This is a genomic window from Pseudomonas lundensis (genome assembly GCF_001042985.1).
GTDB lineage: Bacteria > Pseudomonadota > Gammaproteobacteria > Pseudomonadales > Pseudomonadaceae > Aquipseudomonas > Aquipseudomonas lundensis.
Genome location: NZ_JYKY01000006.1, coordinates 1 through 109,221, shown reverse-complemented (window position 1 = coordinate 109,221; position 109,221 = coordinate 1). Strand labels below are relative to the sequence as shown.

129 protein-coding genes, 1 tRNA gene and 3 pseudogenes (1 of these 133 only partly in view) are annotated in these 109,221 nt (G+C 59.7%); 77 read left to right on the top strand and 56 right to left on the bottom strand.

Annotated elements, in window-relative coordinates; genetic code table 11:
* The 25 genes from TU74_RS07150 to flhB form a co-directional block, all read left to right on the top strand.
* Positions 1–244 carry the 3' portion of a flagellar protein FlaG gene (locus tag TU74_RS07150; RefSeq protein ID WP_048375744.1) on the top strand. 110 nt of this gene lie to the left of the window's left edge, so only the last 244 of its 354 coding nucleotides appear in the window; the start codon falls outside the window, past its left edge; it ends in the stop codon at positions 242–244.
* Positions 245–325: 81 nt separating this feature from the next.
* A complete protein-coding gene (gene fliD, locus TU74_RS07145; RefSeq protein WP_048375742.1) occupies positions 326–1,693 on the top strand; it encodes a flagellar filament capping protein FliD in 1,368 nt (455 codons plus the stop codon).
* 99 nt (positions 1,694–1,792) lie between these two features.
* On the top strand, positions 1,793–2,182 hold the full coding sequence (gene fliS, locus TU74_RS07140; protein WP_048375740.1) for a flagellar export chaperone FliS: 390 nt from the start codon (positions 1,793–1,795) through the stop codon (positions 2,180–2,182).
* A gap of 25 nt (positions 2,183–2,207) precedes the next feature.
* On the top strand, positions 2,208–2,501 hold the full coding sequence (fliT, locus tag TU74_RS07135) for a flagellar protein FliT (protein ID WP_047294548.1): 294 nt from the start codon (positions 2,208–2,210) through the stop codon (positions 2,499–2,501).
* 177 nt (positions 2,502–2,678) lie between these two features.
* A complete protein-coding gene (locus TU74_RS07130) occupies positions 2,679–4,154 on the top strand; it encodes a sigma-54 dependent transcriptional regulator (RefSeq protein ID WP_047294546.1) in 1,476 nt (491 codons plus the stop codon).
* Positions 4,155–4,314: 160 nt separating this feature from the next.
* Complete coding sequence (locus TU74_RS07125) at positions 4,315–5,514, top strand: sensor histidine kinase (protein ID WP_047294544.1); 1,200 nt, start codon at positions 4,315–4,317, stop codon at positions 5,512–5,514.
* Between the two features lie 5 nt (positions 5,515–5,519).
* Positions 5,520–6,923 carry a sigma-54-dependent transcriptional regulator gene (locus TU74_RS07120; RefSeq protein ID WP_048375833.1) on the top strand — a complete coding sequence of 468 codons (1,404 nt, stop codon included), beginning with the start codon at positions 5,520–5,522 and terminating at the stop codon, positions 6,921–6,923.
* Positions 6,924–7,107: 184 nt separating this feature from the next.
* Positions 7,108–7,440 (top strand): flagellar hook-basal body complex protein FliE, encoded by a 333-nt coding sequence (gene fliE, locus TU74_RS07115; RefSeq protein ID WP_047294522.1) that lies wholly within the window; start codon positions 7,108–7,110, stop codon positions 7,438–7,440.
* A gap of 14 nt (positions 7,441–7,454) precedes the next feature.
* Positions 7,455–9,248 (top strand): flagellar basal-body MS-ring/collar protein FliF, encoded by a 1,794-nt coding sequence (gene fliF / locus TU74_RS07110; protein WP_047275957.1) that lies wholly within the window; start codon positions 7,455–7,457, stop codon positions 9,246–9,248.
* Positions 9,241–10,263, top strand: a complete 1,023-nt coding sequence (fliG, locus tag TU74_RS07105; RefSeq protein ID WP_047275955.1) for a flagellar motor switch protein FliG — start codon at positions 9,241–9,243, stop codon at positions 10,261–10,263. Before fliF ends, fliG begins: the two co-directional genes overlap by 8 nt.
* Complete coding sequence (gene fliH, locus TU74_RS07100; protein ID WP_047294521.1) at positions 10,264–11,037, top strand: flagellar assembly protein FliH; 774 nt, start codon at positions 10,264–10,266, stop codon at positions 11,035–11,037.
* Positions 11,027–12,385: a flagellar protein export ATPase FliI gene (fliI, locus tag TU74_RS07095; protein WP_047275952.1), complete on the top strand. Its 1,359-nt coding sequence runs from the start codon at positions 11,027–11,029 to the stop codon at positions 12,383–12,385. Before fliH ends, fliI begins: the two co-directional genes overlap by 11 nt.
* Positions 12,386–12,391: 6 nt before the next feature.
* Entirely contained in the window at positions 12,392–12,844 is a 453-nt protein-coding gene (fliJ, locus tag TU74_RS07090; protein WP_047275950.1) for a flagellar export protein FliJ, read from the top strand.
* Between the two features lie 86 nt (positions 12,845–12,930).
* The gene (locus TU74_RS07085) at positions 12,931–13,236 is read left to right on the top strand and encodes an STAS domain-containing protein (RefSeq protein ID WP_048375738.1); all 306 of its coding nucleotides are present in this window, start codon (positions 12,931–12,933) and stop codon (positions 13,234–13,236) included.
* Positions 13,233–14,948, top strand: a complete 1,716-nt coding sequence (locus TU74_RS07080) for an ATP-binding SpoIIE family protein phosphatase (protein ID WP_186349414.1) — start codon at positions 13,233–13,235, stop codon at positions 14,946–14,948. The genes TU74_RS07085 and TU74_RS07080 overlap by 4 nt, the downstream gene beginning before the upstream one ends.
* Positions 14,949–14,979: 31 nt before the next feature.
* A complete protein-coding gene (locus tag TU74_RS07075; protein WP_048375736.1) occupies positions 14,980–15,342 on the top strand; it encodes an Hpt domain-containing protein in 363 nt (120 codons plus the stop codon).
* Between the two features lie 77 nt (positions 15,343–15,419).
* Positions 15,420–16,769, top strand: a complete 1,350-nt coding sequence (locus TU74_RS07070; RefSeq protein ID WP_048375735.1) for a flagellar hook-length control protein FliK — start codon at positions 15,420–15,422, stop codon at positions 16,767–16,769.
* A 196-nt stretch (positions 16,770–16,965) separates the two neighbouring features.
* Positions 16,966–17,457, top strand: a complete 492-nt coding sequence (gene fliL / locus TU74_RS07065) for a flagellar basal body-associated protein FliL (protein ID WP_047275942.1) — start codon at positions 16,966–16,968, stop codon at positions 17,455–17,457.
* A 9-nt stretch (positions 17,458–17,466) separates the two neighbouring features.
* Positions 17,467–18,435 (top strand): flagellar motor switch protein FliM, encoded by a 969-nt coding sequence (gene fliM, locus TU74_RS07060; protein ID WP_047275940.1) that lies wholly within the window; start codon positions 17,467–17,469, stop codon positions 18,433–18,435.
* A gap of 56 nt (positions 18,436–18,491) precedes the next feature.
* Positions 18,492–18,959, top strand: coding sequence for a flagellar motor switch protein FliN (fliN, locus tag TU74_RS07055; protein ID WP_047275937.1), 468 nt, complete (start codon positions 18,492–18,494; stop codon positions 18,957–18,959).
* On the top strand, positions 18,960–19,400 hold the full coding sequence (gene fliO, locus TU74_RS07050) for a flagellar biosynthetic protein FliO (RefSeq protein WP_047276161.1): 441 nt from the start codon (positions 18,960–18,962) through the stop codon (positions 19,398–19,400).
* Entirely contained in the window at positions 19,400–20,143 is a 744-nt protein-coding gene (gene fliP / locus TU74_RS07045) for a flagellar type III secretion system pore protein FliP (protein WP_047275934.1), read from the top strand. Before fliO ends, fliP begins: the two co-directional genes overlap by 1 nt.
* 24 nt (positions 20,144–20,167) lie before the next feature.
* Positions 20,168–20,437, top strand: a complete 270-nt coding sequence (gene fliQ / locus TU74_RS07040) for a flagellar biosynthesis protein FliQ (RefSeq protein WP_047276163.1) — start codon at positions 20,168–20,170, stop codon at positions 20,435–20,437.
* Complete coding sequence (fliR, locus tag TU74_RS07035; protein ID WP_047275930.1) at positions 20,438–21,220, top strand: flagellar biosynthetic protein FliR; 783 nt, start codon at positions 20,438–20,440, stop codon at positions 21,218–21,220.
* A 2-nt stretch (positions 21,221–21,222) separates the two neighbouring features.
* Positions 21,223–22,359, top strand: coding sequence for a flagellar biosynthesis protein FlhB (gene flhB, locus TU74_RS07030; protein WP_047294514.1), 1,137 nt, complete (start codon positions 21,223–21,225; stop codon positions 22,357–22,359).
* A gap of 34 nt (positions 22,360–22,393) precedes the next feature.
* Here flhB and TU74_RS23355 read toward each other — a convergent pair whose 3' ends face one another.
* Entirely contained in the window at positions 22,394–23,500 is a 1,107-nt protein-coding gene (locus tag TU74_RS23355) for an RHS repeat-associated core domain-containing protein (RefSeq protein WP_070415119.1), read from the bottom strand.
* 177 nt (positions 23,501–23,677) lie between these two features.
* Here TU74_RS23355 and TU74_RS07020 point away from each other — a divergent pair, with 177 nt between their 5' ends.
* The 16 genes from TU74_RS07020 to TU74_RS06945 all read left to right on the top strand — a co-directional run bounded on the left by TU74_RS07020 (position 23,678) and on the right by TU74_RS06945 (position 39,420).
* A complete protein-coding gene (locus TU74_RS07020) occupies positions 23,678–24,247 on the top strand; it encodes a hypothetical protein (protein WP_048375732.1) in 570 nt (189 codons plus the stop codon).
* 378 nt (positions 24,248–24,625) lie between these two features.
* Positions 24,626–24,895, top strand: coding sequence for a hypothetical protein (locus tag TU74_RS07015; RefSeq protein WP_047275924.1), 270 nt, complete (start codon positions 24,626–24,628; stop codon positions 24,893–24,895).
* 170 nt (positions 24,896–25,065) lie between these two features.
* Positions 25,066–27,195, top strand: coding sequence for a flagellar biosynthesis protein FlhA (gene flhA, locus TU74_RS07010; protein WP_047276200.1), 2,130 nt, complete (start codon positions 25,066–25,068; stop codon positions 27,193–27,195).
* A 10-nt stretch (positions 27,196–27,205) separates the two neighbouring features.
* The gene (gene flhF, locus TU74_RS07005; protein WP_047275922.1) at positions 27,206–28,519 is read left to right on the top strand and encodes a flagellar biosynthesis GTPase FlhF; all 1,314 of its coding nucleotides are present in this window, start codon (positions 27,206–27,208) and stop codon (positions 28,517–28,519) included.
* A 119-nt stretch (positions 28,520–28,638) separates the two neighbouring features.
* Positions 28,639–29,472: a flagellar synthesis regulator FleN gene (gene fleN, locus TU74_RS07000; protein WP_047275920.1), complete on the top strand. Its 834-nt coding sequence runs from the start codon at positions 28,639–28,641 to the stop codon at positions 29,470–29,472.
* Positions 29,469–30,209 (top strand): RNA polymerase sigma factor FliA, encoded by a 741-nt coding sequence (gene fliA / locus TU74_RS06995; RefSeq protein ID WP_047275918.1) that lies wholly within the window; start codon positions 29,469–29,471, stop codon positions 30,207–30,209. Before fleN ends, fliA begins: the two co-directional genes overlap by 4 nt.
* Before the next feature lie 207 nt (positions 30,210–30,416).
* Positions 30,417–30,788: a chemotaxis response regulator CheY gene (locus tag TU74_RS06990; protein ID WP_162199707.1), complete on the top strand. Its 372-nt coding sequence runs from the start codon at positions 30,417–30,419 to the stop codon at positions 30,786–30,788.
* 21 nt (positions 30,789–30,809) lie between these two features.
* Complete coding sequence (locus TU74_RS06985) at positions 30,810–31,598, top strand: protein phosphatase CheZ (RefSeq protein WP_047275915.1); 789 nt, start codon at positions 30,810–30,812, stop codon at positions 31,596–31,598.
* Between the two features lie 11 nt (positions 31,599–31,609).
* Entirely contained in the window at positions 31,610–33,856 is a 2,247-nt protein-coding gene (locus tag TU74_RS06980; protein WP_048375730.1) for a chemotaxis protein CheA, read from the top strand.
* A gap of 49 nt (positions 33,857–33,905) precedes the next feature.
* Entirely contained in the window at positions 33,906–35,051 is a 1,146-nt protein-coding gene (locus tag TU74_RS06975) for a protein-glutamate methylesterase/protein-glutamine glutaminase (RefSeq protein WP_047275911.1), read from the top strand.
* Positions 35,051–35,791 carry a flagellar motor protein gene (locus TU74_RS06970; RefSeq protein ID WP_047276173.1) on the top strand — a complete coding sequence of 247 codons (741 nt, stop codon included), beginning with the start codon at positions 35,051–35,053 and terminating at the stop codon, positions 35,789–35,791. Before TU74_RS06975 ends, TU74_RS06970 begins: the two co-directional genes overlap by 1 nt.
* A gap of 15 nt (positions 35,792–35,806) precedes the next feature.
* The gene (gene motD / locus TU74_RS06965) at positions 35,807–36,697 is read left to right on the top strand and encodes a flagellar motor protein MotD (RefSeq protein WP_048375727.1); all 891 of its coding nucleotides are present in this window, start codon (positions 35,807–35,809) and stop codon (positions 36,695–36,697) included.
* A 51-nt stretch (positions 36,698–36,748) separates the two neighbouring features.
* Positions 36,749–37,537, top strand: a complete 789-nt coding sequence (locus TU74_RS06960) for a ParA family protein (RefSeq protein ID WP_047276175.1) — start codon at positions 36,749–36,751, stop codon at positions 37,535–37,537.
* 84 nt (positions 37,538–37,621) lie between these two features.
* Complete coding sequence (locus tag TU74_RS06955; RefSeq protein WP_047294496.1) at positions 37,622–38,464, top strand: CheW domain-containing protein; 843 nt, start codon at positions 37,622–37,624, stop codon at positions 38,462–38,464.
* A gap of 80 nt (positions 38,465–38,544) precedes the next feature.
* Complete coding sequence (locus tag TU74_RS06950; protein ID WP_047275901.1) at positions 38,545–39,027, top strand: chemotaxis protein CheW; 483 nt, start codon at positions 38,545–38,547, stop codon at positions 39,025–39,027.
* Positions 39,028–39,420 (top strand): DUF2802 domain-containing protein, encoded by a 393-nt coding sequence (locus TU74_RS06945; protein ID WP_047275900.1) that lies wholly within the window; start codon positions 39,028–39,030, stop codon positions 39,418–39,420.
* Positions 39,421–39,459: 39 nt separating this feature from the next.
* Here TU74_RS06945 and idi read toward each other — a convergent pair whose 3' ends face one another.
* The 3 genes from idi to fliK are packed head-to-tail and all read right to left on the bottom strand — an operon-like array spanning position 39,460 to position 41,939.
* Positions 39,460–40,035: an isopentenyl-diphosphate Delta-isomerase gene (gene idi / locus TU74_RS06940; protein ID WP_047294493.1), complete on the bottom strand. Its 576-nt coding sequence runs from the start codon at positions 40,033–40,035 to the stop codon at positions 39,460–39,462.
* 18 nt (positions 40,036–40,053) lie between these two features.
* Complete coding sequence (locus tag TU74_RS06935) at positions 40,054–40,371, bottom strand: EscU/YscU/HrcU family type III secretion system export apparatus switch protein (protein WP_047275897.1); 318 nt, start codon at positions 40,369–40,371, stop codon at positions 40,054–40,056.
* A complete protein-coding gene (gene fliK / locus TU74_RS06930) occupies positions 40,368–41,939 on the bottom strand; it encodes a flagellar hook-length control protein FliK (RefSeq protein ID WP_048375723.1) in 1,572 nt (523 codons plus the stop codon). Before fliK ends, TU74_RS06935 begins: the two co-directional genes overlap by 4 nt.
* A gap of 191 nt (positions 41,940–42,130) precedes the next feature.
* Between fliK and ccmA the strand changes: the two genes are divergently transcribed.
* The 10 genes from ccmA to TU74_RS06880 all read left to right on the top strand — a co-directional run bounded on the left by ccmA (position 42,131) and on the right by TU74_RS06880 (position 49,571).
* On the top strand, positions 42,131–42,766 hold the full coding sequence (gene ccmA, locus TU74_RS06925) for a cytochrome c biogenesis heme-transporting ATPase CcmA (RefSeq protein ID WP_047276198.1): 636 nt from the start codon (positions 42,131–42,133) through the stop codon (positions 42,764–42,766).
* Complete coding sequence (ccmB, locus tag TU74_RS06920; RefSeq protein ID WP_047275893.1) at positions 42,763–43,431, top strand: heme exporter protein CcmB; 669 nt, start codon at positions 42,763–42,765, stop codon at positions 43,429–43,431. The genes ccmA and ccmB overlap by 4 nt, the downstream gene beginning before the upstream one ends.
* A gap of 85 nt (positions 43,432–43,516) precedes the next feature.
* Positions 43,517–44,275 carry a heme ABC transporter permease gene (locus tag TU74_RS06915; protein ID WP_169835769.1) on the top strand — a complete coding sequence of 253 codons (759 nt, stop codon included), beginning with the start codon at positions 43,517–43,519 and terminating at the stop codon, positions 44,273–44,275.
* Positions 44,272–44,448, top strand: coding sequence for a heme exporter protein CcmD (gene ccmD / locus TU74_RS06910; protein ID WP_047275889.1), 177 nt, complete (start codon positions 44,272–44,274; stop codon positions 44,446–44,448). Before TU74_RS06915 ends, ccmD begins: the two co-directional genes overlap by 4 nt.
* A complete protein-coding gene (gene ccmE, locus TU74_RS06905; RefSeq protein WP_047275887.1) occupies positions 44,445–44,903 on the top strand; it encodes a cytochrome c maturation protein CcmE in 459 nt (152 codons plus the stop codon). Before ccmD ends, ccmE begins: the two co-directional genes overlap by 4 nt.
* Entirely contained in the window at positions 44,903–46,891 is a 1,989-nt protein-coding gene (locus TU74_RS06900) for a heme lyase CcmF/NrfE family subunit (protein ID WP_048375721.1), read from the top strand. The genes ccmE and TU74_RS06900 overlap by 1 nt, the downstream gene beginning before the upstream one ends.
* On the top strand, positions 46,888–47,424 hold the full coding sequence (locus tag TU74_RS06895; RefSeq protein ID WP_047280876.1) for a DsbE family thiol:disulfide interchange protein: 537 nt from the start codon (positions 46,888–46,890) through the stop codon (positions 47,422–47,424). Before TU74_RS06900 ends, TU74_RS06895 begins: the two co-directional genes overlap by 4 nt.
* Positions 47,421–47,894 (top strand): cytochrome c-type biogenesis protein, encoded by a 474-nt coding sequence (locus TU74_RS06890; RefSeq protein ID WP_047276186.1) that lies wholly within the window; start codon positions 47,421–47,423, stop codon positions 47,892–47,894. The genes TU74_RS06895 and TU74_RS06890 overlap by 4 nt, the downstream gene beginning before the upstream one ends.
* Positions 47,887–49,089 (top strand): c-type cytochrome biogenesis protein CcmI, encoded by a 1,203-nt coding sequence (gene ccmI, locus TU74_RS06885; protein ID WP_047275879.1) that lies wholly within the window; start codon positions 47,887–47,889, stop codon positions 49,087–49,089. The genes TU74_RS06890 and ccmI overlap by 8 nt, the downstream gene beginning before the upstream one ends.
* 83 nt (positions 49,090–49,172) lie before the next feature.
* The gene (locus tag TU74_RS06880) at positions 49,173–49,571 is read left to right on the top strand and encodes a hypothetical protein (RefSeq protein WP_047294477.1); all 399 of its coding nucleotides are present in this window, start codon (positions 49,173–49,175) and stop codon (positions 49,569–49,571) included.
* 42 nt (positions 49,572–49,613) lie between these two features.
* On the opposite strand, the gene TU74_RS06875 is transcribed toward TU74_RS06880, so the two are convergent.
* On the bottom strand, positions 49,614–50,336 hold the full coding sequence (locus tag TU74_RS06875; RefSeq protein WP_048375719.1) for an SDR family oxidoreductase: 723 nt from the start codon (positions 50,334–50,336) through the stop codon (positions 49,614–49,616).
* A gap of 138 nt (positions 50,337–50,474) precedes the next feature.
* Here TU74_RS06875 and TU74_RS06870 point away from each other — a divergent pair, with 138 nt between their 5' ends.
* Positions 50,475–51,317: a PhzF family phenazine biosynthesis protein gene (locus TU74_RS06870; protein WP_048375717.1), complete on the top strand. Its 843-nt coding sequence runs from the start codon at positions 50,475–50,477 to the stop codon at positions 51,315–51,317.
* 28 nt (positions 51,318–51,345) lie between these two features.
* Here the strand turns inward: TU74_RS06870 and TU74_RS06865 are convergent, their stop codons facing one another.
* The 7 genes from TU74_RS06865 to gcl all read right to left on the bottom strand — a co-directional run bounded on the left by TU74_RS06865 (position 51,346) and on the right by gcl (position 59,953).
* Positions 51,346–53,283, bottom strand: a complete 1,938-nt coding sequence (locus TU74_RS06865) for a DNA topoisomerase III (RefSeq protein ID WP_048375716.1) — start codon at positions 53,281–53,283, stop codon at positions 51,346–51,348.
* 130 nt (positions 53,284–53,413) lie between these two features.
* A complete protein-coding gene (locus TU74_RS06860; protein ID WP_048375714.1) occupies positions 53,414–54,415 on the bottom strand; it encodes a sulfate ABC transporter substrate-binding protein in 1,002 nt (333 codons plus the stop codon).
* Positions 54,416–54,507: 92 nt separating this feature from the next.
* On the bottom strand, positions 54,508–55,329 hold the full coding sequence (locus tag TU74_RS06855; RefSeq protein ID WP_047294469.1) for an ion transporter: 822 nt from the start codon (positions 55,327–55,329) through the stop codon (positions 54,508–54,510).
* A gap of 39 nt (positions 55,330–55,368) precedes the next feature.
* Positions 55,369–56,268 carry an urea transporter gene (locus TU74_RS06850; RefSeq protein WP_048375712.1) on the bottom strand — a complete coding sequence of 300 codons (900 nt, stop codon included), beginning with the start codon at positions 56,266–56,268 and terminating at the stop codon, positions 55,369–55,371.
* 72 nt (positions 56,269–56,340) lie between these two features.
* Positions 56,341–57,231 carry a 2-hydroxy-3-oxopropionate reductase gene (locus TU74_RS06845; RefSeq protein WP_048375710.1) on the bottom strand — a complete coding sequence of 297 codons (891 nt, stop codon included), beginning with the start codon at positions 57,229–57,231 and terminating at the stop codon, positions 56,341–56,343.
* Positions 57,232–57,338: 107 nt separating this feature from the next.
* On the bottom strand, positions 57,339–58,121 hold the full coding sequence (gene hyi / locus TU74_RS06840; protein WP_048375708.1) for a hydroxypyruvate isomerase: 783 nt from the start codon (positions 58,119–58,121) through the stop codon (positions 57,339–57,341).
* A 56-nt stretch (positions 58,122–58,177) separates the two neighbouring features.
* Positions 58,178–59,953, bottom strand: a complete 1,776-nt coding sequence (gene gcl / locus TU74_RS06835) for a glyoxylate carboligase (protein WP_047275860.1) — start codon at positions 59,951–59,953, stop codon at positions 58,178–58,180.
* Positions 59,954–60,220: 267 nt separating this feature from the next.
* Between gcl and TU74_RS06830 the strand changes: the two genes are divergently transcribed.
* Positions 60,221–60,661, top strand: coding sequence for a GlcG/HbpS family heme-binding protein (locus tag TU74_RS06830; RefSeq protein ID WP_047275858.1), 441 nt, complete (start codon positions 60,221–60,223; stop codon positions 60,659–60,661).
* Positions 60,662–60,711: 50 nt separating this feature from the next.
* Here TU74_RS06830 and TU74_RS06825 read toward each other — a convergent pair whose 3' ends face one another.
* Complete coding sequence (locus tag TU74_RS06825) at positions 60,712–61,317, bottom strand: TetR/AcrR family transcriptional regulator (protein WP_048375706.1); 606 nt, start codon at positions 61,315–61,317, stop codon at positions 60,712–60,714.
* Positions 61,318–61,449: 132 nt separating this feature from the next.
* Between TU74_RS06825 and TU74_RS06820 the strand changes: the two genes are divergently transcribed.
* A complete protein-coding gene (locus tag TU74_RS06820) occupies positions 61,450–62,391 on the top strand; it encodes a DUF808 domain-containing protein (protein WP_048375705.1) in 942 nt (313 codons plus the stop codon).
* Between the two features lie 3 nt (positions 62,392–62,394).
* Here TU74_RS06820 and TU74_RS25050 read toward each other — a convergent pair whose 3' ends face one another.
* The 4 genes and pseudogenes from TU74_RS25050 to TU74_RS06810 all read right to left on the bottom strand — a co-directional run bounded on the left by TU74_RS25050 (position 62,395) and on the right by TU74_RS06810 (position 64,834).
* A complete protein-coding gene (locus TU74_RS25050) occupies positions 62,395–62,757 on the bottom strand; it encodes a CZB domain-containing protein (RefSeq protein ID WP_262380802.1) in 363 nt (120 codons plus the stop codon).
* A 33-nt stretch (positions 62,758–62,790) separates the two neighbouring features.
* A pseudogene (locus TU74_RS25045) lies at positions 62,791–63,066 on the bottom strand (methyl-accepting chemotaxis protein); the annotation flags it as partial.
* 252 nt (positions 63,067–63,318) lie between these two features.
* Entirely contained in the window at positions 63,319–63,474 is a 156-nt protein-coding gene (locus tag TU74_RS24105) for a hypothetical protein (RefSeq protein ID WP_157315141.1), read from the bottom strand.
* 154 nt (positions 63,475–63,628) lie between these two features.
* Positions 63,629–64,834 (bottom strand): MFS transporter, encoded by a 1,206-nt coding sequence (locus TU74_RS06810; RefSeq protein WP_048375702.1) that lies wholly within the window; start codon positions 64,832–64,834, stop codon positions 63,629–63,631.
* A 160-nt stretch (positions 64,835–64,994) separates the two neighbouring features.
* On the opposite strand from TU74_RS06810, the gene TU74_RS06805 reads away from it, so the two are divergent.
* On the top strand, positions 64,995–65,594 hold the full coding sequence (locus tag TU74_RS06805; protein WP_047294450.1) for a TetR/AcrR family transcriptional regulator: 600 nt from the start codon (positions 64,995–64,997) through the stop codon (positions 65,592–65,594).
* A gap of 21 nt (positions 65,595–65,615) precedes the next feature.
* Here TU74_RS06805 and TU74_RS06800 read toward each other — a convergent pair whose 3' ends face one another.
* The 8 genes from TU74_RS06800 to puuE all read right to left on the bottom strand — a co-directional run bounded on the left by TU74_RS06800 (position 65,616) and on the right by puuE (position 73,569).
* Positions 65,616–66,401, bottom strand: coding sequence for an outer membrane protein OmpK (locus tag TU74_RS06800; protein WP_047275848.1), 786 nt, complete (start codon positions 66,399–66,401; stop codon positions 65,616–65,618).
* Between the two features lie 346 nt (positions 66,402–66,747).
* Positions 66,748–67,533 carry an outer membrane protein OmpK gene (locus TU74_RS06795; protein ID WP_047294448.1) on the bottom strand — a complete coding sequence of 262 codons (786 nt, stop codon included), beginning with the start codon at positions 67,531–67,533 and terminating at the stop codon, positions 66,748–66,750.
* A 90-nt stretch (positions 67,534–67,623) separates the two neighbouring features.
* Entirely contained in the window at positions 67,624–68,988 is a 1,365-nt protein-coding gene (locus tag TU74_RS06790) for a nucleobase:cation symporter-2 family protein (RefSeq protein ID WP_047275844.1), read from the bottom strand.
* Positions 68,989–69,144: 156 nt separating this feature from the next.
* Positions 69,145–70,434, bottom strand: a complete 1,290-nt coding sequence (locus TU74_RS06785) for a urate hydroxylase PuuD (RefSeq protein WP_048375700.1) — start codon at positions 70,432–70,434, stop codon at positions 69,145–69,147.
* Between the two features lie 48 nt (positions 70,435–70,482).
* Positions 70,483–70,986 carry an ureidoglycolate lyase gene (locus TU74_RS06780; RefSeq protein WP_047276214.1) on the bottom strand — a complete coding sequence of 168 codons (504 nt, stop codon included), beginning with the start codon at positions 70,984–70,986 and terminating at the stop codon, positions 70,483–70,485.
* Between the two features lie 84 nt (positions 70,987–71,070).
* Complete coding sequence (gene alc / locus TU74_RS06775; RefSeq protein ID WP_047275838.1) at positions 71,071–72,066, bottom strand: allantoicase; 996 nt, start codon at positions 72,064–72,066, stop codon at positions 71,071–71,073.
* Positions 72,067–72,127: 61 nt separating this feature from the next.
* Positions 72,128–72,643 carry a 2-oxo-4-hydroxy-4-carboxy-5-ureidoimidazoline decarboxylase gene (uraD, locus tag TU74_RS06770; protein WP_048375698.1) on the bottom strand — a complete coding sequence of 172 codons (516 nt, stop codon included), beginning with the start codon at positions 72,641–72,643 and terminating at the stop codon, positions 72,128–72,130.
* Positions 72,640–73,569, bottom strand: a complete 930-nt coding sequence (puuE, locus tag TU74_RS06765; RefSeq protein WP_047275835.1) for an allantoinase PuuE — start codon at positions 73,567–73,569, stop codon at positions 72,640–72,642. The genes uraD and puuE overlap by 4 nt, the downstream gene beginning before the upstream one ends.
* A 409-nt stretch (positions 73,570–73,978) precedes the next feature.
* Between puuE and uraH the strand changes: the two genes are divergently transcribed.
* Entirely contained in the window at positions 73,979–74,332 is a 354-nt protein-coding gene (gene uraH / locus TU74_RS06760) for a hydroxyisourate hydrolase (RefSeq protein ID WP_047275833.1), read from the top strand.
* Positions 74,333–74,381: 49 nt separating this feature from the next.
* Here uraH and TU74_RS23085 read toward each other — a convergent pair whose 3' ends face one another.
* The 5 genes from TU74_RS23085 to TU74_RS06740 form a co-directional block, all read right to left on the bottom strand.
* Positions 74,382–75,515 (bottom strand): hypothetical protein, encoded by a 1,134-nt coding sequence (locus tag TU74_RS23085; RefSeq protein WP_139145754.1) that lies wholly within the window; start codon positions 75,513–75,515, stop codon positions 74,382–74,384.
* Entirely contained in the window at positions 75,499–76,296 is a 798-nt protein-coding gene (locus tag TU74_RS24100; RefSeq protein WP_157315139.1) for a phosphatidylinositol-specific phospholipase C domain-containing protein, read from the bottom strand. The genes TU74_RS23085 and TU74_RS24100 overlap by 17 nt, the downstream gene beginning before the upstream one ends.
* 187 nt (positions 76,297–76,483) lie before the next feature.
* Positions 76,484–77,110 carry a LysE family translocator gene (locus tag TU74_RS06750; RefSeq protein ID WP_047294444.1) on the bottom strand — a complete coding sequence of 209 codons (627 nt, stop codon included), beginning with the start codon at positions 77,108–77,110 and terminating at the stop codon, positions 76,484–76,486.
* Between the two features lie 59 nt (positions 77,111–77,169).
* Positions 77,170–78,519 (bottom strand): NCS2 family permease, encoded by a 1,350-nt coding sequence (locus TU74_RS06745; protein WP_047275827.1) that lies wholly within the window; start codon positions 78,517–78,519, stop codon positions 77,170–77,172.
* Positions 78,520–78,708: 189 nt separating this feature from the next.
* Positions 78,709–79,155: a MarR family winged helix-turn-helix transcriptional regulator gene (locus tag TU74_RS06740; protein ID WP_047276219.1), complete on the bottom strand. Its 447-nt coding sequence runs from the start codon at positions 79,153–79,155 to the stop codon at positions 78,709–78,711.
* 82 nt (positions 79,156–79,237) lie between these two features.
* On the opposite strand from TU74_RS06740, the gene TU74_RS06735 reads away from it, so the two are divergent.
* Positions 79,238–80,404 (top strand): aminotransferase-like domain-containing protein, encoded by a 1,167-nt coding sequence (locus TU74_RS06735; RefSeq protein WP_047275823.1) that lies wholly within the window; start codon positions 79,238–79,240, stop codon positions 80,402–80,404.
* Between the two features lie 10 nt (positions 80,405–80,414).
* Positions 80,415–81,017, top strand: coding sequence for a glutathione S-transferase family protein (locus tag TU74_RS06730; protein ID WP_047275822.1), 603 nt, complete (start codon positions 80,415–80,417; stop codon positions 81,015–81,017).
* Between the two features lie 107 nt (positions 81,018–81,124).
* On the opposite strand, the gene TU74_RS06725 is transcribed toward TU74_RS06730, so the two are convergent.
* The gene (locus TU74_RS06725; protein ID WP_047275820.1) at positions 81,125–81,496 is read right to left on the bottom strand and encodes a glutathione S-transferase N-terminal domain-containing protein; all 372 of its coding nucleotides are present in this window, start codon (positions 81,494–81,496) and stop codon (positions 81,125–81,127) included.
* A gap of 99 nt (positions 81,497–81,595) precedes the next feature.
* On the bottom strand, positions 81,596–82,141 hold the full coding sequence (gene folE, locus TU74_RS06720) for a GTP cyclohydrolase I FolE (RefSeq protein ID WP_047276193.1): 546 nt from the start codon (positions 82,139–82,141) through the stop codon (positions 81,596–81,598).
* A gap of 216 nt (positions 82,142–82,357) precedes the next feature.
* On the opposite strand from folE, the gene TU74_RS23945 reads away from it, so the two are divergent.
* The 3 genes from TU74_RS23945 to TU74_RS06705 are packed head-to-tail and all read left to right on the top strand — an operon-like array spanning position 82,358 to position 83,262.
* Positions 82,358–82,666 (top strand): hypothetical protein, encoded by a 309-nt coding sequence (locus tag TU74_RS23945; RefSeq protein WP_139145753.1) that lies wholly within the window; start codon positions 82,358–82,360, stop codon positions 82,664–82,666.
* Positions 82,660–82,992, top strand: coding sequence for an HNH endonuclease signature motif containing protein (locus TU74_RS24985; protein WP_048375693.1), 333 nt, complete (start codon positions 82,660–82,662; stop codon positions 82,990–82,992). The genes TU74_RS23945 and TU74_RS24985 overlap by 7 nt, the downstream gene beginning before the upstream one ends.
* Positions 82,993–82,998: 6 nt before the next feature.
* Entirely contained in the window at positions 82,999–83,262 is a 264-nt protein-coding gene (locus TU74_RS06705) for a bacteriocin immunity protein (protein WP_048375692.1), read from the top strand.
* Here the strand turns inward: TU74_RS06705 and TU74_RS06700 are convergent, their stop codons facing one another.
* The 3 genes from TU74_RS06700 to TU74_RS06690 all read right to left on the bottom strand — a co-directional run bounded on the left by TU74_RS06700 (position 83,263) and on the right by TU74_RS06690 (position 84,823).
* Positions 83,263–83,508: a hypothetical protein gene (locus TU74_RS06700; protein WP_053069969.1), complete on the bottom strand. Its 246-nt coding sequence runs from the start codon at positions 83,506–83,508 to the stop codon at positions 83,263–83,265. It abuts the gene before it with no gap.
* A gap of 103 nt (positions 83,509–83,611) precedes the next feature.
* Positions 83,612–83,875, bottom strand: a complete 264-nt coding sequence (locus TU74_RS06695) for a hypothetical protein (protein ID WP_047294024.1) — start codon at positions 83,873–83,875, stop codon at positions 83,612–83,614.
* A gap of 9 nt (positions 83,876–83,884) precedes the next feature.
* On the bottom strand, positions 83,885–84,823 hold the full coding sequence (locus tag TU74_RS06690) for a MobA/MobL family protein (RefSeq protein ID WP_241485548.1): 939 nt from the start codon (positions 84,821–84,823) through the stop codon (positions 83,885–83,887).
* Positions 84,824–85,299: 476 nt separating this feature from the next.
* Here TU74_RS06690 and TU74_RS06685 point away from each other — a divergent pair, with 476 nt between their 5' ends.
* Positions 85,300–85,560 carry a hypothetical protein gene (locus TU74_RS06685; RefSeq protein ID WP_048375691.1) on the top strand — a complete coding sequence of 87 codons (261 nt, stop codon included), beginning with the start codon at positions 85,300–85,302 and terminating at the stop codon, positions 85,558–85,560.
* 18 nt (positions 85,561–85,578) lie between these two features.
* Complete coding sequence (locus TU74_RS06680) at positions 85,579–85,842, top strand: hypothetical protein (protein ID WP_053069967.1); 264 nt, start codon at positions 85,579–85,581, stop codon at positions 85,840–85,842.
* Between the two features lie 15 nt (positions 85,843–85,857).
* On the opposite strand, the gene TU74_RS06675 is transcribed toward TU74_RS06680, so the two are convergent.
* From TU74_RS06675 to TU74_RS06665, 3 genes are all read right to left on the bottom strand, one after another.
* Complete coding sequence (locus TU74_RS06675; protein WP_048375688.1) at positions 85,858–86,415, bottom strand: Smr/MutS family protein; 558 nt, start codon at positions 86,413–86,415, stop codon at positions 85,858–85,860.
* A gap of 63 nt (positions 86,416–86,478) precedes the next feature.
* A complete protein-coding gene (locus TU74_RS06670; RefSeq protein WP_047276221.1) occupies positions 86,479–86,799 on the bottom strand; it encodes a hypothetical protein in 321 nt (106 codons plus the stop codon).
* A gap of 148 nt (positions 86,800–86,947) precedes the next feature.
* Positions 86,948–87,538 (bottom strand): cysteine hydrolase family protein, encoded by a 591-nt coding sequence (locus tag TU74_RS06665; protein ID WP_047276223.1) that lies wholly within the window; start codon positions 87,536–87,538, stop codon positions 86,948–86,950.
* A gap of 260 nt (positions 87,539–87,798) precedes the next feature.
* Between TU74_RS06665 and prmB the strand changes: the two genes are divergently transcribed.
* Complete coding sequence (gene prmB / locus TU74_RS06660) at positions 87,799–88,707, top strand: 50S ribosomal protein L3 N(5)-glutamine methyltransferase (protein WP_047280855.1); 909 nt, start codon at positions 87,799–87,801, stop codon at positions 88,705–88,707.
* A 71-nt stretch (positions 88,708–88,778) separates the two neighbouring features.
* On the opposite strand, the gene TU74_RS06655 is transcribed toward prmB, so the two are convergent.
* Together TU74_RS06655 and TU74_RS06650 are read right to left on the bottom strand one after the other, a co-directional pair.
* Complete coding sequence (locus TU74_RS06655; RefSeq protein ID WP_047294021.1) at positions 88,779–89,570, bottom strand: hypothetical protein; 792 nt, start codon at positions 89,568–89,570, stop codon at positions 88,779–88,781.
* A gap of 97 nt (positions 89,571–89,667) precedes the next feature.
* A complete protein-coding gene (locus TU74_RS06650; RefSeq protein ID WP_047275810.1) occupies positions 89,668–90,633 on the bottom strand; it encodes an alpha/beta hydrolase in 966 nt (321 codons plus the stop codon).
* Between the two features lie 142 nt (positions 90,634–90,775).
* Here TU74_RS06650 and aroC point away from each other — a divergent pair, with 142 nt between their 5' ends.
* The 5 genes from aroC (at position 90,776) to mtnC (ending at position 95,004) form a co-directional block, all read left to right on the top strand.
* Positions 90,776–91,867: a chorismate synthase gene (gene aroC / locus TU74_RS06645; RefSeq protein WP_048375685.1), complete on the top strand. Its 1,092-nt coding sequence runs from the start codon at positions 90,776–90,778 to the stop codon at positions 91,865–91,867.
* Between the two features lie 34 nt (positions 91,868–91,901).
* Positions 91,902–93,050, top strand: a complete 1,149-nt coding sequence (locus TU74_RS06640) for an MFS transporter (RefSeq protein ID WP_048375683.1) — start codon at positions 91,902–91,904, stop codon at positions 93,048–93,050.
* The gene (locus tag TU74_RS06635) at positions 93,047–93,667 is read left to right on the top strand and encodes a methylthioribulose 1-phosphate dehydratase (protein WP_047294014.1); all 621 of its coding nucleotides are present in this window, start codon (positions 93,047–93,049) and stop codon (positions 93,665–93,667) included. Before TU74_RS06640 ends, TU74_RS06635 begins: the two co-directional genes overlap by 4 nt.
* A gap of 97 nt (positions 93,668–93,764) precedes the next feature.
* A complete protein-coding gene (locus tag TU74_RS06630) occupies positions 93,765–94,310 on the top strand; it encodes a 1,2-dihydroxy-3-keto-5-methylthiopentene dioxygenase (protein WP_048375681.1) in 546 nt (181 codons plus the stop codon).
* A gap of 10 nt (positions 94,311–94,320) precedes the next feature.
* The gene (gene mtnC, locus TU74_RS06625; protein WP_048375679.1) at positions 94,321–95,004 is read left to right on the top strand and encodes an acireductone synthase; all 684 of its coding nucleotides are present in this window, start codon (positions 94,321–94,323) and stop codon (positions 95,002–95,004) included.
* Between the two features lie 72 nt (positions 95,005–95,076).
* Here mtnC and TU74_RS06620 read toward each other — a convergent pair whose 3' ends face one another.
* The gene (locus TU74_RS06620) at positions 95,077–95,355 is read right to left on the bottom strand and encodes a DUF3509 domain-containing protein (protein WP_047276189.1); all 279 of its coding nucleotides are present in this window, start codon (positions 95,353–95,355) and stop codon (positions 95,077–95,079) included.
* Positions 95,356–95,681: 326 nt separating this feature from the next.
* Between TU74_RS06620 and TU74_RS06615 the strand changes: the two genes are divergently transcribed.
* The 5 genes from TU74_RS06615 to TU74_RS06595 all read left to right on the top strand — a co-directional run bounded on the left by TU74_RS06615 (position 95,682) and on the right by TU74_RS06595 (position 100,576).
* The gene (locus TU74_RS06615) at positions 95,682–96,215 is read left to right on the top strand and encodes an ankyrin repeat domain-containing protein (RefSeq protein ID WP_047275798.1); all 534 of its coding nucleotides are present in this window, start codon (positions 95,682–95,684) and stop codon (positions 96,213–96,215) included.
* A 70-nt stretch (positions 96,216–96,285) separates the two neighbouring features.
* Positions 96,286–96,816, top strand: a complete 531-nt coding sequence (locus tag TU74_RS06610) for a hypothetical protein (protein ID WP_047294009.1) — start codon at positions 96,286–96,288, stop codon at positions 96,814–96,816.
* Between the two features lie 83 nt (positions 96,817–96,899).
* Positions 96,900–97,091 carry a PLDc N-terminal domain-containing protein gene (locus TU74_RS06605; RefSeq protein ID WP_047275793.1) on the top strand — a complete coding sequence of 64 codons (192 nt, stop codon included), beginning with the start codon at positions 96,900–96,902 and terminating at the stop codon, positions 97,089–97,091.
* Between the two features lie 204 nt (positions 97,092–97,295).
* Positions 97,296–98,168, top strand: coding sequence for a polyamine aminopropyltransferase (gene speE, locus TU74_RS06600; protein WP_047294008.1), 873 nt, complete (start codon positions 97,296–97,298; stop codon positions 98,166–98,168).
* Between the two features lie 329 nt (positions 98,169–98,497).
* Complete coding sequence (locus TU74_RS06595) at positions 98,498–100,576, top strand: LTA synthase family protein (protein WP_048375677.1); 2,079 nt, start codon at positions 98,498–98,500, stop codon at positions 100,574–100,576.
* 66 nt (positions 100,577–100,642) lie between these two features.
* Here TU74_RS06595 and TU74_RS06590 read toward each other — a convergent pair whose 3' ends face one another.
* Positions 100,643–100,795 carry a DUF3309 family protein gene (locus TU74_RS06590; protein ID WP_047294031.1) on the bottom strand — a complete coding sequence of 51 codons (153 nt, stop codon included), beginning with the start codon at positions 100,793–100,795 and terminating at the stop codon, positions 100,643–100,645.
* A 207-nt stretch (positions 100,796–101,002) separates the two neighbouring features.
* On the opposite strand from TU74_RS06590, the gene TU74_RS06585 reads away from it, so the two are divergent.
* Positions 101,003–101,335: a YnfA family protein gene (locus TU74_RS06585; protein ID WP_048375676.1), complete on the top strand. Its 333-nt coding sequence runs from the start codon at positions 101,003–101,005 to the stop codon at positions 101,333–101,335.
* 171 nt (positions 101,336–101,506) lie between these two features.
* Positions 101,507–101,710: a carbon storage regulator CsrA gene (gene csrA / locus TU74_RS06580; RefSeq protein ID WP_047294030.1), complete on the top strand. Its 204-nt coding sequence runs from the start codon at positions 101,507–101,509 to the stop codon at positions 101,708–101,710.
* On the opposite strand, the gene TU74_RS06575 is transcribed toward csrA, so the two are convergent.
* From TU74_RS06575 to TU74_RS06540, 8 genes are all read right to left on the bottom strand, one after another.
* Positions 101,707–101,934, bottom strand: coding sequence for a YheU family protein (locus TU74_RS06575; RefSeq protein WP_047275783.1), 228 nt, complete (start codon positions 101,932–101,934; stop codon positions 101,707–101,709). The two genes, csrA and TU74_RS06575, sit on opposite strands and share 4 nt — an antisense overlap.
* Positions 101,935–102,010: 76 nt before the next feature.
* The gene (locus TU74_RS06570; protein WP_048375674.1) at positions 102,011–103,009 is read right to left on the bottom strand and encodes a glutathione S-transferase family protein; all 999 of its coding nucleotides are present in this window, start codon (positions 103,007–103,009) and stop codon (positions 102,011–102,013) included.
* An 87-nt stretch (positions 103,010–103,096) separates the two neighbouring features.
* Entirely contained in the window at positions 103,097–104,098 is a 1,002-nt protein-coding gene (locus TU74_RS06565) for a glycosyl transferase family protein (protein ID WP_047294004.1), read from the bottom strand.
* A complete protein-coding gene (locus TU74_RS06560) occupies positions 104,095–104,430 on the bottom strand; it encodes a TusE/DsrC/DsvC family sulfur relay protein (protein ID WP_048375672.1) in 336 nt (111 codons plus the stop codon). The genes TU74_RS06565 and TU74_RS06560 overlap by 4 nt, the downstream gene beginning before the upstream one ends.
* Positions 104,427–104,726 (bottom strand): sulfurtransferase complex subunit TusB, encoded by a 300-nt coding sequence (gene tusB / locus TU74_RS06555; protein WP_047294003.1) that lies wholly within the window; start codon positions 104,724–104,726, stop codon positions 104,427–104,429. The genes TU74_RS06560 and tusB overlap by 4 nt, the downstream gene beginning before the upstream one ends.
* Entirely contained in the window at positions 104,726–105,088 is a 363-nt protein-coding gene (gene tusC, locus TU74_RS06550) for a sulfurtransferase complex subunit TusC (RefSeq protein WP_047294001.1), read from the bottom strand. Before tusC ends, tusB begins: the two co-directional genes overlap by 1 nt.
* Position 105,089: 1 nt before the next feature.
* Positions 105,090–105,482, bottom strand: coding sequence for a sulfurtransferase complex subunit TusD (gene tusD / locus TU74_RS06545; RefSeq protein ID WP_048375669.1), 393 nt, complete (start codon positions 105,480–105,482; stop codon positions 105,090–105,092).
* 109 nt (positions 105,483–105,591) lie between these two features.
* Complete coding sequence (locus tag TU74_RS06540) at positions 105,592–106,263, bottom strand: Bax inhibitor-1/YccA family protein (RefSeq protein ID WP_047275770.1); 672 nt, start codon at positions 106,261–106,263, stop codon at positions 105,592–105,594.
* Between the two features lie 123 nt (positions 106,264–106,386).
* Here TU74_RS06540 and TU74_RS06535 point away from each other — a divergent pair.
* Positions 106,387–106,474, top strand: a tRNA-Ser gene (locus tag TU74_RS06535).
* A gap of 117 nt (positions 106,475–106,591) precedes the next feature.
* Here TU74_RS06535 and TU74_RS06530 read toward each other — a convergent pair.
* From TU74_RS06530 to TU74_RS06510, 6 genes and pseudogenes are all read right to left on the bottom strand, one after another.
* A pseudogene (locus TU74_RS06530) lies at positions 106,592–107,645 on the bottom strand (phage integrase).
* A gap of 1 nt (position 107,646) precedes the next feature.
* Positions 107,647–107,889 (bottom strand): DUF4224 domain-containing protein, encoded by a 243-nt coding sequence (locus tag TU74_RS23345; protein ID WP_082149846.1) that lies wholly within the window; start codon positions 107,887–107,889, stop codon positions 107,647–107,649.
* On the bottom strand, positions 107,879–108,112 hold the full coding sequence (locus TU74_RS06525) for a hypothetical protein (RefSeq protein ID WP_048375667.1): 234 nt from the start codon (positions 108,110–108,112) through the stop codon (positions 107,879–107,881). Before TU74_RS06525 ends, TU74_RS23345 begins: the two co-directional genes overlap by 11 nt.
* A gap of 18 nt (positions 108,113–108,130) precedes the next feature.
* Positions 108,131–108,511, bottom strand: coding sequence for a hypothetical protein (locus tag TU74_RS06520; protein ID WP_048375665.1), 381 nt, complete (start codon positions 108,509–108,511; stop codon positions 108,131–108,133).
* A 69-nt stretch (positions 108,512–108,580) separates the two neighbouring features.
* Positions 108,581–108,802: pseudogene (locus TU74_RS06515) on the bottom strand (SAM-dependent methyltransferase); the annotation flags it as partial.
* A gap of 15 nt (positions 108,803–108,817) precedes the next feature.
* Positions 108,818–109,221, bottom strand: a 404-nt coding sequence (locus TU74_RS06510) for an IS3 family transposase (protein WP_048375663.1), incomplete at its 5' end; no start/stop codon positions are given.

The window sequence follows — 109,221 nt, the reverse complement described above, 5'->3', positions numbered from 1 at the left end:
GACCCCTGCGCCAGCGCTCAAGCGCGAAGACCTGGAAAAGGCCGTCAACGACATTCGTGAGTTCGTGCAGTCCACCCAGCGCCAGCTGGATTTTTCCATTGACGACTCCACCGGTGTGGTCGTGGTCAAGGTAATCGCCACGCACAGTGGTGAAGTGATACGTCAACTCCCCTCAGAAACCGCATTGAAGCTGGCTCAAAGCCTGAGCGATGCCGGTAGTTTGTTATTTCAGACAAATGCCTGAGGTGGCATGAATTTTGTTGTTGTCTGCCGAGAAGGTGCAGTTAGCCAATAAAACGGCAGCCAACGAAAAGGAGATAAAAAGATGGCCAGTTCAACGATAAGCGGCGTCGGTTCGGGGGTTGATACACAATCCATCGTCAAGGCTCTGGTGGCTGCTGAAAAGGCACCTAAACAGGCGCAGATCACCAAGCAGCAAACCACGACCACGATCCAGCTTTCAGCATTGGGTACGGTGAAAGGCGCGCTTGATGCTTATCGCACGGCCATCGGCAAGCTCAAGGATGCGTCAAGCTTCAGTGGCTTGGCAGGCACTACCTCGGATGAGAAGAAATCCAAGGTGACGATTGATGCCACGGCGTCTACGGGTAAGTACGACTTGGTCGTGCACAACTTGGCAACCGCCTCTAAAGTCAGCAGTCCGGTATTTGCAGGTGGGAATTCGGCAGTCGTTAACAGCGGCGATGAGGCGACCACGCTGACGATTTCGCAGTCGGGTGTGGATTACGACGTGAACGTGCCCGCGGGTGCGACCATGAAAGAAGTGCGTGAAGCCATTAATACGCAGCTTCAAAGCAAAGGCATCAGTGCCAACGTGTTGAATGATGCCAGCGGCTCACGGCTTGTGCTGACTTCGTCGACGATGGGTAAAGGAACTGAAATTACCATGAGTGGTAATTCTTCTTTGTCTGAGGGCTTCACCACGCTAGTTGAGCCGAAGAACGCCTCTTATTCGATTGATGGCCTGGAAATGGAGTCTGCCAGCAACAAGGTGGACTCGGCTATCAGTGGGGTAACCCTGGAGTTTTTGGTCGGTGGTGATGCGGCGTCGACCATTTCGGTAGGCGCCAACACGGACACCTTGAAAACCTCTGTGCAGGCATTTGTCACGGCTTACAACGCGTTGATGGGGTCCATTAATACCCAAACCAAGGTGACTGCCACCGGTGATTCGGCCACCACCACTTCCGGGGCGTTGACAGGCGATGCATCCATGCGTCAGTTGGTCTCAGGCCTGCGTAATGAGTTGCTGAACAGCAGCGGTTCGAATGCGGCCATAGGGCTCGCCCAGATGGGCGTCAGCACAGACTCTAAAACGGGCTTGTTGAGTCTGGATGACAAGGCATGGAACAAGGCCGTCGCCTTGCCTAATGGCGCCACTAACATTGCCAAAGTGTTCACGGGCGACGCGGGTCTGATCTCGCGCATGACCAAAATGACTGCGCCCTACGTCGGCACAACCGGGACTTTGTCCCAGCGCACCACCGACCTGAACAACAAACTGACCGACCTGACCACCCAGCAAGCCGAGCTGGACCGTCGCATCGATAGCCTGCAAACCTCGTTGTCGGCCAAGTACAACGCCATGGACACGTTGGTAGCGCAGCTCAATGCCAGCAGCTCCAGCATCATGACCACGCTTAACGCGCTGAATAATCCCAAGTCGAATTAAAGCCGGGTGGGCCGGGCCGGTTAAAGTTTTGGCCGGCCCGGTCGACACAGGTTAGTAAGTCCACCTATTTTTGCCGGTCACCTGTTACGAGGTAGAAACATGAACCCGATGCGCGCCCTTCGTCAGTACCAGAAGGTCAATTCCCACGCTCAAATCTCCGAGGCCAGCCCGCACCGGTTGATTCAGATGCTGATGGAAGGTGCTCTGGAGCGTATGGCACAAGCCAAAGGTGCCATGGCTCGGGGGGATATTGCTCAGAAGGCTTTGCTGATCACCAAGACCATCGACATCATCACGGGCTTGCGTGCGGGCCTGCGTGAAGAAAATACCGATGACAAGGAAGCGCTGCGTCAGTTGGACAGTCTGTACGAGTACATGACCAAGCAATTGACCCTGGCTAATGCCAAAAACGACCCAGAACTGATCGACGAAGTCGCCCGCCTGCTGATCACTGTCAAAAGTGGTTGGGATGCCATCGCGCCAGAATAAGCCTGCCGGTCCCGAGGAGTGCGTCATGAGCCAATTGCAACGAATTCAACAAACCCGTGATGCGCTGATCGATGCCTTGGCTGAGCGCAACTGGGAAGCCATCGGCGAGCTGGATACCGCCTGTCGGGATTGTGTCGAGAGCGTGCTGGCCGAAAAGCCGGTGGACGAAGCGGTCTTGCGCGAGAATCTTGAGGGCCTGTTAGTGGTGTATCGCATGCTGCTGGAAGCCGCTACAGGGGAGCGCCAGCTCGTGGTTGATCAGATGGCGCAGATCAACCAAGCAAAAAATGCTTCAAAGGTTTACCATCTGTTCGGTTAAGACCTAAAAATTTTGTGGTTAAGCGTGTTTGTAGCGCCATAAAATTGACTGCATACAATTTTTTGACTTAACTAGTGCTGTTTTCTGATTTCAGTCGTCTTAAATATCCATACGGGTCAAGGCGTCTACCTTGCCCCTCAATCAGGGCATTGAGTTGACTAGGGAAGTTGCTATTGCATGTGGCGTGAAACCAAGATTCTGCTAATCGATGACGATAGCGTCCGTCGCCGCGACCTGGCGGTGATTTTAAATTTTCTGGGCGAAGAAAATTTATCCGCCGCGAGTAGCGATTGGCAGCAGGCTGTCGGTTCCTTGGCGTCCAGCCGCGAAGTACTCTGCGTGCTTGTGGGCGACGTGAGCAGTGCGGGTGGGGCTTCGAGCTTGCTTAAGACACTCGCCGTGTGGGATGAGTTCCTTCCCATTTTACTTTTGGGTGATATTTCTTCGGTCGACCTGCCCGAAGACCAACGCCGCCGCGTGCTGTCCAGCCTTGAAATGCCCCCCAGCTACAGCAAATTGCTCGATTCGCTGCACCGTGCCCAGGTCTATCGTGAGATGTACGACCAGGCCCGTGAGCGCGGTCGGCACCGTGAACCGAATTTGTTCCGCAGCCTGGTCGGCACCAGTCGAGCGATCCAGCACGTGCGCCAAATGATGCAGCAAGTGGCCGACACCGACGCCAGTGTGTTGATCTTGGGCGAGTCGGGGACCGGCAAGGAAGTGGTCGCGCGCAACCTGCATTACCACTCCAAACGCCGTGACGCGCCCTTTGTGCCCGTTAACTGCGGGGCGATTCCCGCCGAGTTGCTCGAAAGCGAACTGTTCGGCCATGAGAAGGGCGCATTCACCGGCGCCATCACCAGCCGCGCCGGGCGTTTTGAACTGGCCAACGGCGGCACGCTGTTCCTGGATGAAATCGGCGACATGCCGCTGCCGATGCAGGTCAAGCTGCTGCGCGTGTTGCAGGAGCGCACCTTTGAACGTGTGGGCAGTAACAAAACCCAGTGCGCCGACGTGCGCATCATTGCCGCGACCCACAAAAACCTCGAAAGCATGATTGAAGTCGGCGCCTTCCGCGAAGACTTGTACTACCGCCTCAACGTCTTCCCGATTGAAATGGCGCCGTTGCGTGAGCGCGTCGAAGACATCCCGTTGTTGATGAACGAACTGATTTCGCGCATGGAGCACGAAAAGCGCGGATCCATCCGCTTCAATTCAGCCGCCATCATGTCTTTGTGCCGCCACGGCTGGCCGGGTAACGTGCGTGAACTGGCCAACCTCGTTGAGCGCATGGCCATCATGCATCCCTACGGGGTGATCGGGGTGGCCGAGCTGCCGAAGAAATTCCGCTACGTGGACGACGAAGACGAGCAATTGGTCGACAGCCTGCGCAGCGACATGGAAGAGCGCGTGGCCATCAACAATGCCACGCCGGATTTCACCGCCACGGCCATGCTGCCGCCCGAAGGGCTGGACCTCAAAGACTACCTCGGTGGTCTGGAGCAGGGCCTGATTCAGCAAGCGCTGGACGACGCCAACGGCATCGTGGCCCGTGCCGCAGAGCGGCTGCGCATCCGTCGAACCACCTTGGTGGAAAAGATGCGCAAGTACGGCATGAGCCGTCGTGAAGGTGAAGAACAGGCGGATGATTGACGCCTGTTTTTTAACCTGTTGATTTATAAGTATTTTTTTTTAGGCACGGGTATTGCTAAGTCTCTGCTAACGAACCGTTTTATGACGGTCAGCCACGCGAGAAAGTCCCATGCCTCAGTCCGCCCCGCAGTCCTCCGTCCCTGATCTCGCAGGGCACGCCATGTCTCTGGCCGTTCAGCCCTTGAACCCGGTTGAACAGGCCAGTCGGGAAGGGCTTGAGCAGGCGTTCTCGCTGTTCAGTCAGATGTCGACTCAATTGACCGATTCCTACAGCCTGCTGGAAGCCCGGGTGACCGAGCTCAAGGGCGAGCTGGCGGTGGTCAGCGCCCAGCGCATGGCCGAACTGGCGGAAAAAGAGCGGCTGGCCAATCGCCTGCAACACCTGCTGGACCTGCTGCCGGGCGGCGTGATCGTGATCGACGACCGCGGCCGGGTGCGCGAGGCCAACCCGGCCGCCTGCGAACTGCTGGGGCTGCCGCTGGAAGGCGAACTGTGGCGCCATGTGATCGCGCGCTGTTTTGCGCCCCGTGAAGACGATGGCCACGAAGTTTCCCTGATTGACGGCCGACGCCTGTCGATTTCCACCCGTTCGCTGGATGCCGAGCCGGGTCAACTGGTGCTCCTCAACGACCTGACAGAAACCCGGCGTCTGCAAGACCAGCTTGCGCGCCATGAGCGCCTGTCTTCCCTGGGTCGCATGGTGGCGTCGCTGGCGCACCAGATCCGCACGCCTTTGTCGGCGGCCTTGATCTACGCCAGTCATTTGACTGAGCAACAGTTGCCGGTCGAGACCCAGCAGCGCTTTGCCGGGCGCCTTAAAGAGCGCTTGCATGAGTTGGAGCATCAGGTGCGAGACATGCTGGTGTTTGCCCGCGGAGAACTGCCCCTCACTGACCGCATTGCCCCCAAAGCGTTGATGCAGGCGCTGCAAGCCGCCGCGCAACCGCACGTCGAAGGCATTGCGATGCGCTGGCAGTGCGACATCCATGATGGCGAGGTGCTGTGTAATCGCGACACCTTGGTCGGTGCGCTGCTCAATCTGATCGAAAACGCCCTGCAAGCCGGCACGGCGCAGGTGCGTCTCAAAGTCCATGTGTACGCACGGGGCAACACTTTGCGCCTGTGTGTGAGCGACAGCGGCAGTGGCATCGAGCCTCGGGTGCTGGAGCGTTTGGGTGAGCCGTTTTTCACCACCAAAGCCACCGGCACCGGTCTGGGGCTGGCCGTGGTCAAGGCTGTAGTGCGCGCGCATCAGGGTCAATTGCAACTGCACTCGCGACTCGGGCGCGGTACCTGTGCACTGCTTGGCTTGCCATTGCTCGGCGTGCAGGAGATAGCGCGCGCGGGGGAGGCGAGCTGATGGCAATGCGCATCAATGTGCTGCTGGTGGAAGACGATCGTGCGTTGCGTGAAGCGTTATCCGACACTTTGCTGCTGGCCGGGCATCGGTTTCGCGCCGTGGGGTCTGCTGAAGAAGCGCTGGAGGCGGTCTCGGCCCAAGCGTTCAGTCTGGTGGTCAGCGACGTCAACATGCCGGGCATGGACGGTCACCAATTGCTCGCCCTGTTGCGGGCGCGGCAACCCCAACTGCCGGTGTTGTTGATGACCGCCCACGGCGCGGTGGAGCGCGCGGTGGACGCCATGCGTCAGGGCGCGGCCGATTACCTGGTCAAGCCGTTCGAGCCCAGGGCGTTGCTGGAGCTGGTGGCGCGTCATGCGCTCGGCAGTTTGGGTGCGGCTGACGCGCAAGGCCCGGTGGCCATCGAGCCGGCCAGCGCGCAACTGCTGGAGCTGGCGGCCCGCGTGGCCCGCAGCGATTCCACGGTGCTGATCTCGGGTGAGTCCGGCACCGGTAAAGAAGTCCTGGCGCGTTATATTCATCAGCACTCTCATCGGGCGACTCAGCCCTTTGTCGCGATCAACTGTGCGGCGATTCCGGACAACATGCTGGAAGCGACGCTGTTCGGCCACGAAAAGGGCTCGTTCACGGGCGCGATTGCGGCGCAGGCGGGCAAATTTGAACAGGCGGACGGCGGCACGCTGCTGCTGGATGAAATCTCTGAAATGCCCTTGGGCCTGCAAGCCAAGCTGTTGCGCGTGTTGCAGGAGCGCGAAGTTGAACGGGTCGGCGGGCGCAAGCCGATAGCGCTGGATATTCGGGTCGTGGCCACCACTAACCGCGATCTGGCGGGCGAAGTGGCGGCGGGGCGGTTCCGGGAAGATTTGTATTACCGGCTGTCGGTGTTTCCGCTGGCCTGGCGTCCGTTGCGCGAGCGCACCGCCGATATTCTGCCGCTGGCAGAGCGCCTGCTGGCCAAGCACATCAACAAAATGAAACACACCGCCGTACGCTTCTCGCCGGATGCGCAAGCGTGCCTGACCCACTACGGCTGGCCGGGCAATGTGCGTGAGCTGGACAACGCCATTCAGCGCGCCCTGATCCTGCAACAAAGCGGGCTGATCGAGGCGGCGGATTTTTGTCTGTCGGGGCCGGTGGCCTGTGCGCCGTTGTCTTCTTCAAGCAGTGCCAGATTGCCGGCGCCTGCTCAAACCCCCAACGAACCGGCCGGGGCGTCGGCGGGGGCGCTGGGTGATGACCTGCGCCGTCGCGAGTTCCAGTTGATTATCGACACCTTGCGCGCCGAACGGGGTCGCCGCAAAGAGGCCGCCGAGCGTCTGGGCATCAGCCCGCGCACCCTGCGCTACAAATTGGCGCAAATGCGCGATGCGGGTATGGATGTCGAGGCTTACCTGTTCGCCACCCCTTGAACACTGACGCTTGTCACTGCGCAGGTTGTGTCCGTGCGGTGCGACCACACGCCACTCATCTGCCTGCGACCTTTTGTAACGTGATTTGTTCCAGATCAATAAATAACTGGCACCCTTGTTGCTAACACCTCAGTGGATGCTGTGTGAGCGTCAAAAAATTGCGGGCCGTCGGAGAGAGTAGTCCATGAGCCAAGGTATTGAATTTAATCGAATGATGTTGGACATGCGGGCCATGCAAATGGACGCCATGGCCCAGCCGAAGTCGGCTGTGCAAGCGCCTGCCGAACTGGGCGCCCCCAGCTTCTCCGATATGCTCGGCAACGCGATCAACAAGGTCAGCGAAACCCAGCAGGCGTCGTCCCAGTTGTCGAACGCGTTTGAAATCGGCAAGAGCGGTGTTGACCTGACTGACGTGATGATTGCATCGCAGAAAGCCAGTGTTTCTTTTCAGGCATTGACCCAAGTACGCAACAAGTTGGTTCAGGCGTACCAAGACATCATGCAGATGCCGGTTTAAGGACGTATTAGGTCATGGCAGAAGCAGTCGCTGATAACGTCCCGGCCAAGGCGGGCTCTACAGAAGGCAAACCGCCGCTGTTCGGGCTGTCTTTTCTGGAAAACCTTTCCGAGATGACCATGCTGCGTCAGGTCGGCCTGATGGTCGGGCTGGCCGCGAGCGTGGCGATTGGTTTTGCCGTGGTGCTGTGGTCGCAACAGCCCGATTACCGGCCACTGTACGGTAGCCTGGCCGGTATGGATGCCAAGCAAGTCATGGAGACCCTGGCCACCGCCGATATTCCCTACACAGTCGAGCCCACTTCCGGCGCGTTACTGGTCAAGGCCGATGACGTCGCCCGTGCCCGCCTCAAGCTGGCCGCCGCCGGTGTCTCGCCGACCGACAGCAATATCGGCTTCGAGATTCTGGACAAGGACCAGGGGCTGGGCACTAGCCAGTTCATGGAAGCCACGCGCTATCGCCGCGGCCTCGAAGGCGAACTGGCACGCACCATTTCCAGCCTGAACAACGTCAAGGGCGCCCGCGTGCACCTGGCGATTCCGAAAAGCTCGGTGTTCGTGCGCGATGAACGCAAGCCCAGCGCCTCGGTTCTGGTTGAGCTGTATTCGGGCCGTTCGCTGGAGCCGGGTCAGGTGCTGGCCATTATCAATCTGGTGGCCACCAGCGTCCCGGAATTGACCAAATCGCAGATCACGGTGGTCGACCAGAAGGGCAACCTGCTGTCGGATCAGGCGGAAAACTCCGAACTGACCATGGCTGGCAAGCAGTTCGATTACAGCCGCCGCATGGAAAGCATGCTCACCCAGCGCGTGCACAACATCCTGCAGCCGGTATTGGGTAATGACCGCTACAAGGCCGAAGTGTCCGCGGACGTGGATTTCAGCGCCGTTGAATCGACCTCCGAGCAATTCAACCCGGACCAACCGGCGTTGCGCAGCGAGCAGTCCACCAACGAACAACGCACCGCCAGCAATGGCCCGCAAGGTGTGCCGGGCGCGCTGAGCAATCAGCCACCGGCCCCGGCGTCGGCGCCGCAGCAAACCGGCCAGGCCACCGCCGCCGCTGGCATGGTGCAGCCAGGCCAGCCGCTGCTGGACGCCAACGGTCAGCAGATCATGGACCCGGCCACCGGCCAGCCCATGTTGGCGCCATACCCGGCCGACAAACGTTCGCAATCGACCAAAAACTTTGAGCTGGACCGCTCCATCAGCCACACCAAGCAGCAACAGGGCCGTGTCAATCGCCTGTCGGTTGCCGTGGTGGTGGACGATCAGGTCAAGGTCGACCCGGCCAACGGTGAAGTCACCCGCGAGCCGTGGAGCACCGATCAATTGGCGCGCTTCACGCGTCTGGTGCAAGACGCGGTGGGCTTTGACGCCAGCCGTGGCGACAGCGTGAGCGTGATCAACGTGCCGTTCTCCGCCGAACGAGGCGAAGTGATTGCCGATATTCCGTTCTACTCGCAGCCGTGGTTCTGGGACATCGTCAAGCAAGTGCTGGGTGTGTTGTTCATTCTGGTGCTGGTGTTCGGCGTATTGCGCCCGGTGCTCAACAACATCACCGGTCACGGCCGCAACAAACAAATGGCGTTGGGCAGTGATGCCGAGCTGGGCGGTCTGGGCGGCATCGGCGGCCTGGACGGCGAGTTGGCCAACGACCGGGTCAGCCTCGGCGGTCCACAAAGCATTCTGTTGCCAAGCCCGAGCGAAGGCTATGACGCTCAGTTGAACGCAATTAAAAGTCTGGTAGCAGAAGACCCGGGCCGTGTGGCACAGGTCGTGAAAGAGTGGATCAACGCTGATGAGTGACAACCGAGCCGCCACCAACCTCAAGCTGACCCGGGTCGACAAGGCCGCGATCCTGCTGCTGTCCCTGGGGGAAACCGACGCGGCCCAGGTGCTGCGGCACATGGGCCCTAAAGAAGTGCAGCGCGTGGGTGTGGCGATGGCGCAAATGCGCAACGTTCACCGTGAGCAGGTTGAGCAGGTCATGAGTGAGTTCGTCGAGATCGTCGGCGACCAGACCAGCCTCGGCGTTGGCTCTGACAGCTACATCCGCAAAATGCTCACCTCGGCACTGGGCGAAGACAAGGCCAACGGCCTGATCGACCGCATCCTGCTGGGCGGCAACACCAGCGGTCTGGACAGCCTCAAATGGATGGAGCCGCGTGCGGTGGCGGACGTGATCCGTTTCGAGCACCCGCAAATCCAGGCCATCGTGGTGGCGTACCTGGACCCCGACCAGGCCGGTGAGGTGCTGGGCCATTTTGACCACAAGGCACGCCTGGACATCATCCTGCGCGTCTCGTCGCTCAACACCGTGCAACCGGCCGCGCTCAAAGAGCTGAACCAGATTCTCGAGAAGCAATTCTCCGGCAACTCCAATGCTGCCCGTACAACATTGGGCGGTATCAAGCGTGCGGCTGACATCATGAACTTCCTCGACAGCTCGACCGAGGGCCAGTTGATGGACTCGATCCGCGAAATCGACGAAGACCTGTCCGGTCAGATCGAAGACCTCATGTTTGTGTTCAACAACCTGGCCGACGTCGACGACCGCGGCATTCAGGCGCTGTTGCGCGAAGTGTCTTCGGACGTGCTGGTACTGGCGCTCAAGGGCTCGGACGACAACGTTCAGGAAAAAATCTTCAAGAACATGTCCAAGCGTGCGTCCGAACTGCTGCGCGACGACCTCGAAGCCAAGGGCCCGGTGCGTGTCAGCGACGTCGAAACCGCACAGAAAGAAATCCTCACCATTGCTCGCCGTATGGCCGAAGCCGGAGAAATCGTTCTCGGCGGGAAGGGCGGCGAAGAGATGATCTAAGTGAGCAATGCCAAGGGCGAGTCGCCCAGTGATGTGATCCGCGCCCGCGATGTCGGCGGTTTTGACGTGTGGTCCTTGCCCAGCTTTGACCCGTTTCGCGAAGCGCCGGAACCCGAGCCCGAGCCGGTCGAAGAACTGCCGGTCGAGAGCGAAGAAGTGCCGCTGGAGGAAGTCCAGCCGCTGACCCTCGAAGAGCTCGAAAGCATCCGTCAGGAGGCCTACAACGAAGGCTTCGCCACCGGCGAAAAAGAAGGCTTTCACAGCACGCAGCTCAAGGTGCGCCAAGAGGCGGAAGTGGCCTTGAGCGCCAAGGTCGGCAGCTTGGAACGCCTGATGAGCAGCCTGTTTGCGCCGCTGGCCGAGCAGGACGAGCAGCTCGAAAAAGCCATGGTGGGGCTGGTTGAACACATGACGCGGCTGGTGATCCAGCGCGAACTGAAAACCGACTCCAGCCAGATCGAGCAAGTACTGCGCGAGAGCCTCAAATTGTTGCCGATGGGCGCTGACAACATTCGCCTGTTCATCAATCCGCAAGATTTTGCCCAGATCAAGGCCCTGCGCGAGCGGCATGACGCCACGTGGCGGATCCTCGAAGACGACACCTTGCAGCCGGGCGGTTGCCGGGTCGAAACCGAACACAGCCGGATCGACGCCAGCATCGAAACCCGCATCAAGCAGGCCATGAGCCAGTTGTTTGACCAATTACACGAACAGGCGCTGCACCCGTCTGCGCCGGACATTGACGTCGACCTGGACGCACCGGATGCACCTTAAACGCACCAGTTTTGCCAAACGCCTGAGCACCTATTCGCCCGCCATCACCTTGCCCGGCCAGCCCATTGTCGAGGGCCGCCTGCTGCGCATGGTCGGCCTGACGCTTGAAGCCGAAGGTTTGCGCGCGGCCATGGGCAGCCGTTGCCTGGTCATCAACGACGACAGCTTTCACCCGGTGGAAGTCGAAGCCGAAGTGATGGGGTTTTCGGGTAGCAAAATCTTCCTCATGCCGGTGGGCAGTGTCGCCGGTATTGCGCCGGGCGCCCGTGTGGTGCCGTTGGCAGACACCGGGCGCTTGCCCATGGGCATGAGCATGCTCGGCCGCGTGCTCGATGGCGCCGGGCGGGCACTGGACGGCAAAGGCGGGATGAAAGCCGAAGACTGGGTGCCGATGGACGGCCCGACCATCAACCCGCTCAAGCGCAACCCGATCAGCGTGCCGCTGGACGTGGGCATCCGCAGCATCAACGGTTTATTGACGGTCGGTCGCGGCCAGCGTCTGGGCCTGTTTGCCGGTACGGGCGTGGGCAAGAGTGTGCTGCTGGGCATGATGACCCGCTTTACCGAGGCCGACATCGTGGTGGTGGGGCTGATCGGTGAGCGGGGCCGTGAGGTGAAAGAGTTCATCGAACACATCCTCGGCGAAGAAGGCCTCAAGCGCTCGGTGGTGGTGGCCTCGCCAGCGGATGACGCGCCCTTGATGCGTATGCGCGCAGCCATGTATTGCACGCGGATTGCCGAATACTTTCGCGACAAAGGCAAAAACGTCCTGTTGCTGATGGACTCGCTGACCCGTTTCGCCCAGGCGCAGCGGGAAATCGCCCTGGCGATCGGCGAGCCGCCTGCGACCAAGGGTTATCCGCCTTCGGTGTTCGCCAAGCTGCCAAAACTGGTGGAGCGGGCGGGTAACGCCGAAGCGGGCGGCGGGTCGATCACCGCGTTCTATACCGTGCTGTCCGAGGGGGACGACCAGCAAGACCCGATTGCCGACTCGGCGCGGGGCGTGCTGGACGGCCACATCGTGCTGTCCCGGCGACTGGCTGAAGAAGGCCATTACCCGGCCATCGACATCGAAGCGTCCATCAGTCGGGTCATGCCCTCGGTGGTCAACGAAGAGCACATGCGCCGCGCGCAGCAATTCAAGCAGTTGTGGTCGCGCTTCCAGCAGGCGCGGGACTTGATCAGCGTCGGCGCCTACGTACCGGGCGGTGACCGCGAGACCGACACCGCGATTGCCCTGCAACCGGCGATGGTGGCGTACCTGCGCCAAGGGCTGAACGACAACATCAGCCTGGGCGAAAGCAGTGGCCATCTGGGGTCGATTTTTGCCCCGGCACCGGGCGGCTAATCCCTGATGGCCAGCGGGGGAAGAGCGGCGCGTCTGGCGCCAGTGGTGGACATGGCCGAAAGCGCCGAAAAAGCCGCTGCGCAGCGTCTCGGGCATTTTCAGGGGCAAGTGAACCTGGCCAACAGCAAGCTGGGCGACCTGGAAAACTTCCGCGCCGAGTACCAGTCGCAATGGGTCGACCGTGGCAGCCAGGGCGTGTCAGGGCAATGGCTGCGCAGTTACCAGTACTTTCTCAACCAGCTTGAAACCGCTGTCTCTCAGCAACGGCAGAGTTTGGTCTGGCACGAAAACAACCTCAATAAAGCCCGTGAAACCTGGCAGCAGGCCTACGCCCGGGTCGAAGGATTGCGCAAATTGGTGCAACGCTACGCCGACGAAGCGCGGCAGCTGGAAGACAAGCGCGAACAAAAGCTGATGGACGAGCTGTCCCAGCGCCTGCAGCGCCGCGACACGTTATAAGCCCGCCGGATTCCCGCCACGGGAGGTGAAATCGTCATCGCCGTCTATAGTTCTGGGCACCCGACCTCAGATAAGGATGCGTGCGCATGGCTGTCACTTCAGAACTCACGGCCGATGGTAGAAAACTGACGTTAACGATCAAGGGGCGTTTTGATTTCGTCCAGCATCAAGATTTCAGGCACGCTTACGAACGGCTGGACCACAGACCTGATCAGTTTGTGGTTGACCTCAAGGACACGACTTACGTCGACAGTTCTGCGCTGGGCATGCTGTTGCTGTTGCGTGACTACGCCGGGGGCGATGAGTCGGATGTGCGGATCGTCAATTGCAATGCCGGCGTGCGCAAAATCTTCGCCACGTCCAACTTCGACAAGCTGTTTGATATCAGTTGAACGGGTCACACGCAGACATCCAGCCGCTCACCCTGCTGATCGCTGAAGACAGTGCGGTCGATCGCTTGTTGCTTTCGCGCATTGTCAGCAAGCAGGGGCATCGCGTGTTGCTGGCTGCCGATGGCGCCGAAGCGGTGGCGCTGTTTGCCGAGCAGCGCCCGCAACTGGTGCTGATGGACGCGCTGATGCCGGTCATGGACGGCTTTGAAGCCACGCGGCAGATCAAGGCGCTGGCCGGTGAGACGCTGGTGCCGATCATTTTCCTCACCTCGCTCGAACACGCTGACGCCTTGACCCGTGCGATGGAAGCCGGGGGCGATGATGTGCTGATCAAGCCCTACAACCCGCAGGTGCTGGCCGCCAAGATCACCGTCATGGACCGTTTGCGGCGCTTGCAGGACACGGTGTTGCAGCAACGCAACCTGATCGCCCGGCACAACACCTACCTGCTCAATGAACAGCGAGTGGCCAAGGCCGTGTTTGACCGGGTCGCGCACTCCGGGTGTTTGAAGGCGTCGAATATTCAGTATTTGCAGTCGCCTTATGCCTTGTTCGACGGCGATTTATTACTGGCGGCCTACACCCCCACCGGCGATACCCACGTGTTGCTGGGCGACTTCACCGGCCACGGGTTGCCCGCCGCCATCGGCGCCATGCCGCTGGCGGAGGTGTTCTACAGCATGACGGCCAAAGGCTATGGCCTGGCGGAAATCCTGCGTGAGATGAACGCCAAGCTCAAACGCATCCTGCCCGTGGACATGTTTTGCTGCGCCGCGCTGGCGTGCGTGAGTGCCCAGCGGCGTATCGTCGAACTATGGAATGGCGGCATGCCGGATGGCTACTTGCATGCCCAGGCCAGCGGCGAGCGCACGCCGTTGCCGTCCCGGCACTTGCCGTTGGGGGTGCTCACCAGCGACACCTTTGACGACGCCACCGAGGTGCTGCCCATGGCGCCGGGCGATCAGCTGTTTTTACTCTCGGACGGGGTCATCGATACTGCAGGCCACGATGAACAACTGTTTGGCGTGCAAGGGCTGGAGCGGGTGTTTGCCCGTAATCGGGACCCGGCACACCTGATTGATGAGGTGGTGCAGGCGCTGCGCGATTTCCAGGGGCAAAAGCGCGATGACGTGAGCCTGGTGCAAATCACATCGCAACTGCCACACACCTGGGACCTGCCGCCGATTCTCTACGCCGACAGCGGGCGTTGCAGCCCGCTGGACTGGTCGGCCAGCTTTGAGTTTCGCGCCCAATCCCTGCAACAGTTCAACCCGTTGCCCTACCTGTTGCAGTTGTTGATGGAAGTCCATGGGCTGCGTACGCAGGGGGCGGTGATCCACGCGGTGCTGGCCGAGCTGTACGCCAATGCCCTAGAGCATGGCGTGTTGGGGCTCGACTCGCGAATCAAGCGCAACGCCGCCGGGTTCGCGCAGTATTACCAGCGCCGGGAAGAGCGGCTGGCAGCCCTTAAAGAAGGATTTGTCCGGCTGCACCTGCGGGTTGAGCCTATGCTCAACGGTGGACGTTTAGTGATACAAGTTGAAGACAGCGGAAAAGGATTCGATGTCCACAACGTATTGGCGCGTCCCCTGGACAAAGGGCGCCTGTCGGGGCGCGGCGTGAGCCTGGTGCGTCAACTGTGTCCTGCGGCGCGCTGGTCAGACGATGGTCGCAGCGCGTACGTGGAGTTTTCGTGGGAGGCTCTGGCATAATCCGCCCCATTCTTGATCAAGGAGTGAACAAGTGTCTGATTTACACATGGACCCGGCTGTTGTGAGCGCATTGCGTGACGTGATGGAGGGCGGGTTTGCCGACCTGCTGGACACCTTTATCGCGGACTCGGACGAACGTCTGCAGCAATTGCATCTGGCGCGTGGTCCTACCGAGCTGATGGCGGTTGCCCACAGCTTTAAAGGCAGCAGCAGCAACATGGGTGCCATTCGTTTGGCGCGCTTGTGCGCTGAACTCGAAGCCGGGGTGCAAAAAATGCCGGTGGACGGCATCGAAGCGCTGGTGCTGAAAATCGACCGTGAATATCAAACCGTGCGCCGACTGTACAGCGCCGAACGCAAGCGCTGCGGGGTGGCACACGTGGTTTCCCACTGATGGGCGCAAAGCTGGCCCGAACCTTGCTCTGAATCTCTGACCTGTACCTACGCCAGCCCGTACAGTGGAGACCTTACATGCCGCTTGCCGCCAACCCGCTTCTTCAGACACCTGCCGCCGCTGCGTCCAAAGCCGCCGCGGCCAATGCGTCCCAGCCTGCTGTTGAGCCCAACAAAACCGGGGGGGCGCCGTTCTCGAAGGTGTACGCCAAGGCGTCGCAAGACACCGCGTCCAATGCCGCCGATAAAGTCGCCAAACCGTCGCGCGACAAGGGGACGGATGCGCCAGCCAGGCCTGATGTGCGCAACGACAAAAGCGCTGGCAAACCGGCGAACGTTGCCGATAGCGGCAAACCCTTGCCTGGCGGCAAGCGCGCCGACAATGCCCGTGATGACCAGGACGCCAGCACGACGTCGGCGTCCGATGACGTGGCTTCCACCGATCCGTCCGCGCTGACGCCCGTGGCCCCGACCACCCCGCTGACACCGCCGGTGGCGGAGGTGCCGGTTGACGCTGTTGCGCCACCACCCGAGGTGCAGGCGCCGCAACTGGCTGCGGCGGCTGCGGCGGCCACGTCGGCTGCGGTTCAACCTCAGCCGGTGGCCGATGACACCTTCGACCCCGAGGCCGATCCCCTCGACGACCTGCCGGCGGTGCGCCTGGCCATGGAGCAGGGCGGGCACGTGTCCGCCAGCAGTCAGGCGCCGACCAAAAGCACCTCTGCTGATACCACTGCACCGGCTGCTCAAACCCAGGGGCAGGCCAGCGGCATGGCCCTGCTGATCGAGCCGAAAACCGACTCCCAAACCACCGGCGAGGGCGGCGAAAAGGCCTTCAAGGGGTTGGTGGACGATGGCCTTAAAGACTTGAAAAGCGCCTCCAGCGACACCCGTGTCGACGACTTCGCCAATCGTCTGGCGGCCTTGACCCAGGCCGCGGTGCCCAAAACCGCCAATGCCTTGCCGGTCAACCAGCCCTTGGCCATGCATCAGAACGGCTGGTCTGAAGAAGTGGTCAACCGGGTGATGTACCTGTCCAGCGCCAACCTCAAGTCGGCGGACATTCAGCTGGAACCCGCCGAACTGGGGCGACTGGACATCCGCGTCAACATCGCGGCCGATCAGCCGGCGCAAGTGAACTTCATGAGCGGCCACGCCGGTGTGCGTGAAGCGCTGGAAGGGCAGATGCACCGTCTGCGTGAGATGTTCGCCCAGCAGGGCATGGGGCAAGTGGACGTCAACGTGTCGGATCAATCGCGCAATTGGCAGGGCCAGGGTCAGGAGCAACAAGGCCAGCACCGCGCCAATGGCACAGGCAACGGTGGGCGGGCGGACGGCACTGTGGAGGACGACCTGTCCGTGGCGGCCGTTGAAGCCGCAGCGCCAAGTGTGATCCTGGGCTCCAGTGCGGTGGATTACTACGCCTGATAACTGGCTCGCAGCCTTGCGCAGCGGCTCCCCTTAACGGTGCAGTCGCTGCCGCGCACCGCGCGGTTATCGCCGTGCCATCGCGCCCCAACCCCGCTCACGCCAAACAATGCCCGCCCGACACTCACTTCTGGCATAACACTTGCTCTTGCCTAGCCATGCACCTGTGAAAACCGAATAGTGACGGATTATTGGCATGGCGAAGAGCGACGCAGTGAAAGACCCCGCCCAGAAAGGCAAACTCAAGCTGATTATCCTGATCGTCGTGGCGTTGCTGCTGGCGATTGGCCTGTCCGTGGGCGCCACCTGGTATTTCATGCACAGCGCCCAGAGCAAGCCCGAGGTGGTGGTTGACCCGAACGCTAAAGTCCCGGCGATCTACGAGCCGATGGCGCCTGCGTTTGTGCTCAATTACAACGCCAATGGCCGCCAGCGCTACATGCAAGTGAGCATGACCCTGCAAGCCCGTAACCAGGCCGATCTGGACGCGCTCAAGGTTCACATGCCGGTGATCCGCAACAACCTGGTCATGCTGTTCTCCGGGGAAACCTTCGACAGCATCGCCACGCCGGTTGGCCAGGAAATGTTGCGTCAAAAAGCCACTGCCAGTGTGCAAGCCGTTGCGCAAAAAGAGCTGGGCAAAGTGGTGGTCGATCAGGTGCTCTTTACTAACTTCGTATTGCAGTAGGATCACGACATGGCCGTGCAAGACCTGCTGTCCCAGGATGAGATCGATGCGCTGTTGCATGGCGTCGATGACGGTCTGGTACAGACCGAAATGGCTGCCGAACCCGGCAGTGTCAAAAGTTACGACCTGACCAGTCAGGACCGTATTGTTCGCGGGCGCATGCCGACCCTCGAAATGATCAACGAGCGTTTCGCGCGCTACACCCGCATCAGTATGTTCAACATGCTGCGCCGCTCGGCCGACGTGGCCGTGGGCGGGGTGCAGGTGATGAAGTTCGGTGAGTACGTGCATTCGCTGTACGTGCCCACCAGTTTGAACCTGGTCAAGATCAAGCCGCTGCGTGGCACGGCGCTGTTCATCCTGGACGCCAAGTTGGTGTTCAAGCTGGTGGACAACTTCTTCGGCGGCGACGGGCGTCACGCCAAGATCGAGGGCCGTGAATTCACGCCCACCGAGTTGCGCGTGGTGCGCATGGTGCTGGAGCAGGCTTTCATCGACTTGAAAGAAGCCTGGCAGGCGATCATGGAAGTCAATTTCGAGTACATCAACTCGGAAGTGAACCCGGCCATGGCCAACATCGTCGGCCCGAGCGAGGCGATTGTGGTCTCCACCTTCCACATCGAGCTGGACGGCGGTGGCGGCGACCTGCACGTGACCATGCCGTATTCGATGATCGAGCCGGTGCGCGAGATGCTCGACGCCGGTTTCCAGTCCGACCTCGACGATCAGGACGAACGCTGGAGCAAAGCGCTGCGTGAAGACGTACTCGACGTCAGCGTGCCGCTCAGTGCCACGGTGGCCCGTCGCCAGTTGCGGCTGCGGGACATTCTGCACATGCAGCCCGGCGACGTGATCCCCATCGAGCTGCAGGACGAGCTGGTCATGCGTGCCAATGGCGTGCCGTCGTTCAAGGTCAAACTGGGCTCGCACAAGGGCAATCTCGCCCTGCAAGTGGTTGAGCCCATCGACCGGCGCTAAGCGCCGGTTTCAAGAATTCGCTGTGTAACTGATTGACTGCCCGCCGAGGACAAATGATGGCTGACGAACACGAAATAACTTCCGCCGAAGACCAGGCGCTGGCCGATGAATGGGCGGCTGCACTGGAAGAAACCGGCGATGTGGGCCAACACGACATTGACGCCTTGCTGGCGGCCGATGCGGCCAAGGCCCCGTCGTCCAACCGCGTGCCGATGGAAGAATTCGGCAGCGTGCCGCGCAACAACGAGCCGGTCACGCTGGACGGCCCCAACCTGGACGTGATTCTGGATATTCCGGTGTCCATCTCCATGGAAGTGGGCAGCACCGACATCAACATCCGTAACCTGCTGCAACTCAACCAGGGCTCGGTAATTGAACTGGACCGTCTGGCCGGTGAGCCGCTGGACGTGCTGGTCAACGGCACGCTGATTGCGCACGGCGAAGTGGTGGTGGTGAACGAAAAGTTCGGCATTCGCCTGACGGACGTCATCAGCCCAAGCGAACGCATCAAGAAGCTGCGCTGAATGAAGCGGTTACTCGGCGGTTTACTGGCGTTCCCGTTCAGCGTGCTGGCGGCCGAACCTGTGGTCACGGCCACCACGGCGGCTGCGCCGGTGGTCGGCAGTGGCATCGGCGGTCAATTGACCCAGCTGGTGCTGGGCCTGCTGCTGGTGCTGGGGCTGATTTTCGGCCTGGCCTGGCTGTTGCGCCGGGTTCAGCACGCCGGGCCGCGTCAGGGGCAGGTGATTGAACTGATCAGCTCGCGTGCGCTGGGCGCGCGTGATCGTCTGGTGCTGGTGCAAGTGGGCAATGAGCAGATCCTGCTGGGCCTGACGCCCGGCCGGATCACGCCGCTGCATGTGCTCAAGGAGCCGGTGACCTTGCCGACTACCCCCCAGCCTGCCACGCCGGAGTTTGCCAAGCGCCTGCTGGAACTGATGGGCAACCAGAAGGACAAGCCGTAATGCGTTTAGTCGTTGCGCTGTTGTTGGCGCTGGCCGCGCCGTTGGCGTTCGGTGCCGATCCGTTGTCGATTCCGGCCATCACCCTGGGCACGGGCGCCGACGGCCAGCAGGAGTACTCGGTCAGCCTGCAAATCCTGCTGATCATGACGGCGCTGAGTTTTATCCCGGCGTTCGTCATGCTGATGACCAGTTTCACGCGGATCATCATTGTGTTTTCGATCCTGCGTCAGGCGCTGGGGCTGCAACAAACCCCGTCCAACCAGATCCTCACGGGCATGGCGTTGTTTCTGACGATGTTCATCATGGCGCCGGTGTTCGACAAAATTAACCAAAACGCCTTGCAGCCGTACCTTGCCGAAAAGCTCTCAGCGCAGGACGCGATCCTCAAGGCCGAAGGCCCGATCAAGGATTTCATGCTGGCGCAAACCCGCAGCAGCGACCTTGAGCTGTTCGTGCGCCTGTCCAAGCGGACCGACATCGCCACCCCGGATGCCGCGCCGCTGACCATTCTGGTGCCGGCGTTTGTCACCTCGGAACTGAAAACCGCGTTTCAAATCGGCTTCATGATCTTCATTCCGTTCCTGATCATCGACCTGGTAGTGGCCAGTGTGCTGATGGCCATGGGCATGATGATGCTGTCGCCGCTGATTATTTCGTTGCCGTTCAAAATCATGCTGTTCGTGCTGGTCGATGGCTGGGCGCTGATTATCGGCACGCTGGCCAGCAGTTTTGGCGGGGTGTGACGCCATGCCCGGGAGTAATGCGCAATGACCCCAGAAGTCGCGGTTGACCTGTTTCGCAGTGCGTTGTGGCTGACCACCCTGATGGTGGCCGTTCTGGTGGTGCCCAGCCTGCTGGTGGGCCTGATGGTCGCCATGTTCCAGGCGGCCACCCAAATCAACGAACAGACCCTGAGCTTCCTCCCGCGTTTGCTGGTGATGCTCGTGACCCTGATCGTGGCCGGGCCGTGGCTGGTGCAGACGTTCATGGAATACATCCTGTCGTTGTACGGCAGCATTCCGCAGTTGATCGGCTAAATGTCGCTGCTGGCCCTGACGGACGCGCAGATCAGTACTTGGGTCGCCAGCTTCATGCTGCCGCTGTTTCGGGTCGGCGCGCTGTTGACCACCATGCCGATCATCGGCACGACCCTGGTGCCCAAGCGCATCAAGCTGTTTTTGTCGATTGCCATTACCCTGGCCATTGTGCCCAGCCTGCCGCCGCTGCCCACCGTCAACCCGCTGGACCTGAGCGGGCTGATGTTGATTGCCGAGCAAATCATCATCGGCGCGTTGCTCGGGTTTTCACTGCAACTGTTTTTTCAGGCGTTCGTGGTGGCCGGGCAAATCGTCGCGATCCAGATGGGCATGGGCTTCGCCTCCATGGTCGACCCGGCCAACGGGGTTAACGTGGCCGTGATCGGGCAGTTTTTCACCATGCTGGTGACCTTGCTGTTCCTGTCCATGAACGGGCACCTGGTGGTGTTCGAAGTGCTCACCGAGAGCTTTACCACCTTGCCGGTCGGCGGCGGTTTATTGACCCTTCATTTTTGGGAAGTGGTGGGCAAACTGGGCTGGGTGCTGGGCGCGGCCCTGATGCTGGTGTTGCCGGCCATTACCGCGCTGCTGGTGGTCAACATTGCCTTCGGCGTCATGACCCGGGCGGCGCCGCAACTGAACATCTTCGCCATCGGCTTTCCGCTGACCCTGGTGCTGGGCATGGTGATCCTGTGGATCAGCCTGGCGGACATTCTCAATCAGTACCAACCGCTGGCCACTGAGGCCCTGCAGTTCTTACGTGATCTGGCACAGGCGAAATAGCCATGGCCGAAAGCGAGAGTGGCGCCGATAAAACAGAAGACCCCACGGAGAAACGAAAAAAAGACTCCAGGGAAAAGGGCGAGATCGCACGCTCTAAAGAACTGAATACGCTGGCCATCATGCTCGCCGGGTCCATCGGCCTGATCATCTTTGGCGGTGCGCTGGCGCAGGACATGATGGAAATCATGCGCTACAACTTCAGCATCAGCCGTGAAGCGCTGCTCAACCCCGATTCCATGGGCGCCTTCCTGCTGCACTCGGGCAAAATCGCGTTGATCGCGCTCCAGCCCGTGCTCATCACCTTGCTGATTGCCGCCCTGATCGGGCCGATTGCACTGGGTGGCTGGCTGTTCGCGGCGGGCAGCCTGGCGCCCAAGTTCAGCCGCATGAACCCGGCGGCGGGGCTCAAGCGCATGTTCTCGGCCAAGGCGCTGGTCGAACTGCTCAAGGCGCTGGCCAAATTCTTCATCATCCTGATCGTGGCGTTGATGGTGCTCCAGGCCGACATCGACGACTTGCAGCGCATCGCCCACGAACCGCTGGAATCGGCGGTGATTCACAGCCTGCAAGTGGTGGCCTGGAGTGCGTTGTGGATGGCCTGCGGGTTGATCCTGATTGCCGCCGTGGACGTGCCCGTGCAGCTGTGGGAAAGCCACAAAAAACTGCTGATGACCAAGCAGGAAGTGCGCGACGAACACAAGGATCAGGAAGGGCGCCCGGAAGTCAAACAGCGCATCCGCCAGACCCAGCGCGACATGAGCCAGCGGCGCATGATGAGCGCCATCCCGGATGCGGATGTAATCATCACCAACCCGACCCACTTCGCCGTCGCCCTCAAATACGACCCCGAGAAAGGCGCGGCGCCGATGCTGCTGGCCAAAGGCAGCGACTTTCTGGCGCTGAAAATCCGGGAAATCGGCGCCAAGCACGACATCCTGCTGCTCGAATCCCCGGCGTTGGCGCGTTCGATCTACTACTCCACCGAACTGGACCAGGAAATCCCTGCCGGCTTGTACCTGGCCGTGGCCCAAGTGCTGGCGTACGTCTACCAGATCCGCCAGCACCAAGCGGGCAAGGGTAAGCGGCCTGACCCGCTCAGTGACCTGCCCATCCCGCCGGATTTGCGGCGCGATGAGTGAGGGTGTTTTTTTGGACAGTGATTTTGACGTTTTTCTACCAACCTTTCCTAATGAAATGTCCATCCAGAAGGGTATGGTATTTAATCACGTGTTCTTGAGAAAAGGCCGCTGCGCGGCGATTTAAATCAAGAAGATAAGCCAGTGTTTCAGTAGTATCGGTTGCGTCATATAAGCCATATGCGGTGAGCTTTGTCGGTTGTGTATGTGTGGGGTCGTAGTCTCCGATTTTTATTTTTCTAATTATCTTGTAATGAGGGTTGTTTGGCATCTTATTGGCTACGAGGCTTTGAAGGGTTTTTGGAAGTGTATGCGTGGGGATGTTGTTTGATTTTATGATTGCAGTTGCTTGTTCTTGCAAATTGAGTGTTGGAACGTAAGGGGTGTTCAAGTCGTTTAAATACACTGCGTTTCTGGACACTTGTTCGCTGAAAAATTGGAGGCTTTCGCGCATTGCATCGCGTGCTTTATAGGCTTTAGAAACTGAAATTCCTGGCTTGATTTTAAGCCGGTGAGTTTTCTCTCTCAAACGGTTCGTCTTGACGCCGCCTGAGAAAAAATTCTTTGCCTTTGCTTTTAAGGAGCTTGCCAAGTTCGATGCGTGTTTCCCAATAAATCCAAATAGGTGGCCGCTAGAATCTTCCGTGAGAACAGGGTTGTTCATGCAGTAAGCATATGCATTAATGCCTGCCTTCCCGAATGGACTCCAACTGTCTGGGCTATTAAAGCGCATCAATACCGGATTAAACGCCCGATAGCCGTTGCCCAATAAATAATGGCCGCTCAGCGGGTCTGCGCACTCGCCGTTAAACCCCAAAAGATGCTGATTGGCGCCCGCGGTTGGGTGATGGCCATAAGGCGAATAAGCCATTGCCTGTTGTTCTGTCGCACTCAGCGTATGCAACACGGAGTGTTGCGCGTCGGTGGCGAGCAGGGTGCTGGCGGATGACGTTGCATCACGGCTCTGCAGCGCAAGCAATTGGTCGCCGTGCTGCAGGATGGTGTGCCGCACGTCGCCCTGGATGTCCGTGGCGAGCCGGTTTTGCCGATAAAAGCGTTGTCGTGGTGCCTGTGCGTCGGGCAGCACCCCCGTCAGCCGATCAAGCGGGTCGTAGTGATAACTGCACAGCAGTGCTTTTTTCATGGAAGCTCTCGCGCGCGTTGAGGAGTGCTTGATGATGAGCGCGATCAGGCGTCACGGGTACTGGCAGTTCTATCAGGTGGTCACCCTGTCAATGTTGCCAGTAGTGGGTTTGCCCAAACCTGCTTAACTGTGGAAAGAGTGCGCCGTGGCGTTTTTAACTGGCAATGGAGATGCGCGATGCCCATCGAGTTAACCCTGATCCCTGATGCGTCGGTCAAAACCTATGCCCTCAGTGATGCCCATGGTCTGGCCATGGTTGAGCTGGAGGGGTTGTTTCCGGCGTTCCCCGCGCTGGAGGGTACGTTTGCGATTTTTTGGCTGGATCAGGCGCTCGATCAACATGTGGTGGGGTTCAGTACCGAGGGCGCCAACCTGCTGGCGGTGATTTCGCTGCCGACGGTGCCGCAGGGCTGTGGCCACGAGGCGTATTACGCCGCGGTGCTGGAGCGGTGCGAGAAAGAGCGCGAGACGATTTTGCGATTTTTACGCAAGTCATTGAGCTCGGAAGGGATCAACGGAATCTGTGCGCGCAGTTTTATCCTGTGCAACCTGGTGCGCCAGTTGAAGCTCGACAGTGTGCCGGTGTGGAAGGATCGGCCGCACACGCGGGACGGGCGCTGCGGGGATATTTTGATTGGTGAGCGCGGGTCGGAGCGCTATCAGCCCAACCGCAAGATTGATGTGGTGTTCGGGGCCAGCAGCAGTGCGTGCCTGGTCATCGACTTGGGGGAATGGCGCTGGAACTGAACCTGGCGTGTGGGTGATGGGCGCGCGTATGACGTGTGCAAGAGGGGGCGTCGGCCCGCAGCCTTATCAGCCACTTCAGACAGGTTTGCTGCTTGCAGGGTGTCTGTGCCGGCGCTTATAGTCCGCGCTCGCCCACATGGCGACCGGGTTTGGCGACTCGGAATGAAAAGATAAAGCAGCGCTTTTGCGTCGTTTCGTTTCGTCGCGAGTTCATTTTTTCGCGGCAAGCTTTATGGCGGCTGTGCGTGGGAGATCTTCGGGTCTGCCGGTCTTTGTTTGTCTTTTCACCGGTTCGCCAACCCCCGCACAGCTGCCACCCTAATTTCGTTTGGCGACGAAAAAGGGTGGCTTATTTGAAAAGACAAATGGACCTCGCCCATGCCGAACGCTCCCTACATCCCGCTGACTGCCATCGATTGCACCATCCCCGCCTTGCTGATTGACCGTAACGCCCCGCTGGACGTCTTGCACGCCAACGCCGCAGCCCGTGTGCTGGCGGTCACGCAACTGATGGAAACCTTTGCGAGCCGTGACCTGGAACACGCCGATCAGGTCGACCTCAAGCACCTGGCCACCACCGCCATGCTGTTGCTGCGCGATGGCTGCGATCTGCTCGATGTGCTGGGCTGGCGCCTCAGGCCCGCCTGACAGGGTGCCTCTGACCCATCCCTCTCCTGACGGGAGAGGGTGTTTGCCCTTGAAGCCAAGGTTTTTTCACTGGCAGGTGGCCATTTGCCAAAGTTGGAAGGCTTCTTGCAAAGGCAGGCTCCACGGCGCACATGGCGTCAAAAGTTTGCTAAAGGTTTCCCGCAATGTCATTGGATCGCTCTCAGTTAATCAACACCGCACGCAACGGTCTGACCGGTCTGGGTCAGGGGCAGTTGGGCGTGCCGTTGTTGTTGCTGGTGATGCTGGCCATGATGATGTTGCCCATCCCGGCGTTCCTGCTGGACGTGTTCTTTACCTTCAACATTGCGCTGTCGATTGTGGTGCTGCTGGTGTGTGTGTACGCCTTGCGCCCACTGGATTTCGCCGTGTTCCCGACCATCCTGCTGGTGGCGACACTGATGCGCCTGGCGCTCAACGTGGCGTCGACGCGGGTGGTGATGCTCCACGGCCAAGAAGGTCACGGCGCGGCCGGTAAGGTGATCCAGGCGTTCGGCGAGGTGGTGATCGGCGGCAACTACGTGGTCGGTATCGTGGTGTTCGCGATTTTGATGATCATCAACTTCGTGGTGGTGACCAAGGGCGCCGGGCGGATTTCCGAGGTGAGCGCGCGTTTCACCCTCGACGCCATGCCCGGTAAGCAAATGGCCATCGACGCCGACCTGAACGCCGGGTTGATCGATCAGAACCAGGCCAAATCCCGCCGTCAGGAAGTCGCTCAAGAAGCCGAGTTCTACGGCTCGATGGACGGTGCCAGCAAGTTCGTGCGTGGTGACGCCATCGCCGGTCTGTTGATCCTGTTTATCAACCTGATCGGTGGCATGGCGGTGGGCATGTTCCAGCACGGCATGACCTTCGCTGATGCCGGTAAAGTCTATGCGCTGCTGACCATCGGTGACGGTTTGGTGGCGCAGTTGCCTTCGCTGTTGCTGTCCACGGCCGCCGCGATCATGGTGACCCGTGCCTCGGGCTCCGAAGAGATGGGCAAGCAGATCAGCCGCCAGATGTTCGCCTCGCCCAAAGCGCTGGCGGTGTCCGCCGGGTTGATGGCCGTGATGGGCGCCGTGCCCGGCATGCCGCACTTCGCGTTCCTGAGCCTGGCTGCCGTCTCCGGTGGCGTGGCGTATTTGATGTGGAAAAAACAAAACGCCGTCAAGGTTCAGGCCCTGCAGGAAGTTCAGCGCCAGCAGGAACTGCTGCCGTCGCCTGCCCGTGCGCAAGACACCAAAGAGCTGGGCTGGGATGACGTAACCCCCATCGACATGATCGGCCTGGAAGTGGGCTACCGCTTGATCCCGCTAGTGGACCGCAACCAGGGTGGCCAATTGCTGGCGCGGATCAAGGGCGTGCGCAAGAAGCTGTCTCAGGACCTGGGCTTTCTGATGCCGACCGTGCACATCCGCGACAACCTCGACCTGGCGCCCAGCGCCTACCGGTTGACCCTGATGGGGGTGATTCTGGCCGAGGCCGAGATCTACCCCGACCGCGAACTGGCGATCAACCCCGGTCAGGTGTTCGGCACGTTGAACGGCATTACTGCCAAGGACCCGGCCTTTGGCCTCGAAGCGGTGTGGATCGAAGTCAGCCAGCGCAGTCAGGCGCAATCGCTGGGTTACACCGTGGTGGACGCCAGCACCGTGGTGGCCACGCATTTGAACCAGATCCTCTACAAGCACTCTCATGAGCTGATTGGCCATGAAGAAGTGCAGCAGTTGATGCAGTTGCTGGCCAAAGCCTCGCCTAAACTGGCTGAAGAGCTGGTGCCGGGTGTGCTGAGCCTGTCGCAGCTGCTCAAAGTGTTGCAGGCGCTGTTGGCCGAACAGGTGCCGGTGCGCGACATTCGCAGTATTGCCGAAGCCGTCGCGAACAATGCGCACAAGAGTCAAGATACCGCCGCTTTGGTGGCCGCCGTGCGGGTTGGTTTGTCCCGTGCCATCGTCCAAAGCATTGTAGGCGTTGAGTCTGAGCTGCCAGTTATCACGCTGGAGCCAAGGTTGGAACAAATATTGCTCAATAGTCTGCAGAAGGCAGGGCAAGGTCAGGAAGAGGGCGTTCTGCTGGAGCCGAGCATGGCTGAAAAACTGCAGCGTTCGTTGATCGACGCCGCACAACGCCAAGAGATGCAAGGCAATCCGGTGATCCTGCTGGTGGCCGGCCCGGTCCGCGCGATGTTGTCGCGGTTTGGCCGTTTGGCCGTGCCGAACCTGCATGTGCTGGCGTACCAGGAAATCCCTGACAACAAGCAAGTCACCATCGTTGCGACAGTAGGCCCGAACGGCTGAGGTTTGGTTTATGCAAGTGAAGCGTTTTTTCGCCGCCGATATGCGTCAGGCCATGAAACTGGTTCGTGATGAGCTGGGGGCTGATGCCGCCATTATTGGTAACCGCCGCATTGCCGGCGGTGTTGAGTTGACCGCTGCGCTGGACTACAAGTTGTCCGCGCTGGCGCCCCGTGTGCCGAATGTCGAACTCGAAGAAGAGCTGCGCAAGACCCAGTCGCGCATTGTGTCGGCCCAGGCCGAGTTGAGCATGCGCGCCGAGGGTGAGTCGGATGTCAGTCGGCAATTGTTTGCCGGTTTGCCCCTGACCGCCGCCGAGCCACTGATCGAGCCGACGTTCGACGAACCGCCACGTCCCGCAGCCCCGGCCGCGCCGAGCATGGATCAACGCGCCTTCGACACCATGCGCTTTGAACTCAATGGCTTGCGCGAGTTGCTCGAAGTGCAGTTGGGTTCGTTGGCCTGGAATCAGTTGCAAGGCAGCAAACCGGCACAAGCCAATCTGTGGCGCCGTTTGCAGCGCATCGGCTTGTCCGGCCCCCTGGCCCGCGACTTGCTGGAGCAAGTGACCGAGATTGAAGAGCCGCGTCAGGCCTGGCGCATGCTGTTGGCCCATTTGGCCCGCATGATCGCCACCCCTGAAGTCGAACCGCTTGAAGACGGCGGCGTGATTGCCATGGTCGGCCCGGCAGGCATGGGCAAGACCACCACCCTGGCCAAGCTGGCGGCGCGTTATGTGCTCAAGTACGGCGCGCAAAACATTGCGCTGGTGAGCATGGACAGTTACCGGATTGGCGCGCAGGAGCAACTCAAAACCCTGGGCCGCATCCTCAATGTGCCCGTCACGCACGTGGCGCCCGGCCAGTCGCTGGGGCAAACCCTGGAGCCGCTGGTGCGCAAGCGCGTGGTGCTGGTGGACACGGCGGGCCTGCAAGCCAGTGACCCGGCGTTGCGCTTGCAGCTCGAAAGCCTGGCGGGGCGCGGCATCAAGTCCAAAAACTATTTGGTATTGGCCACCACCAGCCAGAAACAAGTGCTGGCGGCGGCGTACCACAGCTATAAACGTTGCGGGCTGGCCGGTTGCATCCTGACCAAACTGGATGAGACGGCGAGCCTGGGTGAAGTGTTGAGTCTGGCCATCAGCCACGAGCTGCCAGTGGCCTATCTCACGGACGGTCCGCGTATCCCGGACGATCTCCATCTGCCGCGTCGTCACCAGTTGGTGAGCCGTGCGGTGAGTGTGCAAATGCAGGAAGAACCCAGCGAAGAGGCCATGGCCGACATGTTCGCTGATATCTACCACAGCCCTTCCAAACGGGTCGGCTGAGGCAGTGATGATTACGTTGGAATGTACCTACATTGATGGTCTGCACATCCTGTTCCCGTTGAGGAACCCGCAGCCAGCCTCTGTAGCCGCGTCTAAGTAAGACAAGGTAAAGAAAGATCATGGGCAGCATGCATCCCGTACAGGTGATCGCAGTGACCGGCGGCAAGGGTGGCGTCGGTAAAACTAACGTTTCAGTCAACTTGTCGCTGGCTCTTGCCGAGCTGGGCAGACGAGTGATGTTACTGGACGCTGACCTGGGGTTGGCGAACGTCGACGTACTGCTGGGGCTGACCCCCAAATACACCCTGGCCGATGTGGTCGAGGGCCGTTGCGAGCTGCGCGATGTGCTGCTGCCTGGGCCCGGCGGGATTCGCATCGTGCCCGCGGCGTCGGGCACCCAAAGCATGGTTCACCTGAGCCCGGCCCAGCATGCGGGGCTGATTCAGGCCTTCAGCGAGATCGGTGACAACCTGGACGTGCTGGTGATCGACACCGCCGCCGGGATTGGCGAATCGGTGGTCAGCTTTGTGCGCGCCGCGCAGGAAGTGCTGCTGGTGGTGTGCGACGAACCGACCTCGATCACCGATGCGTATGCGTTGATCAAGTTGCTGAACCGCGATTACGGCATGAACCGCTTCCGGGTGTTGGCCAACATGGCCCAGAGCCCGCAGGAAGGGCGCAACCTGTTCGCCAAGCTGACCAAAGTCACCGACCGTTTTCTGGACGTCGCCCTGCAATACGTAGGCGCCGTGCCGTACGACGAATGTGTGCGCAAGGCAGTGCAAAAGCAGCGCGCCGTGTACGAAGCGTTCCCGCGCTCCAAATGCTCGCTGGCGTTCAAGGCCATTGCACAGAAAGTTGACACCTGGCCATTGCCTGCCAATCCCCGTGGGCACCTGGAGTTCTTTGTTGAGCGTCTGGTGCAGCAAACCAATGTAGGTACGTCTCCATGACAGCAAGCGGCTATCGCATGTACAGCAAGTCATCGCGCGACAGCCAGTACGAGCTGATCGAACGCTACGCCCCTTTGGTCAAACGCATTGCGTACCACCTGCTGGCGCGTCTGCCGGCCAGTGTGCAGGTTGAAGACTTGATTCAGGCCGGGATGATCGGCCTGCTCGAAGTGTCGACCAAATACGACGCCAGCAAAGGTGCAAGTTTCGAAACCTACGCGGGTATTCGTATCCGTGGCGCGATGCTTGATGAAGTGCGAAAGGGCGACTGGGCTCCCCGCTCGGTCCACCGCAATACGCGCATGGTCAGCGACGCAATTCGGGCAATTGAAGCAAAAACCGGCTGTGACGCTAAAGATCACGAAGTTGCGGCCGAACTCAATTTAAGCCTTGATGATTATTACGCCATTTTGAATGACACCCTGGGCAGCCGCCTGTTCAGCTTCGACGACCTGTTGCAGGACGGCGAGCATGAAGGGCTGCACGAGGACGGCGCCAGTGCTCACCTTGAGCCGTCGCGCGACCTGGAAGACGAACGTTTTCAGGGCGCGTTGGCCGAGGCCATTGCCAACTTGCCGGAACGCGAGCGGCTGGTGCTGGCGCTGTACTACGACGAAGAACTCAACCTCAAGGAAATCGGTGAGGTGCTGGGCGTGAGCGAGTCGCGTGTCAGCCAGTTACACAGCCAGTGTGCCGCGCGTTTGCGCGGGCGCCTGGCGGAATGGCGAGCGCGCTGAGACGCCGCCGTCCACACGATTGACCCCCTGTAGCCGCTGCCGCAGGCTGCGATAAGGCCGCAAGACCTTCTGTCACAGACGGTCGCTGCATCCGCGTCGCAGTCGGTGGTGGCGGCTACAGGGTTAAGGTTTACTGAATTGATTGAATGGCGCGCCCAGGTGCTGGACGCGTTTTAAGACTGCTTGGAGGTCGAATTGGACAAGAATATGAAAATCCTCATCGTTGATGATTTTTCGACGATGCGGCGGATCATTAAAAACCTGCTGCGTGACCTGGGGTTCACCAACACCGTTGAGGCCGACGATGGCACCACGGCGATACCGATCCTCAATCAAGGTCATATCGACTTTCTGGTGACTGACTGGAACATGCCGGGCATGACCGGCATCGATCTGCTGCGCCACGTGCGCGCGGATGAAAAACTCAAGCACATGCCCGTGCTGATGGTGACGGCCGAAGCCAAGCGCGAGCAAATCATCGAAGCGGCGCAAGCCGGTGTTAACGGCTATGTCGTCAAACCGTTCACTGCGTTGGCACTCAAAGAGAAGATCGAAAAAATCTTCGAACGCATCGGTTGATCGACTCGCCACGGGGGCGTTATGGAGCATAAAGAGGCTAGCCAGGGCGATTTTGAATCGACCTTGAAAAAACATGCTCGCGAGTTGGTCGACAGCCTTGAAAAAGGCCAGTTTGGCGACGCCGTGCAGCTGATTCACGAATTGAACCAGACGCGCGACCGGGGCCTGTACCGCGAAGTCGGCAAGCTGACGCGCGAGCTGCACAGTGCAATCGTCAACTTCCACATTGACCCGCACATGCCGCAAGCCGAAGAAGTGTCGCAGATCACGGATGCCACGGAACGTTTGTCGTATGTTGTGCGCTTAACGGAAGCGGCGGCCAACCGCACCATGGACCTGGTGGAGAACAGCACGCCCGTGGTCAATGGCTTGGGCGCTGAAGCCAAAACCTTGAGCGCAGAGTGGGGGCGTTTCATGCGTCGCGAGCTCAGTGCCGAGGAGTTTCGGGATCTGGCACGTCGGGTTGACGGTTTTCTGACGCGTAGCGAAGAAGAAAGCCACGTGGTCGCCGCCAACCTGAACGACATTTTGCTGGCTCAGGATTACCAGGACCTCACCGGTCAGGTGATCAAGCGGGTCACGCAGCTGGTGACTGAAGTTGAAAGCAATCTGCTCAAACTGGTGTTGATGGCCAGTCAGGTTGACCGTTTCGCAGGGATCGAGCATGACCGCGAAGCACTGCGGGCAGAAAATAATCCGCAAAAAAACCTGGCGCAGGGTGAAGGTCCGCAGATTCATGCCGATAAGCGTGATGACGTCGTGTCCGGTCAGGACGATGTAGACGATTTGCTTTCAAGTCTTGGATTCTAAGGAGCACGTACATGAGCTTCGGCGCCGATGAAGAAATCCTTCAGGATTTCCTGGTTGAAGCCGGCGAAATTCTAGAGCAGTTGTCCGAGCAACTGGTCGAGCTGGAAAGCCGACCGGATGATGCCGACCTGCTCAATGCAATTTTTCGCGGTTTTCACACTGTAAAAGGGGGCGCCGGCTTCCTCCAGCTCAACGAGCTGGTGGAGTGCTGTCACATCGCCGAGAACGTGTTCGACATCCTGCGCAAGGGTGAGCGACACGTCGATTCGGAGCTGATGGACGTGATCCTGGAAGCGCTGGACGCGGTCAACGGCATGTTCAGTGAAGTGCGCGAGCGCGCACCGATCACCGCCGCGACGCCGGAGTTGCTGGCTGCCCTGGCGCGCCTGGCCGAGCCCGCAGCGGCACCCGCCGCCCCGGAGCCCGTGGCCGTGGCGCCTGCGCCAGAACCGGTGGCCGCAGACAGCGGTGACATCACCGATAACGAATTCGAGCTGTTGCTGGACTCGCTCAATGCGGTCAAGGCGCAAGCGGCAGCGGGCGGGGCGGCGACGCCTGTGGCCACGCCTGAGCAGGCGGCGACATCCGCCCCGGGCAGCGACGATATTTCTGACGCCGAGTTTGAGTCCCTGCTGGACCAATTGCACGGCAAAGGCCAGTTTGCGCCGGACGCCGTGGCTGCGACGCCCGCTGCTCAACCGGTGGAACCGGCCGCGCCCGCCAGCAACGAAATCACCGACGACGAATTCGAAGCCTTGCTCGATCAGTTGCACGGTAAAGGGTCGTTCAGTGCCGATGCACTGGATGCCTCTGCCCCTGCGGCACCAGCGGCACCAGCGGCTGCCGCGCCGGCTGATGCGGCACCGGGCAACCCGGACCACATCACCGACCACGAATTTGAATCGTTGCTCGACGAGTTGCACGGCAAAGGCACGTTCACGCAAGTCCCTGCCCAGCCGGCTGCGACCAAGCCCGCGCCAGCGCCTGCAGCGGCCGCCGCCGTGGCAAGCAAGCCTGAACCGGCAGCGCGCCCGGTCGCCCCGGCCCGCGCTGTAGCGGCCCACCCGGACAAACCGGCGGCTTCGGAAGCAGAAACCACGGTGCGGGTCGACACGGCGCGCCTGGACGACATCATGAACATGGTCGGCGAGTTGGTACTGGTGCGTAACCGTCTGGTGCGCCTGGGCCTCAACAGCAATGACGAAGCCATGTCCAAGGCAGTGTCCAACCTCGACGTGGTGACCGCCGACCTGCAAACCGCGGTGATGAAGACCCGGATGCAGCCGATCAAGAAAGTGTTCGGCCGTTTCCCGCGGCTGGTTCGCGATCTGGCGCGTCAGCTCAAGAAAGAAATCACCCTTGAGCTGGTGGGCGAAGAAACCGACCTGGACAAGAACCTGGTCGAGGCCCTGGCCGACCCGCTGGTCCACTTGGTGCGCAACGCGGTCGACCACGGTTGTGAAACCCCGGAAGAACGCGAAGCGGCAGGCAAGTCCCGTTGCGGCAAGGTGATCCTCTCGGCCGAACAGGAAGGCGACCACATCCTGCTGTCCATCTCCGATGACGGCAAAGGCATGGACGCCAATATTCTGCGCGGCATTGCCGTGAAGAAAGGCCTGATGGACAAGGACGCCGCCGATCGCCTGAGCGAGTCCGACTGTTACAACCTGATTTTTGCGCCGGGCTTCTCGACCAAAACCGAGATTTCCGACGTGTCGGGCCGTGGCGTGGGCATGGACGTGGTGAAAACCAAAATCGCCCAGCTCAACGGCTCGCTGAACATCTATTCGACCCTGGGCCAGGGCTCGAAGATTGTGATCAAGGTGCCGCTGACCCTGGCGATTATGCCGACCCTGATGGTGATGTTGGGCAATCAGGCGTTCGCCTTCCCGCTGGTCAACGTGAACGAGATTTTCCACCTCGACCTGTCGCGCACCAATGTGGTGGACGGCCAGGAAGTGGTGATCGTGCGCGACAAGGCGCTGCCGTTGTTCTACCTCAAGCGCTGGCTGGTGGCTTCGGCTGCCCACGAAGAGCAGCGTGAAGGGCATGTGGTGATTCTGTCGGTGGGCACGCAGCGCATCGGTTTCGTGGTCGATCAGTTGGTCGGTCAGGAAGAAGTGGTCATCAAACCGTTGGGCAAAATGCTCCAGGGCACGCCGGGCATGTCGGGCGCCACCATTACCGGTGATGGCCGTATTGCCTTGATTCTGGATGTGCCGAGCATGCTCAAACGCTACGCCGCACGGCGTATTTGATTCTGGTGGAGCGGGGCGGTTGCGTCCCGCGCCGCCTAACGGAGTGTTTATGGTAGTCAAGGTCCTGGTGGTGGATGATTCTGGTTTTTTCCGCCGCCGCGTCTCGGAGATTCTGTCCGCTGACCCGACGATTCAAGTGATCGGCACCGCCACCAATGGCAAAGAGGCGATTGATCAGGCGCTGGCGCTCAAGCCGGACGTGATCACCATGGACTACGAGATGCCGATGATGGACGGCATTACCGCCGTGCGTCACATCATGCAAAAGTGTCCGACCCCGGTGTTGATGTTCTCTTCCCTGACCCACGAAGGTGCCCGCGTCACGCTGGATGCACTGGACGCCGGGGCCGTGGATTTCCTGCCGAAAAACTTCGAAGACATTTCGCGCAACCCCGATAAGGTCAAGCAACTGCTGTGCGAGAAGGTGCACACCATCTCGCGCAGCAACCGCCGTTTTTCCAGTTACAGCGCACCCCAGCCGCACACCCCGACGCCCGCGCCGCGCCCGTCGGTCAGCGGTTTTGCGCCAGCGGGCACGCCTGCCACCCCGGCACCGACCCGCACCACGCCGATTGCCAGCCGCAGTGCGCCCGCCCCGGCGGCCACCGCGAACTCGCCAGCGCCCAAGCGCAAAGCCTACAAACTGGTGGCGATTGGCACCTCCACGGGTGGGCCGGTGGCCTTGCAGCGGGTATTGACCCAGTTGCCAGCCAATTTCCCGGCGCCCATCGTGCTGGTGCAGCACATGCCTGCGGCGTTCACCAAGGCGTTTGCCGAGCGGTTGGACAAGCTGTGCCGCATCAGTGTGAAAGAAGCCGAAGACGGCGACATCCTGCGTCCGGGCCTGGCGCTGCTGGCGCCGGGGGGCAAGCAAATGATGATCGACGGGCGTGGCGCGGTACGTATCCTGCCGGGCGATGAGCGTCTGAACTACAAACCGTGTGTGGACATCACCTTCGGTTCAGCGGCCAAGTCCTACGGCGACAAAGTGCTGGCGGTGGTGTTGACCGGCATGGGCGCCGATGGCCGCGAAGGCGCGCGCCTGCTCAAGCAGGGCGGCAGCAACGTCTGGGCGCAGGACGAGGCCAGTTGTGTGATCTACGGCATGCCCATGGCCATCGTCAAAGCCAACCTGGCGGACGCGGTGTACAGCCTGGATGACATCGGCAAGCACCTGGTCGAGGCGTGTCACTGATGGATGTACTGAGCCTGATCGGCATCATCATGGCCTTCGTGGCCATCATCGGCGGTAATTACCTTGAAGGCGGTCACCTAGGCGCGCTGGCCAATGGCCCGGCGGCCCTGATCGTGCTGGGTGGCACCATCGGCGCCGCGTTGTTGCAGTCGCCGCTGAGCGCGTTCAAGCGCGCCATGCACACCGTGGTGTGGATCTTCTTCCCGCCGCGCATTGACCTGGCGGGCGGCGTGGACCGCGTCGTCAACTGGAGCCTCACCGCGCGCAAGGAAGGCCTGCTGGGCCTGGAAGGCGTGGCAGATGCCGAACCCGACGATTATTCGCGCAAAGGCTTGCAGTTGCTGGTGGACGGCGCCGAGCCCGAAGCGATTCGCAGCATTCTGGAAGTCGATTTCATGACCCAGGAAAGCCGCGATATCGAAGCCGCGAAAGTGTTCGAAAGCATGGGCGGCTATGCGCCGACCATCGGCATCATCGGTGCGGTGATGGGCTTGATCCATGTGATGGGCAACCTGGCCGACCCGACCCAGTTGGGCAGCGGCATCGCGGTGGCCTTTGTCGCCACCATCTATGGCGTGGCCAGTGCCAACCTGATTCTGTTGCCCATTGCCAGCAAGCTGAAGTCGATTGCCATGCGCCAGTCGCGTTACCGCGAAATGTTGCTCGAAGGCATCCTGTCGATCGCCGAAGGTGAGAACCCGCGTTCCATTGAGTTGAAGCTTCAGGGCTTCATGGATTAATGGAGAGTTTGCGCTATGTCCCGTCGCCGTCGGCAGCCTGAAGAACACGTCAATCACGAGCGCTGGCTGGTGTCCTACGCGGACTTCATCACCTTGTTGTTCGCGTTTTTTGTGGTCATGTACTCGATCTCATCGATCAACGAAGGCAAGTACAAAATCATCTCCCAGGCGCTGGTGGGGGTGTTTAACGACGCCGAACGCACGCTCAAGCCCATCCCCATTGGTGAAGAGCGGCCATTGACCATCCAGCCGGCCAAGCCCCTGGTCAAAGACAGCGACCAGACGGACGCCGGGCTGGGGCAGATCACCCGCGATCCGCTGAAAACCATCGCCGATGACATCACCCAGGCGTTTGGCGACCTGATTGCGTCCAACCAGTTGACCGTGCGCGGCAATGAGCTGTGGGTCGAGATCGAACTCAACTCCAGCCTGCTGTTTGGCAGCGGCGATGCGATGCCCAGCGACGTGGCGTTCAGCATCATCGACAAGGTGGCGGCGATCCTCAAACCGTTCGATAACCCGATTCACGTCGAAGGCTTCACCGACGACTTGCCGATCCGCACGGCGCAGTACCCCACCAACTGGGAACTGTCGTCGGCCCGTTCGGCGAGCATCGTGCGCATGCTGGCCATGCAAGGGGTCAACCCGGCCCGCATGGCGTCGGTGGGCTATGGCGAGTTTCAGCCGGTGGCCAATAACGCCACCCCCGAAGGCCGTGCGCTGAACCGGCGGGTGGTGTTGGTGGTCTCGCGCAACCTGGATGTGCGCCGTAGCCTGACCGGTACCGGAACCGCGCATGCAACGCCCGATGCGGCCTTGAAGCGGGCTGGCACACAAACTGCACCGCCGGTATCAACGCCGTCGGTTCGCGGGAATGCCGTCAATTCTCCGTCGCCGGCCCTTTAACTGAATGCCAATTCTCGGCCAGGGCGTTTTGCCGCCGGGAGGAACACGCTAATGAGAGTCTGGGCAGTAGCCAATCAAAAAGGTGGCGTCGGTAAGACCACCACATCCATTGCACTGGCCGGTTTGCTGGCCGAGGCGGGCAAGCGCGTGGTGGTGGTCGATCTGGACCCCCACGGCTCGATGACCAGCTACTTCGGTTATGACCCCGATGCCCTTGAGCACAGCAATTATGACCTGTTCCTGCACAAGGGGCAGGTGCCTGAAGGCTTGCCGGGGCAACTGTTGCTGCCCACCAGCAATGACCATATTTCCCTGCTGCCGTCGAGCACGGCGCTGGCCACGCTGGAGCGTCAGTCGCCGGGCCAGAGCGGCCTCGGTCTGGTGATCGCCCGCGCGCTGGCGCAGCTGTGGCAAGACTACGATTACGCGATCATCGACAGCCCGCCGTTGTTGGGCGTGTTGATGGTCAATGCGCTGGCGGCCAGCCAGCAGTTGGTGATCCCGGTGCAGACCGAGCATTTGGCGGTCAAGGGCCTGGAGCGCATGGTCAACACGCTGGCGATGATTAACCGCTCGCGCAAGCAAGAGCTGCCGTTCAGCATCGTCCCGACCTTGTTCGACCGCCGCACCCAGGCGTCCATGAGCACGTTGCGGGTGTTGCGCGATCTGTACCCCGACACCATCTGGCAAGGCTATATCCCCGTGGACACGCGCTTGCGCGATGCGAGCCGGGCGGGTCTTGCGCCGTCGCAATTCGATCCCAAGAGTCGGGGCGTGGTGGCCTATCGCGCCTTGCTCAAGCACCTGCTCAGCCGCCAGCTGTCGCCGCAGGTGGCCTGAGGTGCGCATGCATTCAAGTAACAAAGTAATACGGCCGATAACCTTCAAAGGCCACGCGAGCGAGTACGGGATGTGGGTCACGTTATGAAGCAACCTGTAATGATTCCTACGCGTCCGCAATTGGCATTGCAGTCGTACCTCGACGGTTTGTTGCAAGAGGCCACGCAAGAGCTGTTGTGGGTCGAGCCCGAGCCAGAGCCGATCGCGCCGTTGCCCGTGGCCGAACCGGTTGAACTCGATGACTTTGCCGCCGCCGTGCTCGAAGAGCAGGTGCGCGATGCGGTGGTGGTGCCTGCGGTGGTGGTGCCGTTGCGTGCGCCGGACGTCGTGCCCGCCGAGGCGGCGAGTGTGGCCGACACGCCCGACGCCGTGGCCCAGCCGTTGGTGCAGGTGCACCTGCCCGCTACGCCGGGCGGTCAGGCGCCCGTGCACAGCGACGGGCGCCCGGCCTGGGCCGCCGAGCCCTTCGAGTGCCTGTTGTTCGATGTGGCCGGGCTGACCTTGGCCGTGCCGCTGGTGTGCCTGGGTTCGATTTATTCGCTGGCCGGGCGTGAGTTGACGCCACTATTTGGCCAGCCGGACTGGTTTCTCGGCATTCTGCCGAGCCAGAGTGGCAACCTCAAAGTGCTCGATACGGCGCGCTGGGTGATGCCCGACCGCTACCGCGACGATTTCCGCGAAGGCTTGCAGTACGTGATATCGGTTCAGGGCTACGAATGGGGGCTGGCGGTGCATCAGGTCAGCCGTTCGTTGCGCCTGGACCCCAGTGAAATCAAATGGCGCACGCAGCGTGGCCAGCGGCCATGGCTGGCGGGCACCGTGATCGAACACATGTGCGCGCTGCTGGATGTGGCCGAACTGGCCGAGCTGATCGCCAGTGGTGCGGTCAAGCACATGAGCAAGGCGGCGTCCGTGCCACAGACGTAACACAACATAACGACCGGGCCCATGGCGCGGTCAGACAGCACACTCGCCGCTTAAGCGGTATTTAGTCAGGGGTTTGGGGTATGAATCAGTCAAGTGCAAAGGCGTCGTCCGAAGATCCGATCCTGCAATGGGTTACCTTCAAGCTGGACAACGAGTCCTACGGCATCAACGTGATGCAGGTGCAGGAAGTGTTGCGCTACACCGAAATCGCACCTGTGCCGGGTGCGCCTTCCTACGTGTTGGGCATCATCAACCTGCGCGGCAACGTGGTGACGGTCATTGACACCCGCCAGCGTTTCGGCCTGATGAACGCCGACATCACGGACAACACGCGCATTGTCATCATTGAAGCCGACAAGCAAGTGGTCGGGATTCTGGTCGACAGCGTGGCGGAAGTGGTTTACCTGCGCCAGTCTGAAATCGAAACGGCGCCGAACGTCGGCAACGAAGAGTCCGCCAAGTTTATCCAGGGCGTGTGCAACAAAAACAACGAACTGTTGATTTTGGTTGAGCTGGACAAAATGATGAGCGAAGAAGAATGGTCGGACCTGGAGAACATCTGATTGATGCTTGAGGTGGCGGTAATAGTCCTGGGCCTGTTGTGGGGGCTGACGGTGTGGATGTTCGTGTCCTACGTTCGCAGCCAGCGCCTGATCGCGGCGCAACAGGCCGCGGGGGATGCGCTGCGTGATCAGCGCATCAAGGAGCTGGGGCGGCGGCTGGACACCTACCAGAATGGCAGCGTGCAAATGGGTGAAGACTTGCATGAACTGCGTGCGGTGGTGGCACCGTTGCCCGAGAAACTCACCCAGCTGGAACAGCGCGACCCGACCAGTCTGTCGTTTTCCCAGGCGGCGCGCCTGGTGGGCATGGGCGCCAGCATCGACGAACTGACCGAGTCCTGCGGCTTGACCCAGGCCGAAGCCGAGCTGATGAGCAAGATGCACAAAGGCTAATAAGCACCCGTGTGGCTTGACCCTGGCCGGGGCAGGCCCTCAGGGGGTGTTGTCAGGCAGCCCCTCCAGTGCGCGCGCCTTCAGCGTGTCCAGGTGTGCACCGGGTTGTTCAAGAATGGCGTGGAACCACGCCGTAAAGGCGTGCGGCTGGTGGGTCAGTTGCGCGGCCAGCACTGAGGTATCGACCCATTTCCAGTCCTGCGCTTCAGCGGGGTCGGGGTGCGGTGGGCCATCAAAGCGACCCACATACAGGTGGTCGAATTCATGCTCGATCAAGTCGTTGGAGACCTGTGCCCGGTAGGTCAACGTACCGGCTGCATACAACGAACAGGTAAACCCCATCTCTTCCTGCAATCGACGCCGCGCTGCACGCAGGGTTGACTCGCCGGGCCGCGGATGACCGCAGCAGGTGTTGGTCCATAAACCGCCGGAGTGGTATTTGCCGGTGGCCCGTTGTTGCAGCATCAGTTCGCCCCGGGCGTTGAACACAAAGATAGAAAAAGCACGGTGCAACAGCCCCTCTCGATGCACGGGCATTTTCAGGCCGGTGCCGATCGCGCGGTCCTGCGCATCCACCAGAATCAAGGTTTCCTCAGGGGATGACGGCATGTTCATGGCTGGCGTCCTGTGGGCTTACCTGGGGGTCACATCCCGCTCTTGCGGTTGTGGATTAGGGTCGAAGTCTGCCGGGAATTTGCCTTTGAGTTGCCAGGCAAAGGCGATGATTTCGGCCAGCGTGCGGTACAGCTCTTGCGGGATGCTGTCCCCTAGCTCCATGCGCGCCAGCAGTTTCACCAGTTCGGCATTCTCGTAAATCGGGACGTCATACTCACGGGCGAGGGTGAGGATGGCTTCGGCCAGTTCGTCGTCGCCCTTGGCGGTGAGGGTCGGTGCCTGTTTGCCGTCGTATTTGAGGGCAATGGCCTGACGCGGCGGGTTGGGTGTGCTCATGCGGTTTCGTCCACCCAGCGTTGTTCCAGCGGCTTGTGGTTGCCCTCGGGCGGTGTGCCCTGATGGCAGTCGAGGTCGGTCACGCTCAGGCCGGCGTCGTTCAGGCGCTGACGCAAGAGGCCGAGCTGGCTGTCGATCAGGTCGGCGGTGAAGGCGTGTTGCGCCCAGAGCTGCCCTGACAGGGTGCCGCGCAACAGTTGCGCCTGCACGTGCAGCGGCCCGAGCGGAGCTAGGTCGAAGGCGAGTTCCACGCGCCACAGCGGGTCTTTGACTTCGCGGGTCTCGCGCTTTTCTTCGGGTGCCTGTTCAGGCGGGTCTTCGCGCTGGAATTTCACTTGCAACGGCACGATGTCGTGGGCGTTGCGCAGGGGGATTTCCAGCTGCCAGGTGGTCAGGACGCCGCCGTCGGGCGTGCGACCGCTTTGTTCCAGGCTGGACAGCTGATGGCTTTGCAGGCGGGAAATGGCCGCCGCTGCCAGTTTTAACAGGCTTTCGAGGTTGTCTTCGCCCTCTGCGCTTTGCAGGGTGCGGCCGGGCAGCGGGAAGCCGCCCGGTTGGGGCTTGGCGCTGACCTGACCGAGCATGCCCAGGGCGTTGCGCACGAACGTGGGCATGGCTTGCGCCTGAGCGCTGGCGGCCACGCCGGGGTTGAATGCGCTACTGGCCGCCACGCCCGGCGTGATCTGGGCAATCAGGCGCAGCAACGTGGCTTTGAGGTCAGGGGCCAGGTGGTGTGCTTGGCCACCCAACAGCTTGGCCTCCAGAAACGCGCCGCTGTTGAGCAGGGCATCGCTCAAGCCTTTGGGGGTGCTCAACTGCGCGGGGGTGGGCAGGCCCGCCAGCAGTTTGTCGATGGACGCTCGCAGGTCGGCCGGCAACGTGGCGTCCGGCGGCAGCGCTCGCAAGGCGTTCAGCAGCCCTTCGAGCGAGCCCTGCGCGCGTTGTTGTGTGACCAGTTGTTGCGCAATCGCCAGTTGATCCTGTCGCCCGCTCAAGGGGACGAACTGCAGGCTTTGCTCACCTTGTACCTGGGCTGTGAGCAGACTACCGATGCGCAAGGGCTGCGGGCTATCCAGTGCCAGGGTGGTGCCGCTCAGCGCGGTGTTGAGCAGGGTCACCAGGGAGCGGTAGAGCGCCGGTTGGCCCGTGGTTTGCGGCACGAGCTGGGTGGTCAGCACTTTGCCTTGCAGCAAGGTGCCGACGGGCAGTTGCCCGGTGTCGAGGCGGGTGAGGGTGGCGACACTGCTGCTCAGTGCCTGCTGCACGCTGATGGCCAGGCTGCCGGAGGTCGGTTGGGTGACGGCCAGTTGCGTGCCTTGCGGCAATGGGAACGGGCTGTTGGCTTGCACGTGGGTTTGGCGCCCGCCCGCCAGCGTCAGTTTGAGCAGCAGTTGAAACGCCAGGTCGTCCTGCTTGAGCGACAGCACTTCGGCCTTGGCGCTCTGACCGGGGCCAATCAAGCCATCGAGGGGTTGCAACAATTTCAGCAGCTCGCCGCCGACCACGCCTGCGCGCGCACCGTTTGTGACGGCGGGTGGGAGCGGAGGAATATTCATGTCGCCTTTCATCGTTACAACCTGTCGAAATTGCCCTCTTTAGAGTAGGACATGGCATGTATAATGCCGCCCCGTCGTTCAGAGGGCAGCAAAACTTCAAAATTGTTTGATCCAGCTCTCTGAAACAGGCCGCAAATGCATTTATCCTGCATCACTTTAACGGCCGCGCCTGAGCCGACTTGAACCGTGAAGGCCTCAATTACGTGACCAGCCCTCTTCTAGAAGCCGTAGCGCTCGCCTGTGAGCGTGACTGGCGGATGTTGTTCGAAGACCTCGAATTGCGTCTGGCCAGCGGTGACATGTTGCAAATCAGCGGCCCCAACGGCAGCGGCAAAACCAGCCTGCTGCGTTTGTTGGCCGGATTGATGCAACCGACGGCGGGTGAAATTCGCCTCAATGGCCAGCCCTTGAGCGGCCAGCGCACTGAGCTGGCCAGCAACCTGCTGTGGATCGGGCATGCCGCCGGGATCAAAGACCTGCTGACGGCCGAAGAGAACCTCAGCTGGCTGTGTGCCTTGCATCGCCCGGCCTCGCGCGAGGCCATCTGGGCCGCGTTGGCTGCCGTGGGCCTCAAAGGCTTCGAGGACGTGCCGTGCCACACGTTGTCGGCCGGTCAACAACGCCGCGTCGCCCTGGCGCGCTTGCACCTCGACAGCCCGCCGCTGTGGATCCTCGACGAACCCTTTACCGCGCTCGACAAGCAAGGCGTCGCCCAGCTTGAAGAGCACCTGGCCCGGCATTGTGAGCAGGGCGGCATGGTGGTGCTGACCACGCACCACACCCTGACCCGCCTGCCTGCCGGGTATCGCGACATTGATTTGGGGCGTTGGGCCGTATGAGTGTGTTTGCCGTGCTGGTGGCGCGTGAAGCGCGTTTGTTGTTCCGTCGTCCGGCCGAGCTGGCCAACCCGCTGGTGTTCTTCGCGATCGTGATTGCGATGTTCCCGTTGGCGGTCGGACCCGAGACTCAATTGTTGCAAACCTTGTCTCCGGGGCTGCTCTGGGTGGCGGCCCTTTTAGCGGTCCTGCTCTCGCTGGACGGGCTTTTCCGCAGTGATTTCGAAGACGGATCGCTGGAACAGTGGGTCCTTTCGTCGCACCCCCTTGCTCTACTGGTGTTGGCCAAAGTACTGGCACACTGGGCGTTTTCCGGGCTGGCGCTGGTGATCCTGTCACCCGTGCTGGCCTTGATGCTGGGGTTGCCGGTGGCGTGTCTGCCGGTATTGCTGATGTCGTTGTTGCTTGGCACGCCGGTACTGAGTTTGCTCGGTGCCGTCGGCGCTGCACTGACGGTGGGTCTCAAGCGCGGCGGCCTGTTGCTCGCCTTGTTGATCCTGCCCCTCTATATCCCGGTGCTGATTCTGGGCAGTGGCGCCTTGCAGGCGGCGCTCCAGGGGATGCCCGCGACCGGTTACTTGCTGTGGCTGGGCAGCCTGACGGCCCTGGCAGTAACCCTGACACCGTTTGCGATAGCGGCCGGCCTGAAAATCAGCGTCGGCGAATAATGAGGTCTGGCCATTAATTGGCCAGTAAAGACCCTGGCTGGCATGGCACTCAACCTGTCGTGACCGGCACCGTGATGGAAACAGCGTGATGAACTGGACTTGGTTTCACAAACTCGGCTCGCCCAAATGGTTTTATGCCATCAGCGGCCGCCTGCTGCCCTGGTTGAGCATCGCCGCCGTGCTGCTGATCGTGGGCGGGGTGGTGTGGGGGCTGGCCTTCGCGCCACCGGACTACCAGCAAGGCAACAGCTTTCGCATCATCTACATCCACGTGCCCGCCGCGATGCTGGCCCAGTCCTGCTACGTGATGCTGGCGGTCTGCGGCGTGGTGGGGCTGGTGTGGAAGATGAAGATTGCCGACGTCGCGTTGCAGGCCGCCGCCCCGGTGGGCGCGTGGATGACCGCGGTGGCGCTGGTGACCGGCGCCGTCTGGGGCAAGCCGACGTGGGGCTCGTGGTGGGTGTGGGATGCACGCCTGACCTCGATGCTGATCCTGCTGTTTCTGTATTTCGGCCTGATTGCCCTGGGCAATGCCATCACCAATCGCGACAGCGCGGCCAAGGCCTGCGCCGTGCTGGCAATTGTCGGTGTGATCAATATCCCGATCATCAAATACTCGGTGGAGTGGTGGAACACCCTGCACCAGGGCGCGACCTTCACCCTGACCGAAAAACCGGCGATGCCCGTGGAAATGTGGCTGCCACTGCTGCTGACAGTGGTGGGGTTTTATTGTTTCTTTGGCGCCGTGGTCCTGCTGCGCATGCGCCTGGAGGTGCTCAAGCGCGAAGCCCGCACCCGTTGGGCCAAGGATGAAGTGTTGAAAGCGCTGGAGGGTTCACGATGAGTTTTGCTTCTGTTGGCGACTTCATCGCCATGGGCCATCACGGTGTGTATGTCTGGACGTCCTATGGCATTTGCCTGGCGGTACTGGTGTTGAACGTGGCGTTGCCGATCCTGGCGCGTCGGCGTTATTTGCAACAAGAGGCGCGTCGTTTGCGCCGGGAGAACGCGAAGTGAATCCGCTGCGTAAAAAACGTTTGATCATCATTCTGGCGATTCTGGTCGGTGTCGGCGCTGCGGTGGCCCTGGCCTTGAGCGCCTTGCAGCAGAACATCAACCTGTTCTACACCCCGACCCAGATTGCCAACGGCGAAGCCCCGCTGGACACGCGCATTCGCGCAGGCGGCATGGTGCAGGACGGCTCGCTGAAACGCTCCGGCGACTCGCTGGACGTCGAATTCGTGGTCACCGATTTCAATAAGTCGGTGACCATTCAATACCGCGGCATCCTGCCGGACCTGTTCCGCGAAGGGCAGGGCATCGTGGCGCTGGGCAAGCTCAATGCTCAGGGTGTGGTGGTGGCCGATGAAGTACTGGCCAAACACGATGAAAAATACATGCCGCCTGAAGTGACCAAGGCGTTGAACGAAAGCGGTCAATCCGCGCCTGCAGCGGCCAACGAGGTTAAGTGATGACGTTCGGACTGTTTATTCCGGAATTGGGCCAGTTGGCCATGATTCTGGCGCTGTGCATTGCCATCGTTCAGGCCATCGTGCCGTTGCTCGGGGCATGGCGGGGCGACAAATTGTGGATGAGCCTGGCGCAACCGGCGGCCTGGGGCCAGTTCGCCTTTTTGCTGTTTGCCTTTGGCTGCCTGACCTGGTCGTTCATGGCCGATGATTTCTCGGTCGCTTACGTGGCCAGCAACTCCAACAGCGCGCTGCCGTGGTACTACAAGTTCAGCGCGGTGTGGGGTGCCCACGAGGGTTCGTTGCTGTTGTGGGCAATGATTCTCGGTGGCTGGACCTTCGCCGTGTCGATCTTCTCGCGCCAGTTGCCGCAGGTGATGCTGGCGCGGGTGCTGTCGATCATGGGCATGATCAGCGTCGGCTTCTTGCTGTTCCTGATCCTGACTTCCAACCCGTTCACCCGCTTGCTGCCGCAAATGCCGGCCAACGGCAATGACCTCAACCCGCTGTTGCAAGACATCGGCCTGATCGTGCACCCGCCGATGCTGTACATGGGCTACGTGGGCTTTTCGGTGGCCTTCGCCTTCGCCATTGCGGCGTTGCTGGGCGGGCGGCTGGATGCGGCCTGGGCGCGCTGGTCGCGGCCGTGGACCATTGTGGCGTGGGCATTCCTGGGCATCGGCATCACGCTGGGTTCGTGGTGGGCTTATTACGAGCTTGGCTGGGGCGGCTGGTGGTTCTGGGACCCGGTGGAAAACGCGTCCTTCATGCCTTGGCTGGTGGGCACGGCGCTGATTCACTCGTTGGCCGTGACCGAAAAACGCGGCGTGTTCAAAAGCTGGACCGTGTTGCTGGCCATTGCGGCTTTCTCGTTGAGCCTGCTGGGCACCTTCCTGGTGCGTTCGGGCGTGCTGACCTCGGTTCACGCGTTCGCCTCGGACCCTGAGCGTGGCGTGTTCATCCTGATTTTCCTGCTGTTCGTGGTGGGTGGCTCGCTGACGCTGTTTGCCTTGCGGGCGCCGGTGGTCAAGAGCCAAGTGGGCTTTAACCTGTGGTCGCGTGAAACGCTGCTGCTGGGCAATAACCTGATTCTGGTGGTGGCTGCGTCGATGATTCTGTTGGGCACCTTGTACCCGATGGTGCTCGATGCCCTGACCGGCGCCAAGATGTCGGTGGGCCCACCGTATTTTGATGCGCTGTTCATCCCGTTGATGGCCGTGTTGATGGTGGTGATGGCGGTGGGCGTGCTGGTGCGCTGGAAAGACACGCCGGTCAAGTGGCTGCTGGGCATGCTGACCCCGGTGTTGCTGGGCAGCGCCGCGTTGTCGGCGATTGCCAGTGTGGCCTATGGCGATTTCAACTGGGCCGTCATGACCACCTTTATGTTGGCCTCGTGGGTGCTGTTGGCCGGGGTGCGCGACATTGGCGACAAAACCCGTCACAAAGGGCTGTTCAAAGGCCTGCGCAGCCTGACCCGCAGCTATTGGGGCATGCAGATTGCGCACCTGGGCATCGCCGTTTGCGCGCTCGGCGTGGTGTTGTCGAGCCAGAACAGTGCCGAGCGCGACCTGCGCCTGGCGCCGGGTGAGTCCATGGAGCTGGGCGGCTATCACTTCATTTTTGAAGGTGCCCAGCACTATCAGGGCCCCAACTTCACGTCGGACAAAGGCACCGTGCGCGTGGTGCGCAACGGCAAGGAAATCAGCGTTTTGCACCCGGAAAAACGCCTGTACACCGTGCAGTCGTCGATGATGACCGAGGCCGGTATCGACGCCGGGTTTACGCGCGATCTGTACGTGGCGCTGGGCGAGCCGCTGGGTGATGGCGCCTGGGCCGTGCGGGTGCACGTCAAACCGTTTGTGCGCTGGATCTGGCTGGGCGGTTTGCTCACCGGGTTTGGCGGGTTGCTGGCGGCGCTGGACCGTCGTTATCGGGTCAAGGTGAAAAGCCGCGTGCGTGAAGCGCTGGGCATGACAGGAGCCACCGCATGAGACGCTGGTTGATGCTGATTCCGCTGGCCATCTTTTTGGCCATGGCGGGCTTTCTGTACAAAGGGCTGTACCTGGACCCCACCGAGCTGCCGTCGGCCATGATCGGCAAGCCGTTCCCGGCGTTTAGCCTGCCCTCGGTCGACGGTGGCACCCCCCTGACCGAGGCCGACCTCAAGGGCAAACCGGCGCTGGTCAACGTGTGGGCCACGTGGTGCATTTCGTGCCGCGTCGAGCACCCGGTGCTGACCAAACTGGCCGCGCAGGGCGTGGTGATCCATGGGGTCAACTACAAGGACGTCAACGCCGATGCGCAAAAGTGGCTCAAGGAATTCCACAACCCGTATCAACTGGACATTAACGACGAAGCCGGTTCGCTGGGCCTGAACCTGGGCGTGTACGGCGCGCCAGAAACCTTTCTGATCGACAGCCAGGGCATCATTCGGCACAAGTTCGTCGGCGTGATCGACGAAACCGTGTGGCGCGAACAACTGGCGGGCAAATACCAGGCGCTGGTCGACGAGGCCCAACCATGAAGCGCTGGTTAACCGCCCTGGTGTTTGGCCTGACCCTGACCGGCGTGGCCCAGGCGGCCATCGACACCTACGAGTTCAAGAACGACGCCGAGCGTGACCGTTTTCGTGAACTGACCAAAGAGCTGCGTTGCCCCAAGTGCCAGAATCAGGACATTGCCGATTCCAATGCACCGATTGCCACCGACCTGCGGCGCGAGATTTTCCGCATGCTGGGCGAGGGCAAGGACAACCAGCAAATCATCGACTTCATGGTCGACCGCTACGGCGATTTCGTGCGTTACAAACCGGCCCTGACCGGCAAGACCGCGATCCTGTGGTTCGGGCCGCTGGTCTTGCTGGTGGGCGGGTTTGTGGTCATCGGCGTGATCGTGGGCCGCCGTCGCACGCAGCGCGCCACCCGCACGGACACCCTTTCTGCCGAGGAGCGTCAGCGCCTCGACACTTTGCTGGATAAAACCAAAGATGATTGATTTCTGGCTTGCAGCCGGTTTGCTGCTACTGATCGCCCTCAGCTTTATCTTGATCCCTGTGCTGCGCGCCCGGCGCGCCCAGCGTGAAGAAGACCGCACGGCACTCAACGTCGCGCTGTACCAGGAGCGTGTGGCCGAGTTGCAGGCGCAGCGCGATGAAGGCGTGTTGACCGATGCGCAACTGGAGGCCGGACGCGCCGAAGCGGCGCGTGAACTGCTGGCCGACACCGAAGGCGCGGCGCCAGCGCGGGTATCGAGCCTGGGCAAAGTGGTGCCTCTGCTGGCCGCGTTCATGGTGCCGGTGCTGGGCGTGGCGCTGTACTTGCACTATGGCGCCAGCGACAAAGTCGAACTGACCCGCGAATTCGCCCAGCCGCCGCAGTCCCTTGACGAGATGGTGGCCCGCCTGGAGCGCGCCGCCGTGGCTCAGCCCGAATCCGCCGAAGGCTTGTATTTCCTGGGTCGCGCCTACATGGCGCAAAACCGTCCGGCCGATGCGGCCAAGGTCTTCGAGCGCACGGTCGCGGTGGCCGGTCGTCAGCCCGAGCTGCTGGGGCAGTGGGCCCAGGCGCAGTACTTTGCCGACAACAAGCAGTGGAGTGACAAGACCCAGGCGTTGACCGACGAGGCGCTCAAGGCTGACCCCAAAGAGGTCACCAGCCTCGGCCTGCTGGGTATCGCGGCCTTCGAAGCCAAGCGCTATCAGGAGGCCATTGGCTACTGGCAGCGGCTGATGAACGAACTGCCTGAAGGCGATGCGTCCCGCGCCGCCCTCGAAGGCGGTATTCAGAAGGCCCGCGAGCAACTGCAGGCCAATGGCGAGCGCGTCGAAACAGCGCCGGTGGCCGCGACCGAGGCGTCGATCAAGGTCAGCGTGGACCTGGCCGACGCGGTAAAAGCCCGCGTGTTGCCCACCGACAGCGTGTTCATTTTCGCCCGCGCCGTGACCGGGCCGCCGGCGCCATTGGCCGTCAAGCGGGTGACGGTGGCCGACCTGCCGATCACCGTCGAGCTGGGTGACCGCGACGCGATGATGCCGCAATTGAAACTGTCGAACTTTCCTGAAGTCCAACTGGTTGCGCGCGTCTCTCGTGCTGGCCAACCGACAGCAGGCGAATGGGCCGGGCGCAGCCAACCGCTGTCCAGCCGCACTACTGCGCTGCAACAGCTGATCATCGACAGCCCGGACAAGTAGCCGGTCAACACCGCCCCTGCAGGCGCGCTTGCATTGCCAGACAAGCGCGCCTGCAGGGGTAACTCACGATAAGAGAAACCCGTATGAGTCCGCTTGCACGCATCACCTTGCTCAGTTTCGCCTTAGGCCTGAGCGCCTGTGCGGTCCATCAACCTTCGGATCAGCCGTCACCGACCCCGCCTGAGCACGTGCCGCAACCGTCGTCGCCTGCTGGCAAACCGTTGCCCGACATGCCGATTCCCAAGCCGCCAAAACCGCTGCCGCGGACCTCGGCCACCTTTGCGCCGCCACCGGGCGGGCCCAGCCATTGGGATGCACGTCTGGGGGTGTATGTGTTGGACGCTCAGCCCGACACCTTTTACCGCCAGCGCACGTATTACCGCTGGAACAACGGTTGGAGCCGTGCGGTCAGCCCGAACGGGCCGTGGGAAGAGACCGACATCAGCGGCGTGCCGCCGGGGTTGAGCCGGCAGTTCAAATAAGTTAAACGGCGACCCGCGGGTCGCCGTTTTTTTTGCGCGTCGTTAATACGCGGCTTTGCCCACCGAGGCGCCGCCATCCACGAACAACGTCTGGCCGGTGATGTAAGCGCTGTGTTCGGACAGCAGGAACGCAATCGCCGAGGCGATCTCGTGCGGCTGGCCCAAACGCGCCATGGGCACCCCGGCCAGATACCGGGCTTCACCTTCAGAGCCCGGCGGGTTGTTGGCGCGGAACAGCTCGGTTTCGGTCGGCCCGGGCGCCACGGCGTTGACCGTGATCCCGGTTTGCGCCAGTTCCAGCGCCCAAGAGCGGGTGAAACTGACCAAGGCCGCTTTGGCCGCCGCATAGGCGGTGCGCTGTGCAATGCCCAGTACGGTCAAGCTGGAAATATTCACGATGCGTCCCCAGCCCCGGTGGCGCATGCCGGGCAGCAGGGCTTGGGTGGCTTGCAACGCCGAATGCAGATTGACCCGCATCACGTCGTCGAACGCATCCAGGTCAATCTCGCCCAGTGCTTGCGGGCGCACCAGCCCGACATTGTTGACCAGCCCGTCAAACGCAAAGCGCTCGCTCAACTCGCCCAGTACGTGTGCGCTGCGCTGGCGATCGGCCAGGTCCAGCGCCACCAGCGTGCCGGGGAAGGTGGGGTCGTCGGCATTTCGCGCAATGCCAACGACGGTGTGGCCTGCTTCTGACAGATAAGTCGCCAGCGCGCGTCCGATTCCTTTACTGGCGCCGGTGATGAGAAAAGTCCGTGCGGTCATGGTGTGCTCCGGTGTGAAAACGGGCAGGGATAATACCTTGTCACGGCGTGCGCGAGATTCTATGTTGCGGGCTACCCGACCCAGCGCCAGTGCCGCGTACCGTCCTGACGGGCAGGGTCATTGACAGGAGTGATGTGTGTGAGCCAGTTCCAATTCAAACAAGTGGATGTGTTCAGTCGGGTGGCGCTCAAGGGCAATCCGGTGGCGGTGGTGCTCAATGCCGATGGCCTGAGCGATGCGCAGATGGCGGACTTTGCGCGCTGGACCAACCTCAGTGAAACCACGTTCGTGCTCAGGCCGCAGGACCCGCAGGCCGATTATCGTTTGCGCATCTTTACCACCCTGCGCGAATTACCCTTTGCCGGGCACCCGACGTTGGGCAGTTGCCATGCCTGGCTAGAAGCCGGGGGGCAGCCAAAAGGCCGGGAAGTCATTCAGGAGTGTGGCGCGGGTCTGATCACGATTCGGCGCGACGCTGAACAACTGGCGTTCAAGGCGCCGCCTTTGGTGCGCAGCGGGCCTGTGGAAGAGGCGCTGATACAGCGCATCTGTGCGGGTTTGCGGATTGAACCGCAGGCGGTGGTCCGCGCGAGCTGGGTCGACAACGGGCCGGGGTGGGTGGCGGTGATGCTGCGCGATCGGGCGCAGGTGCTGGCGCTGGAGCCCGACTACCCGCAACTGCTGGGCCTGGCGCTGGGGGTGGTTGCGCCGTGGGACAGTGCGAAGGATGGCGATGACGCGCACTTTGAAGTGCGCGCGTTCATCGCCGGGGATGGCATGCAGGAAGACCCGGTCACCGGCAGCCTGAATGCTGGTCTGGCGCAATGGCTGATGGCGCAAGGCCTGGCACCGGCGCGTTATACGGTGAGTCAGGGCACGGCCATGGGCCGGGCCGGGCGCGTCGCCATCGAACGTGTGGGGGACGATATTTGGGTGGGCGGCGCGGCGGTGACCTGTCTCTCGGGTCACCTGACGCTGTAAGGCCTCGGCTTGCTGCGCCGTTGCCCGCTCAGGCCCCTTTTGCTTTAACCGCGCGTTTGGCCTTGGGTTTACTGGCGGGCGCCTTGCGTTTTTTCTTCCACGCGGGGGCGACCCCGGCCGGGCTGGCCGGGCCGCGAATGGTCATTTGCAGGCCGCTGCAACGTTCGATGTGCTTGCTCATCCAAGCGGCCTGTTTGGCGACGAAGATGTCGAGGGTCATGTCGCCGCTTTGCACCATGTCCAGCGCTTGTTCCCAGATCGCCGTGGTGCCGGGGTCGGCAATGGCGCGGGGCACGGCGTCGATCAGGCTGAAGGCCGCGGGCGTGGCCGCCAGCGCCTTGCCGTTTTTGTTCAGATAACCGCGGTCCAGCAAGCCCTGAATGATCCCGGCGCGGGTGGCTTCGGTGCCAATGCCGGTGGTGTCCTTGAGTTTTTGTTTGAGCAGCGGGTCCTGGACCCATTTGGCGACGTTTTTCATGGCCTTGATCAAGTCGCCCTCGGTGAACGGCTTGGGCGGCTGGGTCCACAAGTCTTTAAGCAGGACGTTCGCCACCGCACACTCGAGGCCTTCGTGCAGGCGCGGCAGCGGCTGCGGTGCGGGGGCTTCACGGCCCTTGGCCGGGGCCAGGGCTTCGGGCAGGGCGCGCTTCCAGCCCGGCTCGATGATCTGCTTGCCCACCGCGCGCAGGGCCTGCCCCGCACAGTCGAAATCGGCTTGGGTGCGGTCGTATTCATGGTTGGGCAGGAACTGCGCCAGGTAACGCGCGCGAATCAGGGTATAGACGGCCCGCTGCTTGCCGCTCAGGCGTTCTAGGTTTTTCGCGGCCGCCGTGGGGATGATGCCGTGGTGGGCGCTGACCTTGGCGTCATTCCACGCCCGTGAACGGCGTTGCGGGTCCAGAAAGCCTGCCAGCGGTTGCAAGGCCGGATCCGCCTGCTGCAAGGCACCGAGAATTGAGGCGGCTTCGGCGTGCTGGCTTTGCGGCAGGTAGCCGCAGTCGCTGCGCGGGTAGGTGATGACTTTGTAGGTTTCATACAGTGACTGGGCGATGTCGAGGGTTTCCTGGGCGCCCAGCCCCAATTTCTTGGAACACACTTCCTGCAGCGTGCCGAGGTCGAACGGCAGGGGCGCGACGTCGCGCAGGCGCTCGGTGCGCAGGGTGATGACCCGTGCGTGGCGGGCGTTTTGCATCGCCGTGGCGGCGTGCTGCGCGTGGGCCTGATTCAGGCAGCGGTCCTGATCGTCACAGGTGTCCGGGTCGGCGCGCCACTGGGCGGTAAACACTTGCCCATCATGGCTGAGTTGCACATCGATGGCCCAATAGGCCACAGGGATGAAATCGCTGATGCTGCGGTCGCGATCCACCACCAGGCGCAAGGTCGGGGTCTGCACCCGGCCTACGGGCAGCACGCCTTGATAGCCCGACTTGCGCCCGAGCAGGGTAAACAGGCGGCTCATGTTCATGCCGATCAGCCAGTTGGCCCGCGAACGCCCCAAGGCTGCGTGGTACAGGTTGAAAGTGTCGGCGCCGGGCTTGAGCGCGGCCAGTGCCTTGCGAATCGAGGCGTCGTCCAGTGCCGACAACCACAGGCGCTGGATCGGCCCGCGATAACGGCAGTGTTCGACCAGCTCGCGGGCAATCATTTCGCCTTCACGGTCGGCATCGGTGGCGATCACCAGTTCACGGGCTTCGCCCAGCAGGCGTTTGACGGCCTTGTACTGGCTGGCGGTTTTGGGTTTGACGCGCATCTTCCACTGCTGCGGCACGATGGGCAGGTCGGCCAGGACCCAGCGTTTGTAGCGCTCGTCGTAGGCGTCGGGCGGGGCGGTTTCGAGCAAATGACCGATGCACCAGGTGACAGTGGCATTGGGCCCCACCCAGCAGCCATCACCGCGACGGCTGGCACCGAGCACGGCCGCAATATCTTTGGCCTGGGAGGGTTTTTCACACAAAAACAGCCGCATCGTTTCACTCGTTCATGCTGCGCAGAAGGTGCACAGCATGGCAGAGATTGAAATCGGGGCAACTGTTTTTACTGTGTTTATGTACAGGTTAAGGGTGCAGTCAGCGCCTGCACCGGTGACGCGGGGGTGTTTATTGACCTGAGTACACCTGGTCAAACACGCCGCCGTCATTGAAATAGATTTTTTGCACCTCGCGCCAGTCGCCGAAGGTTTTCTCAACCGACAGGAAGTCAACGTTCGGGAAGCGGTCGCTGTACTTGGCCAGAATCTGCGGGTCGCGCGGGCGCAGGTAGTTTTTGGCGGCGATTTCCTGGCCTTCAGGCGACCACAAATACTTCAAGTAGGCTTCAGCCACCTCACGCGTGCCTTTTTTGTCGACCACTTTGTCGACCACGGTCACCGGCGGCTCAGCTTCGGCCGAGACGCTGGGGTAGATCACCTCGAACTGGTCGCGACCAAATTCGCGGGCGATCATTTCCGCTTCGTTCTCAAAGGTCACCAGCACGTCGCCGATCTGGTTGGTCATGAAGGTCGTGGTGGCTGCGCGGCCGCCGGTGTCCAGCACAGGCACGTGGCCGAACAGATTGCCGACAAAATCTCTCGCCTTAGTTTCGTCACCGCCGTTTTTCAGCACATAGCCCCAAGCGGACAAGAACGTGTAACGGCCATTGCCCGAGGTTTTCGGGTTCGGCACGATTACTTGCACGCCATCCTTGACCAGGTCTGGCCAGTCTTTCAGGGCTTTCGGGTTGCCTTTGCGCACGATGAACACCGTGGCCGAGGTGAAGGGCGCGCTGTTGTTCGGCAGGCGGGTGACCCAATTCTCAGGCACCAGTTTGCCGTTATCGGCCAGGGCATTGATGTCGGTGGCCATGTTCATGGTGATGACGTCCGCGGGCAGCCCGTCGATCACCGAGCGCGCCTGTTTGCTGGAGCCGCCGAACGACATTTGCACCGTTTGCTTTGCGTCGTGCTCTGCTTCCCAATGTTTCTGGAATGCCGGGTTGTAGTCTTTGTAGAAGTCGCGCATGACGTCGTACGACACGTTCAGTAGCGGCTTGGGAGCGGCGTGGGCAACGCCCATAAAGGCCAGGCTGGCGGCGAGGACAGAGGCGCTAAAAAGGTTTTTCACTGCTCATTCCTTGTTGGAGGGGCATATGGGGCAATTTGCCAGCGACTATAGCCGCTGACGCTTAGTGCTTAAAAGATTAAAAAAGCCTTTGCTTATGCATTTTTTGTGAAAAGCGCGTTACCACAGCGAGAACAAAACGACGCCGAGGGTTCATGGCGTTCTTTTTTGCACGTGGGGCAGTTGTGTTTGAGCTGTTCGCCGCGCATGGCGTTGGCCAGTTCGGCGGTGAAGATCCCGGTGGGCACGGCGATGATCGAATAACCGGTGATCATCACCATGGCCGAGATGATTTGCCCGAACGGGGTCTTCGGCACGATATCGCCGAAGCCCACTGTGGTCAGGGTGACGATGGCCCAGTAGATGCTCACCGGGATGCTGGTAAAGCCGTTTTCCGGCCCTTCGACCACGTACATCAGGGTGCCAAACACGGTCACCAGCGTGGACACGCTGACCAGAAACACGATGATCTTTTGTTTGCTGCCGCGCAGTGCCGAGAGCAGGTAGTTGGCCTGACTCAAGTAGGGCACCAGCTTGAGCACCCGAAAGATTCGCAGCATGCGGATGATGCGAATAATCAGCAGGTACTGCGCATCGCTGTAATAGATCGCCAGAATCCCCGGCACGATGGCCAGTAAATCCACCAGCCCGTAAAAGCTGAAGGCGTAGCGCAGGGGTTTGGGCGAGCAATACAGGCGCAGGCCGTATTCCACGGCGAACACAAAGGTGAAGCCCCACTCGATGTAGGCCAGCAGGTTGGCGTAATCGCGGTGGATGCTGTCGATACTGTCGAGGATCACCACCACCAGGCTGCAGAGGATGATCAGCAGGAGCGTGGTGTCGAAACGGCGCCCGGCGGGGGTGTCGGCCTGAAAGACCATCACGTAGAGCCGCTGGCGCCAGTCGTTGTTATTCATGTACGAAGCTCGAATCTCAAAGGTAAGAAGATTCGGGGATTAGCGCTCAATGCGCAACCGGGATTGCACACTGGATGGTGTTAACAGGCGCACGCTGGCCAGTACCAACCAGCTGCTCAGGATGAAGGGCGCCGTCAGGGCAGGCAGCCCGAGCGCGCTAAAGCCGGGTGTGAGCATCAACGCCAGCAGGATGCCCGCCAGTGGCTGCCAGGGGTGGCGTGTGCGTTGGCACAATGCCAACGCGGCCAGTGCCGCGTTATACCCGCCCAGCCCGCTGAGCGCGGTGGCCGGGTCGTGCTGCAAGAGGCTGAACCCCACGCCCGCCAGCGCACCCGTCAATGCCCACAGCGCAGCGCGTCGGCTGCTCAGCCACAGGCCGCTGACGATCAACAGCCCCGCCAGCGGTGATTGCAACAACATGACTTGGCCGATGCCCGTCAACAGCCCTTGCGCCAGCGTAAGGCCGTTGAGTTCGGGGGTGGACCAGGCGGAGGCTGGCGGTGCAGGGTTGAAACTGAGCAACAGCCAGCCCAGCCCGACAAAGGGCGCGGTGTAAGCCATCAGGGTGTTGCCGTTGCTGGCGCGCTTGAGCCATTGGTGAACCAGCATGGTGCTCAGCCCGGCGCTGGCAATGATCAGCAGCGGCAACATGGCTGACCACGGTAACTGATGGCTCAGCAGCAACCCCAGCAACACGCCGTTGTAGCTGTAAAGCCCGGCCTGGCGTTCAGCTTTGGGGTAACCGCGCCGTTGTGCGGTTAACAGGCCGCTGACCCCGCCAAGCAGCGCGCCCCCCAAGAGTGAAGGCGCGCTGACGAGAATGGCCAGCAGGCACAGCACCCCGCACAGCGGATGACGTTGCAGGAAAATCTGGCTGAAACCGTTGCACAGGGCCGTCGCCCAATCCGGGCAAGGCTGGCTGAATGAGGGGGCGTGCATGGTGACGACACACTTGAGAAGGGGATGAGGTGTGCAGCCGCCGCGCGGGGCGGGCGGCGGCTACAGGTGCGGTTACTGCTCGCGAATCGAGAAGTTGGCCATGTGTTCCAGGCCTTTGATCAGCGCCGAGTGGTCCCAGTTGCTGCCACCGATGGCGGCGCAGGTGCTGAACACTTGCTGCGCATTGGCGGTGTTGGGCAGGTTGATGCCCAGCTCGCGGGCGCCCGCCAGGGCCAGGTTGAGGTCCTTCTGGTGCAGGCTGATGCGGAAGCCCGGGTCGAAGGTGCCTTTGATCATGCGCTCGCCGTGGACTTCAAGGATTTTGGAGGACGCAAACCCGCCCATCAGTGCCTCACGGACCTTGGCCGGATCTGCGCCGTTCTTGGCAGCAAACACCAGCGCTTCAGCCACCGCCTGAATGTTCAGGGCGACGATGATCTGGTTGGCCACTTTGGCGGTCTGGCCGTCGCCATTGCCGCCCACCAGGGTGATGTTCTTGCCCATGTTTTGCAGCAGCGGCAGGGCGCGCTGGAAAGTTGATTCCTCGCCGCCGACCATGATGCTCAGGGTGCCAGCCTTGGCCCCGACTTCACCGCCAGAGACGGGTGCATCGAGGTAGTACGCGCCTTTGGCGGTGATTTTTTCAGCGAAGGCCTTGGTCGCGGTAGGCGAGATCGAACTCATGTCGATCACCACTTTGTTCGGGCTCAGGCCGGCCGCGATCCCGTCTTCGCGAAACAGCACGTCTTCGACCTGCGGGGTGTCCGGCACCATGACGATGATGAACTCGGCTTCCTGCGCCACTTCTTTCGGGCTGGCCAGGGCGATAGCGCCTGCGGCGACCAGGTCGGCGGGTGCCGCGCCGTGGTGGGTCGACAGGAACAGGCTGTGACCCGCCTTTTGCAGGTTGCTGGCCATGGGCGAACCCATGATGCCGGTGCCGATAAATCCGATTTTAGCCATGACAAATCCTCTTGTTTTTATGGGGTAAACAGCCGTAGACGTGGCTGAAGGCGGCGAAGGGTGGCGCGCCAGCCCGTGATCTCGAAACCCGGACGCGGGTGACGGCCTTAGACCGCGTTATGCGTCTTGAGCCAGCCCAGACCGGCTTCGGTGCTGCTCAGTGGCTTGTACTCACAGCCGACCCAGCCTTGGTAGCCGATGCGATCAAGGTGGTCGAACAGGAAGCGGTAGTTGATTTCGCCGGTGCCCGGTTCGTGACGGCCGGGGTTATCGGCCAACTGGATGTGGTTGATCTGCGGCAGGTGCGTTTGCATCGTGCGCGCCAGGTCACCTTCCATGATTTGCATGTGGTAGATGTCGTATTGCAGGAACAGGTTGGCGCTGCCGACCTTCTCCTGAATGGCCAGCGCCTGACGCGTGTTGTTGAGGTAGAAACCGGGGATGTCGCGGGTGTTGATGGCTTCCATCACCAGCTTGATGCCCACCGCTTGCAGCTTGTCGGCGGCGTATTTGAGGTTGCTGACGAAGGTTTTCTCAACCAGCGCGTCGTCGATGCCTTGGGGGCGAATGCCCGCCAGGCAGTTGATCTGATCGTTGCCCAGCACTTGGGCGTAGGCGATGGCCAGATCCACCCCGGCGCGAAACTCTTCGACACGGTCCGGCAGGCAGGCAATCCCGCGCTCGCCCTTGGCCCAGTCGCCGGCTGGCAGGTTGAACAGCACTTGGGTCAGTTTGTTGGCATCGAGTTGGGCCTTGATTTCGGCAGAGCTGTAGTCGTACGGAAACAGGTATTCAACGCCGTGGAAACCAGCATTGGCAGCCGCTTGAAAACGGACAAGAAAATCCTGTTCGGTGAACAGCATGGACAGGTTGGCGGCAAAACGCGGCATGGTGGACTCCTGCAATGTGTGTGTCCCCTCTCCCGGAGAGAGGGGCAGGCTTAACGTTAATCGAGCATCGAGATGGCAGTCGGGGCGTCGTTGCCCACCAGCGCCAGGTCTTCGAACTCGTTCACAGCGTTGATTTCGGTGCCCATGGAAATATTGGTCACGCGTTCGAGAATAATCTCAACCACCACCGGGACACGGAACTCTTTGATCATTTCTTGCGCCTGGCGCAGCGCCGGCTGGATCTGGCTTGGCTCGAACACGCGCAGAGCCTTGCAACCCAGGCCTTCGGCCACGGCCACATGGTCGACGCCGTAACCGTTGAGTTCCGGTGCGTTGAGGTTGTCGAACGACAGCTGCACGCAGTAATCCATTTCAAAGCCACGCTGTGCCTGACGGATCAAACCCAGGTACGAGTTGTTCACCACCACGTGGATGTACGGCAGGTTGAACTGCGCGCCCACGGCCAGCTCTTCGATCATGAACTGGAAGTCGTAGTCGCCGGAGAGCGCCACCACGTTGCGGTTCGGATCGGCCTTGACCACGCCCAGTGCAGCCGGAATGGTCCAGCCCAGCGGACCGGCCTGGCCGCAGTTGATCCAGTGCCGTGGCTTGTACACGTGCAGGAATTGCGCACCGGCAATCTGCGACAAACCGATCGTGCTGACGTAGCACGTGTCTTTGCCGAACACCTGGTTCATCTCTTCGTACACGCGTTGCGGCTTGACCGGTACGTTGTCGAAGTGGGTCTTGCGGTGCAGGGTGGCTTTGCGTTGTTGGCAGTCTTGCAGCCAGGCGCTGCGGTTTTTCAGTTTGCCGGCGGCTTTCCACTCGCGGGCCACTTCAAGGAACACCTTCAGGGCAGAACCGGCGTCGGACACAATGCCCAGGTCCGGGGTGAAGACGCGCCCGATTTGCGTCGGCTCGATGTCCACGTGAATGAAGCGGCGGCCTTCGGTGTAGACCTCGACCGAACCGGTGTGGCGGTTAGCCCAGCGGTTGCCGATGCCCAGTACCACGTCGGACTTGAGCAGGGTGGCGTTGCCGTAGCGGTGCGAGGTTTGCAGACCGACCATGCCCACCATCAGCGGGTGATCGTCGGCAATCGTGCCCCAGCCCATCAGGGTCGGAATCACCGGGATGCCGGTCAGTTCAGCGAACTCCACCAGCAGGTCGCTGGCGTCGGCATTGATCACGCCGCCGCCGCTGACCAGCAGCGGGCGCTCGGCCTGGTCGAGCATGGCCAGGGCCTTTTCGGCCTGAACGCGGGTGGCGCTGGGCTTGGCCAGCGGCAGCGGTTCGTAGGCGTCGATGTCGAACTCGATCTCGGCCATTTGCACATCAAACGGCAGGTCGATCAGCACCGGGCCGGGGCGCCCGGAGCGCATTTCGTAAAAGGCTTTCTGGAAGGCATAAGGCACCTGGCCCGGTTCCAGCACGGTGGTTGCCCACTTGGTCACGGGTTTGACGATGCTGGTGATGTCGACAGCCTGGAAGTCTTCTTTGTGCATGCGGGCGCGGGGGGCCTGACCGGTGATGCACAAAATCGGGATCGAATCGGCCGAGGCGCTGTACAGGCCGGTGACCATGTCCGTGCCCGCAGGGCCTGAGGTGCCGATGCACACGCCGATGTTGCCGGCCTTGGTGCGGGTGTAACCCTCGGCCATGTGCGAGGCGCCTTCCACGTGGCGAGCAAGTACGTGATCGATGCCGCCGACCTTTTGCAGGGCCGAGTACAGCGGATTGATGGCGGCGCCCGGGATACCGAATGCGGTATCGACACCTTCGCGACGCATCACCAGAACGGCAGCTTCGATTGCTCTCATTTTGCTCATTGCTTTGTGCCTCTTACGTTTTGTAATTGTATACAAGTGGCTGTGGGCTGAGTGTATTCATCCGCCCCTGTGCAGGTCAATGGCTTTTGTTCAATCAATCGTTGGAAGACCGGAAGCCCTGTATTAGGCAGGTTTACGGTATTTGAAGAAATGCGCGTTTAAATGATTGTATACAAGATGAATATTTATTGTGTTCTATTGAGGCTGTCGAGACGTCTCCCAAGACGCCCTAAAGGCTTTCCAATAACAAGACGAAGGACGGCAACCATGAGTGCGTTAACTTTGAAACTGGCGTTAAACCTGGCCAGCCAGGCCCTTGCGGCCGGGCGTCAGATCGCGGCTGCGCCGCTGGCGGTGGCGGTGCTCGATGGCGGCGGGCATCTGGTGGCGTTGCAGCGCGAAGACGGTGCAAGCCTGCTGCGCCCCAGCATTGCCATCGGCAAAGCCTGGGGCGCCATTGCATTGGGCAAAGGTTCGCGCCTGCTGGCGCTGGATGCACAGCAGCGGCCTGCGTTTTTTGCAGCACTCAATGGCATGGGCACCAGTGACGTTGTCCCGGCGCCGGGGGGCGTGTTGATACGCGATGCGAGCGGGCAGGTGATTGGCGCGATGGGGATCAGCGGCGATACCTCGGACATTGATGAACAATGCGCGATCAGCGCCATCGAAGCACAAGGCTTGCGAGCCGATGCCGGGGTGGTGGTCTGATCGGTAGCGGGTAGTCGCTGCCTGCGCCAGCGACTACGGTGTGTGCGGGGTCAGTCGGGCGTACAGCCTTTGAGCACCAGGCGAATGATGGTCCGGGTCGCCGCCTCGTAGTCGTTGTCGTCGAGTTTGGCTTTGCCGGTGATGGCGGAAATCTGCCAGTCGAAGTCGGCGTAGGTCTGGGTCGCGGCCCAGATGCTGAACATCAGGTGATGCGGGTCGATGGGGGCAATCTGGCCCCGGTCGATCCACACCTGGATGCATTCGATGTTGTGTTTGGCCTGGGCATTGAGCAACTCGACCTGTGTTTCACTCAGGTGCGGCGCGCCGTGCATGATTTCGCTGGCGAACACCTTGGAAGCAAACGGCAGGTCGCGCGAGATCATGATTTTCGAGCGGATGTAATGGCTCAGGACTTCGTTCGGTTCGCCGTCGGCATTGAACGGGGTCGAGGCCCGCAGAATCGGGTCGATGATGCTTTCGAGCACCTCGCGGTAGAGGTTCTCTTTGGATTTGAAGTAGTAATACACATTGGGCTTGGGCACGCCGGCCTTGGCCGCGATGTCGCTGGTTTTGCTGGCGGCGAAACCCTTGTCAGCGAACTCTTCGCTGGCGGCGCGCAAAATCAGCTCTTTATTACGTTCGCGGATGCTGCTCATAAACCCGTATTTCCTTGCCTGCTGGGGCGGTCGGGCATGGTAGCACCGTGCTTGCAAGCGGCTCAAGATTGCCGCCTGGGGGCTGGCACGCGCTATGCTTGACGTCATTCAATCCACAAGGAACCGACACCCATGGCAGGCAGCAGTTTGCTGATGTTGCTCGACGACATCGCCGCCGTACTCGATGACGTTGCGCTGATGACAAAAATGGCCGCCAAAAAGACCGCCGGGGTGCTGGGCGATGACTTGGCATTGAACGCGCAACAGGTCTCCGGTGTGCGGGCCGAACGTGAATTACCGGTGGTGTGGGCAGTGGCCAAGGGCTCGTTTCGCAACAAGCTGATTCTGGTGCCCGCCGCGCTGGCCATCAGCGCGTTTGCGCCGTGGGCGGTCACGCCGCTGTTGATGGTGGGCGGCGCCTATTTGTGTTTCGAGGGCTTCGAAAAGCTTGCGCACAAATTCCTGCACAGTAAGGACGACGATCACCAGGCGCGCGCGGCCTTGTCTGACGCCGTGGCCAACCCCGAGGTGGACCTGGCGGCGTTCGAGAAAGACAAAATCAAGGGCGCGATACGCACCGACTTCATCCTCTCGGCGGAAATCATCGCAATCACGTTGGGCACCGTGGCGGATGCGCCGCTGATGCAGCAAGTGGTGGTGTTGTCCGGGATTGCCATTGTGATGACGGTCGGGGTGTATGGCGTGGTGGCCGGCATCGTTAAGATGGACGACGGCGGTTTGTACCTGACCCAAAAAACCGGTGAAGGCACCTGGCCGAGCTTTCAGCGCCGTTTCGGCCAAGGGGTGTTGAATGCCGCGCCGTACATGATGAAAGCGCTGACGGTGATTGGTACGGCCGCGATGTTCATGGTCGGTGGCGGGATTTTGGTACACGGGGTGCCGCTGTTGCATCACTGGGTTGAGAGCGTGGCCCTGAGCAGTGCGCCGTTTGTAGGCCCGCTGTCGGTCATCGTACCGACCGTGCTCAACGCCGTGGCCGGCATCATTGCCGGCGCGGTGGTGTTGGCGGGTGTGATGGCGGGCAGCTCACTGTGGCGCGCCATCAAGGGGTGAGGGTCAGTGGCTGAGGTTGTCGAGCAGGGCGCTGACGTTAAGGCTGGCGCTTTCCATGTCGTTGATCTCCAGCAGGACCTGGCTCCAGTTTTTCTCCTGAGCCGCGTGCAGGGCCTTGTGCGCGGTTTCATGCACGATCCGGTGCGGCTCGTTGAGCTGCTGGAAGTCGCGGTTGTCGCCATAGCGCGCCTGGGTTTCAGGCGCCAGGTACCATTTGCCGAGGCGGCAGGTGGTGTGGGTCGACAGGTTCAGGTTCTCGTCCTGCTTGAACAGGCGTTGATAGACCATCAACTTGAACAGCAAGTGATCGAGCTTCACCGACTCGCAGAACGAGCGCAGGGCGATGCCTTCAATCAACTGCCCCATGTGTTCGCCGAGGGTCATCATCTCGTCGAGGGTTTGGGCCGAGCGCGACACATCGCCTGACAACCGCGACGCTTCCTCCGACAGCACGCCAATGGCGGTGCTCGCGGCTTCGGTCTCCTGGTTGATGCTCGCAACCAATTGGCTGATTTCGTGGGTGGCGCCATGGGTGCGTTGGGCCAGTGCGCGCACTTCGTCAGCCACCACGGCAAAGCCGCGACCCTGTTCGCCCGCGCGCGCCGCTTCAATGGCGGCATTGAGGGCCAGCAGGTTGGTCTGGTCGGACACGGCCTTGATCAGCTCGACGATGCGGCTGATTTCTCCGACCCGTTGGCGCAGAACGCCCACGCTGTCGACACTGCTGACCCCCTGACCGGCCATGTGCCCCAGCGAACTGGAAAAGCCGGCCAGCAGGGCCGAGGTTTGCGCAAACACATTGCTGTTATCGCGCAGGTGAACGACTTCTCCTTGCAGGCTTTCGGCCTGGGCAACCACGCCATCGCGGGTCTTTTGCAAGGATTCGTCAAAGCGCTCCAGCTTGCTGTGCAAGTCTTGTTGGTAGCGTTAGTAGTGTGCCAGCACGAGCTGCTGGTCGCGGTCTTGAGTGACCTGTGCACGCAGGGTTTGAACCTCCTGTTCAAGGGCCTGTTTGTCCTGCTCTAACGCATTTAGCTGCGTTTCAAGGTTGGCGCAGCGTTGGCGCCATCGGCGATTGAACATCCGTTTGTACTCCCGAGGCTTGAGACAGAGCGTCTGGTTAAAAAATACAGCACCCTCTGTATCGGCCGTTTACGGGTAAACCTAATAGCCACATAAAAACAGTGGCTTTGCTGGGTGGCCGTGCCGCCTCAGGGGCAGGCACGCAGGTTATGTATCAGGCGAAGCGGGCACCACGGGGCAGGGTGCTGTGGCTGAGCAAGCGATAGCCCAGCGCGGCGAACAGCAACACGGCGCTTCCCGCACCCAGCGACACCCGGAACCCGGCTTGCGCGCCATAGGCGTCAATCATCCAGCCACCCAGCACGGCGCCCAGCGCCACACCGATGCCGAGCCCGGTGATCATCCACGTCAGGCCCTCAGTGAGTTTGGCGGCCGGGACGATGTTTTCCACCAACCCCATGGCCGTGATCAGCGTCGGCGCGAAGAACAACCCGGCGACAAACATGGCGACCGCCAGGGTGGCGATGCTGCTGACCCACATCAGGGGCACCACGGTAATGGCGGTGGCCAGGGCGCCGATCAGGAACTGTTTGGGCAGCGGCATCTTCAGTTTGAGCGTGCCGAAAACCAGTCCTACCACACAGGAGCCCAAGGCATAGACCGATAGCACGACACTGGCGGCTGCCGGCTGGCCCTGTTGTTGGGCGAAGGCGACGCTGACCACGTCCACGGTGCCGACAATGGTGCCCATGCCCAGCAGCACCATCAGCAGAATCACCACGGCGCCCTGGCGCAGCACGGTGCCTGCGTGTTCGGGGCTGCGCGGGTGAACCGGCGGCTCGGTGCTGCGCTGCAACACAAAGGTGGTCACGCCGATGGCCAGCAGCAGGGCGGCGGCCAACGGCCCGGCCTGGGGGAATACGGCGACGCAGAGGCCCACGGAAATCGGCGGCCCAATGATGAAACTCACTTCGTCGAGCACCGACTCCAGCGAAAAGGCCGTGTGCAGTTTGGGCGAGCCGCGGTACAGCTCGGTCCAGCGCGCCCGCACCATGGCCGGCATGCTGGGGATGAAGCCCGACAGGGCGGCAAACACGAACAGCGTCCAGTCGGGCGTGCCCAGGTGGCTGCACAGCAACAGGGCCAGCAGCGAACTGACGCCCAGCGCGGTGACGCCGGGCAACACGCGGCGCTGACCATAGCGGTCTACCCAGCGGGAAATTTGCGGGGCGATCAACGCCATGGCCAGGGCGAACGTTGCGGCCACAGCGCCCGCCAGCCAATACGACCCGCGCAATTGCGCCAGCAACGTGATGATGCCGATCCCGGTCATGGAAATCGGCATGCGTGCGATCAGGCCCGCGGCGCAAAAGGCCAGGCTGCCGGGGGCGCGGAAAATCTCGCGATAAGGGTTTGCCATACACGCTCCGAAACAAAAGTGAGCCGCGTGTTCCTGCGCGCGCTGCCTCACGCAGCGGCACTGTCGGGGATCTGACATACGCGGCGTATGCAGAAATATACGCATACGTGGCGTATGTCAATTAACATACGCGGCGTATCTCAACATGCAGGAGGTCGACATGGCGCCCAAAGCGCGTGCACAAATGATAGAAGAAACCCGCAACAAGTTGCTGGAGGCGGGGCGACAGGCCTTCGGCTCGGTGGGGTACGCGCAAACGTCGATGGATGAACTGACGGCCTCGGCAGGGTTGACCCGGGGTGCGCTCTATCACCACTTTGGGGACAAGAAGGGGCTGTTGCAGGCGGTTGTGCAGCAGGTCGACGCCGAGCTGGACGCGCAACTGGCGCAGGTGTCTGAGCAGGCAGCCAGTGAGTGGGAAGGCTTCAGGGGGCGCTGCCGGGTGTTTCTGGAAATGGCCACGCATATCGAGGTGCAACGCATCATGTTGCGCGATGCGCCCTCGGTGCTGGGTTCCGAATACCTGCAGAGCAGCCAGTCGGCGTGCAGTGCGTCGCTGGCGACCATGTTGCGCGACCTGATGGACACGCACGTGATTCAAGACACCGACCCCGAAGCGCTGGCGCGTTTGATTCAGGGCGGGTTGATGGATGCATCGTTCTGGATCGCCGCCGATCACCAACCGCCACAGCGCCTGACAGCGGCGCTGGACAGTCTCGACTTGATGTTGCGCGGGGTATTGCGGGCGCCTCAGCCGTAGCGGCAGGCCGAGGCCCGTGCATCAGAAGTGGTACTTGACCAACAGGCTGGCGGTGTCCTGATTGGTTTTGAATGAACCGCTGTCTTCGATGCCGTACTTGTTCTTCCAGTAGTCGTACTCGATACCGACGTACAGCTGCTTGGCGCCCCAGTTCAACGCTTTGCCCAGGTCGTATTTGACCTGCGGGTTGAAGTGCAGGTTGGCGTGGTAGGTGCCGCGCGAATTCTGGTCGTTGTCGACCACCCAGTCCATGTAGCCGTCGATCAGCACATCGGAATTGCCCAGTGGCAGGGTGTAGGACCACACCGGGGTGATCTGCCACACGCCCTTGCCGGGGCGATTGCCTTCGGGGAAGCGCTGGTAGAAGTTCAGCTGGAAGTAATCGAAGCCGGGCACGTTCAGGTCGAAGCCCGGGCCGATCAGGTAGGCCTCGGTGTCGCCTTCGCCGAACTCGTAGGTCATGGCCAGCAACACGTCTTTGATTGGGCCGAACTCAAACGTCTGGTCAAAGATTTTGCCGAAGGACAGCCGTGGCGTGAACTCACCGTAATAGGTGTTCGGGCCGACGTTGCCGTCTTCTTTGCCGTTATAAAAGATGCGGTCGAGAAAGAAGAAGTTATCGCCGTACTTCCAGCTGTCTGCGTGTTCGAAGGTCAGGGTCTGTTGAATCGACGGATTGACCTGAAAGTTCTTGCCCCACAAGTAAGTCAGGCTGTTGGTCTGCCATTGCAACAGGTCGCCAGCAACGGCCGGGGCCCCGCCCAGCAAGCTCCCCGCGAGCATCAGGCCGGTCAGTGTGCGCTTCATTCGGTTGCTCCAAAAAATAAGTGTTTCGCAGTGAATGGAACGCAGTGCTCGATGTTGGCACTTTGGTTCCGTGTTTAAAAGTTGGCTCTTCGGTCAACTTTATGAGCCTGAGCAAGTCTTGGGCCACACCTGACAAATGGCCAAGGAACATCCCTCGGCTGCCATGGGCAGTTGAGTCCTAAGTTACGTAACTACTTGATCTGACTGAATTAAGTTGGCTTTAAAGTCAGCTTCTAAACAGCGCCCGTATCAGAGCGCGGCGCAGAATACTGGCTCTGCCTGCGGTACTCAAGCGTTGCGTCACCGCCGTTGGGCGGACGGTGACGCAACGTGCACTGAAAAAGCGCTAGAAGTGGAACTTGACCAATGCACTGGCCGTGTTCTGGTTGGTGTCCAGGCGGCTGCTGTTTTCAATCCCGTATTTGTTCTTCCAGTAGCTGTACTCGAGCCCGACATACAGCTGCTTCTCGCCGATGTTCAGCGCCTTGCCCAGGTCGTATTTAACCTGTGGGTTGAAATGCAGGTTGGCGTGGTAGGTGCCGCGCGAATTGCGGTCGTTGTCGACCACCCAGTCCATGTAGCCGTCGATCAGCACGTTGGAACGACCCGCCGGGATGGTGTAGGAAAACGACGGCGTGATCTGCCACACGCCTGTCCCCGGCCGTGGGCCTTCGGTGTGGCGACGATAGAAGTTGAGGGTGAAATAGTTGAAGCCGGGCACGGCCAGGTCGAAACCGGGGCCGATCAGGTAGGCCTCGCTGTCGCCTTCGCCGTACTCATAGGTCATGGCCAGTAGCACGTCCTTGATCGGGCCGAACGCCAGCGTGCGGTCCAAGATCTTGCCGAACGACAGGCGGGGGCTGAATTCGCCGTAGTAGGTGTGCGGGCCTTTGTTGCGGTCGGGTTTGCCGTTGTAAAAGATGCGGTCGACGAACAGGAAGTTATCGCCGTACTTCCATTTGTCTGCGTGTTCAAAGGTTACGGTTTGCTGGATGGACGGGTTGATCGCAAAGTTTTTGCCATACAGGTAGGTGAGGCTGTTGGTCTGCCACAGAAACAGATCCCCGGCCATGGCCTGACCGGCAGCCAATAACCCACCCGCGAGCGTAGCGCCCCAGTGTATGCACTTCATGGGTAACTCCTTTTTTATTATGTTTTCAGAGCTGAAGCCCCTCACCCTGAGCGTCTCCGGCAGGAGGCGTGCAGGGTGAGGGTGAGTCCATCAATGCTGGTGCACGTGGCCACTCAAGGCGGCGCGTTCGGCCCCGCCCAGCACGTTGAACAGCAGATTGAGGCAGACCGCGCTGACGGCGGCCATGGCGATACCGCTGTGGGTGATTGGACCCATCCACAGTGGCAAGTGGGCGAAGAACTCAGGGCGCACGACAGGGATCAGGCCCATGCCGATGCTCACGGCCACCAGCAACTGGTTGCGGCGGTCAGCGATGTCGGCTTCCTGAAGGATCTTGATGCCGGTGGCGGCGACCATGCCGAACATGGCAATTGCCGCGCCACCCAGAACCGCAGGCGGAATCGAGGCCACCAGGAACGCAGCCTTGGGCAGCAGGCTCAGGGTGATCAGGAACGCCCCGGCCATGATGGTCACTGAGCGGCAGCGCACGCCGGTCATTTGCACCAGACCGATGTTTTGCGCAAAGGAGGAGTGGGTGAAGGTGTTGAAGAAACCGGCAATAAACGAGGCGCCGGCGTCACACAGCAAGCCGCGGCGCAGCATGCGCGGGGTGACTTCCTGACCGGTGATTTTGCCCAGGGCCAAAAACATCCCGGTGGACTCGACGAAAATGATCACCACCACCAGGCACATGGAGAGGATCGGCGCCAGATGGAACTCCGGCATGCCGAAATGCAGCGGCGTCACCACTTGAAACCAGGGGGCGTTGCCGATGCCGGTCAGGTCGACCATGCCGATGGCCCCGGACAGGACGTAGCCCAGTGCCATGCCGATCAGCACGGAAATATTGACCCAGAACCCGCGCATGAAACGGTTGATCAGCAAGATGGTGCCCAGCACCAGCGCGGCGATGCACAGAAAGACCGGTGAACCGAACTGCGCAGCGGCACTGCCGCCACCGGCCCAGTTCACGGCGACCGGGAACAGCGACAGGCCAATGGACGTAATCACGGTGCCGGTCACCAGAGGCGGGAAGAAACGCACCACTTTGGACATGAACGGCGCAATGACCATGCCGAAGAAACCTGCCGCAATGGTGGCCCCGAAGATGCCGGTCATGCCGATGCCGGGCATGCCGGCCATGGCCACCATGCTGCCCACAGCGGCGAAGCTGGCGCCCATCATCACGGGCATTCGAATGCCCATCGGACCGATGCCCAGCGATTGCACAATGGTTGCGATCCCCGCCACCAGCAGGTCGGCGTTGATCAGAAAAGCAATTTCCTCACGACTCAGGCCAGCGGCTTGTCCGATGATCAGGGGCACGGCAACGGCGCCACCGTACATCAGCAACACGTGCTGCAAACCCACCAGAATCAATTGCAACAGCGGTAGCCGCTGCATGGGCGGCGGGGCGGTCACGGCGGGTATGCGCGGTTCGGTTAGATCGGACATGCAACACCTCGGTCATTTTTATTGTTGTGAACTAGTGGTGTGGTTTTGTAGCCGCTACCGAAGACTGCGACAGACCCGACAGACTGCAAAACGCATCGGATCGGGCGCCCTTCAAGGGCGGTCGCAGTCTTCGGTAGCGGCCACAACGTGTGTGAATCAGTTAGTTTGGGCTCCTGTGTTGATCCAGGAACCGATGAGTTCACGCTCTTGTTGGGTCATTTGCGTAATGTTGCCCAACGGCATGATTTGACTGGCGACAGCCTGTGCCTGAATGCGCGGTGCCATCAGCTTGATCTGTTGCGCGGTGTCAAACATCACCCCGCCAGGCGCTGCACTGAACAGCGGGCTGGTGGGGGTGGCGGAGTGGCACACGGTGCAGCGTTCTTGAATCACGGCATGCACCTTTTCAAAATCAATCGTCGCAACCGGGGTTGCCGCCGCTGCGGGAGCGGTCACTGGCGCCGGGTTGGCGTCGGGCTTGGCGCCGCTGACAGCGGTTTGCGGAATCGGCTGGTACTTGATGACTTTGGCGGTTTCAGGTGCGGTCGGCGCCGTGTTCGGGCCTGTCACGTAGGCCAGGCAGATCATGCCCAATGCAGCGACCGGTAAGGTCCAGGCATATTTGTGGCTGTCGTGGCGGGTGTTGAAGTAGTGGCGAACCAGCACGGCCAATACGGCGATCCCGGCCAGAATCAACCAGTTGTACTGGCTGCCGTAGGTGCTCGGGAAGTGGTTGCTGATCATGATGAACAGCACCGGCAAGGTGAAGTAGTTGTTGTGACGTGAACGCAGCAAGCCTTTGGCCGGGAGCGCCGGGTCAGGGGTGCGGCCTTCCTGGATGGCTGCCACCAGCGCGCGTTGGGCGGGCATGATGATGCGGAACACGTTACCAACCATGATGGTGCCGATGATGGCGCCCACATGCAGGTACGCGCCACGGCCGCTGAACACTTTGCTCAGGCCGAACGCCGCAGCGACCAGCAGCACGAACAGGATAAAACCGAGCAACGCCGGGCGTTTGCCGAGGGCGGAGTCGCACAGAAAGTCGTAAACGAACCAACCGGCAATCAACGAACCGATACCAATGGCCACCGCTTCAGGCCCGCTCAGGGTGCTGCCGGGGGCAATCAGGTACAACGCCGGGTTGAAGTAAAACACCAGGCAGAGCAGGGCGATCCCTGACATCCAGGTGAAGTAGGCTTCCCATTTAAACCAGTGCAGGTTTTCCGGCATGGAGGGAGGTGCCAGTTTGTATTTTTCGAGGTGATAGATACCGCCGCCGTGGATGGCCCACAGATCGCCCGACAGGCCGTCCTTGGGGTTGACGCGGTTGAGGTTGTTTTCCAGCCAGACAAAGTAAAACGACGCACCGATCCAGGCCACGCCAGTGATCATATGAATCCAGCGCACGCTCAGATTCAGCCATTCCATCAAATGTGCTTCCACAGTCTTTACCTCTACCCGTCGCTCTTTTTTGAGCGTTTGGGCCTTCTCTTATTGGTGGGGGGCGAGGATCAGCAACTCATCCTCTTTAAAGAAATGCTCATCGCAGTTATTGCCTGTGCCACTGCGATCAACCACCAGGAAGTCATCCCGCTTTTCGATCGTCAGCACCGGGTGGTGCCAGACGCCGCGATGGTAATTAATGCCCTGCCTGCCGTTGGTGACGAAGGCGCGGACCAAGCCTGATACAGGTTCATCGCCAACTGGCGCGACCACGATCAGAAAGGGGTGGCCGAGCAGCGGAATAAAAGCCTGGCTGCCCAACGGATGCCGCTCCAGCATGCGCACGGTGAACGGCATGTCCTGCGCGTCGGCGCGGAAAATGCTGATGATCGCCTTGTCTTCTGGAGTGGCTGTTTCAACTTCGGCCAGACGATGGAAGCGCATGGTCGAACCGTTATTGATCATGAAGTGATCGCTGCCGTCGGTTTCGATCACGTCACCGAAAGGGGCGAATGCTTCTTTGCTCAAGGGTTCAATCGTTAAAGTGCGCATGGTCTGTCTTCTTGTTCTGGTTTCTGTGGTGTGTTGCAGGTGTCGTCGCTGCCGCAGGCTGCGGCAGCGACGACAGGTCCAGCCTTACTTCGCGACTTTGCCCAGTACACGCAGGCGGCTGACACCGCCGTCCGGGAACAGGTTGAGGCGAATGTGGGTGATCGGGCCCAGGTCCTTCAGTTGTTCGCTGTAGGTGTGCTCGGCGTGCATTTCCATCTTCTGGCTCGGCAGCAGCTCACGCCAGAACAGGCTCTGGGTTTCGATCTGGCTGTCGGTGCCGCCTTTGACGTAGGCGCCCTGGATCGAGCAGCTGTCCGGGTAGTTGCCTTTGAAGTGCAGGGTGTCGACGATGATTTTTTCGATCTCGCCCGGGTGGCCCAGCGCCACGATGACCCAGTCGTTGCCCGGTGTGCGACGGCGGGCGGTTTCCCAGCCATCGCCCATGTTGATGCCACGGCCCGGGTTGAGGATGTTGCTCATTCGGCCGAAGTGTTCGTCGGAGCAGGCCAGGGCACGACCACCGTTGAGGGCGGCCGCCAGGTCAACCTGTTCGTTGTCGCCGATCGAAGACCAGTCACGGAACGGCACGCCGTATACGCGTAGACGGGCTACGCCGCCGTCCGGGTAAATGTTGAAGCGCAGGTGGCTGAAGGCCTGATCGTTGCTGATTTCGTGGTAGTGGTGGCTGTTGCCTTGCAGTTCGACAGCGGACAGCACTTCAACCCACTGGGTGTGCTCGGTCGGTTCGCCTTCGGCCAGGAAGCAGGCTTCCAGCGAGGCCGACGGCGGGAAGTTGCCGGTGAAAAATGAGGTGTCGATGTCAACGCCTTTGATCGAGCCCGGAACGCCCAGGCGGATCACCGCACTGTCGTAGCCTTCAAAGCGCTTGCGGCGTGACTCCCAGCCGTCCATCCACTTGCCGTTGTCATCGAAAACGCCCTCCTTCCATACGGCCGGGGTCGGCTGGAACATGCGGTTGGCGTCGGCAAACCAATCATCGGTCACGGAGATGATTTTGGTACCCAGGCGGGCGTCGGCCAGGTTGACGAACTTCTCGAACGGTACGGCGTAAGCTTTCATTCTTCTTGTCTGCCTTTGAATAAGTGGCTGGAGATGCCTGGCCGGCGGGTGCCGGTTCGGCTTAGAGCTGGAGTAATCGGAACAGGGCTATTTTGTTGATTTCTGCCAACGCGCATCTGAACTCGGCGTCTGCCGGGTTATGGATGCGGGTTTCGAACGCGGCGAGGATCTGGTGCCGGTCGCTGCCTTTTACCGCCATGATGAAGGGAAACTTGAACTTGGCCTTGTAGGCCTCGTTCAGCTCGGTGAAGCGTTGGAACTCTTCGGCCGCGCATTGGTGAATACCGGCGCCAGCCTGTTCATGGGTGCTGGCTTCGGTCAGTTGGCCCTGGACGGCCGCTTTGCCGGCCAGGTCCGGGTGAGCGTTGATCAGTGCCAGCTGGCTGGCGTGATCGGCGCTCAACAAAATGTCACTCATGCGCTGGTGCAGGTTTTCGATCTGGTCGACGCTGGCATCCAGGCCCAGGTCGTAGGCTTTTTCAGCGACCCACGGCGAGTGCTCGTAAATATCGGCAAAGGCTTCGACGAATGCTTCGCGGCTCAGGGTTGAAGGCGTGAGGGTCTTGAAGGTGCTCATCGGGCATTCTCTGCGGTAAACGGGTGAGTGGCTTGCCAGTGGCGGGCGATGTCGACACGGCGGGTGATCCACACGTGGTCATGGCCTTTGACGTACTCAATGAAGCGTTTGAGGGCGGCCAGGCGGGCAGGGCGGCCGATCAGGCGGCAGTGCAGCCCGATGGACAGCATTTTTGGCGACTCGGCACCTTCGGCGTAGAGCACGTCGAAGGCGTCCTTGAGGTACTGAAAGAATTGCTCGCCGTTATTGAAGCCCTGGACCTGGGTGAAGCGCATGTCATTGGTGTCCAGCGTGTACGGGATCACCAGGTGCGGTTTGCCGGTCGGGTTGTTGGGTTCCCAGTACGGCAGGTCATCGTCATAGGTGTCGCAGTCGTACAGGAATCCGCCTTCTTCCATCACCAGGCGCCGGGTATTGGGGCCGGTGCGACCGGTGTACCAGCCCAGCGGACGTTCGCCGCTGATTTCAGTCAGGATGCGGATGGCTTCGAGCATGTGTTCACGCTCCTGGGCCTCATCCATGTACTGGTAGTCGATCCAGCGGTAGCCGTGGCTGCAAATCTCGTGGCCGGCCGCAACCATGGCCTTGATCACCTGCGGGTGACGTTGGGCTGCCATGGCCACGGCAAATACCGTCAACGGCAGGTCGAATTCCTTGAACAGCTTGAGAATCCGCCACACGCCGACGCGGCTGCCGTACTCGTAAAGCGATTCCATGCTCATGTTGCGCTCGCCTTGCAGCGGTTGCGCCGAGACCATCTCCGAGAGGAAGGCTTCAGATTCTTTGTCACCGTGCAGAATGTTGCGCTCGCCGCCTTCTTCGTAATTGAGGACGAACGACAGGGCGATACGGGCGTTATTCGGCCAGTGCGGGTGAGGAGGGTTGGGACCGTAACCGATCAGGTCGCGTGGGTAATCAGCGCTCACTACAGTCTTCCTTATTATTCGTGTTGACAGTCGATCGGCCAGATCTGGCTTCACTGCGATGGCCTGATTGTATACAACTTAATAAACACTTTGTAAGCCTGATTTTTTGCTTTTTTAACATGAATTGTGCTCGAAGTGTACAAGCAAGAAACCTGCCTGATCGGTCATGGCGTGAATACAAAGTCGTGAAGAGCGGCGTCGTTGACAGGAAATAGCTGTGAGGCCACGTGAATCGGGGCCTGCGTAAATGTGTGATTTTAATTGTGTACAATTTTTTTGATAAATGTCTTAATTATGCCTTCGCTGCCGCCCCATCGTGCTCCACACGGGTGCAGCGGTCCTTTTTATCAACTGACTCCGGGAGGCGCGAGGCCTGCACGATCAACGATTCGGCAGGCGCGCAGAATCAATGGGACGTTTGACCACTCACGTTTTGGATGCCGCACACGGTTGCCCTGGCAGCTCGATCAAGGTCGAGTTGTTTCGGGTTGAAGGTTCACAGTTGGAACTGGTTGCCACGGCCCTGACCAACAGCGACGGTCGTTGCGACGCGCCGCTGCTGGAGGGTGATGATTACCGCTCCGGGGTGTATCAGGTGCAGTTCAGTGCGGGTGATTACTACCGTGCCCGCGGTGTGCAATTGCCCGAACCGGCCTTTCTGGATGTCGTGGTACTGCGCTTCGGCATCAATGCCGAGCAAGCGCACTACCACGTGCCTTTATTGATTTCGCCTTACAGCTATTCCACGTATCGCGGAAGCTAGTTTCACCCTGCGCATGTGGTTTTTTGCCCGCTCACACTGCGGGCTTTTTTTATTTCACGGCCATGGGATCAGGCCCTGGCAACCGTCTGCCGTGAATGCGCAATACGACGCGGATGAGGAGCCGCCAATTTGGGTCCTTGTTATCGCGGGCTTGTAATGTGAATTCACCGGTGTACTCCCCGATTCGCAGTGAACGGTTGTCACTGTGATGATATTCCACGCCGAAAAACAGACTCGCGCCTTCAGCGCAGTGTCGATAGTTATTCATGGGTGTTTTGCCGCAGGCACCGATTGACCGGTAGGCCCTGAGTTGTACCGTCGAGATCGAGCCTGAGGGACGGGTGACGCAAACGTTCAATGTGGTGTAGGGCGTATCGCTTGGCAGGTTGCTTAATTGAGTCGGCCCCACCGTTGGGTCTAACGCAACCACCCCGGATGGGCTTAATGCGGGTCGGGCAATTCTGATTTGGCCTTCAGAGAATGTTGAATCGCCCATGGAAGATTGTGAAAGTGAGATCAACTCAACGGAGCGCTTGCCCAAGCGTTGCCATTGTTTGTTGAGCATGGTGAAAACGAGAGAGTCGTTGCGCTTAATGGGGTAACGATGACCTCGGGGATCTGCGATCTCGGCGCTCAGTCGCGCATAGGAGGTGGCGTGAATGATCGCGCCTTCAGGCGCAGTGGTCGCAAGGAAAGCGGTTTTTACCCAGGCACCATCTGACAGTTTGTAAGTGACTGTCGGGTTAGTCAGCGTGGGCTGTGCAATTGAGACGTCTGTTGAGTCGGCGGGTTTATCCAGGATTGAATGTAATACCCAGTGACGACGTTCGCCGTTGTAAATAAATAACAGGCAAATGCCTTTGCACAGGGTTAAGTGCTCGACGTCAAGATCCAGGTTGCTGGCATTAATGATCGTATTTGATGTGGCGGTTGATCGAATCAGCAGTGTGTCCTTGTCCTGCACGTTACTGGGGAGAAAAAGTTCCCGGCACCAGTACCCGTCGGACAGTGTGAATATCAACGCCCGATAATGCCCCGGGATAATACCGTTTACAGCGGTGCTGTTCGCGGGTGTGAATTCGCGTGCGTTTCGTAATGCAGCCACTTTTACCCGGTTGGCATGTCGGCAATTGCCGACGATATAACTTCTTGTTGTCCAGTCAGTGTTAATGATCCAAAACATTTTGAATGTAACTGTGGATGTCTTTGGAGGCGAACCATTCGCTGATCTTGTCGGAAAAATCGTCCGGCGAAGGGATGGGTTTGTTGTATTTTGCGCATTGAATGGACCTGAGTTGACCTTGCGGCTTGGTTTCCAGGGCCACCGCGTCCATAAATGTTTTTAACTCACGGGTCGACGGAGAGAAATCTCCCTTCCAACGCTGGTTGACCCCGCCCCAAAATAAATGGTCACGTGCGCCTCTGTTATAGGCAATCACTGTGTTCATAGGGCCTATGGTCTGAATCTGTTTGAGCGTGAAGGGGCTGTAATAGGGTGCAATGAGTGTGTGCGCCCCCAGTGTCGATTTAATCAGTGCTTGAAGTTCGGCCTCTGCCGCAGGGGTGAAGTGGTCAAACGTGTGGAAGTCCAGAATCACCAGTTCTTTACCGCCCGTGCGCTGATGGAACCGGTTCACTTGATCCAGAATATCCCGTTTTATGTTTCTTCCGGATCGTATGTGGTGAACCAATTGAAAGCGTTCTTGCTGTGTGTTTGCCTTCGGGTCAAATTCAACGCGCAAATCCAGAACGCGAACGCCTCGAATCAGTTGGTTGAAGGGAGAATAGTCCTGGCAGGTTCCATACGTGGAGGTATAAAACGCTTGCAGGTCAACGCCGGAGTTATGAGTGCCTGGCAATATAAGGTCTTGAATTCTTAAATGCTGGATTTCGGGAGTTTTTGAAATCCAACGGTCCCAGTCATCTAATTCAGCGTCATTAATGTCAGTGTCAGTGTGTGGCATGGTTATGCACGTCCTTGTGGAGAAATATCCATCATGGAAATGCCGGCGTGCCCTTTCAAGTGTCAGAGTGTAGTGCGACGCTAACCATTGGTCACAGTGTGTGTAAGTTGAGTTTAATGCGCCGCTGTATGCAGTCAGGGAACAAGTCAGAAACGGGCTTCCTGACTTGTCGGGAACACGTTACAGATTAGCGACTCAACAGCGATGCAGTGCCTGCGACACTGAACAACCCGGCGCTGACCCGGTTGAACCAGCTCTGTCCTTTGCCGCTGCGCAAGTACCCCGCAGCCCCGTGTGCGCCCAGGCCGTAGGCCAGCTTGCAGAGCAAGTCGAGGACGGTCCAGGTCGCAATCATCACCCACAACTGATTAAGAAACGGTGCGTCAGGGTTGAGAAACTGCGGCAGGAAGGCGGCAAAGAACAAGATATCTTTCGGGTTGCTGGCGCCCAGCACAAACGCGCGCCCAAACAGTGCGCTAAAGCGCGGTTTAGGGGCGGCTTCAGGTACTGTGGTTGCTTGCGCGGGCAGGCGTGATTGCTTCCAGCTTTGCCACGCGAGGTAGAACAGGTAGAGCGCACCCACAATCTTGAGTGCGCTGAACAGTTGCTCCGAGGCCAGCAGCAGTGCGCCCAACCCCAGCGCCGATGCGCTCAGCAGGCAAATCGAGGCGAATACACCGCCCAGAAAAGCCGGGTACGAACGGCGCAGGCCGTAGTTCAAACTGTTGCTGATCATTAGTAACGACAACGGCCCCGGAATCAGGATTACCACCAATGCCGCGCTGCTGAACAGCAGCCAGGTTTCCAGACTCATCACTTCCTCCATGTCACAAGCACCCCGCACAGTGGCGGGGCAGGTTGATATCGCCGCGCTTACAGGTAAATAAACTTGGCGATGAAAATGGCGCACAGCACCCACAGGCTGATGGAAATGTCACGGTATTTGCCCGTGCCAGCCTTGAGTGCCACGTAGCTGATGAAGCCCAAGGCAATGCCATCGGCTACCGAAAACGTCAGCGGCATCATGATCATCGTCACAATGGCCGGGATGCAGTCGGTCGGCTCGTCCCAGTTGATGTGTTGCATGCCGCCCACCATCAGCATCGCGACGTAAATCAGGGCCCCGGCTGTGGCATAGGCGGGGATCATGCCTGCCAGCGGGGCGAAGAACATGGCCGCGACAAACAACACGCCCACGGTCACGGCGGTTAGCCCGGTGCGCCCGCCTGCCGCCACGCCAGCAGCACTTTCGACGTAGCTGGTCACAGGCGGAACACCGACCACCGCGCCGAATACGCTGGACGCGCTGTCGGCCTTGAGTGCGCGGGACAGGTTTTCGATTTTGCCGTCAGCCTTCACCAGCCCGGCACGTTGTGCCACGCCCATCAAGGTGCCTGCGGTGTCGAACATGTGGACAAACAGAAAGGCCAGTACCACGCTGATCATGCTGATGTTGAACACACCTTTGAGGTCCATGGCCATCCAGGTCGGCGCCAGGCTGGGGGGCGCAGACAGAATGCCGTTGTAATGCACCAGATCCAGGCCCCACCCGGCCAGCGTCACGGCGATGATGCTGATCAGGATGGCGCCAAACACGCGGTGATAGCTGAGCACGGCAATCATCAGGAAGCACACGGCGGCCAGCAGCGGCGCCGGGTCGCGCAAAGAGCCAAGTTTAATCAGGGTCGCCGGGCTGTCGACAATAATGCCCGAGGTTTTCAGGCCGATCAGGCCCAGGAACAGGCCGACGCCTGCACCCATGGCGTAACGCAAGCTGACGGGAATGCTGTTGAGCAACCATTCGCGGACACGCGACAGGGTTAATATCAGAAAAAGCACGCCTGAAACGAAAACGGCACCCAGCGCGGTCTCCCAGCTGTAGCCCATTGTCCCGACCACGGTGTAGGTAAAAAACGCGTTCAAACCCATGCCGGGTGCAAGGCCGACAGGCCAGTTGGCATACAGCCCCATCAGCAGGCTGCCCAGGGCGGCGGCAATGCACGTGGCAACAAAGGCGGCGCCATGGTTGATGCCCGCGTCGGCCATGATGTTCGGGTTGACGAAGATGATGTAAGCCATGGTGATGAAGGTGGTCAGCCCGGCGATCAACTCCGTTTTGACGGTGGTGCCATGCAGCGACAACTTGAACAGGCGCTCCAGCCAGCCACGTTGGGCGGGCGGCGAAAGATCCAGAGCAGGGGCGTTCGGTTTAGGGCTGTCCACGGTGATTTCCTCAGGCTTTTATTGTTTTTGAGCGCGCTGGTTGAGGCAAATGACGCAAGAAACGCAGCTTCCTGACCATTGAGTCAAGAAAGTGCGTGAGGTGAATTATGCTTTTGTATACAAATAAAGCAAATAATGTTTTCAGGATTGTGCGGGATTTAAATCGAAAAGGGTTGGGGCAGGGTGGGCTCAGGCCCGGGTTTGACGGCTTTGACCCAAGGCATGGTTGATTGCCAGCCATCCGTTGACCGCCTCTTCACCTTCTTGGGCGAAGACGCGCTGCAAGAGTTTGACTTGCTCACGGCGCAAGTTTCTTTCAAACCGCACCCCGTCCGGCGTTAGCTCCAGCAGGCGTTTGCGTTTGTCGGTCTCGGGCGCAACGCTGCGCACCAGATTCATGTCGATCAATTGGCGCAAGGGTGTGTTCAGCGCCTGCTTGCTCACGCCCAGCAAGGTCAGCAGCTCTTTGACGCTGACGCCGGGGTAATGGGCAATGAAAAATACGATGCGTTGATGCACCCGGCTGAGCCCGCGGCGGGCCAGCATTTCATCCGCCTTGGCGGTAAATGCTTGATAGCCAAAGAAGAAGGCTTGCATGGCGGCACGCTGAGTGATCGGATTTTTAAGGTCAAGCATATTGACGTATCTAGGCTGCGCGGCGTAATTTCGGTCAAGCAGTTTGACTTATTTCCAATTACTTCCGCTACCGGTGATCTGTATGGCCTTCTCCGAACGTGTTTCCCGCCTGAAAAGTTCTTTGATTCGCGAAATTCTGGCTGCGGCCCAACGTCCGGAAGTCATGTCGTTTGCCGGCGGTCTACCGGCCGAAGCAATGCTGCCCAAAGTCGACTGGACCGACATGCCAGCCTCGATGGGGCAATACGGCATGAGCGAAGGCGAGCCGGCCCTGCGTGAAGTGCTGGCGGCCGAAGCGCGTGCCCTGGGCGTTGAGTGCGACGCCAGCCAAGTGATGGTGCTCAGCGGTTCGCAGCAAGCCCTGGACCTGGCGGCCAAGCTGTACATCGACAAGGGCACCGAGATCATGCTCGAAGCGCCGACCTATCTGGCGGCCTTGCAGATCTTTCAACTGTTCGGCGCCCAGTGCCTGACCTTTCCTTTGCAAGCCGACGGCCCTGACCTGGCGGCGCTGCGCAGTGAACTGGAAAAACATTCGCCTGCGTTCATCTACCTGATCCCGACGTTCCAGAACCCTTCGGCCGTGCGCTACAGCGAAGCCAAGCGCGATGCCGTGGCGGCGCTGCTGGATGAGTTCGGCGTGACACTGATTGAAGACGAACCGTACCGTGAGCTGAATTTCGACGGCGGCAGTGCCACGCCGATTGTCAGCCGTCTGAAAAAGGCCAGCTGGATCTACACCGGTACGGTGTCCAAAACCCTGCTGCCGGGTCTGCGCGTGGGGTTCCTGATCGCCAGCCCTGATTTGTTCCCGCACTTGCTGCGCCTCAAGCAATCGGCGGATCTGCACACCAACCGCGTCGGGCAGTGGCAGGCCTTGCAGTGGATTGGCACTGAAAAAATGCGCAATCACCTGGCCGAGTTGCGTGACTTTTACCGCGTGCGTCGCGATGGCTTTCAGGCGGCGCTGCAAGAGCACTTCGCGGACCTGGCCGACTGGCACGTGCCGCAGGGCGGTTTGTTCTTCTGGCTCACCCTCAAGCAGCCGCTCGATACTCGCACCTTGCTCAAGCCGGCGCTGGAGCAAAATGTCGCGTTCATGCCGGGCGAACCGTTTTTTGCCGAGCCGGATCAACACATTGGCAGCTTGCGCCTGAACTTCAGCCACATCGATCCTGAGCGTTTGCATGAAGGCCTCAAGCGCCTGGCCAACGTTATTCGTCACGCACAAGCTGCACAGGCGGCTTAGAGGGTTTGCGATGCTTAAGGTTTATGGCGATTACAACTCGGGCAACTGCTACAAGATCAAGCTGATGCTGCACCTGTTGGGGCTTGAGTACGAATGGCAGTCAGTGGACATTCTCAACGGGGAGACGGAAACCCCGGCGTTCCTGGCGAAAAACCCTAACGGCAAAGTGCCTGTCCTTGAGCTTGAGGACGGTACGTGCCTGTGGGAATCCAACGCGATCCTCAACTACCTGGCGGACGGTAGCGAGTTCCTGCCGACCGAGCCGCGTTTGCGCACCCAAGTGCTGCAATGGCAGTTTTTCGAGCAGTACAGCCATGAACCTTATGTTGCCGTGGCGCGCTTCATTCAGTTCTACCTGGGGCTGCCCCAGGAGCGGCTTGAGGAGTACCGAAAATTGCAAAAGCGCGGGTACAAAGCGCTGGACGTCATGGAGCAGCAACTGGCCCGCACCCCGTATCTGGTGGGTGAGCACTATTCGATTGCTGATGTGACGCTGTATGCCTACACCCACGTGGCTCATCAGGGCGGGTTTGATCTGGCGGGTTACCCGAGCATTCAAGCCTGGTTACAACGGGTGGCCAGTCACCCGCGGCATGTAACGATGCTGGGCTGAACTGCCCGCACTGAAAAACCGGCCATGTGCCGGTTTTTTTGAGCCTGTGGCCGATACCCCAAAGGCCCGCAGCCTGCGAGCCTTAAGCCGCGAGTGGTGGCGGGGTGTCAGACGTTGGCGAAGCGGTTGTTCAGGTAGTCAATGATGACCTTGGATTCGTACATCCAGGTGGTCTTGCCACCTTCCTCAATACGCAGGCAAGGGACTTTGATCTTGCCGCCTTGCTCCAGCAGGGTTTGACGGTCCTGCTCATTGTTTTTCGCATCTCGCAAGGCCACTGGCACGTTCAGGCGGCGCAAGGTGCGGCGCGTCTTGACGCAAAACGGGCACGCGTGGAACTGGTACAGGGTCAGGCCTTGGGCGGCTTGATCAACCTGCGCCTGAGCGGTGGCAGGGCGCTGTTTTTTGCTGGGGCGGGTCAGGAAATCGCCAGCGATAATCAGCTGACCCAGGCCTACGCGGAGCGCTTTGATAAACACAGTAATAGCCTCATAGGCAAGAAAGAAGGCCCGCAGCTTACCTGAAATACGCGGGCGAAAAAAAACCGGCGATGAGCGCCGGTTTTTTGGGACGCGGGTTTACTTGATCAGGCTGAGAAACTCGCTGCGCGTCGCGGCATTGTCGCGAAACTCACCGAGCATCACCGACGTGATCATCGACGAGTTCTGCTTCTCGACACCGCGCATCATCATGCACATGTGCTTGGCTTCAATCACCACGGCCACACCCAGCGCGCCAGTGACTTGCAACACGGCATCGGCAATCTGGCGGCTGAGGTTTTCCTGGATCTGCAAGCGGCGAGCATACATATCAACGATACGTGCCACCTTCGACAGGCCCAGCACCTTGCCGCTCGGAATGTAAGCCACGTGGGCCTTGCCGATGAACGGCAACAGATGGTGTTCGCACAGCGAATACAACTCGATGTCCTTGACCAGCACCATTTCGCTGTTGTCAGAGCTGAACAAGGCACCGTTGGTGACTTCTTCCAGTGTTTGCTCATACCCGCGGCACAGGTACTGCATGGCTTTGGCTGCGCGCTTAGGCGTGTCCAGCAAGCCTTCGCGGGAGACGTCTTCGCCAAGCTGACCGAGGATGGCGGTGTAGTTTTGTTCCAATGTCACAGGGCTGTTTTCCATGTGGGTTTCGGAGGGGTACTCGATGTGCATGTACCCATATGAGGCGTTTCGGGGCGGAGCGGGCGGACGATGTCACAGAGGATGGCACGTTGACAGGCCGTTGCTCCCTGGCACTGACCCCCGATCGCGATCGGGTCCATGAGGGGGGTACCTTCATTTGGCGCACATAGTAGCTTAGGTCGGGCGATGGGTGCACGGGCAGTGAACATTCGTTCTGCCGTTATGGTTAGCGGTCGCCGTCTGGAGACTTCTGAGTTGATCCGCGCCTATGGCGAGCTGAAACCATTGGCACAACCAGAAGCCGAAAAAACGGCACATGGCGGCACCGCACTTGGCACACAGGATGTAGCCATGATCCTGACCGAGCTGAAGGCATTGCGGGAGGAAGTCGCTGAGCTTCGCCAAGCTATGCGCCTGATTGAGCACAAGCCGGAACCGGCACAGCCTGACACACTTGAAAGTGTGCCAAACAACACCCCGTTGCCTTGGTGGAAGCGGCCCCTATGGTGAAGCACTTCACTTGCAGGTGGTCACCCATCCCAACACAGATTGCTGACAGGCTGCGGGGGCGTGAATTCTCACGCTTCGATGATTTCCGAGAAGCATTCTGGACGGAAGTGGCGGCAGACCCTGAGTTAAGCAGCCAGTTTTCTGCTGCCAACAGACGTGTAATGCGCGGTGGCTCCTCCCCATTCGTGCAAGACACTGAGGCCGTGGGCGGGAGAAAAGTTCATGAGCTGCACCACATAGATAGGATTGCTGACGTGGGTGCCGTTTATGACGTGGACAACCTCAGAGCCAATACTCCGAAAAACCATATCGACCTTCACCGGTAACTACCTATGAAAAAGAGTATTTCCGACTACACCGAAGCTCAGTTCATTCGCTTTATGGAGGAGCTATTTGCTGCCAACGATAATGGTGCCTCGGACGAAGTCCTGGGTGAGTTTTTGGATCAGTTCAGGATAATTACAGAGCATCCTGATGGCACAGACTTGATTTATTACCCTGAAAACGGTGCGGATTACTCTGCCGAAGGCATAACCGAAACCGTGAAGAAATGGCGCGAAGCCAATAGCCTTCCTGGGTTTAAGGCAAGCCGCTAGCTAGTAGCCCTTCAGAATGCGGTATTGCCCGCGCTCGCCGTAGCCTTCGCCCTGGGTGTCAATCTCGGCGCACAGCCGCTTTTCAGGCCCGCACACGGTCAGCACAGCCTTGCCGCCTCGGGCCTCAAGGTTGGCCACCTCGGCCCGTAGCCTTGCTATTTTATCCGGTGAAGGCACTACCAGCAGCACGATGCCCAGGACAACCGCCAGCAGCAGCGCGGCTGTACCGGCCCACAGCGCCCCCATTGCCAGCTGAACGACGCCGCCGTTTGGCTCAAACGCTGCTCGGCCAGTTCGGCACGCCCTGCAACGCCATCCAATGCGTTTACAGCGGGCTTTACCGAGCCACCTAGGGTTTCACGACCTCATCACGAACAGCCGCCAGAGCACCGCTGACGGCTTCTGATACTGCAATGCGCGTTGCCTTTTCGATGATGAGTGCAGACGTCTTGCCCGCCATTTCCATCTCTCTCACGGCGGTGCGGGCCTGCTCGACTGTCTGCTCCAGCCCGGCCCGCTGGGCCTCCAGCCGCTCGATGGCCACCACTGCCGCCTGCTGCTGTTCCTGGGCTACGGCCATCAGGCCGAACAGTTCCTGTTCACTCACGCTCATTGCATCGGCTCACATACTGAAATCGGGGCCGCTGCGCCCACGTTTGACCGGCCCGGCATTACTCAAGGCCGCGTGTTTCTGGGCCTTCGCGGCCCGCTCTTGTTCCTGCGCCCGCTCCTGGGCAGCCTGCTCGGCGGCGCGCTCCTGGGCGACTCGCTGCGCCTCGGCAGTCAGACGTGCCCGTTCGGCCTCGATCCTCGCCGCCACGTCCTGGGACTGCTGGAACCGGGCCTTGAACGCCTCCAAGCCTGCGCTCGCCGCGCCGGTCGCCTGCTCGCGGGCCGCACGTTCGGCGCGGGCCTGCTCGATGTCGATGATTTGCGCCGATACCGCGCCCAGCTCGGCACGATCCGCGGTCAACTGGCGGCGGTCGTTGTTGGCCTGGAGCCGGGTGACAGTGCCCAGCGGGGCGCGCTGCTCGAACAGTGAGCGCCGGTCTACCCGCTCGGCGCTGCCTGCGCGCTCCAGTGCGTGGTTGGTGCGCGCCTCGATCATCGCCCGCACCCACTCGATTTCCTCCGGGCCGCGCTTCACGTCGTCCAGCTCGCGGGTCTTCTCGCCCAGCGCGCCGGACGGCTCAAGGCGGCGGGTGGTCATGAGGATGTGCGCGTGGTGGTTGCGCTGGTCGCCCTCCCGGTCGGGCGTGTGGACGGCCAGCGTCCCGGCTGTGCCGTAGCGGTCGGCCAGTGCCTGTGCGATGCCCAGGGTAAGCTCCCGACGCTGGGCCGGTGACAGCTCGGCGCGCAGGGCCACCAGTACCTCGCGGGCCACGCGGGCATTCTTGCGAACCTCGGCGGCCTCGGCCCGGTTCCACAGCTCGGCGGACGGCTGCGGGGCCATGCCCTCGGGCGAAAAACTGGCGACGTGCTGCCCATCCTGCCAGAGGTGATGCGGCCCAAAATTTCGGCCTACTACACGCCTGAGATGCTCCAGGAGCGAATTGCCCAATGCCCCCTCGATGCTGAGCTGGGCATCATGATTTGGGATATGGGCTGAAACTAGGGCACGTGCCTCAAACCTGGTTGCCCGCAAGCGAAGCGCGCAGGCCGCGGCGCGAAGGAGCGAAGCAGCCCTTGCACGGCCCTGAGGCTTTAAACGGCCTTAGAAGGGCGCACAGCGACTGGAGGGCCGCTCGATCTCCACTAGATCGCGGTACTTGCCTCCCCAGGCTAACGCGCTGCGCTTGTTGGGCGTCTGCCAGCACAGCGCCCTTCGGGCACTGCACTGACGATGGCTTCCAATCAGGCACAAATTTCGGGTTAAAGCGGAATGATTCCGGCTCCGGGTTCTCTCTTTTAAATATTGTTGTCCTTGTTTTTTCTTTTTTAAGCATGCTTAAGTATTTGATTTATTAGGACTTTATGCCTCTTATCAGGTACAGATTCCGGCTTTAAGAAGCTCGAGAATGGAATACCCAGCGCAATTTGGCCAATGATCCTAATCAGGACTCGACCTACCGTCTGCGCGTTGAGGCCCTGCAAAAGGTGATTGACGGTATCCCCCGTTTTAACTACTGGATCGCCCAGGCCACTAACGAACAGCATGCCCTGCAACAAGCCCGGCAACTGCAGGCGCTGGCGCAACAGCAAGCCGACTTGGCGCAGGAGCAGGCACGCGCCCTCGCTCTGCAAGAGCGACAGCAGCAGGCGGTAGCGCATCAGGAGCGCCAGGCCAGAGGGCAATGACTGTTTTGGATAGGTTTGGTGTTTGCTGCAATCGTGGCCGGGTGGGTCTGGCATCGGTTTATCCGTCACCGCTGCCCGTCATGTAAAAGCTTGAATGTTCACTGCACAGGGCAGGCAGAGCTGGATAGGTTCAAAGGCCGTATCAAAGTGCGAGAGAAAAATGCGCGCGGCACCAATACCCGTTTTATGAACACGACCTTTGTCATCAATCGCTATGACTACGCGTGTGACGAGTGCGACCACACGTGGTCCGAAAAGAAGAAAGAAGAGTTGGGGGCCTGAGCCAAACCGCGGCGGTTACTCGTCGCGGCCTTCCATCATGGTGCGTTTGAGCATCACATAGACCGCCCCTGCGCCGCCATGTTTGGCCTGGCACGAGCAAAAGCACAGTACCTTGGAGTGCTGGCGCAACCAGGTGTTGACGTGGCTCTTGATCATCGGGCGTTTGCCGTCAAGGCGTACGGCCTTGCCGTGGGTGACGCGCACGCAACGCACTTCCAGCTGGGTCGCTTCGGCCAAAAAGGCCCACAGTGTTTCGCGGGCTTTTTCAACGGTCATGCCGTGCAGGTCAAGGCTGCCTTCAAAGCTGATCTGCCCCAGTTTGAGCTTGCGCATCTGGCTTTCTTGCACGCCGTCCCGGGCCCAGTGCAGGTGATCTTCGGGGCCGACATCAATCACGAACTGATCGGACAAGCCGTCAATGATGGTCTCATTGCTGCGCACAATTGCGTTTTGCCGCAACTTGGCCAGTTGCGCGCGGTCGGCTTTGGGTTTGCCTGTGTCAGCGCGATCATGTTTGATCGGCTTTACGCCGCGGATTTCGTTTTTGAACAGGGAAAAGTCGTCGTCTTGCATGTCAGCCTCCGCGAAGGGGCGCCAGTTTACCGAAGTCGACGCCCCGCGTGCGGCAGATCTGCCTTAATCGTGTTTTTTCATCAAGTGTGCAGACATGCTCAGCCCAAGCGGTTGGCGCATGTAACGACGGCGCCGGCGCCACATCCATCCTCCAAGCCAGGTCACCAGCAAGCCCAGACCCGCGATCAAGGCCGCCCCGGCGGGGCTGGCGTTGAGTTCACCCAGGGCCGGTGAATGCCCGATCAGGCTTGCCAGACCGGTCAGTGTCATCAGCAGGCCACACAGCGTGATCAGCGCTGCAATCGTCAGTACAAAACGCGAACGCCAGTTGCTGGGGCCTTTGGGGCGTAAACGTCGCGCATCAAAACCATCGGAGATCTTCATTCCGATCTTTCCTTAAAGAGTATCGGGCCTTCGACCGGGAGAGTCGCATCTTGTTCCTGAATGGAATGGGAAATAGATGTGAGGTATGTAGGAAAGGGGTGTTACGGATAGGCGGTCAATATCAGCCGCCTATCAGTGGGGTGTCAGATCAAATCAGATCACGGGTGCGGGCGAGGGTGGCGAAGTTGTCGTTCATGATGGCCATCTCCGTACGCTGCACATCAACGGCCGGGATGATGCCGTCGCGGGTCGGCAGGTCGCGGGTGGCGCAGGCGTCTTCTACCAGGGTGCAGCGAAAGCCGTAGTCCTTGGCGGCACGCACCGTGGTGCTGACGCTGGAATGGCTCATGAACCCGCAGACGATCACATCCAGGGGGCCCAGGTTTTCCAGGGCTTTTTGCAATCCGGTGTCGTTGAAGGCATTGGGCATGCGCTTTTCGATAATCACCTCGTCGCCTTGTGGCTCCAGGCCTTTGATGAACGCACCGCGCTCGCCTTGCGGGTCAAACAGGCCGCCGACGGTGCCCAGATGACGGATATGAACCACGGGGCGTTTGGCTTTACGGGCGGCTTCGAGCAGCAAGGCGATGTTGGCGGTGGCTGCTGGCATGCCGGACAAGGCCAGAGGGCCTTCCAGGTACTCGTTTTGCGCATCGATGATCAACAGGCTGGCATTGTTCAGAGTGGCAGCGGCATAACCACGTCCGGTCAGTTGAAACATCGTTTTTAAAACAGGCATTCGGGGCTCCTTTGTGTGGGGCTTTTGCGACATTCTCCACTGACGGGACGGTTATGTGAATGGTCATTCTTGAAAACGGCGTGGATGCTGGGCTGTAGCCGTGTCAAGCGCTGTATTTGAGTCGTTGGAATGTCCCAAACCGTCCAGGTGCAGCGTTTGCGATGCGCGAATTGGCTCGCGGGGTCGACCGCCGGGCACAACTTTGGCCGCGCCGGGGTTTGGCTGATAGAATCATCGGTCGATTTTGAGGAGTAAGTCCGTTGATCACTTCCCGTCTGCGCACACTGCGCGACCATATTCGTTGGGCCGTCAGCCACTTTCATGGGGAAGAGCTGTTCTTCGGTCATGGCACCGACAATGCGTGGGACGAAGCCCGCCAACTGGTGCTGGGTGCGTTGAACCTGCCGTGGGAAATCGCTGACAGCTATCTGGACTGCCGTCTTGAAGATGATGAGCTGGTTAACCTGCAACATTTGTTGAAGCGTCGAATCGAAGAACGCATTCCGACCGCTTATTTGCTGGGCGAGGCCTGGTTCTGCGGGATGTCTTTCATCGTGGATGAGCGTGTGCTGATCCCGCGCTCGCCGATTGGCGAGTTGATTGAAAAACGGTTTGAACCGTGGCTGGGTGCCGAACCCGCCCGTATTCTGGATTTGTGCACGGGGTCGGGTTGTATCGGTATTGCCTGCGCCTATGAATTCCAGAACGCTGAAGTGGTGCTGGCGGACCTGTCGTTTGAAGCGCTGGAAGTGGCCAACCAGAACATTGAGCGTCACGGCGTCGATGAGCGTGTCTACACCGTGCAGGGCGACGGTTTTGAGGGGCTGCCGGGGCAGCGCTTCGACCTGATCGTGTCCAATCCGCCGTATGTGGATGCAGAAGATTTCGCCGATATGCCTGCTGAATACCAGCACGAACCCGAGCTTGGGTTGGCATGCGGAGACGATGGTTTGAACCTGGTGCGGCGCATGCTGGCCGAGGCGGCCGATCACTTGACCGACAAAGGCCTATTGATCGTGGAAGTGGGCAACAGCCAGGTGCACGTTGAATCGCTGTACCCGGAAGTTGATTTTGCCTGGCTCGACTTTGAGCGCGGCGGTCACGGCGTGTTCATGCTCACTGCCGAGCAATGCCGCGACCATCAGGCGCTGTTTGCCTCGCGAGTGTAGACCCCGAGCTGTTACTGGCGGCATCCGGCGGGCACGTGACGCCGCCGGTGCCGCCTGAAATCTGGGGCAGGTCAGCGGTGTGTTGCAATCCAGATCAACAGCCCGGCCTGAAACACGGCGAACGCCACCAGGCAGGTGATGGTGAAACGCAGCCCGGTGTCTTCGCGCTGGAACTTGCTGACTTTTTCTTCTTTCTCGCGCAGTTTGACTTCCTGTTCCTGCAAGGTTTGCTCGGCCTGTTGCAGCATTTGCGCGGCTTCAAGAATTTCCACGAACTGTACTTTTTCGGTGTTCCAGTTGTTCAGCAGCTCGCCCACCTGGACGCCTTCGATGCTGGCTTTCAAGTGTTGGGCATCGGCGTACACCACATCAAACCCATGCATGCGTAAAAAGTGATCGCGGCGCAGGCGCGTGTCTTCGTTCAATGCGTCCTTGCTGGCCAGCGGCATGCCGTCAACGCTGTATTTCGACCATTTTTTCTGGGCCCACAGAATGCCTTGAGCCATCAGGAAGCGGCCGATGCCACGGTTCCACGGTTCGACTTGCAGGCCGCTTTGCGGGCTGATGCTGACGCGTTGGGTGTCATGGTCGACCCAGATGTCGAGCTGGTTTTGTTCTTTGCGCACGCGCTGACCCGGCAACAGGATGCTCATGCGTAACAGGCTATGTTCTTTGTTATGGCGTTCGGCATAACCGAACTGCACGAAGCGCAGGGGGCGGCCGCCGGTATTGCGGTCAGTTTGCAGGGGGGCAAGCCGCAGCATTTTGAAATGCTCGGGTTGCACCTCCGCCCACGGGAGCGGTGGCGCTTCGGGGGTCGCCGGCTCTTGAGCTTCGGCGTTTTTTTGTGGGGTGTCGGTCATAACGGCAAAATCCTGTGCAAGCCCGGTATGCCGGCAAAGCAAAGGCTGCCGACATAGGCTTATCGGCCGTTATGCGCAGGACTGGAGGGTTGCCCGATCAGCGATCGATGACTTTAGTGATAAAGCGCACAATTCTGTCACCCAGTTCGCTGGATAATCGCTGGTTCGGATCGTTGTAGGACTGCACCTGACGTTTCATGTCCATCGGGACGATGCGCATGACATGGTTCATGCCCTCGATCAGTGCCAGGTCAGCGTCCGGCTTGGCGGCCTTGAGCAGTCGCGCGTCGTTGACGTCGACCTGAATGTCGTGGGTGCCCTGAATAATCAAGGCGGGCATTTTCAGAGCGGCGAATGCCTTGGCCGGGTCGTAACGCAGCAAGCTGATCAGGTAGGGTTGCACGCTGGGGCGGAAGATCACTTGCAACGCTTCGGGCACGTTGTCGTCAGTGCGGCCGCTTTCAAGGGTGTGGATCAGCTCAACGCTGCGTTGCAGCAGGCCGGGTGGCATGTTGTTGCGTTGCAGTTGTTCGCGCAACACTTGGCCCACGGGCCGCGCGGTCCCGGCGATGGAGATCACGCCTGCCGCGTCCATGGCTGGGGCTGCCAGGCTGGCAATCAGCGCGCCCTCGCTGTGGCCCAGCACGAACACATCCGCAAAGCGTGGATCGGCCTTGAGCAGGTTGCCCCACGCCACGGCGTCGGTGACGTATTGGTCAAGGTTGAGGGTGCGCTCGTCCGGGGCGGCGGGCTGGCTTTGGGCAATGCCGCGCTTGTCGAAGCGCACGCTGGCAATGTTATTTTGCGCAAGACGCCAGGCGAGTTTCTTCAGGCTGTCATTGCGTCCGCCCTGCGTGTTGTTGCCGTTGCGGTCAGTCGGACCCGAACCTGCAATGATCAGCACTACGGGCACCGGCTTGTCGCTTTTGGGCAATACCAGCGAGCCATACAGCGTGCCCGTAGGCGTGTTCAGCTCGATGGGGCGCAACAGCACGGAAGGGGACGCAGCATTCGCCACGCCACTGAAGAGGGTGAGTACCACAAGCAGAATCCTGAACATCATTTCGCCATCTATGACTGAGTGCCGGTTGGACAGACCCGGATGAATAAGGTTCGAGGATGAACTACTGGGGCAGCCTGCGTATACTGGCGCGCTTAGTTATCCCGGCTGAGCCCGATCGGCTGATTTTCACGGAGCGCCCTGCATGTCCGGCAATACCTACGGCAAGCTGTTCACTGTCACCACCGCTGGCGAAAGCCATGGCCCGGCGTTGGTCGCCATTGTTGATGGCTGCCCGCCAGGGCTTGAGCTGTCCCTTGAAGATCTGCAGCGTGACCTGGACCGCCGCAAGCCGGGCACCAGCCGTCACACCACGCAGCGTCAGGAAGCGGACGAAGTCGAAATCCTGTCCGGCGTGTTCGAAGGTCGCACCACCGGATGCGCCATTGGCCTGCTGATTCGCAACACCGACCAGAAGTCCAAGGACTACTCGGCGATCAAAGACCTGTTTCGCCCGGCCCATGCCGACTACACCTATCACCACAAATATGGTGAGCGTGATTACCGTGGCGGCGGCCGCAGTTCGGCCCGCGAAACGGCCATGCGCGTGGCGGCCGGTGCCATCGCCAAGAAGTACCTGGCCACCCAGGGCATCGTGATTCGTGGCTACATGAGCCAGTTGGGTCCGATTGAAATTCCGTTCAAAACCTGGGATAGCGTCGAAGAAAACGCGTTCTTCAGCCCTGATCCGGACAAAGTGCCTGAGCTGGAAGCCTACATGGACCAGTTGCGCCGCGATCAGGACTCCGTTGGCGCCAAGATCACCGTGGTGGCCGAAGGCGTGATGCCGGGCCTGGGCGAACCGATTTTCGACCGCCTGGATGCAGAACTGGCCCATGCCCTGATGAGCATCAACGCGGTGAAGGGCATTGAAATCGGCGCCGGTTTTGCCAGCGTTGCCCAGCGCGGTACCGAGCATCGCGATGAGCTGACACCCCAAGGGTTCCTCAGCAACAATGCCGGTGGCATCCTGGGTGGCATTTCCTCCGGCCAGCCTATCGTGGCGCACCTTGCCCTCAAGCCCACGTCGAGCATCACCACGCCCGGCTGTTCGATTGATGTGCACGGCAACCCGGTGGATGTCATCACCAAAGGCCGTCATGACCCGTGTGTCGGCATCCGTGCCACGCCCATCGCAGAAGCAATGATGGCCATTGTGTTGATGGACCATTTGTTGCGCCATCGCGGCCAGAACGCCGACGTGCGTGTCAGCACGCCTGTGCTGGGCCAGTTGTAATGCAGGGGCTGTTGAGCGCCACGGTCTGACGACGGTGGCGACACTTCCGTACTGGCGTTTGTCTGGTTTCTATCTTTTTTACTTCGCTTTGCTGGGAGCCACAGCGCCATTTCTGGCGCTGTACTTCCATCACCTCGGGTTTTCCAGTGCGCGCATCGGCGAACTGGTGGCCATTCCCATGCTGATGCGCTGCGTAGCCCCCAACCTGTGGGGCTGGCTGGCGGATTACACCGGTCAGCGTCTGCTGATCGTGCGTGTGGGTGCGCTCTGCACCTTGTTCAGTTTTGCCCTGATTTTTGTCAGTAAAAGTTACGCGTGGCTGGCGCTGGTCATGGCTTTGCATGCGTTCTTCTGGCACGCGGTGCTGCCGCAATTTGAAGTCATCACCTTTGCCCATCTGCGTGAGCAACCCGAGCGTTACAGCCAGATCCGCCTGTGGGGATCGGTGGGCTTCATCCTGACGGTGGTGGTTCTGGGGCGGGTGTTTGAAGGGTTGAGCCTGGACGTGTACCCGGTGACGCTGGTCGTGGTCATGGCCGCGATTGTGCTGTGCAGCCTGTGGGTGCCCAATGCGCAACCTTCCAGCGGCAATCGCAAGGTGCTGGCGGACGGTTTTTTCAAGCAGCTGCGCAGCCCCGGTGTGCTGGCTTTTTATGCGTGTGTGGCCCTGATGCAAATGAGCCATGGCCCCTATTACACCTTCCTGACCCTGCACCTTGAATCCCTGGGTTACAGCCGTGGAATGATCGGGTTGCTGTGGGCGTTGGGGGTGGTGGCCGAAGTGCTGATGTTCATGGCCATGCGCCGCATTCTCCTGCGCTTTTCGATACGCCGCGTGTTGCTGTTCAGTTTTCTCACGGCAGGGGTGCGTTGGCTGTTGCTGGGTTCGTTTGCCGAGCACTTTTGGCTGCTGTTGCTGGCTCAGCTCATGCATGCGGCGACCTTCGGCAGTTTTCATGCAGCCGCCATGACCTTTGTTCAACGCAGTTTCGGGCCGGGCCAGCAAGGTCAGGGACAAGCCCTGTACGCGACACTGGCCGGGGTCGGCGGCGCAGCAGGTGCGCTTTACGCCGGATATGCCTGGAACACCCTCGGCCCGACTATCACCTTTAGTATGGCCAGCGTCGCAGCGCTGGCCGCAGCCGTTATCATTGCCACTCGACTGCAAGAGGACAGGCCATGAGCCTTACCCGTGAACACCTGAGCCTGGAAATCATTGACGCCGGGCGCTTTTTATATGGCCGCGGCTGGTCGCCAGCCACCAGCAGCAACTATTCCACCCGGCTCTCGGCCAGCGAAGCGCTGCTGACGGTATCGGGTAAACACAAAGGCCAATTGGGCCTTGATGACGTGTTGGCCACCGATATGGAGGGCAACAGCCTCGAACCCGGCAAAAAACCGTCTGCTGAAACCCTGCTGCACACCCAGTTGTATAGCTGGCGCCCAGACATTGGAGCGGTGCTGCATACCCACTCGGTGAATGCGACCGTGCTTTCGCGCTTGACGCTTGGCGACAGCATCACGTTTGAAGATTACGAACTGCAAAAAGCGTTCAGCGGGGTGTCGACTCACGCCTCGCGTGTGCACGTGCCGATCTTCGATAACGATCAGGACATCACTCGCCTGGCGCGCAACGTTCAGCCCTGGCTGGATGCACACCCCGACTGTGTGGGTTACCTGATTCGCGGGCATGGTCTCTACACGTGGGGGCCGCGCATGAGCGACGCCCTGCGCCAGATCGAAGCCTTTGAGTTTTTGTTTGAATGTGAACTGAAAACCCGCGCCGTGCTCCACCGTTGAGGCAACGTGGCCCGCAAGCGCTGTCCCCCTGATTTGAACGGTACGCTGACCCGTGTGTAAACGCTCAAAGCGTGCCGCAGCCGAGGAATAACCCTTTATGAGCAGTTTGTCTGTTTATCACGTTTCAAGCCCTGAGCTGCCGAACAAGGTATTAACCCACGTTGATGACATCGCCGCCACGCTCGCCGAGCAGGGCGTGCGTTTTGACCGCTGGCAAGCGGCAACGCCCATCCAGCCGGATGCCAGTCAGCAAGAGGTGATCAGCGCCTACCGTTCGCAGATCGATCAGCTGATGAGCGAGCGGGGGTACGTCACGGTCGATGTGATCAGCCTCAACAGCGATCATCCGCAAAAAGCAGAATTGCGCGCCAAATTCCTCGACGAGCATCGCCACGCAGAAGATGAAGTCCGTTTTTTCGTGGCTGGCCGTGGTCTGTTTACCTTGCACATCGATGACTACGTGTACGCGGTGCTGTGTGAAAAGAATGATCTGATTTCTGTCCCGGCAGGCACGCCACACTGGTTTGACATGGGTGAGCACCCGCATTTTGTCGCCATCCGCCTGTTTAATAACCCTGAAGGCTGGGTCGCCAATTTTACCGGTGAAGACATCGCCAGCCGTTTCCCGCGCCTCGAAGATTAAGGAATCTCGCATGCCCATCAAGGCCATCCTGACCGATATTGAAGGCACCACCAGCGCAGTGAGTTTTGTCTTCGACGTGTTGTTTCCCTACGCAGCCCAACACCTGCCCGCCTTTATTCGCGAGCATGCAGAAGACCCGGAAGTCGCGATACAACTGGGGGCTGTGCGCCTGGACAGCGGTGAACCCGAGGCCGACGTGGAGCGGGTGATAGAAATTCTGCAGCAATGGATCGCCGAGGATCGCAAGGCCACGCCGCTAAAGGCGTTACAAGGCATGATCTGGAAGCAGGGCTATGAAGCGGGCGAGTTAAAAGGGCACGTTTACTCCGATGCCGTGGCGGCGCTCAAGGCCTGGCACGAGCAAGGGTATGCGCTGTATGTGTATTCGTCGGGTTCGATTCAGGCGCAAAAACTGATTTTCGGTTGCTCGGAGGCGGGCGACCTGACGCCGTTGTTCAGTGGCTACTTCGACACGACCTCCGGGCCCAAGCGCGAAGCGCAATCGTATCGCCACATCACTGAAGCCATTGGCTGTCCGGCGGGGAAAATTCTGTTTCTCTCCGACATCGTCGAAGAACTTGATGCCGCGCAACAAGCAGGCATGCAAACGTGCGGCCTGGCGCGTGACGGAGGCGAGCTGGTCGGGCACAAAACCGTGCGCAGTTTCGCCGAGATCGATCCGCCATTGGTGTGAAGACAGCGACGCAATAAAAAAGCCAGCAGACGCAGTGTTAGCGTGTGCTGGCTTTTGCGTTCAGGGTGTTGCTCAAGCGTTGTGATAGGTCGGCAGGGCAAAGCGGTTCTGACTTTGCAGCAGCGAAATCGTAGGCAGCTCACTGGCCTGGCCCGCGAGGTCGCGACGAATCGCGCTGATCACCCACGTCAGTTGCTCGGCGGTGTGCAGTTGAGCGTAAGAAATAGAGCGCTGGGTCTGCTTGCCATCACTGTCACACAGCGTCAGCAACACGCCGCCATCCGGGCGGGCTTTGGTGGTGACGGTGTAGTTCGAGAACAGCGATGCGAATTTTTCTTGAATCATGCTCATGTCTTTCAGCTCCATTAGCTCATGAAGGGCTTGCATGGAGTAGGTATTGCAGTGATTGTGCCACTATTGGTTTTTTAAAAAATCCTTATAAATCAATAGGTTGAAGTTGTATCAAAATACCCCTGTCGTGCATTCTGCATGAATGGCCATCGTGCATCCTGCATTTTGCCCAATTTGCGCAGGGGTTAAAGCGGGCTTGGTTTCTACTAAAGAGAAAAACCGTGGGTGATGATTTTTGCCTATCGCCTCTTTGCGTAAAAAAGGGATGACATGCCCTGCACGTCTCAGGAAACTACCTTCTTTTAGTAGCGCATCTGGAGCCTCAAATGTCAGACACCCCCGCAGCCGATCAACCACGGCAGATGACCCCGGAAGAAGCGGCCGATTTTGCCGAACAGGTATTCAACAAAGCACGCGAAGGGGATGCCGCCATGCTGGCCGCGCTGTTGAGCAAAGGCTTGCCGGCGAACCTGCGCAATCACAAGGGCGACACCCTGCTGATGCTCGCCAGTTACCACGGGCATGTGGATGCAGTGAAAGTGCTGCTCGAACACAAGGCCGACCCTGAAGTGCGCAATGACAATGGCCAGAGCCCGATTGCCGGTGCTGCGTTCAAAGGCAATCTGGAGATGGTCAAAACATTGGTCGAGAACGGTGCTGACATTGAAGGTGCGTCGTTTGACGGACGAACCGCGTTGATGATGGCGGCGATGTTCAACCGTACTGAGATCATTGACTACTTGATCAGCAAAGGGGCGGATCCAAAAGCCAAGGATGCCAATGGCATCACCGCACTGGATGCGGCCAAAACCATGGGTGCGACCGACTCGGCGGCTCAACTTGAAAAGCTGTTGGGCTGATGCCCTGCCTTGAGGGCCGCAATTGATATATCCTGCGCGCCCTCAAATTTCCCTGCGACAGGCCGTGCCCATGAAAACCACACTCGTTGAACTCATCAGCAAAATCAGCTCGGGGTGCATGGGCGAGGATGAAATCGTCAAGATCGCTGATGAAGCGGCTCAGGCTTACGCCGACCCTGAGGGGTTTCTGGCTGACAATCCGGATATCAACTACGACGACACCTTCCCGATTTCGCTGGGCGAGTGGGTGGTGATTGGCAGCCTGCCTGAGACCGTGTTGTTTCAGGCAGACACCTACATGGATGTATTCGCTCAGATCGTGGCGTCTTTCGGCCCCGGTGTGGCGTTCAATATCAAGCCCAAGCAGTTGGCCAAGACCGAGCCCTTGACTGCTTTGAACCGTATTCAAATCCAGATGGGCAGCATGAACCCGGAGAACGGTGGTTATGTGCTGATGAACCTCAGCCAGCCGCTGGATGATGAGATTCAGGTCGTGCTGGTCTATGGCAATGACGTACAGCGCGTACTTCAATTGTGTGCCGAGGTCGGCATCAAGGCCGAGCCGTCGCTCGAAGCCCTGAAAGTGGCGGTGCACGTTTAACCACCCGCGATTGAATAAATAACGGAACCCTTGAAAGCACTGACTATCCTAAGGGAACAAGCCCTTCACTCAGGAGCGTCATCATGGGTTCCACGTTCAACGGCCTGATTGGCCTGATCATTCTGGCTCTGGATATCTGGGCCATCATCAACGTGCTGAAAAGTGGCGCTGAAACCGGGATGAAAATCCTCTGGGTGTTGCTGATTATCTTCCTGCCGGTATTGGGGCTGGTGATCTGGGCCATTGCTGGCCCGCGCGGCAATGTCAGGGTTTAACCTGCATTGAGTGACCTGCCGCACAAAAAATGCGGCAGTTCAGGGTGTTTGTCCGCCTCAAGGTTCGACCTGTCATCTTCCCCGAAGTAGAATGCGCGCCTTTCTTGGGCAATTGAACGTGTGTGCCGCGCTGCGGCGTGCAGTTTGACTGTCGATCATGGGCGGGTGACCGTCCGTTGCCACCAGCATTCAAGGGAACTTCCCATGACCGAAGTTAAAACCGACTATCTCGAAACGCTGTACCAGGGCTACGGCCAGCGCTTTCGCATGGACAAGTTGCTGCACGAAGTGCGCACCGACCACCAGCACCTGGTGATCTTCGAAAATCCGGTGATGGGGCGCGTCATGGCCCTGGACGGTGTCATCCAGACCACCGAAGCCGATGAATTCATCTACCACGAAATGCTCACCCATGTGCCGATCCTGGCGCATGGTACGGTCAAGCGCGTACTGATCATCGGCGGCGGCGATGGCGGCATGCTGCGCGAAGTGACCAAGCACCGCGCCATTGAGCACATCACCATGGTTGAGATCGACGGCACCGTAGTGGACATGTGCAAAACGTTTTTGCCCAACCACTCCAACGGCGCCTACGACGATCCACGTCTCAACCTGGTGATCGACGACGGCATGCGTTTTGTGGCCACTACCGAAGAAAAGTTTGACGTCATCATCTCGGACTCCACCGACCCGATCGGTCCGGGTGAAGTACTGTTTTCGGAGAACTTCTACCAGGCTTGCCATCGTTGCCTGAACGAAGGCGGTGTGCTGGTCACGCAAAACGGAACGCCGTTCATGCAAATCGAAGAAGTGAAAACCACAGCCGGGCGCCTGCGCAGTCTCTTTGCTGACTGGCATTTCTATCAGGCCGCCGTGCCGACCTACATTGGTGGCGCGATGACCTTCGCCTGGGGCTCCACCGACAGCGCCTACCGCAAGCTCCCGCTTGAGACTTTGCGTCAGCGGTTCGCAGGCAGCGGGATCGTGACGCGTTACTACAATCCCGAGGTTCACATCGGAGCATTTGCCATGCCGCAGTACGTGTTGCAGGCCATCAATAAAGCAAGTAACGATTAAAAAGCTGAAACACAAGAAAGGGCCGAAAGGCCCTTTCTTGTGTTTCAAAATATGCTTTGAACAAAATTTTCACGTTTCATTTAAGAGAATCCGCGCCAGTATTAACGCGCATCGTCTTGCTTGAAGGGCTCTGGAATGATGCTTTCGCAACGCCCCGGAGCCTGATTCTGCGCTGCACCCGCATCTCGCCAGTGTTCAACCACAGGCGATTGTGCAACATTTGCCCACCGCGCATGTACACCCCACGGCACTGCCTCGCGGCAGCGTTGCCATGGCGCAAGATGCGCACTCGATGTCACACCAACCGAACCAATGGGTCCTAAAACGACATGGCAAACCCGGACGCCCTAAGACAACCCAACGCTGGAATGCGTGGGTTGCAACCGACCGTCAAATCGCATCTGGCTTTTACGCTGTTATGCGCGTTGGTCATGATGGTGATGTTTACCCTGCTGCGGGTTGCATTGCTGGTTTATAACCGGGAAATGATCCTCGACACCCCCGCGTCGACTTTTCTGGAAGCGTTCGCCAATGGCTTGCGCTTTGACCTGCGGATCGTGGTGTACCTCAGCATCCCGTTGCTGTTGGCCTTGCTCAGTGTAAAAGCGATGGCCCAGCGCGGCGTGATGCGCTTCTGGTTGACCGCTGCATCGAGTCTGGCACTGTTTTTGGGCCTGATGGAGATGGACTTCTACCGAGAGTTCCATCAACGGCTTAACGGCTTGGTCTTCCAGTACGTGAAGGAAGACCCGAAAACCGTGATGAGCATGCTGTGGTATGGCTTCCCGGTGGTGCGTTACTTGCTGGCGTGGGCGGTGGGCACCGGGGTGCTGTACTTCGCTTTCCGCGGGGTTGACCGCGCCACGCGGCCGGCACTGCCGGCTGCCGGTACTGGTGCTGTTCGTGCAGCCGCTCCGTGGTATGCGCGGATTGCCGTGTTTGTGGTGGTGTTGTTGGTGTGTGTGGTTGCCGCACGTGGCACCTTGCGTCAAGGCCCTCCGCTGCGTTGGGGCGATGCCTACACCACCGATTCCAATTTCGCTAACCAGTTGGGCCTCAATGGTTCGCTTTCTTTGATCGCCGCAGCGAAGAGCCGGTTCTCTGACGAGCGCACCAACATCTGGAAGGCCACGCTTGAAGATCCCGTCGCAGTGGGCACTGTGCGTGACATGCTGCTGACCGAACACGACAAGCTGGTCGATCCGGATACGGCCCCCGTGCGTCGCGACACCACGCCGCCTGCGGAGCGAACGCTGCCGATCAAGAACGTGGTGGTGATCCTCATGGAAAGCTTTGCTGGCCACTCGGTCGGTGCGCTGGGCCGCCCGGGCAATATCACGCCTTACTTCGACAAACTGTCGAAAGAGGGGCTGTTGTTTGAGCGCTTTTTCTCCAACGGTACGCACACCCACCAAGGCATGTTTGCCACGATGGCGTGCTTCCCGAACCTGCCGGGTTTTGAATACCTGATGCAGACCCCGGAAGGTAGCCACAAGCTCTCGGGCTTGCCGGAACTGCTGGGCGCCCGCAATTTTGATGATGTGTATGTCTATAACGGCGACTTTGCCTGGGACAACCAGTCCGGTTTCTTCAGCAACCAGGGCATGACTACCTTCGTAGGGCGTAACGATTTCGTTGATCCTGTGTTCTCTGATCCTACATGGGGTGTGTCCGATCAGGACATGTTCAACCGGGGTCTTGAAGAGCTGAAAAAGCGTGAGGGCAAAGCGCCTTTCTACGCACTGCTGCAAACCTTGTCCAACCACACGCCGTATGCGTTGCCGACCCCCTTGCCGGTTGAGCCTGTGACGGATCGCGGCTCGTTGAATGAGCATTTGACGGCCATGCGCTACTCCGACTGGGCGTTGGGCCAGTTCTTTGAAAAGGCCCGTAAGGAGCCGTACTTCAAGGAAACCCTGTTTGTCGTCGTGGGTGACCATGGCTTTGGTAACGAGCAGCAAATCTCTGAAATGGACTTGGGCCGCTTCAACGTCCCATTGCTGTTCATCGGGCCGGGGATTCAGGAAAAATTCGGTCCACGCAGCGACATCGTGGGGACTCAAGTTGATATCGTGCCAACCATCATGGGCCGCCTGGGCGGCGAATTCCGCCAGCAATGCTGGGGCCGCGACCTGTTGACGTTGCCTGCGGGCGACAAGGGCAGTGGTGTGATCAAGCCGTCTGGCAGTGATCAAACCGTCGCTATCATCAGCGATGACCACTTGTTGGTTCAGCCAAAGGACATGCCGGCCAAAGTGTGGCAATACACGTTGGGCGCCAACCCTGAAGCCAAGGTGGTGACTGACTCAGCACAGGAAGCCGCGCTCAAGCAAAAGCTCGAATCATTCTTGCAGACAGCGACCAAAAGTTTGCTGGATAACACTGCTGGCATAGCGGATCCCAAGTAAGCGATGACGCAATAAAAAAGAGGCCAGAGGGCCTCTTTTTTATTGCGCGTGTCGCAGGTTAAAGCGCTAGATCTTGCCCAGTAACAACAGAATCAGAAGCACGACCAGTACGGCACCAATAATCCCTGAAGGTCCATAACCCCAACTTTTCGAGTGAGGAAACACGGGCAGACCGCCTACCAACAGCAGAATCAGGACGATGAGAAGAATCGTGGTCATGATGAGTTCCTTATTAATGTGATCAAGCAACATGCAAGGTTCAAAGGGCGCTGCTTGGAGAAACAAGGGTGGGCAGTGCTTATAACGTCCGACTGCGTCGAGACGGGATTAATTCAAACTTATTTAAGTTGATTCAAAAATTCAGGCATTGCCGGGGTTCCGGCGCGCAGGTAGGGTGGCCCGCTTGCTGATTGCTCGAGGTTAAACATGCTCAACTATGTCTGGTTTTTTTTAGCGGCCCTGTTTGAGATTGCCGGTTGTTATGGCTTCTGGATGTGGTTGCGTCAGGGCAAGAGTGCGTGGTGGATGGTGCCTGCCATGTTGAGCCTGGCCCTGTTTGCCTTGCTGCTGACCAAAGTCGAAGCCGCCTACGCAGGGCGCACTTATGCCGCGTATGGCGGTATCTACATCATCACGTCCATTGCATGGCTGGCCGCGGTGGAAAAAGTCAGGCCGCTGGCTACCGATTGGGTCGGGGTGGGATTGTGCGTGATCGGCGCGACCATCATTTTGCTGGGGCCGCGTTTCACCAGCGCTTGAAAGACGGTTCAGAAGGGGGCTTTACGAGCAGTCATGTAGGGCTTTGGGTTTTATGGTGTGGGAATTGTTCTTTGTAGAAGTAAGGAGGGGATGTTTTTTGTTGTAGGGATTGAAGCGTGTTTTTGCGCGATGCAGTCTTGATGCCCCACCCATCAAGCAGAGATGAGCGCCATGCTGATTCTGAGCCGTTCAGTCGGCGAATACATTTCAATCAACCAGGACATCACCGTCCGGATTGTGGCCGTCAATGGCAATCATGTGCGCTTGGGGATAGAGGCGCCCAAAGACGTGACCGTGCATCGGGCTGAGGTCTATGAGCGTATTCGTCAACAGCAAGGTGCAGCGATATCCATTCACCCTGCGCGCAAAGGTTAATCAAAGAATTCTTTTGGCACGGCATGTTTGGGCATTAACTGGCATTGCTGGCTTTCAAGGTCAAAGAAAATCACCGCCTGACCTTTGCTCAGGGCTTGGCGAACGCGCAGTACGCGGGTTTCCTGAGGTGTGTCGTCGCCATTATCAGTGCCATCACGGCTGACGAAATCTTCGATGAGGTGAGTCAGTGTGTCGGGTTCAAGTTGGTCGTAGGGGATAAGCATGAGGGGTTCTCTTGATCAATGCGCAGATGCTACTGGCACCCGTCGCCCGGTGCCAGTACTCAAACGTGCTCAAGCGCTAGCGAGTGAAGATCCCGCGTCCCTTCAGGCGGTCACGGTGGTGGGCTGCGATAAGGCTCAGATCAGGCCCCTTGGGGATGATCCCCGTGGGATTAATCGTACGGTGGCTGGCGTAGTAATGACCTTTGATGTGAGTAAAGTTCACGGTCTCACTGATACCGGGCCATTGATACAGCTCACGTAGCCAATTGGACAGATTGGCGTAATCGTCGATTCTGCGCGCATTGCATTTGAAGTGGCTGTAGTAGACAGCGTCGAACCGGATGAGGGTGGTGAACAGGCGGATGTCGGCTTCCGTCAGGTAAATGCCCGCCAGATAGCGATGTTCTGCCAGGTGCTGTTCAAGGTGGTTGAGTTCGTTGAACACATCGTCGAAGGCGCTTTCATACGCCGTTTGGGACGTGGCGAAACCGGCGCGATAGACACCGTTATTGAGGGCGGGGTAGATACGCTCATTCCAGCCATCTACGTCGCTCGCCAGTACCGCGGGATACATATCGAGCCGATTGCCCGTCAGGGGGTCAAAGGCGTTATTGAACATGCGAATGATATCCGCCGATTCGTTGCTGACGATGCGCTTTAGATGGGTGTCCCAGAGTACCGGTACGGTGACGCGGCCGGTGTAATCGGGCGTATCGCGTGTATACAGCTGATGCAGGAAGTCAGCGTTATTCAGGTGGTCGCCACTGGAGCCGTCAGCGCGATCAAACGTCCAGCCATTTTCCAGCATCAGCCAGCTCACCACGGATACGCCGATCAAGGGTTCGAGGCCCTTGAGCGTGCGGGTTATCAGCGTGCGATGGGCCCATGGGCAGGCCAGAGAAACGTATAAATGATAGCGCCCGGCCTCGGGTGCGAAACCGCCAATTCCGGTTGGACCGGGCGCGCCATCGGACGTGATCCAGTTTCTGCGCTGTGCCTGCTCTCGCTGGAACGCACCGTCTTTGCTGCTTTCATACCATTGGTCGTGCCAATGCCCATCCATCAATAAGCCCATGTGAAGCTCCTGGCGGTTTCGCTTTGGAGTTCAGTCTAAAGGTCTGAGTTCGAACGAATAGCGCAAAACGTGGGCGTAACCCATCGGTTAAATCGATTTGTTGCGGTTTTCCCAATACGTTTTGGCAATGACGAAGGCCTGTTCCCGGGTCGTGCCCAGCCCGCGCAAAGCCAGGGCCATGGTCGATAACAGAGCCTTTTGCGCATAGCTGTCTTCGAAGTCCCCGCGCCAAAAGGCCTTGAGTTGCAGTGTGTCCAGAAAGGCGGGTTTCACGTGTCGCTGTGCCGATAACGCTGGCCACTCTTCGTCCCAACTAAGGCCATTAGCCGTGCCATACAGATGGCTGATCGAGTCGGGATTGATCTCGATCTCACCGCCATCCCCTTTCACCACGATGCAGGTGTCACCCAGCAGCGTGCTGGCTTCGCGGTGCACGCTTTGATAACCCGGATGGAAAATGCTTTGCAGTCCACAGCGGGCGTGGAGCGGATTAAGCAGGCGCGCCAATGAGTGAATCGGTGAGCGAAGGCCGAGCGTGTTGCGCAAGTCGATCATGTGTTGCAGCTGAGGTGCCCAGTCCTGTAAAGGGAAAAAGGCCAGATTGTGCTGCTGCAAGGCGCTTTCGACCTGTGCCCAGTCGCGGCACAGCGCAATGTTCAATTCTTCGAGCAGTTGCTCGCTGTAAAGGCGCCCGGCCGTATGAGCACCTGCGCCATGCATCAAGATGCGCACGCCGTTCTGGGCCAGGCATTTTGCCGCAAGCAAGTACCACGGCAGATGGCGTTTTTTGCCCGCGTAGGTGGGCCAGTCGAGATCGACATGAATGATCGGCGCAGACAGTCGTTCCCGGACCGCGTCCACAAAACCGGCCAGCTCTTGCGGGCTTTCCTCTTTGTGCCTGAGCAGCATCAGGAAGGCGCCTAGCTGGGCCTCTTCAGTTTTTTCGTCGAGCAACATGCCCATCGCTTCATGCGCTTCTTCACGGGTCAGGTTGCGCGCGCCGCGTTTACCTTTGCCCAAAATGCGTACGAATTGAGCGAAAGGGTGTTCGGCGGGAGTGGTTAGCGTCAGCGGAGCAGGCGTGTTCATAGGCAGTTGGTCGGTTTGGGCAGGCCCGCCAGTTTTGCGGCGAGTTTGGCAGGGGTGCCGTTGAACAGGCGATTGAGGTGCAGGCTGTTGCCTTTTTCTGCCCCCAGTTTGAGCGCGGTGTATTTGATCAAGGGCCGCGTGGCGGGCGAGAGCTGAAACTCTTCATAGAAGTTGCGCAGCAGCTGCAGAATCTCCCAGTGGTCCGGGGTCAGCTCGATGTCGTTTTGCATCGCCAGTGCCGTGGCCACCTCGGGCGACCAGTCATTCAGGTCGGTCAGATAACCGTCCTTATCCAGCTCAATGGATCTGCCGTCGAGAGTGAGGACCGTCATAGCCAGGTGTTGACCTTGTCATAGTGAAGTGACAGTTCGACAAATGCGGGGTAGTCGACGCGTGTAGCCCACTCCGGGAGCAGGAGGTTGCGGGCTTGCAGGTCTTCATCGAGCACGTAAAGGTTGAGCGCCGGGCTCATGTTATCGAGCGTCTCGCGAGGAAGGGTGCCCGGTTGGAGGGCATAAACAGCATCGCCACAGAGCAGAATGCCGTCGATAGCCGAGAGTAGGCGCAGGCAACTTCCGAGACGCGTATCAGAAAAAGGAGAGTGGCTCAAAACATGTAAGGTCGACATCAGAGGGTTATCACCTGGTCATGACGGGCGATGAGATCGCTGATTTGTTGTGTGGACAAAGCCTGCACGCCCTCTACGGCCAACGCTGTGGGGGCGAGGCCGCGCTCGTGGAGGCTGGCGTCGCACGCGAACAAATCGTCTACGCCGAACATCGACAACGCCTGCAAATTGGCCGTCAGGTTCTTTTGTTCAAGGGCGGTGGGGTGTTGCTCAGGCAACAGCTGAAACACGCCGTCGTCGAGGAATAGAAGCCCAATCGGTAGGTCGAACGCGCCGCCCGCGAGCGCGATGTCCAAGGCTTCACGCGCGCCCAGGCCAGACCACGGCGCTTGTCGGCTGATAATCAGTAACGATTTGGGCATCTTAATCCCCTCCAAAGCAGATCAGCCGATCCGCGGCCTGAATGGCATCGTGCAATTGCCCGAGGCCGGACAAATCCCAAGGCGCTGTCAAATTCACTGCAGAGCGCTGATAGCGCGTGGCCTCTGCCTCATTCAGCACACCTCGTCGCAAGGCGGCGGCAATGCAGACCACGCCATCCAGTTGGTGCTCAGACACTAAAGCTGCCCACTGCTGTGCGAGATCAGGCTCATCCTGAGGCGTTACGATGTTGCTCGATGCGCTGTGCACGCCGTCCTGATAGAAGAACAGGCGCACAATTTCATGTCCGCCAGCCAGAACGGCTTCGGCAAAGCGCAGGGCTCGACGGGAAGAGGGCGCATGGGCCGCAGAATATAGGGCGATAGCAAATTTCATGGGGTGCTCTCTGCAAAACTCGCGCAATGATAAAGCCACTAGGCTCAAGATGCTTGCACAAGGCAGCAAAAAGCCCGCCGAGGCGGGCTTTTGCCAAACAACTGCTGACTCAGTCGTCGCGGCTCATGATGCCGAAAATTTGCAGCAAGCTGATGAACAGGTTGTAGATCGACACGTACAGGCTAATGGTCGCCATGATGTAGTTACGTTCGCCGCCATTAATGATGGCGCTGGTCTGGAACAGAATGCAGACCGAAGAGAACAGCACAAAACCGGCGCTGATCGCCAACTGCAACCCGCTGATCTGGAAGAAGAAGCTCGCCAGCGTTGCACCCAGCAGTACAAAGAAACCCGCAGTGATAAAACCGCCCAGGAAGCTCATGTCTTTGCGGGTGATTAACACATAAGCAGACAGGCCGCCGAAAACCAGAGCCGTCATCGCAAAGGCAGAAGCCACGACCTCAGCGCCGCCTTGCATGCCCAGGTAGCGGTTAAGGATCGGGCCGAGCAGGAAACCCATAAAACCCGTCAGTGCAAACGTCGACACCAGACCCCATGCCGAATCACGCAGCTTGTTGGTGAGAAAGAACAGACCATAAAAGCCGATCAATACAACGAAAATGTTTGGGTAACCGACACGCATCTGCTGGGCGACGAAAGCCATCACACCGCTGAAAGCGAGGGTTAAAGCCAGTAAACCGTAAGTGTTGCGCAGGACGCGGCTAACCTCTAGCTGCTCGGCCTGCACGCTGTTATTAACGGCGTAATCCTGTTCGCGCATGGCGATACTCCTGTGTATTGAAATGTTAAGTAGCAAAGATCATAGCAGAGGCTCTGCAACAAGCGATCAAGAGAGTTTGACAACGTGTTTCGTTCAGGTATTATGGCGCCCGCAACAACGTTAGGAGGTGTGGCCGAGTGGTTTAAGGCAACGGTCTTGAAAACCGTCGACTGTAACAGGTCCATGAGTTCGAATCCCATCGCCTCCGCCATATTGCTACACCGCAGAGCCCGTCCTAGACGGGCTTTGTCGTTTCTGGGGGTTGGGGAATTCGGCGCCTGACTGCTAGGCGTTCCGAAACTATCTGGGGAGAGTTCCGAAACTGGCGCTATTTTGATGGTTTCGCGGTAGTGCCAAGCCTCCTGTAAACCCGCTTTGTGATATCGCTTTTTGTGTGCCCCAAAAGTAGGCTGGCGTCCTCGATGTTCTTGATTTCAGATGCCGCTTTCGGTCGAATGTCGCGGAATTGAAAATCAGCAATTCGACCAGCCAGCAAGGCATCCTCTCCCTCGATAGCCGTTTTCTTGGCTTGCTCTCTCGCTTCATCCCATCGCTTACGCAACCATGGCTGCGGTCATGCGCTTGCCATGCTTGCTCATTATCAGATAGCTCGAGCTGTGCTGAGCATTGCGCTCAGAAATCACGCGAATTAGGGCTCCCAGGCTATTCTCCCGCCCGTCATCGTTCACCATAAAGATCCATATGCACTGCTGGGTCTTATTCTGCTGAACGAGCAAATAATCCCCTTCTACATCATCCCTTCGCATCATCAGCACGTCAGCCGGCCTTTGCCCGGTGAGATAGGCAAGATCCATTGCTTCTTTCAATTCGGCCGGCGCTTTTTGATATACCGCATCCCACACAGCATCATTGGCATAGTAGTCCCTCGGCTTTTCCTTGTTCTTGCGCACGCCCTGACATGGATTCTCGCGTGTTGTGAGCCCCCACTCCCTAGCCATATTGAAAACATGGGAAAGAGTAGCTAGCTCTCTGTTCGCTCGAACTTTCGCCGTCCGCTTATCTCGGTAACCAGCGATGGCCGCTGGTGTAATCGAATCAATGGGAGCGTCGTCGAACATGGGGCGAAGCTGCTTGAGTTCGGCCAAGTTATCTTTCTGAGTTCGGGGCGCTTTCTTTGGCAAAATGTCGCGGATATAACGGTCAAATATTCCCTTCATTATTGTCAAATCGGCAGGCTTTTCCTTTGCTTCAAGCTCAGCCCACCTGATCCGCGCAATATCCAAATCACACCCCAAAGATATTTCCTTGCCGGTTGCATCCCGATAATAGAAACCAATCCAGACGGTACCGTTTTTGCGTGGGCGTTTACGCCGTACTACGCCTGGAGGCAGATCCCTATTTTCCGTCTTGCGGGGGCGCATATCAGTTCACTCTTGAAAAATCTGGCGTCCAGACTGGCGCCAACGGCGGGGGAGTTTGATTTGCCAAAGTTGGTGAAATTATTCCCAGTTTCATACGAGCGAACATCCGGCCAACGAGCGGGCGACCGCCGCGACTTTCGACAAAGACCCAATTGCGGCTTTTGAGCCATTGGCGCTGATATCCACGGTGTTTGTACCCAGTTAGATCGGCCAGCTCTTCTTCAGAAAGAATTTCAGTTTCCATGGTTGCCTCCTGGTGTCCCAATTACATTAATGGCAATCGAATACCCGGCCACAATCCAAAGCGCGGTACCGGCGAATGCGCCAACCAGATGAGCGTCAGAGCCGTTTTCGGTTAGCGGAGGGATAGCCAGGCAGAACCATGTAACGCTGGCGATCAGGTAAAGCGTGACGACCAGTAGGAACAGGCAGAGCTGTTTGGTGCTGATGGTTTGAGGTGAGCGCATTGGTGCCTCCGGGTCGTGTCAGAGCTTGGCGGGAAACCATTCGGTGTCGTATTCGATCTGGGAAATCAGCTCAGGTGTGATATGGGGCAGGTTGCGTTCAAAGTTCAGGCGGCCATAAGGCTTCTCGATCCAGTCACCCGCTTCACGCATGAACCGATTTTTGAAGATCCGTAACAGATGGTCTGCTGCTTTTTCGAAAGCCTCTTCGCGGTAATTGGCCTCACAGATGCCGCCTCTACATACCCGCCACACCGTGCGCTTTGGGGATTCCTCAACGGCTTTGATCTTTGCGTCCATCGCCTCTCGGGCGCAACGCAACTGGTCGACGGTGAGAGTGGCGATCCACTCGGGCGTGCTGACATGCAATGAGCAGCCGTGGTGACACTTAATTTCAGGCATGACTTCGTCCTTGCCCGCCTAGGGCGGCAGGTTGATTGGGTTGTGAGGTTTGGGTTTGAAGCAGAAGGTTTAGCGCTTCATAAACGTCATCCAGTGCGTATTCACACGCTTGCCAGACTTATGGCCAAACAGGGGCTTTTGATCAGTGAGCGCCAGTATTTCGCTGACCTTTACCTGGGTTTCGTTCCACTTGAAGATCAATACGCCGTCGGTGGCCAACACGCGAAAGCATTCGGCAAAGCCCTTGGACAAGTCATCGCGCCAGTCATCCGTGAGTATTCCGTACTTTGAATCGCCCCGGGTTTTCTAGACACTCTCCAGGCTCGCTGCGTAACGCTTTTCAAACTCTACCGGTGACAGCTGATTGTTGAAACTGTGGCGTCGTTTTGGGTTGTAAAACATCTCGATGTAATCGAACACATCATCCCGAGCATCCTGGCGTGTAGTGTAGATTTTACGCTTGATCCGTTCCCGCTTTAGCAACTGGAAAAAGCTCTCCGCCACAGCGTTGTCGTGGCAGTTACCTCGACGACTCATGCTGGCCACCAGGTTGTTAGCTTTCAAGAAGCTTCGCCAGTCCGAACTGCTGTACTGACTGCCTTGATCCGAGTGGATCATCACCTCTTGCTTCGGCTTACGTCTCCAAACCGCCATCAGCAGTGCATCAATGGCTACGTCGCTGGTCATCTGCGACTTCATTGACCAACCAA

Bases quoted from the DNA above. Each gene is read 5' to 3' on its own strand.
- fliD (WP_048375742.1), top strand. From the start codon at position 326: ATGGCCAGTTCAACGATAAGCGGCGTCGGTTCGGGGGTTGATACACAA.
- fliS (WP_048375740.1), top strand. From the start codon at position 1,793: ATGAACCCGATGCGCGCCCTTCGTCAGTACCAGAAGGTCAATTCCCAC.
- fliT (WP_047294548.1), top strand. From the start codon at position 2,208: ATGAGCCAATTGCAACGAATTCAACAAACCCGTGATGCGCTGATCGAT.
- TU74_RS07130 (WP_047294546.1), top strand. From the start codon at position 2,679: ATGTGGCGTGAAACCAAGATTCTGCTAATCGATGACGATAGCGTCCGT.
- TU74_RS07125 (WP_047294544.1), top strand. From the start codon at position 4,315: ATGTCTCTGGCCGTTCAGCCCTTGAACCCGGTTGAACAGGCCAGTCGG.
- TU74_RS07120 (WP_048375833.1), top strand. From the start codon at position 5,520: ATGCGCATCAATGTGCTGCTGGTGGAAGACGATCGTGCGTTGCGTGAA.
- fliE (WP_047294522.1), top strand. From the start codon at position 7,108: ATGAGCCAAGGTATTGAATTTAATCGAATGATGTTGGACATGCGGGCC.
- fliF (WP_047275957.1), top strand. From the start codon at position 7,455: ATGGCAGAAGCAGTCGCTGATAACGTCCCGGCCAAGGCGGGCTCTACA.
- fliG (WP_047275955.1), top strand. From the start codon at position 9,241: ATGAGTGACAACCGAGCCGCCACCAACCTCAAGCTGACCCGGGTCGAC.
- fliI (WP_047275952.1), top strand. From the start codon at position 11,027: ATGCACCTTAAACGCACCAGTTTTGCCAAACGCCTGAGCACCTATTCG.
- fliJ (WP_047275950.1), top strand. From the start codon at position 12,392: ATGGCCAGCGGGGGAAGAGCGGCGCGTCTGGCGCCAGTGGTGGACATG.
- TU74_RS07085 (WP_048375738.1), top strand. From the start codon at position 12,931: ATGGCTGTCACTTCAGAACTCACGGCCGATGGTAGAAAACTGACGTTA.
- TU74_RS07070 (WP_048375735.1), top strand. From the start codon at position 15,420: ATGCCGCTTGCCGCCAACCCGCTTCTTCAGACACCTGCCGCCGCTGCG.
- fliL (WP_047275942.1), top strand. From the start codon at position 16,966: ATGGCGAAGAGCGACGCAGTGAAAGACCCCGCCCAGAAAGGCAAACTC.
- fliM (WP_047275940.1), top strand. From the start codon at position 17,467: ATGGCCGTGCAAGACCTGCTGTCCCAGGATGAGATCGATGCGCTGTTG.
- fliN (WP_047275937.1), top strand. From the start codon at position 18,492: ATGGCTGACGAACACGAAATAACTTCCGCCGAAGACCAGGCGCTGGCC.
- fliO (WP_047276161.1), top strand. From the start codon at position 18,960: ATGAAGCGGTTACTCGGCGGTTTACTGGCGTTCCCGTTCAGCGTGCTG.
- fliP (WP_047275934.1), top strand. From the start codon at position 19,400: ATGCGTTTAGTCGTTGCGCTGTTGTTGGCGCTGGCCGCGCCGTTGGCG.
- fliQ (WP_047276163.1), top strand. From the start codon at position 20,168: ATGACCCCAGAAGTCGCGGTTGACCTGTTTCGCAGTGCGTTGTGGCTG.
- fliR (WP_047275930.1), top strand. From the start codon at position 20,438: ATGTCGCTGCTGGCCCTGACGGACGCGCAGATCAGTACTTGGGTCGCC.
- flhB (WP_047294514.1), top strand. From the start codon at position 21,223: ATGGCCGAAAGCGAGAGTGGCGCCGATAAAACAGAAGACCCCACGGAG.
- TU74_RS23355 (WP_070415119.1), bottom strand. From the start codon at position 23,500: ATGAAAAAAGCACTGCTGTGCAGTTATCACTACGACCCGCTTGATCGG.
- TU74_RS07020 (WP_048375732.1), top strand. From the start codon at position 23,678: ATGCCCATCGAGTTAACCCTGATCCCTGATGCGTCGGTCAAAACCTAT.
- TU74_RS07015 (WP_047275924.1), top strand. From the start codon at position 24,626: ATGCCGAACGCTCCCTACATCCCGCTGACTGCCATCGATTGCACCATC.
- flhF (WP_047275922.1), top strand. From the start codon at position 27,206: ATGCAAGTGAAGCGTTTTTTCGCCGCCGATATGCGTCAGGCCATGAAA.
- fleN (WP_047275920.1), top strand. From the start codon at position 28,639: ATGGGCAGCATGCATCCCGTACAGGTGATCGCAGTGACCGGCGGCAAG.
- fliA (WP_047275918.1), top strand. From the start codon at position 29,469: ATGACAGCAAGCGGCTATCGCATGTACAGCAAGTCATCGCGCGACAGC.
- TU74_RS06990 (WP_162199707.1), top strand. From the start codon at position 30,417: ATGAAAATCCTCATCGTTGATGATTTTTCGACGATGCGGCGGATCATT.
- TU74_RS06985 (WP_047275915.1), top strand. From the start codon at position 30,810: ATGGAGCATAAAGAGGCTAGCCAGGGCGATTTTGAATCGACCTTGAAA.
- TU74_RS06980 (WP_048375730.1), top strand. From the start codon at position 31,610: ATGAGCTTCGGCGCCGATGAAGAAATCCTTCAGGATTTCCTGGTTGAA.
- TU74_RS06975 (WP_047275911.1), top strand. From the start codon at position 33,906: ATGGTAGTCAAGGTCCTGGTGGTGGATGATTCTGGTTTTTTCCGCCGC.
- TU74_RS06970 (WP_047276173.1), top strand. From the start codon at position 35,051: ATGGATGTACTGAGCCTGATCGGCATCATCATGGCCTTCGTGGCCATC.
- motD (WP_048375727.1), top strand. From the start codon at position 35,807: ATGTCCCGTCGCCGTCGGCAGCCTGAAGAACACGTCAATCACGAGCGC.
- TU74_RS06960 (WP_047276175.1), top strand. From the start codon at position 36,749: ATGAGAGTCTGGGCAGTAGCCAATCAAAAAGGTGGCGTCGGTAAGACC.
- TU74_RS06955 (WP_047294496.1), top strand. From the start codon at position 37,622: ATGAAGCAACCTGTAATGATTCCTACGCGTCCGCAATTGGCATTGCAG.
- TU74_RS06950 (WP_047275901.1), top strand. From the start codon at position 38,545: ATGAATCAGTCAAGTGCAAAGGCGTCGTCCGAAGATCCGATCCTGCAA.
- idi (WP_047294493.1), bottom strand. From the start codon at position 40,035: ATGAACATGCCGTCATCCCCTGAGGAAACCTTGATTCTGGTGGATGCG.
- TU74_RS06935 (WP_047275897.1), bottom strand. From the start codon at position 40,371: ATGAGCACACCCAACCCGCCGCGTCAGGCCATTGCCCTCAAATACGAC.
- fliK (WP_048375723.1), bottom strand. From the start codon at position 41,939: ATGAAAGGCGACATGAATATTCCTCCGCTCCCACCCGCCGTCACAAAC.
- ccmB (WP_047275893.1), top strand. From the start codon at position 42,763: ATGAGTGTGTTTGCCGTGCTGGTGGCGCGTGAAGCGCGTTTGTTGTTC.
- ccmD (WP_047275889.1), top strand. From the start codon at position 44,272: ATGAGTTTTGCTTCTGTTGGCGACTTCATCGCCATGGGCCATCACGGT.
- TU74_RS06900 (WP_048375721.1), top strand. From the start codon at position 44,903: ATGACGTTCGGACTGTTTATTCCGGAATTGGGCCAGTTGGCCATGATT.
- TU74_RS06895 (WP_047280876.1), top strand. From the start codon at position 46,888: ATGAGACGCTGGTTGATGCTGATTCCGCTGGCCATCTTTTTGGCCATG.
- TU74_RS06890 (WP_047276186.1), top strand. From the start codon at position 47,421: ATGAAGCGCTGGTTAACCGCCCTGGTGTTTGGCCTGACCCTGACCGGC.
- ccmI (WP_047275879.1), top strand. From the start codon at position 47,887: ATGATTGATTTCTGGCTTGCAGCCGGTTTGCTGCTACTGATCGCCCTC.
- TU74_RS06880 (WP_047294477.1), top strand. From the start codon at position 49,173: ATGAGTCCGCTTGCACGCATCACCTTGCTCAGTTTCGCCTTAGGCCTG.
- TU74_RS06875 (WP_048375719.1), bottom strand. From the start codon at position 50,336: ATGACCGCACGGACTTTTCTCATCACCGGCGCCAGTAAAGGAATCGGA.
- TU74_RS06865 (WP_048375716.1), bottom strand. From the start codon at position 53,283: ATGCGGCTGTTTTTGTGTGAAAAACCCTCCCAGGCCAAAGATATTGCG.
- TU74_RS06855 (WP_047294469.1), bottom strand. From the start codon at position 55,329: ATGAATAACAACGACTGGCGCCAGCGGCTCTACGTGATGGTCTTTCAG.
- TU74_RS06850 (WP_048375712.1), bottom strand. From the start codon at position 56,268: ATGCACGCCCCCTCATTCAGCCAGCCTTGCCCGGATTGGGCGACGGCC.
- TU74_RS06845 (WP_048375710.1), bottom strand. From the start codon at position 57,231: ATGGCTAAAATCGGATTTATCGGCACCGGCATCATGGGTTCGCCCATG.
- hyi (WP_048375708.1), bottom strand. From the start codon at position 58,121: ATGCCGCGTTTTGCCGCCAACCTGTCCATGCTGTTCACCGAACAGGAT.
- gcl (WP_047275860.1), bottom strand. From the start codon at position 59,953: ATGAGCAAAATGAGAGCAATCGAAGCTGCCGTTCTGGTGATGCGTCGC.
- TU74_RS06830 (WP_047275858.1), top strand. From the start codon at position 60,221: ATGAGTGCGTTAACTTTGAAACTGGCGTTAAACCTGGCCAGCCAGGCC.
- TU74_RS06825 (WP_048375706.1), bottom strand. From the start codon at position 61,317: ATGAGCAGCATCCGCGAACGTAATAAAGAGCTGATTTTGCGCGCCGCC.
- TU74_RS06820 (WP_048375705.1), top strand. From the start codon at position 61,450: ATGGCAGGCAGCAGTTTGCTGATGTTGCTCGACGACATCGCCGCCGTA.
- TU74_RS25050 (WP_262380802.1), bottom strand. From the start codon at position 62,757: ATGGGGCAGTTGATTGAAGGCATCGCCCTGCGCTCGTTCTGCGAGTCG.
- TU74_RS24105 (WP_157315141.1), bottom strand. From the start codon at position 63,474: ATGTTCAATCGCCGATGGCGCCAACGCTGCGCCAACCTTGAAACGCAG.
- TU74_RS06810 (WP_048375702.1), bottom strand. From the start codon at position 64,834: ATGGCAAACCCTTATCGCGAGATTTTCCGCGCCCCCGGCAGCCTGGCC.
- TU74_RS06805 (WP_047294450.1), top strand. From the start codon at position 64,995: ATGGCGCCCAAAGCGCGTGCACAAATGATAGAAGAAACCCGCAACAAG.
- TU74_RS06800 (WP_047275848.1), bottom strand. From the start codon at position 66,401: ATGAAGCGCACACTGACCGGCCTGATGCTCGCGGGGAGCTTGCTGGGC.
- TU74_RS06795 (WP_047294448.1), bottom strand. From the start codon at position 67,533: ATGAAGTGCATACACTGGGGCGCTACGCTCGCGGGTGGGTTATTGGCT.
- TU74_RS06790 (WP_047275844.1), bottom strand. From the start codon at position 68,988: ATGTCCGATCTAACCGAACCGCGCATACCCGCCGTGACCGCCCCGCCG.
- TU74_RS06780 (WP_047276214.1), bottom strand. From the start codon at position 70,986: ATGCGCACTTTAACGATTGAACCCTTGAGCAAAGAAGCATTCGCCCCT.
- alc (WP_047275838.1), bottom strand. From the start codon at position 72,066: ATGAAAGCTTACGCCGTACCGTTCGAGAAGTTCGTCAACCTGGCCGAC.
- uraD (WP_048375698.1), bottom strand. From the start codon at position 72,643: ATGAGCACCTTCAAGACCCTCACGCCTTCAACCCTGAGCCGCGAAGCA.
- uraH (WP_047275833.1), top strand. From the start codon at position 73,979: ATGGGACGTTTGACCACTCACGTTTTGGATGCCGCACACGGTTGCCCT.
- TU74_RS23085 (WP_139145754.1), bottom strand. From the start codon at position 75,515: ATGTTTTGGATCATTAACACTGACTGGACAACAAGAAGTTATATCGTC.
- TU74_RS24100 (WP_157315139.1), bottom strand. From the start codon at position 76,296: ATGCCACACACTGACACTGACATTAATGACGCTGAATTAGATGACTGG.
- TU74_RS06750 (WP_047294444.1), bottom strand. From the start codon at position 77,110: ATGAGTCTGGAAACCTGGCTGCTGTTCAGCAGCGCGGCATTGGTGGTA.
- TU74_RS06740 (WP_047276219.1), bottom strand. From the start codon at position 79,155: ATGCTTGACCTTAAAAATCCGATCACTCAGCGTGCCGCCATGCAAGCC.
- TU74_RS06735 (WP_047275823.1), top strand. From the start codon at position 79,238: ATGGCCTTCTCCGAACGTGTTTCCCGCCTGAAAAGTTCTTTGATTCGC.
- TU74_RS06730 (WP_047275822.1), top strand. From the start codon at position 80,415: ATGCTTAAGGTTTATGGCGATTACAACTCGGGCAACTGCTACAAGATC.
- TU74_RS24985 (WP_048375693.1), top strand. From the start codon at position 82,660: ATGGTGAAGCACTTCACTTGCAGGTGGTCACCCATCCCAACACAGATT.
- TU74_RS06705 (WP_048375692.1), top strand. From the start codon at position 82,999: ATGAAAAAGAGTATTTCCGACTACACCGAAGCTCAGTTCATTCGCTTT.
- TU74_RS06700 (WP_053069969.1), bottom strand. From the start codon at position 83,508: ATGGGGGCGCTGTGGGCCGGTACAGCCGCGCTGCTGCTGGCGGTTGTC.
- TU74_RS06695 (WP_047294024.1), bottom strand. From the start codon at position 83,875: ATGAGCGTGAGTGAACAGGAACTGTTCGGCCTGATGGCCGTAGCCCAG.
- TU74_RS06675 (WP_048375688.1), bottom strand. From the start codon at position 86,415: ATGCAAGACGACGACTTTTCCCTGTTCAAAAACGAAATCCGCGGCGTA.
- TU74_RS06670 (WP_047276221.1), bottom strand. From the start codon at position 86,799: ATGAAGATCTCCGATGGTTTTGATGCGCGACGTTTACGCCCCAAAGGC.
- TU74_RS06665 (WP_047276223.1), bottom strand. From the start codon at position 87,538: ATGCCTGTTTTAAAAACGATGTTTCAACTGACCGGACGTGGTTATGCC.
- TU74_RS06655 (WP_047294021.1), bottom strand. From the start codon at position 89,570: ATGACCGACACCCCACAAAAAAACGCCGAAGCTCAAGAGCCGGCGACC.
- TU74_RS06650 (WP_047275810.1), bottom strand. From the start codon at position 90,633: ATGATGTTCAGGATTCTGCTTGTGGTACTCACCCTCTTCAGTGGCGTG.
- aroC (WP_048375685.1), top strand. From the start codon at position 90,776: ATGTCCGGCAATACCTACGGCAAGCTGTTCACTGTCACCACCGCTGGC.
- TU74_RS06635 (WP_047294014.1), top strand. From the start codon at position 93,047: ATGAGCCTTACCCGTGAACACCTGAGCCTGGAAATCATTGACGCCGGG.
- TU74_RS06630 (WP_048375681.1), top strand. From the start codon at position 93,765: ATGAGCAGTTTGTCTGTTTATCACGTTTCAAGCCCTGAGCTGCCGAAC.
- mtnC (WP_048375679.1), top strand. From the start codon at position 94,321: ATGCCCATCAAGGCCATCCTGACCGATATTGAAGGCACCACCAGCGCA.
- TU74_RS06620 (WP_047276189.1), bottom strand. From the start codon at position 95,355: ATGAGCATGATTCAAGAAAAATTCGCATCGCTGTTCTCGAACTACACC.
- TU74_RS06615 (WP_047275798.1), top strand. From the start codon at position 95,682: ATGTCAGACACCCCCGCAGCCGATCAACCACGGCAGATGACCCCGGAA.
- TU74_RS06610 (WP_047294009.1), top strand. From the start codon at position 96,286: ATGAAAACCACACTCGTTGAACTCATCAGCAAAATCAGCTCGGGGTGC.
- TU74_RS06605 (WP_047275793.1), top strand. From the start codon at position 96,900: ATGGGTTCCACGTTCAACGGCCTGATTGGCCTGATCATTCTGGCTCTG.
- speE (WP_047294008.1), top strand. From the start codon at position 97,296: ATGACCGAAGTTAAAACCGACTATCTCGAAACGCTGTACCAGGGCTAC.
- TU74_RS06595 (WP_048375677.1), top strand. From the start codon at position 98,498: ATGGCAAACCCGGACGCCCTAAGACAACCCAACGCTGGAATGCGTGGG.
- TU74_RS06590 (WP_047294031.1), bottom strand. From the start codon at position 100,795: ATGACCACGATTCTTCTCATCGTCCTGATTCTGCTGTTGGTAGGCGGT.
- TU74_RS06585 (WP_048375676.1), top strand. From the start codon at position 101,003: ATGCTCAACTATGTCTGGTTTTTTTTAGCGGCCCTGTTTGAGATTGCC.
- csrA (WP_047294030.1), top strand. From the start codon at position 101,507: ATGCTGATTCTGAGCCGTTCAGTCGGCGAATACATTTCAATCAACCAG.
- TU74_RS06575 (WP_047275783.1), bottom strand. From the start codon at position 101,934: ATGCTTATCCCCTACGACCAACTTGAACCCGACACACTGACTCACCTC.
- TU74_RS06570 (WP_048375674.1), bottom strand. From the start codon at position 103,009: ATGGGCTTATTGATGGATGGGCATTGGCACGACCAATGGTATGAAAGC.
- TU74_RS06565 (WP_047294004.1), bottom strand. From the start codon at position 104,098: ATGAACACGCCTGCTCCGCTGACGCTAACCACTCCCGCCGAACACCCT.
- TU74_RS06560 (WP_048375672.1), bottom strand. From the start codon at position 104,430: ATGACGGTCCTCACTCTCGACGGCAGATCCATTGAGCTGGATAAGGAC.
- tusB (WP_047294003.1), bottom strand. From the start codon at position 104,726: ATGTCGACCTTACATGTTTTGAGCCACTCTCCTTTTTCTGATACGCGT.
- tusC (WP_047294001.1), bottom strand. From the start codon at position 105,088: ATGCCCAAATCGTTACTGATTATCAGCCGACAAGCGCCGTGGTCTGGC.
- tusD (WP_048375669.1), bottom strand. From the start codon at position 105,482: ATGAAATTTGCTATCGCCCTATATTCTGCGGCCCATGCGCCCTCTTCC.
- TU74_RS06540 (WP_047275770.1), bottom strand. From the start codon at position 106,263: ATGCGCGAACAGGATTACGCCGTTAATAACAGCGTGCAGGCCGAGCAG.
- TU74_RS23345 (WP_082149846.1), bottom strand. From the start codon at position 107,889: ATGGAAACTGAAATTCTTTCTGAAGAAGAGCTGGCCGATCTAACTGGG.
- TU74_RS06525 (WP_048375667.1), bottom strand. From the start codon at position 108,112: ATGCGCTCACCTCAAACCATCAGCACCAAACAGCTCTGCCTGTTCCTA.
- TU74_RS06520 (WP_048375665.1), bottom strand. From the start codon at position 108,511: ATGCCTGAAATTAAGTGTCACCACGGCTGCTCATTGCATGTCAGCACG.